The sequence below is a fragment of the Bosea sp. 29B genome (genome assembly GCF_902506165.1).
In the GTDB taxonomy this organism is placed as follows: Bacteria; Pseudomonadota; Alphaproteobacteria; order Rhizobiales; family Beijerinckiaceae; genus Allobosea.
In genome coordinates this window covers 4,424,211-4,535,926 of sequence record NZ_LR733817.1, presented here as the reverse complement: position 1 = coordinate 4,535,926, position 111,716 = coordinate 4,424,211, and the positions used below count along the sequence as shown (strand labels likewise).

Sequence of the window (111,716 nt, the reverse complement as noted above, 5' to 3'; positions counted from 1 at the left end):
CCAGCCTGAAGGTGAAGGGCCTCTATCTCGCCATCGCGACGATCGCGGCCTCGGTCATCCTGCATTTCCTGTTCGCGCACTGGTCGTTGACCGGCGAGTCGCGCGGCCTGTCGATGCCGCCGGCGCGCCTGTTCGGCCGCACCCTCGACCAGCCCTTCTCGCTCTACTGGCTGATCATGCCGGTGACTTGCCTGATGGTGCTCGGCGCCGCCAACCTGCTGCGCACCAGGATCGGGCGCGCCTTCATCGCGATCCGCGACCGCGACATCTCGGCTGAGGTGCTCGGCATTCCGCTGCTGCGCTACAAGCTGACCAGCTTTGCGATCTCGTCCTTCTATGCCGGCCTCGCCGGCGGGCTCTGGGCCTATTTCTTCCGTGTCGTCACGCCGGAGAGCTTCCCGCTGGTCAATTCGATCTTCTACCTCGCCGCGATCATCGTCGGCGGCATGGGCACGATCCTCGGCGGCATCCTCGGCGCCGTCTTCATGACGCTGGTGCCGGAGCTCCTGAAGTTCGTCGCGAACTGGGCAACGCCGATCTACCCGGACGCGCTCGCGGCGCTGGCGCCGGTGCGCACCATCGTCTTCGGCGGGCTGATCGTCGGCTTCCTGATCTTCGAGCCGCGCGGCCTCGCCGAGATCTGGCGGCGGCTGCGGCGTTTCTTCCATCTCTGGCCGTTCAGGACTTGAGAACTTCGCTGAAACGGCTGCCGTCAAGAGCAGCCAACCCTAGGGAGGATGAGATGACGAATACGACTCTCGACAGGCGCCAGCTTCTAGCCGGCACCGCGGCACTCGCCGGACTGGCGCTCGGCGTCAGGCCGCTCGCGGCGCAGGACGGTGGCGAGATCGTGCTCGGCGGCTCGATCCCGCTGACCGGTGTCTTCGCCTTCGCCGGCGTCGGCATCCATGCCGGCATCCAGGACTATCTCAAGATCCTGAACGATGGCGGCGGCATCAAGGGCCGCAAGATCAAGTATGTCGCCGAGGACACCGCCTACAAGGTCGACGCCTCGGTCGCCGCCTTCAACAAGATCACCAGCCAGGAGAAGGTCTCGCTCTACTATGGCGACTCGACCGGCTTCTCGAAGACGATCAATCCCGAGCTCGACCGGCGCGGCAGCATGATCATGGCCGGCGCCTCCTTCGCGACCGAGCTCAACGATCCCAAGAAGTTCCCGCTGCAGTTCATGGCCGGGCCGGACTACACCGAGATGTTCGGCATCCTCCTGCGCTACATCGCCAAGGAGAAGCCGGGCGCGCGCGTCGCCTTCGTCTATTCCGACAGCGAGTTCGGGCGCGATCCGATCGCGCCGAGCGAAGCCGTCGCCAAGGAGCTGAAGCTCAGCGTCGTCGAGAAGATCGTGACGCCGCCCGGCAGCGTCGACGTCTCGACCGAGGTGCTGAAGCTGCGCCGCGCCAATCCCGACTTCACGATCTTCCACGGCTATGTGCTGGCGCCGATCCCGGAATTCGTGGCGCAGGCGAAGCAGATGGGCATGAAGAGCCAGTTCATGGGCACGTTCTGGACCATGGACAACTCGACCGTGCAGCGCATGGGCGACGCCGCCGAGGGCTTCATGGGCGTGATGCCCTACCGCTACTATTACGACAAGGAAGGCACCGCGCCGATGCTGGAGAAGATCCGGCAGATGCGGCCGGAGTACCAGTCGACCGGCTACATGCAGGGCTTCGTCACCGCCATGCTGATGGCGGAGGCGGTGAAGCGCACGCTCGATGCCGGCAAGGAGCTGACCGGCGTCAACCTCAAGGCCGGGCTCAACAGCATCAAGGATTTCGACACCGGCGGCCTGTTCGGCGTGCCGATCTCGATCCCCGGCAACTCCGTGCCGGTCGGGCGCATCTACCGCTTCGACGCCAAGGCCAAGCAGATGCAGCCTGCTTCCGACTGGATCAAGCTGTAACCGCCGCCGGATGAAGGGCTAGAGGTCATGGCCGGTTCCGCGGTGCTCGACGTCAACAATGTCGAGGTGGTCTATAACCGGACCGTGCAGGTGCTGCGCGGGCTGTCGCTGCAAGTGCCGGAGGGCGAGATCGTCGCTCTTCTCGGCTCGAACGGCGCCGGCAAGTCGACACTGCTGAAGGCGGTGTCGAACCTGCTCTCGCTCGAGGATGGCGACGTCACCGCCGGCGCCATCCGCTTCCGCGGCGACGATATCGCCAGCCTGACCCCGCACGGGCTCGTCCGGCGCGGTCTCTTCCATGTGATGGAAGGGCGGCGGATCTTCGAGGACCTGACCATCGAGGAGAACCTCACCGCCGCGACCTTCGCGCTGACCGGGCGCAAACTGCCCGCCGCCGATTTCGACCTGGTCTACAACTACTTCCCAAGGCTGCACGAGCGCCGGAAAGGGCTCGCCGGCTATCTCTCCGGTGGCGAGCAGCAGATGCTCGCGATCGGGCGGGCGCTGATCGCGCGGCCTTCGCTGATCCTGCTCGACGAGCCCTCGCTCGGCCTTGCGCCCAAGCTGGTCGAGGAGATTTTCGCGATCATCGCCCGCATCAATGCCGAGCAGAAGGTCTCGATGCTGCTGGTCGAGCAGAACGCCGCCGTCGCCTTCGCGGTGGCGAGCTACGGCTACATCCTCGAAATGGGCAGGGTCGTGATCGACGGGCCGGTCGAGAAGCTGATGCGCGACCAGGACGTGCGCGAGTTCTATCTCGGCCTCGGCGGCGCCGGGGGCGAGCGCAGCTATCGCGACATCAAGCACTACAAGCGCCGCAAGCGCTGGCTGTCGTGAGGGCGGTGACGATGCGCGAGCTCCCCAATCTCACCTTGCCGCAGATGCTGCGCGAGAACGCGCGGACCATGCCGGAGCGGCTGGCGCTGCGGCAAAAGGATTTCGGCATCTGGCTGCCGATCAGCTGGGCGCAGTACGACCGCCGTGCCCGCCATTTCGGGCTCGGATTGCGCGCGCTCGGCCTGGGCGAAGGCGGCCATGTCGGGATCCTTTCGGAGAACCGGGCCGAATGGGTCGTCGCCCAGCTCGGAGCCGGCATGGTCAATGCCGTCGCGATCGGCGTCTATGCGACCAGCCCGGCCAACGAGGTCGCCTATGTGCTGGGGCATGCCGAGGTCGAGATCGTCGTCTGCGAGGACCAGGAGCAGACCGACAAGGTGCTGGAGCGGCTGGAAGAGTTGCCGCGGTTGAAGCGGATCGTGGTGATCGATCCCAAGGGGCTGCGGGGCTACGCCTCGGAGCTGGTCATATCCTTTGCCGACGTACTGCGCTCGGGTGCTGATCACGAGGTGAAGCAACCCGGGCTGGTCGAGGCCTGTCTGGCCGCTCAGACGCAGGCCGATATCGGCCTGATGGTCTACACCTCCGGCTCGACCGGCAAGCCCAAGGGCGCGATGCTGAGCTATCGCAACATGCGCGCCCAGGCGGCCGGCGTCGTCGAGCGGCTCGGCTACGATGCCGCGACGACGAACCTGTCCTACCTCCCGCTCTGCCATGTCGCCGAGCAGATGCTGAGTACGATGGCGCCGATCTATGTCGGCTCCTGCGTCTCCTTCGGCGAGTCGATCCGGACCGTGCAGGAGGATTTGCGCGAGGTCGCGCCGACGCTCTTCCTCGGCGTCCCCCGCATCTGGGAGAAGCTGCACGCTTCGATCCACATCAAGCTGATGGAGGCCGGCGGCTGGCGCCGGCGCCTGTTCGAGGCCGGCCTTGCCGCTTGCGAGCCCTTTGCAACCAAGCCAAGAGCCGCGTGCAGCCTGCGCGAGCGGGCACTTGCGTTGTTCTATCACCTCGTCATCTTCCGGGCGCTGCAGAACTTCATCGGCCTGCGCAAGGCGAAGGTCGCGCTCACCGGCGCGGCGCCGATCCCGCCGCGGATCGTGCAGTTCTTCCGCACGCTCGGCGTGCCGCTGGTCGAGGTCTATGGGCTGACCGAGACCTCCGGCATGGCGACCGGCCAGCGCCTCGACCATCTGCTGCCCGGCTCTGTCGGCGAAGCGGTGGCGGGCACTGAGGCCAAGCTCGGCGACCAGGGCGAATTGCTGGTGCGCGGCGACATCGTCTTCGAGGGCTATTTCCGCAGTCCCGAGGCGACGGCAGGTGTGCTACGCGACGGCTGGCTCCACACCGGCGACGTCGCCGTGATCGAGGCCGGACAGGTCAAGATCGTCGATCGTCTCAAAGACATCATGATCACCGCCGGCGGCAAGAATCTGAGCCCCTCGGAGATCGAGAACACGGTGAAGGGCAGCGCCTTCATCAAGGAGTGCATCGTCGTCGCCGATGGCCGACGCTACCCCTCCGCCCTGATCCAGATCGACGCCGAGACCGTCGGCAAATGGGCCGAGGAGAACCGTATCGCGTTCACCCATTTCCGCAGCCTCGCCGAGCATGAGCGGGTGCGCGATCTGGTCGCCGCCGAGATCGAGCAGGCGAACAGCCAGCTCGCGCCGGTGGCGCAGCTCAAGCGCTTCCACATGCTCGTCAAGGAACTCGACCATGACGATGACGAGGTCACCGCGACGATGAAGGTGCGGCGAGCGAGCATCGCGAAGAAATACGCCGCCGAGATCGAAGCCTTGTACAAGCCCGAGCGGCAGGCCGAACCCGTCTGAGGAGAGTTATCATGAGCCGTCATGTCGTCATCACTGCGGGCGTGCGCACCGCGATCGGAACCTTCGGCGGAGCGCTCTCCGGCCATGCGCCGACCGCGCTCGGCGCAGCTTGCGTCGCCGAGGCGCTGCGCCGAGCCGACCTGCCGGCCTCAGAGGTCGGCCATGTCGTGTTCGGCAACGTCATCCTGACCGAATCCAAGGATGCCTATCTCGCCCGCATCGCGGCGGTCGACGCCGGCATCCCGGTCGAGGTTCCGGCACTGACGCTCAACCGGCTCTGCGGCTCCGGTGTGCAGGCGATCGTCTCGGCCGCCCAGTCGATCATGCTCGGCGATTGCGATACCGCGGTCGCCGGCGGTGCCGAGACGATGAGCCGCGCGCCGCATCTGTTGTCGACCGCCCGCTTCGGCCAGCGCATGGGCGACACGGTCGCCTCCGACCACCTCACCGGCATCCTGACAGATCCGTTCGGCAACGGCATCATGGGCATCACCGCCGAGAACGTCGCCGAGCGCTACGGCGTCGATCGCGAGGCGCAGGACGAATTCGCCGCCGAGAGCCAGCGCCGCGCCGCCGAGGCGATCGCCGCCGGCCGTTTCAAGGACCAGATCCTGCCGGTCGAGGTTCGCAAGGGCCGCGACACGATCAGCTTCGACACCGACGAGCATCCCAAGCCCGGCACGACGGCGGAGACGCTGAAGGGCCTGCGCCCGACCTTCAAGAAGGACGGCACGGTCACGCCGGGCAATGCGTCGGGCATCAATGATGGCGCCGCCGCGATGGTGCTGATGGAGGAGGGCCGCGCCGGTCGCGAGGGCAAGCCAATTCTGGCGCGCATCGTCGGCTATGCCCATGCCGGCGTCGAGCCGGGCGTGATGGGCATCGGCCCGGTGCCGGCGGTGCAGGCGCTGCTCAAGCGCACCGGGCTCTCCTTGAAGGACTTCGACGTGATCGAGTCGAACGAGGCCTTCGCGGCGCAGGCCTGCGCGGTCGCCAAGGAGCTCGGCTTCGATCCGGCCAAGGTCAACCCCAATGGCGGCGCCATCGCGCTCGGCCATCCTGTCGGCGCGACCGGTGCGATCATCACCTTGAAGGCAGCCTATGAGCTGAAGCGTACCAATGGCCGCTACGGGCTGGTGACGATGTGCATCGGCGGAGGCCAGGGCATCGCGCTCGCGATCGAGCGGGCCTGAACCGGTTATGGCGACAGCCCTCTGGAAGACGCCGGCTGAGCGCGAGCGCGAGCGTGCCCTCAAGCGCGAGGCCGTGCTGCGGGTCGCGGCACAGGCCTTCGCCGAGCAGGGTTTCCACCGCACCTCGCTCGACGATGTCGCCGAGCGGCTGAACGTCACCAAGCCGACGATCTACCACTATGTCCGCAGCAAGGACGAGATCCTGTTCGAGTGCGTGCGCATCGGACTGGAACGGCTCGATGCCGCTGCCGCCTCGGCCGAGGCCAGGCGCAGCGGCGGCAGCGGTCTCGATCGGCTGATCGTCCTCTGGACCGAATACGCTCATATCGTCACCGAGGATTTCGGGCGCTGCCTCATCCTGGTCGGCGAGGATCCCTTGCCGGCCGAGACGCGCAAGGAATTGCGCGCGCTCAAGGGCAAGATCGACAAGCGCTTCCGCGGCCTGATCGAGGCCGGCATCGCCGATGGCTCGATCCGCGCCTGCGACCCCAAGCTGCTCGCCTTCGCGGCGGCCGGCGCATTGAGCTGGATCGCGCGCTGGCACGATCCAGCCGGGCCACTCTCGGTCGATCATATCGCCCGCGAGACGATCGGGCTCTTCGTCAACGGCATCGGGGCGAACGACCTTGGACCGGAAGGGTGTTCAGACGCTGACAGCGTCAAGTCTACCAAATGAATCCTTTTCGTTCGCAAGCTCGTGCGGATGCACGGTGTCCGCGTGAACCGATGCCGGGAAGCAGCTTGCAAAGCGGGCCATGACGGAAGAGGTTGCGTTACCTCCAATCCCGCGGTCCCGGTAATGCACTCCAAGGAAACGTCTTTTCTGAGCCGCGTCCGCAGCATCCTGCCCGATCTCTCTCCGGCCGAGCGGCGTCTCGGCGATTTCATTTGCGACTTTCCCGGCGAGGTCGCGACCTATTCGGCGCAAGAATTGGCGGCGCTGGCCCATGTCTCGAAAGCGACGGTCTCCCGCTTCATCCAGCGGCTGGGCTATGAGAGTTACGAGGAGGCTCGCCGGCACGCCAGGCTCGACCGGCAGAGCGGCTCTCGCCTGTTCCTCACCACGGCCGATACGACCGGCGAGCAATCGATCGCCGCCAATCTTGCCCAGGGCATCGCCAATATCGAGGAAACCTTCCGTACGATCGGCGAGACCCAGATCGGCGCCGCTGCCGAGGCGATTCTCGCGGCGCGGAAGGTCTGGGTGATCGGCTTCCGGGCTAGCGTCGCCTTCTCGACGTATCTGCAATGGCAGCTGACCCAGGTCATCGAGAACATCGTCGCCATTCCTGGCGGCGGCCAGACCTTCGGCGAGCATCTGGTCAGTCTCTCCGCGGACGACGTCGTGATCTTCTTTGGATTGCGCCGGCGCGTCTCCCAGACTGACATGCTGCTTGACCAGATCGCCAGATCAGGCGCTCGGCTCCTCTTCGTCACCGACGAGAACGCCGACTACGAGACGCGCAGCCAGTGGCATTTCCGTTGCCAGACCCTGGCACCCGGCCCGTTGTTCAACCACACGGCGGTGATGGCGCTCTGCCATCTGCTGATCATGCGCTGCATCGAGATCGCCGGGGCCAAGGGCCGCACGCGCCTGCGCCACATCGAGACGCTGAACGACGCGCTCGACGAACTCTGACATCCTCCAGGCCGCCGCGGCCGGATCGTTTTCGGCCATCGTGAACAGCTTGGCGGCCCTGCCGCAAGAAGCGGCGGCGATGGCGCATTTATGGCCTTTTCTGAAACTGTAGTTTCATGCATAGTCATATGATTGAATTGTTCCAAAGACGGCTCGAAGGAGATGAGCCCCTCTTGGAACGAGGTGGAAGGAGAAGGCCGCTTCCAGGGCACCAGCAGACGGCGCAGCCTCGCACCAGCCAAAGAGCAGCAGGAGGCATTGCGCGGACAACCACGAACAATCAGGGGAACGATCATGGCAATGGAGATCTCGCAGCCATCGGGCGCATCGACGCCGATGAGCAGACAATTGGATTCCGCCCTCAACAAGATCGGTGTGACGGGGGCTCACAAGCAGATCCTGGCGCTCGTGCTGATCGGCTGCCTGTTCGACAGCTTCGAGCAGAACACCATCGGCGTCGCCGGCCCGCTGCTGCGGCAGCATTGGGGCCTGACGGGTGCCGATATCGGCTTCCTCAACACCATCACCTTCGCCAGCGCCGCCATCGGCCGGCTGATGTCGGGCATCCTCGGCGATCGCTACGGCCGTCGTGTGATGCTGACCACGAACCTGCTGCTGTTCTCGATCGGCTCTGGCGCCTGCGCCCTGGCCCCGGACTTCTTCACGCTCTGCATTGCGCGCGCCATCGTCGGCTTCGGCGTCGGCGGTGAAATTTCTACCGCCGTGACGATGCTGTCGGAATTCTGCTCCTCCAAGTTCCGGGGCACCGCGGCGGGCCTCGTCAATGTTGGCGCCGGCGGCTTCGGCAATTTCCTGGCCCCGGCCTTCGGCCTGCTCATCTTCACCCTGTTTCCTGGCGAGAACAGCTGGCGCTGGCTTTTCGCCGCCCTCGCGGTACCGGCGCTGCTGGCGGTGTTCTACCGGCGCTACGTGCCCGAGACGCCACGCTTCCTGGCCTCCCGCAACCGCTTCGACGAGGCCAACAAGGTCCTGTCGATCCTGGCTTCGGGCAGCCTGCGGCCGCGCAATCTCGTCGTGCAGCCCTTCCTGGCCGTCGATCTGGCGCAGATGCCCGTCCCGACCAAGGCCGATTGGCGCGAGTTGTTCCGCCAGCCCTTCATCGGCCGGACCATTCCCGTCGCGATTGCCATCCTGATGAGCTACGGTGCCCAGCTCTCCGTGCTGACGCTGATGCCGCTGATCTTCGTCTCGATGGGCTACACGCTGCAGGGCAGCCTGCTCTACAGCATGATCATCCAGAGCGGCAGCGTGCTCGGCGCCATCGCGGCCTCGACCTTCGGCTATTACCTGCCGCGCAAGCTCGTGCTCACCGTCGGCGCGGCCCTGGCCTGCGTCGCAGCCGTGTCGATCGCCTATCTCGGCAGCAACATCTACATGGTGCTGCTGTTCGGTGCGATCTTCCAGTTCTTCGTACTGCTGCTCAACACCTCGATCTGGATCTATGCACCCGAGCTGTTCCCGACCCGTATCCGCGCCTTCGGTGTTGCTTTGATCCTGGCGACCGGCTCGGCGGCAGGCTCATTCGTGCCGACGATCTCGGGCATGCTGTTCGACAAGTACGGCATGGTCGGTGTCTTCGCGCTCGCCGCAGCGATGTATGCAGTCTTCGTGATCTGCATCCAGCTGGGGCCGGAGACCTTTGGCCGCTCGATGGAAGACATCACCCAGCCGGCTGAGATCGAGGTCGTGCCGGCCGAGCCCCTGTCCGAACCAGCAAAGGCGATGAGGGCGTGACCCGGCATATCCTGCTGATCAATCCGAACAGCTCGCAGGCGACCAGCGCGATGATGCAAGCCATCGCGCAGCGGGCAGCTGGGGATGAACTGGCCGTGGCAGTCGCCACGGCCGAGCGCAGCCCGGCCATGATCGTGACCGGAGAGGATTTACTTGCCTCGGCCGAGGAGGTCGTCGAAATCGGCCTGCGGCATGCCCCCGATTGCGCTGGCATCATCGTCGGCGCCTTCGGCGATCCCGGGCTGGAGATCTTGCGGCAGCAGGTGGGCATCCCGGTCGCCGGCATCTGCGAGGCGTCGATGCGGGTAGCCTCGCGGGGAGGGCGACGATTCGGCGTCGCCACCACCACGCCGCGGTTGGTCGATGCGATCGCGGCACGCGCGAGCGCGCTCGGCCTCGCGGAATTGTTGACCGGGATCCGCTGCACCACAGGAGATCCCGCTGCCTTGACCGATGACAAGGCGGCGTTGACGGAAGCCCTCGGCGAGATGGTTGAGGCCTGCATCGCGGACGAGGCCGAGGCTGTCATCATCGGAGGCGGGCCGCTCGGCGAGGCGGCGGGGGCTCTGGAAGCACGGTTCTCAACCTCCGTGATCGCGCCGATCCCCTGCGCGGTCGCCTACCTGCTGGAGCAGATTCCGAGCGCGCAGAGCGAGGGGAGAATAGAAACGACAGCGGCAAAGTAAGCCGACCATCGCCTTGAGCTGATGAACAGGTCACGCCTCAGAGAAGGCGGTATTGGCGGCTCCGGCGCTCTCGTTCGAACGTCCGCTTCCTGGCAACCGTTCAATGTCCATTCCTGGCGCACGTGCGAGCTCTTCATTCGATTAAGACGGATCGGCAGGCGCATGCAGAAAGCTGACGTCGATCTCGCCTTCCCCTTCAGAAGCACATCTCGACACGTCCCTTGAGGGCGCGATCTCTGGAGCGCTCGCCGATGGCGACGGTGTAGGTCAGGCCAAGCGAGGTGGCCTCGGAGATGCGCCACCCGAGGCCAGCCTCGACGACAACAGCCTCGCGGCCGATCGGTGCGGCGAAGACGCGGGCTGCGGTGGGGCCGGCGACGAAGGCCTTTCTGGCCTGCGGGGTGAGCTCGCCAAAGCAGTGGCGCCAGCCGAGCACGGCGCGGGCTTGGGGGCAGATCGCGCGTCCTGATGTCCATGGTCGTCGGCAATCCGGCCACATTTGGACGAATCGGCGTCAGTTTTCGCAGCCCCGTCAGGCGCGTCCAGCCAATGGAAATGCAGCCGAACGAGAGACGCTTTCAGCGAAAAGGCCGGAGTTGACGTGAGACGGCGCGACAATCGGCGCTGAGACGAGCAGCCTAACGCGCTGGTCGCCCGCCGGGATATCCTTTCGACGTTGGGGCTGCCGACCGGTCGGTCGGTGACATCGCCAGGCGCGCCAGTTCCGTGCCCCGCGAACGATGGCTGCGCCAATCGACATTCGTTGAGAGCAAGGTAGAGCCATGAAGACGAGAATGCTGCTGGCCGGGGTCCTGATCGCCGGCGCGAGCGCGACGGCCGACGCGGCGGATCTGTCCGGTCGCAGGCCGGCGCCTGTTGCACCGACCATGGTGGCCTACAGCTGGAATGGCTTTTATGTCGGCGTGAATGCCGGCTACGCCTGGACGCAGAACGACACGCGTTACAGTTACCGCCTCGGCGACAATCCTGGCCCGGACGACATCGCGGAATTCAACGCGGCGGGCCTGGTGCCGCAGGGCTTTAGGGGCAACCGCGGCGGCTTCATCGGCGGTGGGCAGGTTGGCTACAATTATCAGATTGGCGCGCTGGTGCTTGGCGTCGAGGCCGACTTCCAGTCTCTCAACGTCAAGCGCCGCTCCAACCAGGCGACGAGCTTCAGGGATGGCGCCGATTCGACGACGATCGTCACTGCGGCGGAAGCCGGCGTCGATTGGCTCGGCACGGTGCGGGCGCGCGCCGGCGTCGCCTTCGACCGCGCTCTGATCTACGCGACTGGTGGTCTCGCCTATGGCCGCCTGACCAACCAGACCAGCATCACCGCGGCAGGCGTGGTGGACAATGTCGCCTATGCGGGCGCATGGCGCGGCGGCAAGAGCGATACGCGCGTGGGTTGGACCATCGGCGCCGGCGCCGAATATGCGCTGACCCAGAACATCACGTTGAAGGCGGAGTATCTCTATTACGACCTCGGCCGCACGAGCTATGCGATCAGCGGTGGCTCCAGCGACCCGACCGAAGGTTTCCTCGGCGGAACGGCCCGGCACAAGGAGACCGGCAGCATCGCCCGTGCCGGCCTGAACTGGAAGTTCACGACCTACTGACGGAGTTCTGGTGGTGCGGCCGAGGGGCTTCGCGACCGCTCCTGCAATGGCTTCAGATCAGGGTCCCTCGCGCTGCAATCGGCTCTTTGAGATGACGATGCATGTGCGGGCGCTTACTGCGCCCGCACTGCTGTCCTGTGCGCTTGCGATTTCTGCAGCGAAGGCGGGCGAAGGTCGCGGCGGCGATGGCGGAGCAAAAGGCGGCTCCGGTGACCGCAGCCTCGGCGCACCCTCCGACGCATCGACCGGAACGGGCGGCGGCGGTGGCGAGGGCGGCGGAAGGGGCCGCGGCGGATGGCGCGATGGAAGGGTCGGCATTGGCGGCATGCCCGGCGTGCCGGCGTTCGACGGTTCGGTATCTCCTCCCAGCGGATTTTCTGCCGCGCCAGGCGGCGCTGGTGCTCCTGGAGAAAAGGGAGACGATGGCAGTGAGCGCCTGGTCGCGTCACGCAATGGCCGGAAGGGCGGAGGCGGCGGCGGTGGAGGCGGCGGTGCCGTCGCGCCGCTGCCGACGCTCACGCCGGCGATCGTGCCCGAGCCGCCGAGCGTGCCGCCATCCAGCGTGACAGTGCTCGCCAGCGAGCCATTCACCACCAGCTTGCCGGACGAGACCTTGGTCGAGCCGGTATAGGTGTTTGTCCCCGTCAGCGTCAGCGTGCCCGTGCCGGTCTTGGTGACCCCGCCCGTGCCGGTGATCGTACCGGAGAAGGTGGTCGACGTGTTGTCCGAACCGGCCGTCAGCGTGCCGCTGCCCAGCGTGACCGTGCCGGCCCCCGCGAGCGAAGCGATCGTCTGGCTGAAGCCGGCGAGATCGAGCGTCGTGCCTGATGCCACCGTAAAGGTCGAATTGGCGGAGAATGCGTTGGCCGCGCCCGCCCGCAGCGTTCCCTCGGACACCGTGGTGGCGCCGGAATAGCTGCTGGCGCCCTTGAGCACCAATGTGCCGGCGCCGGTCTTCGCGAGCGAGCCCGTCCCAGAGAGGGACTGGTTCACGATGAAGCTGTTGCCGGCCTCGACGATGTCGAAGCCGCCGCCATTGCTGCCGAGGATGATGGTGCGGGCCAGCCCGTTCAGCGTCGTCCCGGTGATCTGTAGCACGCCGCCATCCAGCGTCAGCGTCCCCGAGGTGTTGCCGAGGTTGCTCTCCTTCGAGATGCTGATCGCGCCGCCCGCAATCGTGGTGCCGCCCGAATAGGTGTTCTCCTGCGTCAGCGTCAGCGTGCCCGTGCCGGTCTTGATCACCGCGCCGGCGCCGCTCACGATATTGTCGACTGTGACATCGGCCGGCTGGGCGAAGGTCAGCGTGCCCGCCTCGATGACGATATCGCCGATCAGGCCGGAGGTGGCATTGCCGAAGGTGAGGCTGTTGGCGCCGCCGGTGAAGCGAATCGCCGCGGCGCGGTTCCCGCCACCGATGTCGGTCCCGCCCGAAATCGTGCCGCTGGTCGTGATCGACAGGTTCGAACCGACGATGCCGGCGCCGCCCGCACCGAGTTCGCCGGCGGGGTAGCCCGGCCCCGCACTGCCGCCGTTGCCGCCCTGGACCGTGCCCGTAACAGTCAGCGTCGTCGTCGCGCTTCCGTTCGCGAACATGATGCCGACGCCGCCGGCTCCACCGGAGCCGGCAAGGTTGTAACCGCTGCCGCCGCCGTGGCCGCCATTGCCGCCCTGGACCGTGCCTGTGACCGTGAGCGTCCTTGCCACGCTGCCAGCGGTGAAGAAGAGGCCGATGCCGCCGGAGCCGCCCGAACCGCCCCAATTATTTTGGCTGCCCGCACCGCTACCACCATTGCCACCGGTAATGCTGCCGGACAGGATTCCCAATGCGCCGGCGCCTGTGATCACGGCGCCATAGCCACCGCCACCGCCGCCGCCGCCGCCGGTTTCGTACCAGCCGCTGCCGCCACCGCCGCCGCCATTGCTGCCGACACTGCCGGCAAGCGGCAAGCCGGAGCCGACGAAGCCGTGAACGCCACCCGTGCCGCCTCGACCGATGGTCGAGTCTCCTAGTGTGTCAAATCCACCTGCACCGCCGGTAACGGCGCCGGCGCCACCGCCACCGCCACCGCCACCGGGAAATTGACCTGTGCCATTGAGGCCGGCCCCTCCGGCGCCGATTGGATTGTCGAGACCGCCGCCGCCGGCAGCTCCGGCATAGCCATCGCCACCGCGTCCGCCATCGGCGAGCGCTGGTGCTGCAAACGGCGTCGCCAGCAGAACGAGAGCCGTGCCAGCGAGAAGGCGCAGCGCAAGCCGCTTGCGCGGCGCCGCCGCAACTGCAGGAACGATCACGGACGTCATATCAAGGCTCAGCCCAACCGAGCGATAGGCTTAGCCAGCGTCGTGCGCGAGGCAATGAACAGCCGTTCACATCCTGCCAAATCGATCTGGTGTGGCGGATTTGCCGCTGCCCGCGACACAAGCCGGCACGTTCAGCGAGATCACCGATCGCAGGTCGCGTCGGATGCCCATGCCTGAAAAGCCGCAACGAACATCGCCGCCACGCAGGCACCGGAGACCGTGGCTGAGCCGGCCGGCACCCGCCGCCCTTGCCCTCGCCTCCCCGGCCTGATACCGCAGCGCAAGGGCCGGCGTAGCACAGCGGTAGTGCAGCGGTTTTGTAAACCGAAGGTCGGGAGTTCGATCCTCTCCGCCGGCACCATCCGACTTCGGTGGCCTGTCGCTTGCTTGCCATGCCACCGCGACGATGAGGACGACCGGAGCCTGCCGAGCGATGACCTCTGCCGACCAGCGCGACCAATTGCTCGCTCTCGCCTCGCGCTGCGAGAGCACCGGTCGCCCCGACCGCAATCTCGACGCCGACATCTACGAGGCGCTCGGCTTCACCGTCCGGCGCAAGCCGACCACCCTGCTCGCCCCGCGCACGCCGCCCGGCGGTATCTACCAGCAGGGCTCGCTCTGGAAGGCGATCGGGCGGATCAGCGCCGAGATCGACGTCGCGGTCGGCGTCATCCGCGAGAAGGCGCCGGACTGGAACTGGAGCCTGCAATCGGTCGCGACCGAGGAGCAGACCTATGAGGCGCTGGTCGCCGGCTGTTCCGGCCATGGCGCGCTCGCCTCGCTCGCGCTCTGCGCCGCCCTGCTCAAGGCTTTCGCGCGGGGCCGCTCCGATCCGAGCTCGACCCAGGCCGAGCGCTGAAACGATCCCGATTTCAAGGGCGAGGCCGTTTCGCCGCAGAAATCGATTCAAGCCGCCGGCTCAAGCTCCGCTGCACTGGGCAACTTCACGGATAATTGACCCAAGGCAACAATACGGCGGTTGAAGGCGTTGTCCGTGCAGCTAGCTTTGCGCTCGGGCTGAGCAATGCCCAGGGCACGATTCCGGTTGGCGGGGCGCCATTCGGGAGAAGTCGTGCCCCTCTCGTTGTTGGAGCCTGATCGATGGCCCGTTTCGAACCCTCGCGCCGCACTGTGATGGCAGGCGCCGGCGCGCTCGCTGCAGCTGCCGCGCTCGATCTGCCCGCCGGCATCGCGCCGGCCCGCGCGCAAGGAGCGTCCGTGAACCAGAACCCGGGATTCTACCGCTACAAGATCGGCGACATCACCGTCACCGCCCTGAACGACGGCTTCGCCAAGCGCCCGCTCGAAGGCTTCGTGCGCAATGCCGAGCTCGCCGACGTCAAGAAGGCGATGGAGCAGGCCTATCTGCCGAGCGACGCGCTCTCGATCACCTTCACCACGCTGGCGCTGCAGATCGGCGACAAGATCACCTTGATCGACACCGGCAACGGCGATTCCGGTGCGCCGACCTCCGGCGCCTGGATGAAGAACTTCCAGGCCGCCGGGCTCGACCCGAAGAACGTCTCGAGCGTGGTCTTCAGCCATTTCCATGGCGACCATATCAACGGCTTCCGGCTCAAGGACGGCACCGCCGTGTTCCCGAACGCCGAGGTGATGGTGCCGGCGGCCGAATGGGCCTTCTGGATGGACGACGCCAGGATGAATGCCGCTCCGGAGGCGATGAAGGGTGCCTTTGCCGGCGTGCGTCGCGTCTTCGGCCCGGTTGCCAAGGATGTGAAGCAGTACGAGGCCGGCAAGGAGATCCTGCCAGGCGTGACCGCGATCGCGGCGCCCGGCCATACGCCCGGCCACACCGTCTTCGCCGTCTCCTCCGGGAGCGGCAAGCTGCTGGTGCTGTCCGATACCACCAACCACCCCGCCCTGTTCGTGCGCAATCCCGACTGGTCGGCGGTATTCGACATGGACGGGCCGCAGGCCGCCGCCACCCGCCGCAAGCTGCTCGACATGGCGGTCGCCGACAAGATGCAGGTCTGCTTCTACCACGCCCCCTTCCCCGCCACCGGCCATATCGCCAAGGCGGGCAACGGCTTCGAGCTCGTACCGGTGCAGTGGAGCAGCGCGATCTGAGACCCGTCGCGCGTCCGCTGGGAAAGGCCGGGGCATGCGCCCCGGCCTTTCTTTTGGCGGCGTGTTCCCCGGACGGCTCGCGATCCCGTCGGCTGCCGTGCTAGACCGCTAGAGCCGGATCACAGCGAAAAACCGGTTCCCACTTTTTCGCATCCTGCTCCAGAGCCATGCCTGCCGGATACCAGCGATGACCGAGCGTTTCACCGCCATCTCCTTCGTCGCCAGCGAGACGCCCGAGGCCGAGGCCGCACGGGCCAAGCTGGTCGAGCGCTATGGCGATGCGGATCCGGCCGAGGCCGAGGTGATCGTCGCGCTCGGCGGTGACGGCCTGATGCTGCAGACGCTGCATCGCTTCATGGGCACGGCCAAGCCGATCTACGGCATGAACCGCGGCTCGGTCGGCTTCCTGATGAATGAGTTCCGCGAGCGCGGCCTGCGCCAGCGGCTCGAGGCGGCGCAGCGCAGCGTCGTCCATCCGCTGGCGATGACGGCGGTCGACTGCAACGGCAAGCGCGTCGAGGCGCGCGCGATCAACGAGGTCTCGCTGTTCCGCCGCTCCTACCAGGCGGCCAAGCTGCGCCTGTCGGTCGACGGGCAGGTGCGCCTCTCCGAGCTCGTCGCCGACGGCGTGCTGCTTGCGACCCCAGCCGGCTCGACCGCCTACAACCTATCGGCGAATGGCCCGATCCTGCCGCTCGACGCGCCACTCCTGGCGCTGACCCCACTCTCGCCCTTCCGGCCGCGGCGCTGGCGCGGCGCGTTGCTGCCCGACCATGCCAGGGTGACGATCGCCGTGCTGGAGGCCGAGAAGCGGCCGGTCAGTGCCGTCGCCGACCACACCCAGATCGACAATGTCATCTCGGTGCAGATCGCGATCGACCGCTCGCTCGATCTCGTCATGATGCACGATCCCGGCCACAGCCTGGACGAGCGCATCCTGCGCGAGCAGTTCGGTTATTGAGGCTGCACGGAGGCGGCTGCCCGTCACGATGAAGCCTGCCGCGCCAGTACCAGGCGAAGCGCCCTGGGCTTTGCCGCAGTCCCGAATTTTATCGGGGACAAGCCGTGCAAAGGGTCTTGAACAAAACAGGAACATCGTTGATAGTGCCCGCGTGGCCGGCTAGGGTCCGGCTCCGGTCGATCGGCCGGTTCGTGGTGAAGTGCGCAGGAAACGGAGCCTGTCATGGCTGGTAGCGTCAACAAGGTCATTCTGGTCGGCAATCTCGGGCGCGACCCCGAGGTGCGGCGCCTCGGCAGCGGCGAGCCGGTGGTCAATCTGCGGATCGCCACCTCGGAAACCTGGCGCGACAAGCAGTCGGGCGAGCGCAAGGAGCGCACCGAGTGGCATTCGGTGGTGATCTTCAACGAGAACCTCGCCAAGGTCGCCGAGCAGTATCTGAAGAAGGGCTCGAAGATTTACATCGAGGGCCAGCTGCAGACCCGCAAATGGCAGGACCAGCAGGGCGTCGAGAAGTACACGACCGAGATCGTGCTGCAGCGCTTCCGCGGCGAGCTCACCATCCTCGACAGCCGCGGCCAGGGCGGCGACGAGTTCGGCGGCAGCAGCGGCGGCGGCTATGGCGACGAGGGTTCGTCTGGCGGTAGCTCCTTCGGCCGGTCGAGCCCCGTCGGCGGCGGCTCGCGCCAACCGGCGATGGCGAGCGGCGGTGGCAGCAGCGGCGGTTCGCGCTCGTCGAGCCATCTCGACGACGACATCCCATTCTAGGCCCCGCGGGCAGTCGGGGCGATCCGGCCTGTTCTGCCCTGGGCCTTCCCGGGGCAGGCGCAAGCCTGATCCGATGCGATCACAATGAGATAGATCATCATCGCATCCGACCGGATACGCGATGATGATCTATGTGCGCAGGTTGAACACGACCGACAGGAAGCGGACGGTCGGCGTCAGCAGTCGCTCGTGGCCATGGACGAAATTGGCGTCGAAGACGAGCGTGTCCCCGGGCCGCAGCTCCATCGCCGCGTCGGCGTAGCGGTAGACCATCGCGCCTTCGAGCATGTGCATGAACTCGATCCCAGTGTGCTGGAAGCCGGGATGGTCCGCCGCCTCGCTGCTCAGGGTGACCAGATAGGGCTCGATGTATTTTTCGCCCGAGAGCAGGTGACCGAGGAGTTCATAGCTCAGCCCGGCACGCTGGCCGCGACGCTGCACGGCGATGCCCTGCCCCGCCCGCACGAGCGAATAGTCGGCCTGCTGGTTGTAGGATGCGAACAGCCGCGCGACCGGCACCTTGAGCGCAGCCGCGATCGAGACGAGTGTCGTGAAGGACGGTGTGGCCGAGCCGCGCTCGATCTTGGAGAGCATGCCGTTCGACAATTTCGCCGCCTCGGCGAGCCGGTTGGCGGCCATGCTCAGGCTCAGCCGCAGGCTCCTGATCTCCTGGCCGACAGCCGCGGCGAGAGCCTGGCCGCCTTGCCCTCCATCGAGCTCAGCAGCTTTGTTGGCGGAGGAGCCCTCGTCCGTGGTCGTCCGGCCCGGCCGCGTCATCATCGAGAGCGCGCCACGTCTGACGCGCTTTCCGTCCGGCGGTTTGCCGTCGCGCTTGCGATCGACCACAGCAGCCCCTCCCAGCCTTCGCGCATCGGTTTCGAGCCTGCACAGCGCAACTCCGCCGGACTGTCCGTGCCTGCCCGGTCAGTACATTTTCATGAGATGAAAATATTTGCCAGCGCGTTGACAAGCCACTGGCGCGACAGAACAATCCTTGCAGCGACCGACAATAAACAATGCGAGGGGACCATGATCAACAATCGAAAATTCAGGACTATTCTTCTCTGCGCGGCCCTGTCGAGCGTCTTCGCGGGAGCATCGCAAGCAAAAGACCTGCGGATCGCCACCGAGGGAACCTATGCGCCGTGGAGCTTCGTCGACGCCGGCGGCAAGCTGACCGGCTGGGACGTCGATATCGCCAACGCTCTGTGCGAGGTGATGAAGGCCAAGTGCACGATCATGGCGCAGGAATGGGACGGCATCATCCCCGGCCTCAACGCCAGGAAATACGACCTGATCGTCGCCAGCATGGGCGTCACCGAGAAGCGCAAGCAGCAGGTCGCCTTCACCAAGAAATACAAGAACACGGCCAGCCAGTTCGTCGCGAAGAAGGACGCGCCCGCCGACACCAGCCCGGACGCGCTCAAGGGCAAGCGGATCGGCGTCCAGCGCGGCAGCATCCAGGACGCCTATCTGACCGCGACCTATCCGAAATCGGAGATCGTGCGCTACGACAAGACCACCGATGTCGAGCTCGACCTCATCGCCGGTCGCGTCGACCTGCTGCTCGCCAACAAGGTGACCTCGATGCTCGGCTTCCTGAAGCGGCCGGAAGCGTCGGGCTTTGCCCTCGTCGGCCCCGAATACACCGGCGGCCTGCTCGGTGAAGGCAACGCCATCGCCCTGCGCAAGGACGACGCCAAGCTGCTCGAGGAGGTCAACGCTGCGATCGATACGCTGATCGCCAACGGCACCTATGACAGCATCACCAGGAAGTATTTCGACTTCAAGCTGATGTGAAACGACGAACTACGCCGAAGGCGGGTTCGGCCTGCCTTCGGCCGGGAAGAACGAGGCCGCCTCCATGATCACCTTTGCGACACTTGGCCCGAGTGGCACCAACCATGAGCTCGTGACCAGGGAATACATCAAGTTCCACGAGATCCCCGACAGCGAGATCGTGCTGGTCCCCGACTTCGCCATCGCCACGACCGGGCTGATGCGCGGCGACTATGATTTCGTCGTCCAATGCGCGGTCCACCCGGATACGCCGCCGACGCTCGGCACGCATTTCCACAAGGTGTTCGCCGTCGACAGCTTCATCTCCCGCAGCAAGGAGCTGGCGGTGCTGACGCGCTCGGAGGTCGCGCAACCGAAATCGATCGGCCTGCTGGCGCCGGCGACCGAGAGCTATATCGACATCAGCCGCTGGGAGACGCGCGTCTCTGACCCCTCGCTGCCGATCATCTTCCAGAACCTGCTCGCCGGGAAATACGACTCGGCGCTGGTCTATCTCGAATATGCCGAGCAATACCCCGATCGCGTCCGCGTCGATGAGATCCTGGGTTCGCCCGACGATGTCTGGATCGTCTATGCCGACGAGCGGACCTCCGGCGGCAAGCTCCAAGCCTGGCGGGACGGGCCCGTCCGCGACCTGATCCGCCAGAAAGTCGCGAGCCGCGCCGCCGGAGATATGGGAGACGCGCTGCCATGACCCTGGTCTGGCTCTCCGGCTATGGCCTGCAACTGCTTTACGGGGCGGGGGTGACGCTGTCCGTGGCCGCCGTGGCGCTGGTGTTCGGAACCGCGTTCGGCCTGTCGCTCGGAGCGCTCAAGACCTATGGCAGCAAGCCGTTCCGCTATGCCGCGGAGGCCTACACCGCGATCGTCAGGGGTGTGCCCGACCTCATCGTCATCTACCTGATCTATTTCGGTGGTACAGTCGCCCTCACCCGGTTGACCGGGCAGTATGTCGACATCAACGGCTTCGCCGCCGGCGTGGCGGCGCTCGCCTTCATCTTCGCGGCCTATGCCAGCGACATCTTCCGCAGCGCGATCAGGCAGGTACCACGCGGACAATCGGAGGCGGCGCATGCGCTCGGCCTGCCGAGGAGCGTCGCCTTCTTCCGGGTGGTGCTGCCGCAGGCCTGGCGGATCGCGCTGCCGGGCTTCGGCAATCTTTCGATCATCCTGATCAAGCAGACCTCGCTCATCTCCGTGATCGGGCTGGAAGAACTGCTCAGGGCCTCCGCCGTAGTCTCGGGCGCGACGCGCGAGCCGTTCTTCGTCTACGCCGTCGCCGCGCTGCTCTATCTCGCCATCACCAGCACGGCATCCTGGGGCCTGCACCGCGCCCGCCTCCGTTCCAATCGCGGCTTTGCCTGAGCGATCCCATGCTTGACGTCCAAATCATGGCCGAGGCCTTCCCGAACCTGCTCAAGGGCGTCGGGCTGACGGGCAAGCTCGCGATCCTCATCCTGATCTTCGGCATGCTGGTCGCGATACCGCTGGCCTATGCGCGCAATGCGCGCTCGGCCTGGCTGCACGGACCAGCGAGCACCTACATCTTCGTCATTCGCGGCATCCCGTCGCTGCTGCAGGTCTTTCTGGTCTACTACGGGCTCGGGCAGTTCGACTTCGTCCGGACCTCGGCGCTCTGGCCGATCTTCCGCGACCCGTTCTGGTGCGTGATCATTGCGCTCGGGCTGAACTCGGCCGCCTATACCGCCGAGATCATCGCGGGCGCGCTCAGACTCGTCCCGAAGGGGCTGAACGAAGCGGCGCGGGCGCTCGGCCTGTCCTGGTTCCAGACGCAGTGCAAGATCACGATCCCGCTTGCGGTCCGCCTCGCTTTGCCCGCCTACGAGAACGAGATCATCCTGACGGTCAAGGCGACGTCGCTGGCGAGCACGATCACCCTGCTCGACCTCACCGGCGCGGCCCGGCTGGAGGTGTCGAACACCTTCGCGCCCTATGAAGTGTTCCTCACCGCCGGCGCGATCTATTTCTGCATCACGACGTCTTTGAGCTGGCTGCTGCGCAAGCTCGAGCAGCGGCTATCGATCGAGAACCGCGCCGTCGCACAGAAGGCGCGCGACCTCCAGCTCAGCGCCGCTGCCCCCGCCTGAGAACCGAGCTGCGGTCGATCTTCACACCGGCACCGCGCCGTGCACCTTGATCTCCTTCAGGACGAGGTTGGTGCGGACATGCGCGATGCCCGGCAGCCTGAACAGGAAGTGATCCAGGAATTCGTTGTAAGCGTCCTTGTCGCGGCAGACGATGTGCAGGTGATAGTCCGCCTCTCCGGTGGTCGCGAAGCACTCCAGCACTTCCGGCCGCTCGGCCACGCGTGAAATGAAGGTCGCGACGTGGTCGGCCTCGTGCCGCACCAGCCCGACATGAACGATCGCGCTGAAGGCGAGCCCGGCTTTGGCCGGATCGACGATGGCGCGATAGCTCGCGATCACGCCGGCCTCCTCCAGCGCCCGCACCCGCCGCCAGCAGGCGGAAGCGGACATGCCGGCGCGCTCGGCCAGATCCTGGTTCGAGATGCGGGCATCGCCCTGCAGAAGGGTGACCAGCTTGCGGTCCTGCTCGGTAAGCTGCATCGCCTCGCCCCCGGAAGGATTATCCACTCTTTGAATGATTATTGGTCGAACCAACCGAAACGGCAACACTAACCGGTAAACGAGACAAACCTTTCCAGAGGGTGAGGCGTAAACTTCCCGCAAGACATTGCCGGGAGGCCCATGCCATGAACGCTATCTCGCCAACCGGCCCGCTCGCCGACTATGCGCTGAGCGACCGCTATTCGCGCAGCACCGGCCGCGTCTTCCTGACCGGCACCCAGGCGCTGGTGCGGATCGCGCTCGACCAAGCCCGGCGCGATCGCGCGGCAGGCCTCTCCACGGCCGGCTTCATCTCCGGTTACCGCGGCTCCCCGCTCGGCGGCGTCGACCTCGAGCTCTGGCGCTCCGGGGATCTCCTGAAGCAGCTCGGCATCGAGTTCCTGCCGGCCGTCAACGAGGACCTCGCCGCCACCGCCGTGCTCGGCTCGCAGCAGGTCGAGACCAATCCGGACCGGACAGTGCAGGGCGTCTTCGGCCTCTGGTACGGCAAGGGCCCGGGCGTCGACCGCGCCGGCGATGCGTTGAAGCACGGCAACGCCTATGGCTCCTCGCCGCATGGCGGGGTGCTGGTCGTCGCCGGCGACGACCATGGCTGCGTGTCGTCGTCGATGCCGCACCAATCGGACGTCGCCTTCATGGCCTGGTTCATGCCGACGCTGAACCCGGCCTCGATCGCCGAATACCTCGCCTTCGGCGAGTACGGCTACGCGCTGTCGCGCTTTTCCGGCATGTGGGTCGGCTTCAAGGCGATCTCGGAGACGGTCGAGAGCGGCCAGTCTGTCGAATTGCCGGCGCCGCGCCGGTTCAACACCCCCGACTATACGCCGCCGGCCAGCGGGCTGCACTATCGCTGGCCGGACCTCCCGGGTCCGCAGATCGAGGAGCGGATGGAGGCCAAGAAGATGGCCGTCTTCGCCTTCGCCGAGGCGAACCCGATCGACCGGCGCATCTACGACATTCCCGATGCCTCCTTCGGCATCGTCACCACCGGCAAGGCGCATCTCGACCTGATGGAGGCGCTGCGCCTGCTTGGCCTGGATGAGGAGGCCTGCCGCAGCCATGGCATCGACATCTACAAGGTCGGCATGGTCTGGCCGCTGGCGCGGCGGGCGGCGCTGGAGTTCGTGCGCGGCAAGGCGGAAATTCTAGTCGTCGAGGAAAAGCGCGGCATCATCGAGAGCCAGCTCAAGGAGTATTTCTACGACTATCCCGGCCATAAGCCGCACTCCATGGTCGGCAAGTGCGACGAGGACGGCAATCGCCTGATCTCCTGGATCGGCGAGCTCTCGCCGCGCCTGCTCGCGCCGATCGTGGCGAAACGGCTCGACGCGCTGTTTCCGGACCTTCGCCTCAGCGAGCGGGCCGCGGCGCTCGCGCCGGAGGCCAGCCGGCTGATCCAGGTGCCGGGCGCGACGCGGACGCCCTATTTCTGCTCCGGCTGCCCGCACAACTCTTCGACCAAGGTGCCGGAGGGCTCGAAGGCGCTGGCTGGCATCGGCTGCCATTTCATGGCGAGCTGGATGGACCGCGAGACCAGCTCGCTGATCCAGATGGGCGGCGAAGGCGTGAACTGGGCGGCGTCCTCGCTGTTCACCGGCAAGGGCCACATCTTCCAGAACCTCGGCGAAGGCACTTATTACCATTCCGGCTCGATGGCGATCCGCCAGGCGATCGCCGCCAAGGCGAACATCACCTACAAGATCCTGTTCAACGACGCCGTTGCCATGACCGGCGGCCAGCCGGTGGACGGGCCGATCAGCGTCCACGCGATCGCCCAGGAGGTGCGGGCCGAAGGCGTCCTGCGCATCGCGCTGGTCTCGGACCAGCCCGAGAAATTCGCACCCGCCAGCCTGCCGAATGGCGTGACCATCCATCACCGCCGCGAGCTCGATGCGGTCCAGCGCGAATTGCGTGAGATCAAGGGGGTCTCGGTGCTGATCTACGAGCAGGCCTGCGCCACCGAGAAGCGCCGCCGCCGCAAGCGCGGCACGATGGAGGACCCGCAGCGCTTTGCCGTCATCAACGACCTCGTCTGCGAGGGCTGCGGCGATTGCTCGGTTGCCTCGAACTGCCTCAGCGTCGAGCCGAAGGAGACGCCGTTCGGCCGCAAGCGGCAGATCAACCTCTCCAACTGCAACAAGGATTTTTCCTGCCTCGACGGCTTCTGCCCGAGCTTCGTCACCGTCGAGGGCGCCTCCCGCCGGAAGCGGCAAGCCAGCGCGGACGACTTCGCCGGACGCGCCGAATTGCTCTCGCAGCCGACCGTCCCAGCGCTCGATAGGCCCTATGATCTGCTCGTCACCGGCGTCGGCGGCACCGGCGTCGTCACGGTCGGCGCGCTGATCGCCATGGCGGCCCATCTCGAGGGCAAGGGCAGCTCGGTCCTCGACTTCACCGGCTTCGCCCAGAAATTCGGGCCGGTGCTCTCCTTCATGCGGATCGCCGCAACGCCCGAAGCGATCAATCAGGTCCGCATCGACACCGGCGCGGCCGACGCGCTGATCGGCTGCGATATCGTCGTGTCGTCCTCGCCCAAGGCCTCGGCGACCTATCGCGCCGGCATGCGCGCAGTCATCAATCTGGCGGAGATGCCGACCGGCGACATCGTGCGCCAGCGCGACGCCGACCTTGCGACGCGCCGCCGGCTGAAGGCGATCGAGACGGTGATGGGCGCCGGGAACGTCCGCGCCATCGATGCCAATGCGCTGGCCGAGACACTGTTCGGCGATGCCGTCTTCGCCAACATCATCATGCTCGGCCATGCCTGGCAGCAAGGCCTGATCCCGGTCGGGCTCGACGCCCTGCAGCGCGCCATCGACCTCAACGGCGTCGCGGTCGAACGCAACCAGCAGGCCTTTGCCGCCGGGCGTCTTGCAGCCGCGGACCCGGCCGCCTTTGCGCCAGCTGCTCCCGCCTTCGAGACGGAAAGCCTCGACGAGGTGATCGCCCGCCGCGAGCGCTTCCTCGCCGACTACCAGAACGAGGCCTGGGCTCGGCGCTACCGGGCTGGAGTCGACAAGGTCCGTGCCGCCGAGCGGCCGCTCGGCAGCGAAGCGCTCACGCTGACCGTAGCCCGCTCGCTGTTCAAGCTGATGTCCTACAAGGACGAATACGAGGTGGCCCGCCTGCACATGCAGACCGGCTTCCTCGACGAGCTGAAGCAACGTTTCGAGGGCGACTTCAGCGTGAACTATCATTTCGCCCCGCCCTTCCTCGGCGGCGAAAAGGATGCGCGCGGGCGACCGCTGAAGCGTCGCTTCGGCCAGTGGATCCAGACGCCGCTGCGGTTTCTGGCACGCCTCAAGGGCCTGCGCGGCACCGCCTTCGACCCATTCGGCTACACGGCGGAGCGCAAGATGGAGCGCGCGCTGATCGGCTGGTACGAAGGGTTGCTCGACGAATTGCTGGCGCAGCTGCTCTCGCGCGGGCCGGACGCGCTGGCGCTGATCGCCGCCCTGCCCATGGACATTCGCGGCTATGGCCCGGTCAAGGACGCCGCCGTGGAACGGGTCAAGGCCGCGGCGGAGCAACAGCTCAGGGAAGTGTCGACGGCAGCGGCGAAGGAAGCCGCCTGAGCCTCGCGCGGCAAGCCCTACGGAACTTCGCCTTCGAAGCGCGCGCCGAGCGAGCCGAGCGCGCGCCAGTAGTCCGGATAGGTCTTGGCGACGCAAGCAGGGTCGAGGATGGTGACGCCGCCGATCTTAAGGCCCGCCAGCGCGAAGCTCATGGCGATGCGGTGGTCGGCGAAGGTGTCGATCTCGGCCGGCAGCGTCTGGCCGGCCAGCGCCGGATCGGAGGCGACGAGGAGATCGTCGCCATCTTCCACACCGAGCCCGGCACGGATTCGCGACAGGCCCTGCGCCAGCGCCGCGACGCGGTCGCATTCCTTGACGCGCAGATTGGCGATGCCGGTGAAGCGCACCGGCGTGCGGTTGAAGGCGGCGAGCACGGCGAGCGTCGGCACCGCATCCTGCATCTGCGAGCCGTCGATCTCGGCCGGCAGGTTCGGGAAAGCGGCGATCAGCTCATGCGCCTTGGCATCGGGCTGGGTGAAGGCGGAAGCCGGCACGCCGAGATCGATCGCGCCGCCGGTCAGCACCTCCGCCGCCCAGAGATAGGTCGCGGCCGAGGCGTCCGGCTCGATCAGGTAGTCGGTCGCGACATAGCCGGTCGGCGCGATCCGCCAGCCGCCGCTCGCCGGCTCGGAGACCTCGGCGCCGAAGGCACGCATCGTCGCCAGCGTCAGGTCGACATAGCCGCGCGCGCCGATCTGACTATCGTTTCCTTGGCCGGTCAGCACGACATCGACGGGATTGCGGGCGCAGGCGCCGGCCATCAGCAGCGCCGAGACATACTGGCTGGAGAGCCCGCCATCGACCTCGACCAGCCCGCCCTCGAATCCGCCCTGCCCCCGGATGGTGACCGGCGGGCAGCCGCTCGGCGCGGTGATCGCGACGCCGAGCCTCGTGAGCGCCTCGACCAGCGGCAGGATCGGCCGCTTGCGCATGTGCTCGTCGCCGTCGACCACGACCGTGCCGTCGACCAGCGCTGCCGCGGCGGTCAGGAAGCGGGTCGCGGTGCCGGCATTGCCGAGGAAGAGCGGCTTGGCCGGAGCCCGTAGCTTCCCATCGCTGGTGACGATGAAGCTGGTTGCGTCGGGCTCGTCGATCGTGACGCCCATGTCGCGCAGCGCCTGCGCCATATAGCGGGTGTCGTCGCTCTTCAGCGCGCCGCTCAGCCGGCTCGCGCCCCTGGCCAGAGCCGCGACCAGCAGCGCCCGGTTGGTGATCGATTTCGAGCCGGGCGGCATGACACGGCCGGTCAGCGCCGCCGTCGTCGGCAGGATGGTGAGTTTGCTCAGGGCGGATTGGGTCATAGCAGGCTCGCGGCTCGGTCGCGAGGGTCTTAGACCGTGCGGCCCGCGAGCGGAAGCCGCGTCCGCGGCCCTCAGCCCTTCGTCAAACCAAACCCGCCGACCGGCTCGGTGATCACATGGCTGTCGAAGCCGGCGATGATCGGCCTGGCCTTGGCGATCGCCGCCTGTACGGCCGGCAGAGCGAGCGAAGCCTTGTGGCTCTCTTCCCTGTCCCAGACCTCGGTCACCCAGATCGCATCGGCATCGTCGGGATCGCGGGCAACGATGTAGCTCAGGCAGCCCGGCATCTCGCCGCTGCTCTCGAGGATGTAACCGATCAGCGCCTCGCGCTCGCCGGGCTTGGCCCGCATCTTCCCGATCAACCCGTACATGGCGGCCCTCTCCCGTTTCGGGCGGCACCCTGCCCAAGCGACGGACGCGGCGCAACCGATCGTCCTGACCGAATCCGTCAGCAGCTCACACAGGCGGCCGCCGCTCCCGCAGGATCGCCTGCGCCATGCGGTCGAGCAGGATCGCCAGCGCCACCACCGCGAGCCCTCCGACGAAGCCGAGGCCCGGATCGGCGCGCTGCAGGCCGAGGAGCACGACTTCACCGAGGCCTTTGGCGCCGATCATCGAGGCGACCACGACCATGGCGAGCGAGAGCATGATCGCCTGGTTGAGGCCCTGCAGGATAACCGGCCGCGCCAAGGGCAATTCGACGAGCCAGAGCGTCTGCCACGGCCCGAGCCCAAGCGCGCGGGCGGCGTGGATCATGCCGATATCGATGCCGCGCAGGCCGAGCTCGGTCAGCCGCGCGAAAGGCGGCAGGGCGTAGATCAGGGTCGCGAGCAGCGCCGGCGCCCGCCCCAGCCCGAGCAGCATCGCCACCGGGATCAGATAGACGAAGTTCGGAATGGTCTGCATCAGGTCGTAGACTGGTGCGAGCGCCCGCCCCAGACGCGGCAGGCGTGCCGCGGCGACACCGAGCGGCAGGCCGAGAATGACGACCAGCCCCACCGCGACGATGACGAGCGCGAGGGTCTGCATCGCCTCGGTCCAGACGCCGAGGCCGGCGAGCACCAGCGGCAGGCTCGCCATGGCGAGCGTGAAGCCGAGGCTGCGCCGCGCCAGCCAGGCGCCTGCAGCGACGGCGAGGACGAAGGCCGGCACGGGGACGAGTAGCAGGGCCGCCTCGACGCCGCGCACCGGCGCGGTCAGCAGCCTGCTGAAACCGTCGAGGTCGCTGCCATAGCCGGTGACGACGGCATCGACGCCCTTGTTGACCAGCTTCTGCAGCGCCTTGCCGAGATCCGGCAGCCCGTCGAGCGTCACAGGCCGGACGCGACCTTGCTGGCGATATCTGCCGGCAGCCAGGCCTTCCAGACATCCGGTTGGGTCTTGAGGAAAACGAGCGCCTGCTGCTCCGGCGACTGGCCCTTCTCGCGAGCTTCGGCCAACATTTTCGAGGTCAGTTCGCTGGTGGTGGTGTACTTCCTGAAGAAGCCGGCGAGCTGCGGCGCCTTCTTCGCCAGCTCGACATTCGCGCCGATGACGACGCGGCTCACCGGGTAGGCGCTGGCGCGCTTGGGCGCATCGCTCGACTTGAGCTCATCCCAGATCGCCTGATCGAAGGCGGGCTCCTCGAGCTTGACCAGATCATAGGCGCCGAGCAGCCAGCTCGGCCCCCAATAATAGAACACGACCGGCCGCTTGCGCTTCAGGGCGGATTCGATGGCGGCGACGATCGCCTCGCCCGAGCCGCCGCGGAGATTGGTGAAGTCGCCGGAGAGCCCGTAGGCGACGAGCTTCTTGCTGTTGATGCCTTCGCAGACCCAGCCCGCGACGCAATTATAGAAGCGGCCCTTGCCCGGCTCGTCCGGGTCGGTGAACAGCTCCTTGTAGCGCTTGAGGTCCTGCACCGATTTCAGCTCGGGCGCCTTGGCGTCGGGACCGGAGACAAGATAGCGCGGCACGAACCAGCCTTCGGTCGCATCGGGGAAGGTCGTGCCCAGCGGCTCAACCTTGCCGGCGGCCGCTTCCTTGACCCAGGCTTCGACCGGGTTCGCCAGCCAGATCTCCATGACGATGTCGACATCGCCGCGGCCGAGACCGTTGACCAGCGGCGCGATCACGCCCGGCACGCGCTCGACCTTGCAGCCGAAGCCCTTCTCGGCAATGGCGCTGGCGACGGCAGTGTGGAAGGCGGCGGAGTCATAATCGAGCCCCGCCATCTTCAGCGGCCGGTCGAGCTCGCAGGCGAAACCGGGAGCGGTGAGACCGAGGCCGAGCAGCAATGCTGCCCCTCGCAGAACGGCTTTCATCATGACGATCCCCCGCTGGCTGCCGTGCCCGATCAGGGCACCTGACTTTCCGGCCTGTCCACGAAGCGCGAAAGCGGGCGAAATGTTCCGCCCGGCAGGCGAAAACCTTAGCGCCGCTTTCGGATCATGGGCAGTGCGCAAACGGCGGATGAGATGGACCGCTTGCCTGACCGGTCTTGTCAGGAGGCAAAGCGCTCAGCCGAGCGTGCCCAGCGCCCGCAACGCCTTCAGCGTTTCGCGCAGGCCGCGATGCAATGGCTTGTCCTTGCGCAGGACGAGGCCAAGCGTGCGATGCACGCGCGGCGACAACGGCCGAACGATCAGTCCGTCGTTTTCGTCACGCACCGCCATGCTCGGCAGGATGGCGCAGCCCAGTCCGGCTCCGACCAGCCTTTTGATCGCCTCGACGCTGCCGAGCGACATCACCGGCTTCAGCATCACGCCGGAGCGGGCGAACCATTCATCGGCGATGCGCCGGGTGATGCCGCCCGGCTCGAACAGCAGCACCGGCAGGCGCGCGAGCGCCTCCGGCGTCAATCGCGCCGGCAAGTCCATGCCCGGCGGGGCGATCACGACGAACTCATCGTCGAGCAGCGGCGTGACCTGCAGGCTGCGGCCGGCAGCCGGGAGCGAAACCAGACCGATATCGATCTGATTGTCCTCGATCGCCTTGACGATATCGGCGCTGTTGCCGGTGCTGACCGTGATCTCCAGCGTCGGGTGGTGCTGGCGCAATTCGCGCAGCAGGGGCGGCAACAGGAAGATGCAGGCGGTGGCGCCGGTACCGATCCGGACACGGCCCATCGCCCCGGTCGCGTGGCGCGCCATCGCCTCCTGCGCCGCCGCCACCGCCGCCGCGATCCGCCCGGCATGGTCGAGCAGTTCCATGCCTGCCGCCGTCGGCTGGGCCCGGCGTCCGACGCGCTCAATCAGCACCGTGCCGAGCCGGCGCTCCAGCTCGCGGATCTGCAGGCTGACCGCCGGCTGGCTCAGGCCCAACCGCTCGGCCGCCGCCGAGAAGCTGCCGAGCGCGATCACCTGGCGGAAGCTGTCGAGCTGATCGAGGCGAAGGTCGCGCATCTCAAAGAATTTCTCATGCTCTGCATAACTTCGAGAAGCTTCATTTATGAGACGGCAAAGCGCAAGGTGGCTTGGCGGTCGGGGAAGAATCCGGCCGCGGCAGGACGCGAGCGATGAGCGGGATCTGGTGGGCGGGACGACAGATGCTGCGCGAGGCGGCACACTATGTCGGCGCCTGCCAGCAATCGCGCTATCAGCAATTGCGGACCCTGCGCGAGCTCGACGAGTACCAGCTTGCCGATATCGGCGTGACGCGACGGGAAGCGCTGACCGGGCGCCCCGACAGGACGGAAAGGCGGCCCGATCGGGCCGGAACGACTGGAATGACGACTTCTGAATCCGCCGGAAACACGGCATCGCCCATCCTCGTCCGCGATGCGCGAGAGGCGGATATGCCAGCGATCCAGGCGATCTACACCCACCATGTCCTGCATGGCCTCGCGAGCTTCGAGGAGACGCCGCCGAGCGTCGAGGAGATGCTGGGGCGCCGCCAGGCGGTGCTCGGCCTCGGCTTGCCCTATCTCGCCGCCGAGCAGGGCGGACGGATCGTCGGCTACAGCTATGCGACGTCCTATCGCCCTCGCCCGGCCTATCGCCACACCGTCGAGGATTCGATCTATGTCGCCGACGGGCTCGGCGGCCGGAAGATCGGCTCCAGCTTGCTCGGCGCGCTGATCGTCCGGTGCGAGGCCGGGCCCTGGCGCCAGATGCTCGCCAATATCGGCGACAGCGGCAATGCCGGCTCGATCGGCCTGCATCGCCGTTTCGGCTTCGAGCCGATCGGCACCTTGCGCTCGACCGGCTTCAAGTTCGGCCGCTGGGTCGACACCGTGCTGATGCAGCGCAGCCTCGGCCCCGGCGACAGCGCCCCACCGCAGTCCTGGGCGGCCGGATCGGCAAGGTGATCTCCCGCAGCACCGTCTTCTGCCTCGGGCTGGCGCAGCTCATCTCCTGGGGCGTGTCCTATTATCTGGTCGGCGCCTTCGGCGAGCGGATCGCAAGCGAGCTCGGCTGGTCGCAGGCGATCATCCATGGTGGGCTCTCGGCCGGCCTGCTGGTGATGGGGCTGACCTCCGGCACGGTCGGCCGCCTGATCGACCGCCATGGCGGCCGCACCGTGATGTGCGTGGGCTCGGTGCTTACCGCCGTCGGCTGCCTCGGCCTCGCCTTTGCCCATACGATCGCCGCCTATTACGCCGCCTGGCTCTGCCTCGGCCTCGCCATGCGGCTCAGCCTCTACGATGCCGCCTTCGCGGCGCTGGCCCGGATCGGCGGCGGCGCCGCGCGCCGGCCGATCGCCCAGATCACCCTGCTCGGCGGCCTCGCCTCGACCGTGTTCTGGCCGCTCGGTCATGCGCTCGCCGAGCAGTTCGGCTGGCGCGGCGCGCTGATCGCCTATGCCGGCTTCGCGCTGCTCACCTTGCCGCTGCATCTGACGCTGCCGACCGTCTCGGCGCGGCCTTTGTCCGACGCAGCCGCGAAGCCGGTCGTCACGCTCAGCCCGGCCGATACCCGCTTCGCCGGCCTGCTCTATGCGCTGATCGTTACCTTCGCGGGCATCCTCAATGCCGGCATGTCCGCCCATATGATCGGCATCCTCGCGGGACTCGGCCTGCCGGCCGCGGCCGCGGTCTGGATCGGCTCGACCCGCGGCATCGGCCAGTCGCTGGCGCGGCTCGGCGAGGTGCTGTTCGGGGCGAAGACCAGCCCGTTCGACCTCAACCTCGTCGCCTGCCTGGTGCTGCCGCTCTGCTTCGTCGTCGGCCTCGCCGGCGGCGCGAGTGCCTTTGCGGCGCTCGCTTTCGCATTCTGCTACGGCGCCGGCAACGGCGTGCTGACGATCACGCGCGGCACGCTGCCGCTGATGCTGTTCGATCCGAAAAGCTATGGCGCCTATGTCGGCCGCCTGCTGGCGCCCGGCTTCTTCCTCTCGGCTGCCTCGCCGCTCGCCTATGCCTTGCTGATCGAGCGTTATGGCGCCTCGGCAGCGCTGATCCTGTCCGGGACGCTGGCGCTGGCCATGCTGGTCTCGGCGATCCTGCTGCGGCGGCGCTTCCGCGGCCTGCCACGCTCCTGACAATCGCTGTCAGCACACCCCACAAGAACAATGCGGCAACATCGGCGGCTGCGTGCTACTCATGCCCGCCTCTCGCCCGGCCGCACTGGCATGGCCCGGCGATTGCCCTATCTGTACGGCTTAAGCTCAATTCGGACACCACCATGGCTCGCAAGACCACGCTCGCCGAACAGGCCGCGACGCTGGAAGACATGTTCGATCGCAACCGTGCGGCCGATCCGAACGCCCGCGTCATCTCGGTGCGCGGCGCGCGCGAGCACAATCTCAAGAACATCGACCTCGCGATCCCGCGCGACAAGCTCGTGGTGTTCACCGGGCTTTCCGGCTCGGGCAAATCCTCGCTCGCCTTCGACACGATCTATGCGGAAGGCCAGCGCCGCTATGTCGAGTCGCTCTCGGCCTATGCCCGCCAGTTCCTCGAGATGATGCAGAAGCCCGATGTCGACCAGATCGACGGGCTCTCTCCCGCCATCTCGATCGAGCAGAAGACGACTTCGAAGAACCCGCGCTCGACCGTCGGCACCGTCACCGAGATCCACGACTATATGCGCCTGCTCTGGGCGCGCGCCGGCATCCCCTATTCGCCCGCGACCGGCCTGCCGATCGAGAGCCAGACCGTGCAGCAGATGGTCGACCGGCTGGTCGAACTGCCGGAGAAGACGCGCGGCTACCTGCTCGCGCCGGTGGTGCGCGGCCGCAAGGGTGAGTTCCGCAAGGAGATGGCCGACTGGCTGAAGCGCGGCTTCCAGCGCGTCAAGGTCAATGGCGAGTTCTACGAGATCCCCGACGCGCCGGCGCTCGACAAGAAGTTCAAGCACGACATCGACGTGGTGGTCGATCGTATCGTCATCCGGCCCGATCTCGGCGCCCGCCTCGCCGACTCGCTGGAGCAGGCGCTCGACCTCGCCGAGGGCATCGCCGTCTTCGAATATGCCGACGAGAAGGAGGAGAACGGCGAGGCCCGCCGCGTCACCTTCTCCTCGAAATTCGCCTGCCCGGTCTCCGGCTTCACCATCCCCGAGATCGAGCCGCGCCTGTTCTCATTCAACAATCCGTTCGGCGCCTGCCCGGCCTGCGACGGCCTTGGCCACGAGATGCGGATCGATCCGGAGATGATCGTCCCGGATCACTCGCTCTCGCTGAAGAAGGGCGCGATCGCGCCCTGGGCCAAGTCGACCTCGCCCTATTACGGCCAGACGCTCGATGCGCTCGCCAAGCATTTCGGCTTCTCGACCACCAAGCCCTGGTCGGAGCTGCCGCAGAGCGCCCGCGACGCCATCCTGTTCGGCACCGGCACGGAAGCCGTGCGCATGGCCTATAATGACGGCCTGCGCGCCTATGAGGTGAAGAAGCCCTTCGAGGGCGTGATCACCAATATGGAGCGGCGCTGGAAGGAGACCGAGAGCGACTGGGCTCGCGAGGAGATCGGCCGCTTCATGTCGGAGACGCCCTGCGCGGCGTGCAACGGCTTCCGGCTCAAGCCCGAGGCGCTGGCGGTCAAGATCGACATGCGCCATATCGGCGAGATCTCGCAGCTTTCGGTCAAGGACGCGCTCGCCTGGGTCAGCGCCCTGCCCTCGCGCCTGTCGCATAAGCAGAACGAGATCGCCCCGCGCATCCTCAAGGAGATCCGCGACCGGCTGACCTTCCTGCTCGATGTCGGCCTCGAATACCTGACGCTCGCCCGCGGCTCGCGCACGCTCTCGGGCGGCGAGAGCCAGCGCATCCGCCTCGCCAGCCAGATCGGCTCCGGCCTCACCGGCGTGCTCTATGTGCTGGACGAGCCCTCGATCGGCCTGCACCAGCGCGACAATGAGCGCCTGCTCGGCACGCTGCGCCGCCTGCGCGACCTCGGCAACACCGTGATCGTGGTCGAGCATGACGAGGACGCGATCCTCACAGCCGACTATGTCGTCGATGTCGGCCCCGGCGCCGGCATCCATGGCGGCGAGATCGTCTCGAAGGGCACGCCGCAGGACATTCTCAGCGACCCGAACTCGCTCACCGGCAAATACCTCACCGGCGAGATGAGCGTGCCGGTGCCCATCAAGCGCCGCAAGCCGCAGAAGGGCCGGAGCCTGAAGATCGTCGGCGCCCGCGGCAACAACCTCAAGGACGTCACGGTCGACATCCCGCTCGGCCTGTTCACCTGCATCACCGGCGTGTCGGGCGGCGGCAAGTCGACGCTGATCATCGACACGCTCTACAAGGCGATCGCGCGCAAGCTCAACGGCTCGATCGAGCATCCGGCCAGCCATGACCGCATCGAGGGCATGGAGCATCTCGACAAGGTCATCGACATCGACCAGTCGCCGATCGGCCGCACCCCGCGCTCGAACCCGGCGACCTATACCGGCGCCTTCACGCCGATCCGCGAATGGTTCGCCGGCCTGCCCGAGGCCAAGGCGCGCGGCTACCAGGCAGGCAGGTTCAGCTTCAACGTCAAGGGCGGCCGCTGCGAGGCCTGCCAGGGCGACGGCGTCATCAAGATCGAGATGCACTTCCTGCCCGACGTCTACGTCACCTGCGATGTCTGCAAGGGCAAGCGCTATGACCGCGAGACGCTCGAGGTGAAGTACCGCGACCACTCGATCGCCGACGTGCTCGACATGACGGTCGAGGAGGCCAAGGACCTGTTCAAGGCCGTGCCCTCGATCCGCGACAAGATGGTGACGCTCGCCCGCGTCGGGCTCGACTATGTCAAGGTCGGCCAGCAGGCGACGACGCTCTCGGGCGGCGAGGCGCAGCGCGTCAAGCTCTCCAAGGAGCTCAGCAAGCGCGCCACCGGCCGCACCCTCTACATCCTCGACGAGCCGACCACCGGCCTGCATTTCCACGACGTCGCCAAGCTGATGGAGGTGCTGCACGAATTGGTCGAGCAGGGCAATTCGGTGGTGGTGATCGAGCACAATCTCGAAGTGATCAAGACCGCCGACTGGGTCCTCGACCTCGGCCCCGAAGGCGGCGACGGCGGCGGCGAGGTCGTGGCGCAAGGCACGCCGGAGGACATCGTCCGGATCGGCAAAGGCCACACCGCGCGCTTCCTCAAGGAGGTGCTGGAGCGGCGGCCGTTGAAGGGCAAGGGGGCAAGGCAGGCGGCGGAGTAGTAACGGGAATGCCGTGAAGGATGCGATCACTCTACTAGCGCTAACGCAATGGCAGTTAGGGGTATCCGGAATCACCTAGGTCTGTGTCGATAGTAGTCTTCGTCCGCGTTCCGATAAAAGTAACGCCCCTGCCCTTCGGGGTTTCGAAATCCCGCCGGATGTGCATCTTTATTCGGCACGGTATTTGGTTACGGGGGGAGCGTTATGGGATACCGGAAGGTGCCCTTGAATTCGCTGGTCGTGAATCCAGCGAACGATCGCCATGGCGAGTTGGAGAACGAAACAGGCGCGATAGCGCAACTCTTCGCATCGCAAGAGCAGCATATGCGCAATCTGGCCAAAGACTTAGTTTCTAAAGGCGAGATTTTCGAACCACCGCTTGTTTTTCCCTCGGGAGAAAAATTCATCGTTGCAGATGGCAATCGGCGCACCACATGCCTTAAATTGCTTTCCACACCGCGCCGAGCACCTACGGTGGAGCTTCAGATATTCTTTTCCGAGTTGCGAGAGCAATGGAAGGGTAAATTCCCAGAGAGCATCGAGTGCCGCGTTGAGACAGATCGTGACCGCGTCGACGATATCCTCTTTCGCCGCCACACAGGCGTGCAAGGCGGTATAGGACAAAGCAACTGGGATGATCGGATGAAGAACAACTTCGTCATCCGAACAGGAAAAGGCAATGGCCTTCATATAGCCGACGAAATCGAGAAATTACTTAAGGCGGCGAGCATGTTGCCAAGCCGCAAGATTCCACGATCCAATATGAATCGCTTGCTATCCGCGGAAAGCTTACGCAATCGACTAGGAATTTCTGTTCGCAAAGGAAAGCTAGATTTTATACGTGAAGAACAGAAGACGCTTCAGGCACTTCAGCGCGTCGCAACGGACCTCGCTACACGAAATATTACGTTAGAAGATATTTGGGATACTGAGTCAAAACTTGAATACATTGACCGCCTCGACCAAGAAGGCGTTCTTCCCACAGCGGCATCAAAGCCAAAGACTCCATCAAACCCGGCGCCGTCATCCCCCCTTGCGCCGCTGAAACCGAGTCAGGTTAAGCTTACATTCTGGCCGCATATAATTCCCGAAGTGGACTATGGTATTACTTGGACAGCTCATCTCCAACGCCATCACGAAATTTGGGAAGAACTTCAATTCAAACTTGAACTAGACCATCATAAGAATGCTATTTCGGTCCTACTTCGCGTTTTGATTGAGCTTTCTATCGAGAACTACATAACATCCGCCCCATTAACGAGCATTCAACGCAATGACAACCTAGCGCGTAAGGCAATAAAAGTTGCTGAAGATATGTACATCAAAAATAAAATAGATAAAAAATACCTCGGGGCACTTAAAAAACTGCAACAAGCAGAGGCAATAATATCCATTGACACTTTAAATCGCTATGTTCATTCACCAAGCTTCAGCGTCTCTCCAGAGCACTTAAAAATGCTGTGGGGCACACTAGCCGCTTTTGTGGCTCTTTGTTTAAAAGCTTAGAGCCTGTCACCATAATACCATTATAGTACCTGCATTCGTACAACTTCAGAACCTTTCGCCCGGCCGGATTTTCAACACATGCACGCAGCCCTAAAGGACATACCGGCTCGCATTTTCAATGTCGCGGTCGGCGCATTGATACAAGCCAATCAGCACGCTGTTTATTACGATCCTGGAATGGATCACTGGACAGACATGTCGGTTTTAAATGCGTCCATGGCGGGAGAGCTTTTTCTGAAGGCAATTATTGCTAAAGAACACCCGCTCCTGATATTTCGAGACTTATTTCAATTGGATAATCCCGACAGCCAAGAACTAAATATTGAACACCTAATTGAAACGGGAAAAACGTATAATTTTGAGCATTTACCAAAATTGCTTTGGGTTTCGACGGGAGAAAGATTACCAGATATTGATAGCTTCAATAGAATACGAAAAGCTAGAAACGCCATACAACATTTTTGCTCTCCATCTGAAAAAATAGACCTAAGATATCTCTCGCTTGAGTTTCTGTATAAAAACGTTGATCCGTTAATCAATAGGCATTTTGGCATCTGCGCAATTGAATATCATGAAGATACTTCGATTGGCTATGACTACGTAGTCGATTGCTTGATTAGAAACGAACTTCTGTTTTCAGTTCCAAATAGATTTAAAATAACCGAAATCGACCTAGTTGAATCAATTTCGAAGCGGAGCCAAAGTTATAAACATAAACTCATACCACGACTCGCCGCAAAAGGGGTCGACGTTACAAAGATTAAGACTGCGAATAGGACGAAAGAACGATGACTCTAGTTGCAGGACTCAGCGTGGGAGGATTGCCCGCATTTGTAAGCGACCTATTGATATCTTGGCGCCTCCCGTCTCAGGTGGACCTTCCAACCCAGTGGTCACAGGGCGTGCATCCTGGCTTGGGCAAGGATCACGCAGCCGGACTCGCTCAGAAGCTAGTCATCGTTAGGCCATATCTAATGATTGCGTGGGCAGGGCAGCGCGCCAGCGCAGAAACAATTATTCGAGAACTCGACCGTATTTTACCCAAGGAATGGAGTGATACAGACGATTTTGATAAATTATTTAAGGTTGTAAGCACTTGCAGTAAAGAAACTGAAATGCTGGTATTATTTATTTCAAAAACAGGAGTTCAACCGTTTTGTGTTAGAACACAAGGGTTCGAATTAGATGGTCAAAGAATTTACTTACTTGGCAGCGGCGCACCCAGTTTTTTTGAATTTTTGCAGAATAGCCCCGGCATATTGCCCGAACAGGAGCAGGCCGATGGGCTTCTGGCGCGAGCAAATATGCTTCGTTTCGCGGCTCGATCCCTTGTCTTGCAGTTGGTGACTGGAGCCGGATTGAAAGAATCATGGGGCGGTGGATTTGAGGTCGCCTACCCGGACAAAAAAGGATTTCAGAAGGTAGGAAATATTATGTTTCGAGCGTGGATGATTGACGAGGGCGGAGCGCTGCATAATTCTGGAAAATCCTTTTTCTCACGATACTATGGAAATGATCTCTATTTAAGCTGCTTCAGTACAGAGGAAAAAACTTATGTTATACGCTCGCCGATCGGTGAAATTCCTAATATCCCAGAGTATGAAGAAATTCACCCAGATTGGATACTAGATTTTTTTATTTTGAAGAAAAATGGGGCTCTTATTGAATTTGCTCGTTACCAATATTCGGGGAAACCATCCATTGATTTAGTGCAGCTAGCAAACGGCGCTCTGGTTGGATGGGCTCTAGATCAACATTACGTCGAACAATGTGCAGCGAAGGCCATGACAGTCGCTGAGCAAGGCAATTGCTTTCAAATGTTCCGCTCCAAATAAGCACTGAAGCCCCTCGTTTAGGGCTAGCGCGTGGGAAAGCGCCGCCGCGCGGGGAAGAGTATCGCTGCGATTTTGTGTCACGGCCTTCTCAAGACTAACTTATCCCCGCTGCCAAAATCTCCCGTATGATCCCCTCGCCCATCACCCATACGGGGCGGCCGTCCGGAGGTATGCCAGAGGCTGGGTGAGGGTCGGCGCCTGCGGGCGGGGGTTACGCCCTGCTCCCGGGAGGCTTCGGGGCACCGCCCTGGGGACACTACGATCCCTGTGCGAGGAGCTCGCTAGATGAAGCGGCTGCACAGAGCCCGCTCCAATCGGCTTGCCGATTGGACAAAGCGGTCTCTCACTCAAAGTGAGAGACGGGCTCGATCGGATTGATCCAATCCGGTCGAACCCGGCTCGGACCAGCGTGATGGCCGAAGGGAGCGACGACCCGAAGAGGGAACTGGCGCCCATTGGCATCGCGGCACGGCCAGCAGCCGGCTTCGCAGAAGCGCGGCCCGGAGACTTTAAGAAGCCGAAGGCGGAGCGCCACGGGGCGTGCGGATGGGGACCATCCGCGCCGCTTCCTGGCTCAACGGAAGCGGATGCTACTCAACGCGCCTCGCGGCGCTCCGCCAGCCCCGTATTCTGAAGCGCCCGCAGGCAGGCCTGCGGGCGGGGTTTGGCGCGTGGGTGAAGAGGGCGCTGACGGATGAGGGCCTCCATGCAGGGCGAGCGGCAGGCGGCTCACCCGGTCGAACCGCCCTCATCCCCCTGCCGGGACCTTCTCCCCCGAGGGGAGAAGGAGGCTGCTTGCGCCCTTCCGTCGCACGGCATTGTGAGGGTCTTGTTTACGCCTTGTTAAACCGCTCCTGGACATCCCTGCGATGCAAACAGGAGATGACCCGATGATCAGACTGGCCCCTCTCGCGGCGCTCAGCCTTCTCGCGGCAACAGCTACGGCTTTCGCCGCCCCGGCCCAGCCACTCGGCCAGTTCAAGCAGTGGAACGCGGCCGCCTATGACGGCGATAAAGGCAAGCGTTGCTATATCGTCTCATCGCCGAATGCCGAGACACCTGCGACCTTGCGTCATGGTGACGTGTTCTTCTTCGTTCAGACCGCGCCGAACGCGCAGGCCCGCACCGAGTCGAGCTTCCAGACCGGCTATGATTTCGCCAAGGATTCGACGGTCACCGTGACGATCGGCGACGACAGCTTCCGCATGCTGACCTCGGGCAACAATGCCTGGCTGCAGCGGCTGGAGCGCGAAGGCGAATTGCTCGCGGCGATGAAGGCCGGCGACGAGATGGTGCTGGCGGCGCGCTCGGCCCGCGGCAACGAGACGAGCTACACCTTCTCGCTCGAAGGCGTGACCGCGGCCTCGCGGCTGCTGGAGCGGTGCAGCTGACACAAGGCGTCATTCTCGGGCGAAGCGCAGCGCAGACCTGAGAATCTCTGGACGAGAAAGCTCAGACCAGAGCCTCTTCCGGCCTGAGATGCTCGGGTCAAGCCCGAGCATGACGGCGTTGGTCACAACACCCCGTGGCGCTCGAAGACCGAGCGCAGGCTGTTCCCGGCGAGCAGCTCCTCGCGGGTCGAATCCTCGGCCTCGATCTTGGCCAGCGCCAGCCGGATCGCCTCCGGCGCGATCGCGCGGGGCACGATGACGACGCCGTCGACATCGCCGAAGATGAAATCGCCCGGCGCGACGCGGGCGCCGCCGACCTCGACCGGCTCGTCGGCGGCCATCATCTCGGCCCGGCCCTTGGTGTCGAGCGGGCCGATGCCGCCATGGAAGACCGGGAAGCCGAGCTCGCGGATGCGGCGGACATCGCGCACCAGCCCGTCGGTGAGGCAGCCGGCGGCGCCTCTCACTTTCGAGGCGGTGGTGAGCAATTCGCCCCAGGGCGCGATCCGGTCGGTCGGTCCGTCGCAGGCGAGCACTGGGATCTCGCCGGGCTTCAGGCTGTCGATCAGGTCCATCTCAAGAGCGTAGGGGTTGTGCCCCTCGGGGAAATGGTAGCGCTTCATGTAGAGCCCGGTGCGGGCAAAGCCGCAGAGCACGCTGGCTTCGTCGAGCGGGCGCACGAAGGGCTTCACCGCCTGGTCGGGATGGCCGAGCCCGTCGAGGACATCGGAGAGCACGGCCGAATAGAGCCGGCCCTTCAGCGCGGCGAGATCGAGTTCCCTGGCCTGATCCGGCATGTGCGCTTCCCCTCTCCTTATTATGGGGGAAGCTTCCGGGCGCGCCGGCGGCGGGTCAAGCCATCGCCGGCGCGTGGGGCGGATGCGTGGCGCTCAGGCCGGCAGCGCGTCGAGGCGGGCATAGCTCGCCTCCATGCCGTATTCCATGCCGGTGGCGAGCATCGCCTCGCGGGTAGCGGCGTCTGGCAAAGTCATTCGCATGGTCATCAGCGTGCCCTCCCCGTCGGCCTCGAAGCGGGTCTCGATATGATTGTCGGGTGTCGGATTGGGCATGTTGTCCGGCGCCGGATCGGGCATGTGGAAGCGTTCGACATGAACGATGCGACCGAACGGCTCGAGCGCGACGTACTCACCTGTCAACGTGAGGCTGCCGCCGCTGCCGTCGCTCCACTCATAGCGGATCCTGCCGCCTGGCCGAGGATCGTTGATGCAGACCGGCATGGTCCAACCATCGGGTCCGAGCAGCCATTTCTGGATCAGCGCCGGCTCGACATGGGCGCGGTAGACCGCCTCGGGCGAGGCCTTGAAGCGGCGGGTGACGACGACATGGGTGTCGCCTTCGGTCTTCAGGGTCAGCCTGGTCATTTTGGGTCCTTCTCCCTGCCTGGTTCCATGTCGGCCAGAAGCTGATCCAGCCGGTCGTAATTCGCTTCCAGGGCCCGCCTCAGCATGGCGAGCCATTTGTCGATCTCCTCAAGCGCGCCAGGCGCGAGCCGGCAGGGCCGCTTCGTTCCCTCGATCCGCCTGGCGATCAGCCCCGCCTCCTCCAGCACCTTGAGGTGCCGCGACACGGCCGGCTGCGACATAGCGAAAGGCTCGGCGAGCTCCATCACCGTGGTTTCGCCGAGAGCCAGCCGCGCCAGGATGGCCCGGCGCGTCGGATCGGCGAGAGCGGAAAAGGCTGCGTCGAGATCTTTCATACCCAAATCCTTATATAACTATCTTGTTAAATATAATGCCGCACGCCGTCAAGCCCGTTGGACCGACAGGCCTGCGGGAGTATGACCTTGCGGAATGCCGCCGCGGGGCAGACGATGAAGCGTCGCGCCCGAGGCCCGACGCAACCTCTGGTAAAGCCACAATCCGAAACGGAGGGACGCCGCCATGCATAGTCTTCTCAAGTTCGCGGCCTTGCTTGCCCTGTCCGCCGGCGGCTTTGCCACCCTGGCCCCGGCGACCTCTACACCCGCCGAGGCAGTCGTCTGCGCGCGCGGCGTCCGCGGCGCAGCCTGTGCCGGGCCACGCGGTGCGGTCGCGGTTCGCCGCCGTCCGGTCGTGGTCGCTCCGGCCCGCGGCACAGTCGTCGTGCCGGCGCGCCGCGGCGCGGTGATCGTGCGCTGAGTGGCCCCAGACCGGCGAGACTATCGCCTAGCTGCGGCTCGCGGCCGGCAGGTCGTGCGTGATCGCCGCCCGCAGCAGCAGATAGAGCAGCAGCCCGTTGAGCAGGTGCCAGCCCCAGTGCAGGCCGAATGGTACCGCGCCGCAAAGCACCGAATCGAGCGAGCGGAAGCCTAGCGACAGGGCAAAGACGAAGCCGGCGACGGCGATTCGCCCGCCCGTGATCGCATCACCGCGCAGCCGCGCTGCCAGCGCGACTCCAAAGAGACCGATGAGAAAGCCGGCATAGCCGGCTGAGCCGCGCATGCCCGCCGGCAGCAATAGCGTAACGCCGGAGGCAAGGCCGAAGCAGGCGCCGAGGAAGAGAATCGCGCCGATTGCAGCCAGCAGCCGCGACAGGCCAAGGAACCGGTTGAGCGCCAGGCCGAAATAGCAGAGCGCGAAAAGCTGGATCGGCACGACATCGGCCAGCAGGGTCCAGCGCTGCGGCATGGTGTGGAACAGGAAGGAGCCGCCGCCGATGATCGCGACCAGCGTCGTCAGCGCTTCGGCCGGCCAGTCGCGCCGCCCCTGCTGGCGCAGCAGCAGCCATGCCGCCAGCGCCGCGAGCATGAAGGCGGCATTACTGGCTGCGTTGAGCGGCTCGGCCCAGAAGGCTCCGCTCAGTCGCTCGCAATAGCCCACGCCCTGCATGCCCTGCTCCGCGCCTATGCGAATCGTCGAATCATGCCGCCCACGTCATGCGACCGCATGACGCCAACCCACAGAACCGAGCGGAATTCTCGTCGAGTCGGCTCATGGTGAACAGCGCGTTACACGCCATTCTGCCGAGCAATCAATGTTGCAGTGCAAACTGCATAGCGAATTGCATCGATTTTACGCAAATTTGAGCTGCATTCCGATCACGTGCGATCGATCATCCTCATCAGCCTAAAAATTAGGCTCAATCTTCATTGTTCTGACAAAATCGTTAAGCGCTCTGCGCGGGTCTGGCGCCGTTTCCAAACGATCCCTTAATTAGTCATGCGTCAAGAGCATAACAGAGCTGACACCACGCCCCTGTGAGAGGCACCCTGATCGCTCTATATGCAGTGCACAACGAATTCATCGCTGTCGGGGCCAAGCCCCGAAAAACCAAAAGGTTATCGCCATGTTCCTGTCCATGATCGCTTCCAAGATCCGCGCCTATCTTCGCTATCGCGAGACCGTCCGCGAGCTGTCCCGCCTCACCGACCGTGAGCTCGACGATCTCGGCCTGTCGCGCTCGGACATCCAGTACGTCGCCCGCACCCACGCGGCCTGATTTCTGACCGCCTGGGTTAGACGAGTAGTTTCTCCTAGACTCCGCGTTCCTCCCCTCGGGGTCTGGTCGAAGAGCGAATGCCCGCTTCCGAGCGGGCATTTTGCGTTTCTGGGCCTGGATGCAGCCCAACGCCCTTGACCTTCCGCGCCGCCGCGGACACATCGCGACCATGACAATCGCACCCATCCACGTCGTCGGCGGCGGCCTCGCCGGTTCGGAAGCCACCTGGCAGATCGCAGAGGCCGGCGTTCCGGTCGTCCTGCACGAAATGCGTCCAGTGCGCGGCACCGATGCCCACAAGACGGAAGGCCTCGCCGAACTGGTCTGCTCCAACTCCTTCCGCTCGGACGATTCGTCCTCCAACGCCGTCGGCCAACTCCATTGGGAGATGCGCCGGCTTGGCTCGCTGATCATGGCGAAGGGCGACGCCCACCAGGTTCCGGCCGGCGGGGCGCTCGCGGTCGACCGCGACGGCTTCTCGCAGGCCGTCACTGCCGCACTCGAAGCCCATCCCAATGTCACGATCGAGCGCGGCGAGATCGCCGGCCTGCCGCCGACCGCGTGGGACAAAGTCATTGTCGCGACCGGCCCCCTGACTTCGCCGGCGCTCGCCGAAGGCATCCGCTCGCTTACCGGCACGGGGGAGCTCGCCTTCTTCGACGCGATCGCACCGATCGTCCATTTCGATTCGGTCGACATGGACGTCGCCTGGTTCCAGTCGCGCTATGACAAGGCTGGACCGGGCGGCACCGGCGCCGACTACATCAACTGCCCGCTCGACCGCGACCAGTACGAGGCCTTCATCGACGCGCTGCTCGCGGCGGAGAAGACCGAGTTCAAGGAATGGGAGGGCACGCCCTATTTCGACGGCTGCCTGCCGATCGAGGTGATGGCCGAGCGCGGCCGCGAGACGCTGCGCTGGGGGCCGATGAAGCCGGTCGGGCTGACCAACAAGCACAATCCGACGGTGAAGGCCTATGCCGTCGTGCAGCTGCGCCAGGACAATGCGCTCGGCACCTTGTTCAACATGACGGGCTTCCAGACCAAGCTGAAATACGGCGAGCAGGCCGCGATCTTCCGCATGATCCCCGGGCTGGAAAATGCCGAGTTCGCCCGGCTCGGCGGCATCCACCGCAACACCTATCTCAACTCGCCGGAACTGCTCGATCCGCAATTGCGGCTGAAGGCCGATCCGCGCCTGCGTTTTGCCGGGCAGATCACCGGCTGCGAGGGCTATGTCGAGAGCGCCGCCATCGGCCTTCTCACCGGGCGTCTCGCCGCCGCCGAGCGGCTCGGCCAGCCTCTGGCGCTGCCGCCGGCGACGACGGCCCTGGGTGCACTGGTCAACCACATCACCGGCGGCCACATCGTCACCATCGACGAGGGTCCGCGCTCCTTCCAGCCGATGAACATCAATTTCGGCCTGTTCCCCCCGATCGAGGGCGTGGCGACGCATGGTCCGGACGGCAAGCGCCTGAAGGGCCCCGCCAAGAGCGTCGCCCGCAAGCAGGCGCTGACGGCGCGGGCGAAGGTCGAGCTGGATGGCTGGGTTGGCGCGAGCAGCGTGCAGGCGGCTGAATAGCGGCCGTCATTCTCGGGCGAAGCGAAGCGCAGACCCGAGAATCTCCTGACGAGAAGGCACCGATAGGAGCCTCTTCCGGCCTGAGATGCTCGGGTCAAGCCCGAGCAAGACGCTCTTCAGCTCCCTAAGCCCGCGCCGCGCGCCACAGCGTCCATTGCCGCTTGAGCGGCGAGAGGCCGATGATGCTGCGATAGGGATCGTAGCTGCGCCGCTCCATCCGCTTGAGATAGGGCTCGACCAATGCGACGGGCAGGAACGCCGGCCTGATCGCCGCCGGCACCGTGGCGCCAAGATCGTTGAGCTTGCGCAGATGGATGCGCGCCAGCGCCCGCATCTCCTTCAGCGAATAGGTCAGGCCCGGTCCGCCGCGGCCGCGCACTATGTCCTCGCGGGTGACGCCGTTGCGTCCAAGCAGATCGGCCGGGAGATAGACCTGTCCGCGCGCCGCATGCCAGGGGAAGGCCCTCATCAGCCCGCAGAGCGCATAGGCGACCCCGGCATGGCCGGCAGCCGTCGCGCCGCCGGGATCGCGGCCTTGGCCCAGCACGAGGGAAGCAAGTCGGATCAGCGCACTCGAGGTCTCGCCGGCATAGCCTTCGAGGTCCGAGAGCGCGGGCATCGGATCGTCATAGAGATCGAAGACGCGCGCCTCGACCAAGCCCGAAAGCGGGGCGATCGGCAGGCGGAAGCGCCTGACGGTATCGAGCAGCGCCTGGGCGACCGGATGGCCCGACACGGGCGCATCCGAGCCGGCCTCGAGCACATCGCGCCACCATTGCAGGCGAACCTCGCCCGGCAACGGCTCGCTGACCTGCTCGCGCACGCGGGCGATCTCGTGGCTGAAGGCATAGAGCGCGAAGAGGCCGGGCCGCAGCGCCTCGGGCGCATAGAGCGAGGCGATATAGCGGTCGGGATCGTGCTCGCGCACCAGCGCCAGGCAATGGCCATAGGCCTGGGAGAGCGGGGCCGGCGCAGTGCCGGCACGGTCCTCGGTTCTCGTGGTCATGCGCCCTCCCCGCTCCCGCCGTCACGCGGGTCGAAGCAGCGGCAGTCTAGGCTCAGGCAACGGCCTTGGCTACGCGGGAGCGACATGGCTGGTTGGATTTGATCGCCGACTAGTCGACCGCAATCAGCGCTGCGGCAACGCGCCGCTCCTCGCCAACGAGGACGTTGTAGGTGCGTGCCGCGGCCGGCGTCGCCATCGCCTCGACGGTGATGCCGACGGCTTTGAACGGATCCCGCAGCGAGGCTGGAAGGAAAGCGATCTCGCTGCCGATGCCAAGGATCAGGAAGTCGATCGTCCCGGCCTCGTCGAGAACCGGCTGCAGGCTCTCCAGCGTCACCTGCGCGAAGGATGTGACCGGCCAGATCCGGATGCCGGACGGCGTCGCCAGGATCGAGCCGCGATGGCTCATCCCCGCGAAGCGGAAGCCGCCCGCGCCGAAGGCGTCGAGCTGGAAGCGTCCGGGGACGAAGCCGTCGAAGCGACGCTCTGCCAAGCCCTCAGACCCGTGCCTTGGCTTCGGCCAGTTCCTCGCTCTGGTCGAGGCGGCCGGCGCGGACGTCGAGATAGAGCAGCACCGGCGTCGAGACGAACATCGCAGAATAAGTGCAGACCATGACGCCAAACAGCATGACCAGCGCGAAGCCCTCGATCGCCGTGCCACCGAAGAAGACCAGCGCGATCAGCGCGAGGATGGTGGTGGTCGAGGTGATCGCGGTGCGCGACAGGGTCGAGTTGACCGAGAGGTCGAGCAGCTCCGGGATCGGCATGGTCTTGTAGCGGCGCAGCAATTCGCGCGTCCGGTCGAACACCACGACGGTCTCGTTCAGCGAATAGCCGACGATGGTCAGGATCGCCGCGATCGAGGTCAGGTTGAATTCGAGCTGCGTGATCAGGAAGAAGCCGAGCGTCAGCACGATATCGTGCATGGTGCCGACGATCGCGCCGATCGCGAGCTGCATCTCGAAGCGGAACCAGAGATAGACCAGCACGCCCATGATCGCGAGCACGACGCCGAGCGTGCCGGCCTGGACCAGCTCACCCGAGACACGCGGACCGACAGTCTCGACCCGGCGGAACTCGTAGGCTTCGGCGAATGCCGCCCGTGCCTTGGTCACCACGGCCTGCTGCGCGACTTCGCCGCCCGGCTGGAGCGCAAAGCGCATGGAGAGGTCGCCGGCATTGCCGAACTCCTGGACCTCGACCTCGCCGAAGCCGAAGCTATTGGCGGTCTGGCGGACCTGGGCGATGTCAGGCTTGCCGCTCTTGGCCTGCATTTCCATCAGCGTGCCGCCGCGGAAATCGATGCCGAAATTGAGCCCGACCGTCAGGAACAGCGCCAAGACCAGCACCGAATAGGCCGCCGAGAACGGATAGGCGAGACGGCGCCAGTGAACGATGCGGAACTTGGTGTTGTCGGGAACGATGCGAAGCAGGCGCATGGTCTGTTATCTCCTGGCCTGCGGCGTCAGAACGGAAGGGCCTTCGGCCGCGCCCAGCGATACCAGAGCGCAATCAACATGCGCGTCAGCGTCACCGCGGTGATGACCGTGGTCAGGATGCCCAGGATGAAGACGACGGCGAAGCCGCGTACCGGGCCGGAGCCGAGCGCGAACAGCGCGACCGCCGCGATCAGCATGGTGACGTTGGAATCGATGATCGTGGCGAAGGCGCGTGTGAAGCCCGCCTCGAGGGCAGAAACCAATGATCTGCCGAGATGCGATTCCTCGCGCATGCGTTCGTAGATCAGCACGTTCGAATCGACCGCCGTGCCGATGGTGAGCACGATGCCGGCGATGCCCGGCAGGGTCATCGTGGCGCCGAGCAGCGACATCAGCCCGAGGATCAGGCAGACGTGCACCAGCAGCGCGATGCTGGCGATGATGCCGAACAGCCCGTAATTGCCGATCATGTAGAGGATGACCAGCACGGTCGCGATGATCGTCGCCATCTTGCCGGCCTGGATCGAATCCTGGCCGAGGCCGGGGCCGACGGTGCGTTCCTCGACGATCGTCATCTTCGCCGGCAGCGCGCCGGCGCGCAGCAGGATGGCGAGGTTGTTGACCGCCTCGACCGTGAAGTTGCCGGAAATCTGGCCGGAGCCGCCGGTGATCGGCGACTGGATCACCGGGGCCGAGATCACCTTGTTGTCGAGCACGATGGCGAGTTGGCGGCCGAGATTCTCGGTGGTCGCCTGGCCGAAGCGCTGGGCGCCGCGAATGTTGAAGCGGAAATTGACGATCGGCTGGCTCGAGCGCTGGTCGAACGCCGGCTGAGCGTCGATCAGGTCCTCGCCCTCGACGATGACCTGGCGGCTGATCGGGATCGGCTGGCCGCCCTGATCCTGCGAGGGCAGCATGTCGACATCGCTGGCATTCGCATCCGCGACCATGCGGAACTGCAGCTTGGCGGTCTCGCCGAGGATCTGCTTCAGGCGCTGCGGATCCTGCAGGCCCGGCACCTGGACCAGGATGCGGTCGAGGCCCTGGCGCTGGATGTTCGGCTCGGTGGTGCCGAGCGCGTCGACGCGGCGGCGCAGCACTTCCATCGCCTGCTCGACGGCGCGGCGGATACGCTCGTTCGCACCGGCTTCGGTGACGCTGAGCTGGATCAGGCCGTCGGGATTTTCGGTGAGCTCGATCGACTGGTTGCCGGAGGGTCCGAAGGCGCCGAAGGTACCGATCGGCTGGGCGAGCTCGCGCAGCTTCGGCATCAGCTTGGCGCGGTCGCCCGCCTCCGGGACACGCAGCTGCACGCCGCGCGGGGTCAGGCCGATGCCGCCCTGCAGGCCGACACGCTCCTCGCGCAGGATGCGGCGAACGTCGTCGCGGAGTTGGGTGACCTGGCTGCGGATCAGGTCGGCGCGGTCGATCTCGAGCAGGACGTGCGAGCCGCCCTGCAGATCGAGGCCGAGCGTCATCGCATGGATCGGCAGCAGGAAGCGCGGAATCCAGGCCGGAGCGCCTTGCTCGATCGCCTTGCGGGTCTCGGGCGAGAACAGGTTCGGCACGGCGAGCCCGCAGCCGAAGACCAGCACGAGCAGAACGAGAATGACCTTGCGGGCCTGGAGACGAAGCATCTGTATGAACAGCCTTGTTGGCGGGCGCGGCGTCTAGCCGCGCCTCACGGCCTTCAGCTCTTGACCGGCTCGCCCTTGGCGCGCACGTCCGAAACCATGCCCTTGAGGATGCGCACGCGCACGCCATCGGCGATCTCGGCCTCGAGCTCGGCGTCGTCGATCACCTTCGAGACCTTGGCGATGATGCCACCCGAGGTGACGATCGTGTCGCCGCGGCGCACGTTCTTGATCATCTCCTGATGCGATTTCACCCGCTTCTGCTGCGGCCTGATGATCAGGAACCACATGATGATGAAGATCAGGACGAACGGAACCAGCGACATCAGGACGTCGTTGGTGCCGCCGCCTCCAAAGCCCTGGGCAAAAGCGGGGGTGATCACGGGAAGGCTCCTTCACGTCGCCGCCGATTGACGGCCGGCCGGCGCGGGGTTGCAAAATCGCGCGGACTATAGCCAGCGATGTCATGAAATCAATCGAAAGCGACCGGTCTTGCGACCGTTCTCCCAGCTAAGCGCTCCCTGCCCTGCGCGCAATGGCCTTGCCTTCACGAGCACAGCGGAGCTATGAGCGTACCGTACCGTTCGGTACGCCATATTAGCGGACCCGCTGCGATGACCGACACCGCCCCCGACCAGACGCTCGCCACCCTGCTGCGCATCGCCGACGCGCTGGAGCGCCTCGCACCGCCCGCCAAGCGCAAGCCCGATCTCTCCGCCGCCGACGCCTTCGTCTGGCATGCTGCCGGCCACGAGCTTGCGCCGGTCGCCAAGGTCAACCGCGTCGCGCTGTCGCTGCTGCGCGGCGTCGACAGGGTGCGCGACACGCTGGCCGAGAACACCGAACGCTTCGCCCGCGGCCTGCCGGCCAACAACGTCCTGCTCTGGGGCGCGCGCGGCATGGGTAAATCGTCGCTGGTCAAAGCTGTGCATGCCGATACCAACCAGCGCCTGCCGGCGGGCGCGCTGCCCCTCAAGCTGATCGAGATCCATCGCGAGGATATCGAGAGCCTGCCCGCCCTGATGGGGCTGCTCAAGGCTGATCCGCACCCTGTCATCGTCTTCTGCGACGATCTTTCCTTCGACGGCCAGGACACCTCCTACAAGTCGCTGAAGGCAGCGCTCGACGGCGGCGTCGAAGGCCGGCCCGACAACGTCGTGTTCTACGCCACCTCGAATCGCCGGCACCTGTTGCCGCGCGACATGATGGACAACGAACGCTCGACGGCGATCAATCCGGGCGAGGCGATCGAGGAAAAGGTCTCGCTCTCGGACCGGTTTGGCCTCTGGCTCGGCTTTCACAAATGCAGCCAGGACGAATACCTGGCGATGATCGACGGCTATGTCGGCCATTTCGGGCTGACGATCGAACCTGAGCAACTGCGCCGAGAGGCACTCGAATGGGCGACGACGCGCGGCTCGCGCTCCGGGCGCACGGCCTGGCAGTACATCCAGGATCTGGCCGGGCGACTGGAGACGAAGCTGGAGGGGTGAAAGGGCGCCGTCATGGTTGGGCTTGTCCCGACCATCCACGCCTTTGTTCTTCGAGATTGGTGTTCAAGACGTGGATGCTCGCCACAAGGGCGAGCATGACGGGCAGAGCGCTTCAAAAAAGCAAAACGGGGCGGCCTTTCCTGGGACCGCCCCGCCTGGTTTCGACCGGTGGGGTCTCGCGATTGCCGGTCGAAGTCTGACCGGAATCAGTTGCTGCTGAGATAGGGCATCGGATCGACCGGGGTCGAACCCTTGCGCAGCTCGAAGTGCAACTGCGGCGAGTTGACGTTGCCGGACTGGCCCGACTTGGCGACGACCTGGCCGCGCTTGACCTGCTCGCCGCGCTTGACGCTGAGCTCGCCGTTGTGGGCGTAGGCCGAGACGTAGCCGTTCGGATGGCGGATCAGCACGAGATTGCCGTAGCCCTTGAGCTCGCTGCCGGCATAGGCGACGACACCGCCCTCGGCTGCCTTGACCGGCGTGCCTTCCGGAACCGCGATGTTGATGCCCTCATTGCCGCCCTTGCCGGCATAGCCGGTGATGACGCGGCCACGGGCCGGCCAGCGGAATTCGGCGCCGGACGAAGCGGATTCCTCGGCCTTGGGCAGGCTCGCTGTGGTCTGCGGCTCGGCGGCCTTCGGCTCCGGAGCGACCGCCTTCGGCTGCACGGCGACCTTGTCGGCCGGCGCGCTGGCGACAACCGGAGCGGCAGCCTTTGGCTTGGCCGGCTGAGCGACGGGAGCCGGGGCCGGCAGCGCCGCAGTCTTGGTCTCGTTGCCGGCCTTGGCGGCGGCCTTGGCCTTGGCCTCGGCGGCGAAGCGGGCTCGGGCCTCGCCCATGCGCTTGGCGTCGGCAGCAGCCTTGTCCTTGGCCTCGGCGGCAGCCTGCGCCTTCGCCTGGGCAGCCTGTGCCCGGGCATCGACGGCCGCGACCTTCGGGGCGGCCGCGGACACCGCCGGCGCGGAGGCAACCGGACGCGACACCGGCGGCGGCGCAGAGCGCGGCTGCTCGAAACGGTTGTCGCTCGGCGCCGGCTGGCGTGCAGCGGTCTGCGAACCGCCGCCGTTATAGACGGGAACGACGATGCGCGAACCCGGCGTGACCTCGCCGGAAAGGCCATTGGCCTGCATCAGCGCGGAACGCGGCACGCCGTAGCGACCCGAGATCACGTCGAGCGTTTCGCCATGAGCGACGACGATCGGGGTGCCGCCCTGGGCGCTCCAGCCGGCGGCCGAACCCGGCGCGCTCGGAGCGGGGGCGGACTGCGGCGCAGCACGAGACGCGACGGAAGCGGTCGGCGGCGCCAAGGGCTGGCTGCGCACGCTCGGATTGCCGGCGGCGGAGGCCGTCTCGTAGGACTGACTCGGACCGTTGCGGCCGATTGAGCCCGTTGTCGCCGGATCGCGCTGCGAAGCGGGAGCCTGAGCGGTTTTAAAGGGACTGCTGAAGGGCGCTTCGGTGAAGCGCAACGTGTCCGAGGAGCAAGCGCCCAGACCGGCTGCAAGGGCGCAGACCGACACGGCGCGAACCACGGATTTCGACACGGCCAGCTCGACTTGCTTACGCATGGACTCTGCACTCGCGAACGACGCAACTCTACGGTCCGCATTAAAGAGCCGGTTAGGTTAAGAAGGCGTTTCGCTACTGACAGGTCAGATGAATTTCTGAGGGTTGTCGCAATCTTCCTGACGGGATGGGGCCCCGTCATGGTCGGGTTTGTCCCGATCATCCACGCCTTCCGTGGCCGAGGGCTGTGTTCAAGACGTGGATGCTCGCCACAAGGGCGAGCATGACGGGCTGGGTTCGCGTGGTCGTCGCGACGAACGCCTACAATGCCTGCGACAATCCCGGAGCGAGCGGCGGGATACGCGTGATCGCACCGAGTGCGTGATCGAAGCCGTCCTCGCTGCGGGTGACGACGACGAGCCGCCCTGCCCCCTCGACACGCAGCGCCCCGACCAGGCGCCCGCCGATCTCCAGCCGAGCGAGCAGCGCCTCGGGCACGGCCTGCATCACGCCGTTGACCAGGATGCGCTCGAAGCGACCGAGCGTGCGATCGGGCTGCAAGCCGTCGGCATGGCGCAGCTCGACCAGTTGTGCGAAGCCACCGCCGGCGAGGCGCTCATGCGCGGCGAGCGCGAGCGTGCGATAGCGCTCCAGCGAGACGATCCTGCTGCCCATCGCCGCGAGCAGCGCCGCGACATAGCCGGAACCGGAGCCGACCTCGAGCACCCGGCAATCCGGCTTCATCTCGAGCGCGCCGACCAGCGCCGCGACCGTGTGCGGCGCCGTCATGGTCTGGCCGCAGGGAAGCGGCACCGAGACGTCCTGGCGGGCGAGATCGGCGAAGCGCGAGGGCGCGAAATGCTCGCGCGGCACGCGCTCCATCGCCCGGAGCAATGCGAGGTCGCGCACGCCGCGCGCGCGCAGCGACAACAGGAAAGCGACCGTACGCTCGCTCTCGCTGCTGGCGCCTTCCTCGGTCATCCCTGCCGCTTTCAGGCGAAGAGCTGCGCGAAGCGCGTCATCGTCGGCTCGTGTGTCAGGTCGAGCTCGAGCGGCGTCACCGAGATCTTTTTCTCCGCGAGGGCACGCAGGTCGGTGCCATTGGCCGGCTCGTGCTTGCCGCGCTGGAAGGCGATCCAGTAATAGGGATTGCCGCGCCCGTCGCGCCGCGGCTCCAGCCGCATCAGCTCCTGGTCGCGCCGCCCCTGCGCCGTCACCGCGACGCCCGCGACCTCACTGGGAGCCACGTTCGGGAAGTTGAGGTTGAACAGGATGCCGTCGGGAATTCCCTCCTCCAGCAGCCGGCGGATGATGCCGGGCGCATGCTGCAGGGCGCAGTCCCAGATGATTTTGGTGCGGTCGCCCGCCATATAGGCCTGGCTCACCGCAATCGAGGGGATGCCTAGCAGCGTGCCTTCCATGGCGGCGGCGATGGTGCCGGAATAGGTGACGTCCTCGGCGACGTTCTGGCCGCGATTGACGCCGGAGAGCACCAGATCGGGCTTCATCTCGGCCATGACCGAGCGCACCGCCATGATCACGCAATCGGTCGGCGTGCCCTGCACCGCAAAGCGCTTCTCCTCGATCTGGCGCAGGCGCAGCGGGTTCGACAGCGACAGCGAATGTGCCACGCCCGACTGGTCGGTCTCGGGCGCGACGACCCAGACATCGTCGGAGAGCTGCGCGGCGATCTGCTCGAGGATGGCAAGGCCCTCGGCATGGATGCCGTCGTCATTGGTCACCAGGATGCGCATGGGCTCAGGCCGCCTTCTCGATGCGGGTGACCCCGCGCATATAGGGAACCAGCACCTCCGGCACCGTGATCGAGCCGTCGGCGTTCTGGTAGTTCTCCATCACCGCGATCAAGGCGCGGCCGACCGCCGTGCCCGAGCCGTTGAGGGTGTGGACGAAGAACGGGCCCTTGCCGTCCTTGGTCTTGTAGCGGGCGTTCATGCGCCGCGCCTGGAAATCGCCGCAGACCGAGCAGGACGAGATCTCGCGATAGGTCTTCTGGCCGGGCAGCCAGACCTCGATGTCGTAGGTCTTCTGCGAGGCGAAGCCCATGTCGCCGGTGCACAGCGTCATCACGCGATAATGCAAATCGAGCTTCTTCAGCACGTTCTCGGCGCAAGACAGCATGCGCTCATGCTCCTCGCGCGACTTCTCCGGCGCGGTGATCGAGACGAGCTCGACCTTCTCGAATTGGTGCTGGCGCAGCATGCCGCGGGTGTCGCGGCCAGCCGAGCCGGCCTCCGCCCGGAAGCAGGGGGTGAGCGCTGTGAAGCGGCGCGGCAGCTCCTCTTCGGAGAGGATGGATTCGCGCACGAGATTGGTCAGTGGCACCTCGGCGGTCGGGATGAGCCAATAACTCTCAGGCAGGGCCGGCTTAGCGACTTCCTTCTTCTGTAATCTGGCGATGGCTCGATTGAGCGACGACGAAATTGCATCGCTCGAATAGCCAAGCTTTTTCATCGTGTCGCTCAATTTCCCCATCGAATCGAGGAAATCGTCGATCTTCACCTGCTCGCTGCCACCCAATTCCCCCACTATCGAATCTTCGATCTCGCTAACCACGCGGGAGCGCTCGCTTTGGACCAGGCTGTCCAGCGAACCGGTCCTAGTGACGCGAAATTGATCGTAATCGAACTTGGGTAACTGAGCCGTCCCGAACATCACCTCATCGCGCACCATCAGCGGCGGGTTGACCTCGGTATAGCCGTGCTCCTCGACATGGGTGTCGAGCATGAACTGGCCGATGGCGCGCGACAGCCTGGCGATCTGGCGCTCCAGCACGACGAAGCGCGAACCGGAGAGCTTCGCCGCCGTCTCGAAGTCCATCTGGCCGAGCGCCTCGCCGAGCTCGAAGTGCTCCTTCGGCTGATTGACACCGACCAAGCGCTTCCCGGCCTCCTCCGGCTTCACGCCATGGCGGCTGTATTCGACATTGCCATGCTCGTCGGCGCCTTCGGGGACATCGTCGAAAGGCTTGTTCGGGATCGCGGCAAGCTGGGCGTTCAGCGTCTCGACCGCGGCCTTCTCCTCCGCCTCCAGAGCCGGCACCTGCTCCTTCAGCGCGGCGACCTCGGCCTTGAGCTGGTCGGCGAGCGCGAGGTCCTTCTGGCCCATCGCCTTGCCGATCTCCTTGGAGAGGGCGTTGCGTCGCTCCTGCGCGGCCTGCGACTTGCCGATGGCGGCGCGGCGCTGATCATCGAGCGCCAGCAGCGACGACGACAGTTTCTCAAGCCCGCGCCGTTGCAAGCCCCGATCGAACGCCTCAGCGTTCTCGCGAATCCATCTGATGTCGTACATCGCTCAAGCCGATCCGTTGTGGAATCGGCTGATCCTCTAGACCGGGACGGGCGGCGTGGGAACTGCCTGCGTCGCCATAATGGCCCAGCGCTAGTAAGGCGGCTCCTGATGGACGAGCTTGCCGTCGATCAGCAGGCGCTTGATCGCCGCCTGCCCGGAGCTCGACACGGCGGCGACGATCTCCAGCCGCTTGCGCTCGGTCGTCTCGATGGCGCGGCCGGTGCCTTCAGGCACGAAATAGCTCTCGAGCCCGTAGGTGACGCGGATGGCACGGCGGCCGGCATTGCAATCGGGATCGCCATCGGCATTGGCGACGCAGGCGCCGGCCGAGGCGACCTTGCCCTCGATCACGGTCTCGCCGGCGCCGGCGGCCGGACGGGCGAGATAGACGCCCTTCGCCTCGGCCAACCCGTCGGCACCTGGCGCGACGCGGACGAAGACCGTCTGGTTGCGTTCGAAGCTCTTGTCGCCATCGAGCTTGGAGAGATCGAGCGTGCTGATCTTGTAGCCGAGGATGACATAATCGCCGCGGAACAGGTCGCGCGGATCGACCGGCGCCGTCGCCAGCCGGATCTCGGTGCCTGAGCGCAGGATGCCGGCGCGCGACTCGACCAGGGCGAGGATCAGCCCGCAGAGCAGGATGATGGCGGCAAGCCCGCGCCAGAGCGGAGAGACGCGGCCGATGAAGGCATCGGCGGAGGGCAAGCGGATCACGGCGCGGCCTCCGCCGGCTTGCTGAATTTGGCGAGGAGCCGGCGCATCCCGCTGGCGATCGCGATGAGGGCCGCGCCGCCGACCAGGAAGAACAGCGACTGATCGAGCAAGGTGCCGATGGTCTGCCAGAGCAGGGTCACGATCGCGATGGCGAAAAGCAGCGAGCCGGCGACGCTGAGCCGGCGCACGCCGCCACCGGCACCAGCAACGACGATGCCGATCGCGATCGAGAGGATCAGCGCCGCCACGACGATCTTGCCGGCCATGCTGACCGCGCCGCCGCTCCAGAACAGCACCGGTACCAGCAGCGACATGACGAGTGCCGCCGCCAGCGGCCAGGCGAAGCGGCGCTCGCGCGCCAGCAGGCCGAGGCCGACTACCGCCGGCAGCGCCAGCGCATAGGCGAAATAGTTCAGCGAGTGAGCCGTGCCGGCGCGTGCCTCGCTCGGTTCGAGGATGCGGATCAGCTCGACATTGAGCGACAGGATCAGGCCGATCAGCCCCCAGGGCAGGAAGGCGGTGAGCAGGCCCGGCCCGCCCCGGTCGAGCGCCAGCGCGCCGAGCGCGACGAACAGCGCGGAAACCGCGAGGCCATAGGCAAGCAGGCCGTAGTCGAAGCGCAGGAAGGCCGGCTGGCCCGGCAGCGTCGCGAACCAGCCGAGCAGCGCCAGCGCCGCGACATGGTGGACGAGGCGGTTGTGCCGGGTCGCGGCCAGCCAGAGCGCCGGCAGGAAAGGCAGCCAGAACAGCAGGTGCGCCCTGCCCTCGCCTTCATCCCAGCGGCCGCCGGCCCAGCAGCCGATCCCAACGATCGCGATGATGAGCGCGCCGTTCGAGCGCAGCAGGAAGGCGACGATCAGCGCGCCCAGCGCAACCAGCAGCGCGCCGCCCGGCCAGTCGGTCGGCAGATGATACATCTGGCCGACAAGGGCGACGCCGGCGGCGAAGATCAGCGTGCCGCAGGTCGCGGCGGCATCGGCGCCGCCGGTCGAGCCACGGCTCTGCAGCCGAGCCGAGACGCCGAGCGCACCGGCGAGGCCGAGCAGGATCATCACGAGCTTCGCAACGCGGGGGATTTCCTCCCAGTTCGCCGCGACGAAGGCAGAGACGCTGGAGGCGATCAACAGGCCGCCGAACAGGCCGATCAGGGCCGGCAGCTTGAAGCCGCCGCCCTCCTGCGCCAGCGAACGGCGGATGGTGGCGGCGCTCTCAGGGGCGATCAGCCCCTCGCCCACCCAGCGACCCAGATCGGCTTCAAGCCGTTTGCGATAGGAACCCGTCAGCATGCGGGCCATTTGGCATGGGCTGACGGGTTTTGGCGAGCCGTTCGTGGTGTGGCTTGGTGAAGTTCAGCAGGCGACGCTTTAAATGCAATTCGTCCCGCGGTCAGATAAAATAGAAATCGATCCCACCGATGGTCGCGTGCTTTTTGAAGCTGCCGCCTGGAGACGAGGCGCCGCCCGTTCTCCACCCCGCCAGAATGCCCGTCGAAGGTTCAGCAATCATCATCGAACTGGTTGCAATCGCGATAGCCGCCTCAACGAAATCGGCAAATTCTTGCGCGCGGCGATCCTTATTGTTATTGGCGATATCAAGCATCTTTTGCAATCGAGTACTTATACTCGCATCATAGATGGGATACTTCTCAAATCCTGCGAACTGCCCCTTTGCCTTGATAATATCGGTAATGCTCGTCGCGCCGGGAGCGCCGAATTGAGCAGGTCTATTGCTCAAGCGATTGTTGAGAACGCGATCCATATGCTTCATCGCGTTCTCGGATTCACTGAAAACATAGCTTGAGAATGCTGGTCCGCGTGCTTCGGCGAGAAGCAACCGAACCTCAGCTCCCGCATCCGTGTTGCGGGCTGGTAAAGCAAGCTTGGTCATCGAAACAGCCCCAGGTTGCAAGGGGCATCATAGAAGCGGTTTCAGCGTTGTATAGTCATGCGCTGCCCTCTGGCCTCGCAATCACCGGTGAGATCAGCGACCCATTTGCGAGTTACGCGATAGGTGCTGCCTTTCAGGGCCTGCTCGTCAGCGACCACATCCTTTCTCAGATCGATCACACGGCGCGAAAACGTTAGGTCATCCGAGCCTGGCTCTAGCAGAATGACCTGTCGCGCCGCGCGCCAGATCACCCACGCGGCCCGGCTGTTGTCTCCTGCGACGAAGCCGATCACGCAGATCTCGCTTCTTTTCGCTTTGCTCTTCTCAAGGACATAACGGCGCACGATATCGCGGTAGGAAGCGAATTGGGCATCGCCGCCGATCTCGAAGAAAGTGGATTCTGCTCGGGCAACGCCGCCCAGGCCGTAGAGGATCGAGGCAATGCAGCTCAGGGTCTTCAAGCGCCTCACGGTCGGCTCCCCGCAAACTCAGCTCCGAGCACCGGCGAGGCCATCGTCGCGATGATCATGATTGATCCCACGTTACCCGACGGAACACTGCTTGGCCTCCGGCGCAAGAAGCGTCCGAGGCCAAACAACATTCTCTCGCATGTGCCGGCGGCATTCAATCGCCGGCACGCAGTCTCGCGCTAGATGGCCGCCCTGGCCTTCCGCTTCCGGGCGAGATCGGGCGGCGTCGCCTCCTCGACCAGCGCCGCGACAACGGCGTCGAGGCTCATCACCGTCTGGGCCTGGCTGCCGAGGCGCCGCACGGTCACGGTCTTCTCCTCGGCCTCGCGCTTGCCGACGGCGAGGATGACCGGGACCTTGGCCAGCGAGTGCTCGCGCACCTTGTAGCTGATCTTCTCGTTGCGCAGGTCGGCGCGGGCACGCAGACCGGCCGAGAGCAGCGCCATGGTGACCTCCTCACCATAGGCATCCGCCTCCGAGGTGATCGGCGCGACGACGATCTGCTCGGGCGCCAGCCAGAGCGGAAAATGCCCGGCATGGTGCTCGATCAGGATGCCGACGAAGCGCTCCAGCGAGCCGCAAATGGCGCGATGGACCATGACCGGCTGCTTCTTCTCGCCGTCCGAGCCGATATAGAAGGCGCCGAAGCGCTCCGGCAGGTTGAAGTCGACCTGCGTCGTGCCGCATTGCCAGTCGCGGCCGATGGCGTCGCGCAGCACATACTCGAACTTCGGCCCGTAGAAAGCGCCCTCGCCCGGATTGATCTCGGTCTTGATCCGGTTGCCGGACTGTTTGGCGATCGTCTCCAGCACCCTGGTCATGACGTCCTCGGCATGGTCCCAGACCGCGTCGGAGCCGACGCGCTTCTCCGGCCGCGTCGAGAGCTTGATCACGAGCTCCTCGGTGAAGCCGAAATCCTCGTAGACCGAGAGGATCAGGTCGTTGATCTTCATGCACTCGGCCGCGAGCTGCTCCTCGGTGCAGAAGATGTGCGCGTCGTCCTGGGTGAAGCCGCGCACCCGCATCAGCCCGTGCAGCGCGCCGGAAGGCTCGTAGCGGTGGACGTTGCCGAATTCGGCGAGCCGGATCGGCAGGTCGCGATAGCTCTTCAGGCCGTGTTTGAAGATCTGGACATGGCCCGGGCAATTCATCGGCTTCAGCGCGAAGACCTTCTGGTCGCGCGTCGGATCGTTCGGATTCTCGAAAGCCGAGGCCGACTTCACCGCGAACATGTTGTCCTGGTACCAGCCCCAGTGGCCCGAGGTCTCCCAGAGCGACTTGTCGAGCACCTGCGGGGCGTTGACCTCCTCATAGTCGGCGGCCAGCCGCCGGCGCATATAGGTCAGCACCTCCTGGAACAGCCGCCAGCCCTTGGAGTGCCAAAAGACGACGCCCGGCCCCTCCTCCTGGAAGTGGAACAGGTCCATCTCGCGGCCGATCCGGCGATGGTCGCGCTTCTCGGCTTCCTCGATCTGCTTGAGATGGGCGTCGAGCTCCTCCTGCCGGGCGAAGGCGGTGCCATAGATGCGCGTCAGCATCGGGTTCTTGCTGTCGCCACGCCAATAGGCGCCGGCCACCTTCATCAGCTTGAAGGCGTTGCCGACCTTGCCGACCGAGGTCATGTGCGGGCCGCGGCAGAGGTCGATCCAGTCGCCCTGCGCATACATCTTCAGCGTCTGGTCTTCCGGGATCGCGTCGACCAGCTCGACCTTGAAGGCCTCGCCCTTGTCCCTGAAGAACGCCTTGGCCTTGTCGCGGCTCCAGACCTCCTTGGTGAAGGGTTTGTCGCGCGCGACGATCTCGCGCATCTTCTTCTCGATCGGCGCGAAATCCTCCGGCGAGAACGGCTCGTTGCGGAAGAAATCGTAGAAGAAGCCGTTCTCGATGACCGGGCCGATCGTCACCTGCGTGCCGGGGTAGAGTTCCTGGACCGCTTCGGCGAGAACGTGAGCGCAGTCGTGCCGGATCAATTCCAGCGCGCGCGGATCCTCGCGGTTGAGGAACTCGATCTTCGCATCGGCGGTGATCGGATCGGCGAGGTCGACGACCACGCCGTCGAGCGCCATCGCAACCGTACGCTTCAGGAGAGAGGGCGAAATGCCACCGGCAAGCTCCTTGCCGGTGATGCCGGAAGGAAATTCGCGCTGCGCGCCATCGGGAAATGTCAGGGAGATCGTCATCGATCGACTCCTGCTCACTCGGGGATACAAGCCCCGTAAGCCAAGGCCGGCTGCTTTGAGGGGCGCGGCCGGCAGCCGGATCGGCGCGCGCCCGGCGGGCCTATACGAGCAGGACGGTACAGGCAATCGCCGTTTCGCCTCGATGACCTCGCGTTCTACTTTCAGATCGTGTCATCCCGGGCGACCGCAGGGAGACCCGGGATCCATTCCGGAACCTCTATCGGAAAGGCTCCGGAATGGATCCCGGATCTCCGCTTCGCTCCGTCCGGGATGACCCGCGCCGCTTACGAGGAGGTATCGGCTCGCTCCGCTGGCTCGTCCAGTTCGACCGGCGGCGCGTTGACCCCACGCCAGCGGCCATAGGCCCAGGGCTTGTACCAGGCTCCCTCCGGCGGCAGCTCCTCGCAGACAATGTCGATCCCCGACGTGCCGAGCGGCGTGCAGCGGCAGATGCGCGCGAAGCCGACCCAGCCGCCGGCCCAGAGGCCGTGCCGCTGGATCGCCTCGTCGGTATATTCCGAGCAGGACGGCCAGTGCCGGCATTGCCGGCCGATCAGCAGGGACAGGCTGAGCTGGTAGCCGCGGATCAGCAGATGCGCGCCCCGGCGCGGCAGGCGCATAAATGCCCGTCGCCATGAAAGGCTTTTTTCAGCATGTTTAGGCAAGTATGACTCGGCTGAACCCTGCCGACTCCCTCCAGCCGAACTTCCATCGCCCCTCTTCGATCCCGCCTTCCCAGATCCTGGTCATGATGCGCGCACGCTTCCTTGCCTCCGCCACCGCCCTCTGCGGGCCGCTGCTCGCTCTCGCCCTGGCTACGCCCGCGGCGGCACAGCAGCGAGCCTATCTGATCTGGCTCGACGCCGCCAAAATCGACGTCACCAAGGTGATGGGCCTGCCCCCGGCACAGAACTCGCCGGAGCATCGCGCCGAGTTCGAGAAGGTGCTCGCCCTCTCCTCGGCCCGCACGCCGGAGCGCGAGAAGCAGGCTATCGCCGACCAGTACCAGACGTTCAATGCCTTCCTGAAAGGCATGGACCACAACTATATCGACGGCACCCATCGCGAAACGCGGCTGCTGATGCGCGAGGCGCAGGTCGAGCTCGCCATCCTCCTGAAGAGCGTCAACCGCCTGACCAGCCGCATCCGGCCGTTCCAGATGTGGAACAAGGTCAGGGTCAAGCCCTGCCCCGGCGGACGGCCGGAAGGAACCTCCTTCCCCTCGGCACATGCCGCGACCGCGGCGCTCTATGCCACGCTGCTCTCGGACGCTGTCCCCGAGCTCGCCGACAAGTTCGAGGAGCGGGTGAAAAGCTATGACGAAAGCCGTCTCATCTGCGGCTTCCACTATCCCACCGACCTGGAAGCCGGCGACAAGATCGGCCGCGTCGTCGCCAAGGCGCTGCTGGCAGAGAAGGCCTTCAAGGTCCGCTATGACGAGACGAAGCCGGAAATCCGCCAGGCGTTCGGGCTGAAATAACCTTCAGCCCGCCACCGTCTCGCGCCGCTTCGCCTCGATCTGGCCGATCGCGTCGACCACCGCGTCGAAGGTCAGCATGGTCGAGGCGTGGCGCGCCTTGAAGTCGCGCACCGGCACGAGCACGGAGAGGTCCGCCCATTTTCCAGGCGGCGGCTCCGCTCCCTCCTTGAGGATCGCGCGGGCCTGCTCGCGGACCTCGCGCAATTCGGCGGCAGTCGAGCCGACGACATGGCGCGCCATGATCGAGGACGAGGCCTGGCCGAGCGCGCAGGCACGGACATCGTGGCCGAAGCCGGTGACGACATCCTCGTCCATGGTCAGGTCGATCGTGACCGTCGAGCCGCAGAGGCGCGAATGGGCCGTCGCCGTCGCATCGGGCGCCGATAGGCGCTCGAGCAGCGGGATGTTTCCTGCCAATTCCAGGATTCGCTTGTTGTAGACGTCGTTCAGCATGGGTTGCCCCGGCCGGGGTCTGGAGTTGCCGGCTTTCGCAACCAATATAGAGTGCCGATGCGCTCTTAGGGAGAGCGTGTCATTTCGCTGGACGAGCGGGCGAACTTGTCTGACCTGCCGGTCGCAAGACCGGTGCAACCGAAACGGGAGGCTCCACATGGATAATGTGGTTAAGTCCTTGTCCGTAGAGCGGGCGCGCAGCCCCTCCGCAGACAAGTTCATCATCACCCAGCCGACGCAGGTCGAGGCCGAGGAGGCCGTGCGCACGCTGATCCGCTGGGCCGGCGACGATCCGTCGCGGGAGGGGTTACTCGATACGCCGCAGCGCGTCGCCAAGGCCTATCGTGAGTTCTACAAGGGCTATCGCGAGGACGCGGGCGACATGCTCGAACGGGTCTTCGAGGAGGTCGACGGCTACAAGGACATGGTCCTCGTCCGCGACATCCCGTTCTATTCGCATTGCGAGCACCACATGGTGCCCTTCGTCGGCAAGGTCCATATCGGCTATTACCCGAACGGTGGCGTCGTCGGCCTGTCGAAGCTGGCCCGCGTCGTCGAGGTCTATGCACGCCGCCTGCAGACGCAGGAGACGATGACGGCGCAGATCGCCCAGGCGATCGAGCGGACGCTCAAACCGGGCGGCGTCGCCGTCCTGGTCGAGGCCGAGCACATGTGCATGTCGATGCGCGGCGTGCAGAAGCAGGGCTCATCGACGATGACGACGCAGTACACCGGCCGCTTCCGCGATCCGGCCGAGCAGGTGCGCTTCTTCACCATGGTGAAGTCGCCGGGGCTGTGAAGCGACAGCACCCGTCGTCCACACGTCATGCTCGGGCTTGACCCGAGCATCTCGGAAACCGGTGTCTTCTGGGCCTGAGATTCTCGGGTCTGCGCTTCGCTCCGCCCGAGAATGACGGAGAGGCGATGACGGCGCGCTTTCCGCGTCCTATATGCGAGGCGCTACTCTCAGGATCCTCTCATGACCGCCTTCCCCACCCTTTCAGCCAAAGCCGAGATCGAAGAGGGCCCGGTCCTTGCCCCCAAGTTCGATCGCGACGGCCTCGTCACCTGCGTCACCACCGACGCTGTGACCGGCGAGGTGCTGATGGTCGCGCATATGAGCGCCGAATCGCTGCGCCTGAGCATCGAGACTGGCGAAGCCTGGTACTGGTCGCGCTCGCGCCAGGCGCTCTGGCGCAAGGGCGAGACCTCCGGGCAGTTGCAGAGCATCGTCGAGATGCGGATCGACTGCGATCAGGACGCGATCTGGATCAAGGTCAATGTCGGCGGCGATGGCGGCTGCTGCCACACGGGCCGCCATAGCTGCTTCTATCGGGTTAAGCCGGTCGGCACCGCCGCGGACGGACCACTGACCTTCTGACCCGCCGCGGCCTGCTTCGTTGGCAATCCTTTCACCAAGCTTTCATGTTTCCTTCAAAAGCGACTGATAGCCGCCTAGGGTCCCGGCGCCGTTCATCTTTCGCTCATCGGCTGGCGTGATCCTGAGGTCCTCCCGCGGAGGGATCGCGCCGATGAGACTGGAGAACATCGCCAGACGGGCCTTTGGATTTGGCGGCGGCGGAGCTGCGATGAACGATCTCGTTTCAGAACCCGCTCCGCGCCTTAGCCGGCCGCGGATCGGCCTCGCCCTCGGCGGCGGCGCCGCGCGCGGCTGGGCGCATATCGGCGTCCTCGATGTCCTCACCGAGGCGGGCTACGCGCCCGAAGTGATCGCCGGCACCTCGATCGGCGCGGTGGTCGGCGGCTGCTACGCCGCCGGTAAGATGGAGCCGCTGCGCGAATTCGCGCTCGGCCTGACCAAGCGCCGCGTCGTCGGGCTGATGGATTTCCATCTCGGTGGCGCCGGGTTGATCTCGGGCGGCCGACTGAAGCGCCTGCTCGAACGCGACCTCGCCGGCCTGCAGATCAGCGATCTCAGGCAGACTTACGCCGCCGTCGCAACCGAACTCGGCACCGGCCATGAGATCTGGCTGACCCGCGGCTCGCTGGTCGACGCACTGCGCGCCTCCTACGCGCTGCCCGGCGTATTCGACCCGGTGAAGCTCGGCGGTCGCTGGCTGATGGATGGGGCGCTGGTCAACCCGGTGCCGGTCACGGTGGCGCGTGCGCTCGGCGCCGACGTCGTGCTCTGCGTCAATCTGAACAGCGACATGACCGGCCGCGGCACGGTGATCCAGTCCTACGGCGCCGATCCGGACCCGGAGCCGGCGCCCGAGCAGCGCCCGGCGACCGGCTGGTTCGGCGGCATGCGCGAGCGCATGCGCGGCATCGTCGGCAAGGCCAATCACGAGCAGCAGCCGGGCCTCGCCGGCGTGATGATCGACGCCTTCAACATCACCCAGGATCGAATCTCGCGCTCGCGTCTCGCCGGCGATCCACCCGATGTGATGATCGGCCCCAAGCTCGGCCGCGTCGGCCTGTTCGACTTCCACCGCGCCGACGAAGCGATCGCGCTCGGCCGGCAAGCGGCGGAACGCGCGCTGGACGAGATCGCCGCGATCGTCGCAGCCAACCACCTGCCGCTGAACTAGCGGCAGGTCGCGACTCGGTGCCTCACGCCATCGCGATATAGTCGCGCATCGCCCGGCTCTCGGCCTCGATCTCGGCAACGCGATGCTTGACCACGTCGCCGATCGAGACGATGCCGGCGACCCGGCCGTTATCGACCACCGGCACATGCCGGAAGCGGCCCGAGGTCATGATCTCCATCAGATCGTCGACGCTGGTGTCCGGCCGGCAGGTCACAACCTTGGCGGTCATGGCCCGCGACACCGGCGTCTCCAACGCCGCGGCGCCATCCGTGCCCAAGGCCTTGATGATGTCGCGCTCCGACAGGATGCCGAGCAGACTGCCATCGGCGCCGGTCACAACCACCGCGCCGATCCGCTTCTCCGCCAAGGTCCGCGCCGCTTCGCCAAGCGTCCGGTGGGGCTGCACCGAGATCACCTCTGCGCCCTTGTTGCCGAGAATATGAACGACGTTCATCGACTTCTCCTCCAACGGTAGCGGCACCGTTGACCGGTGCTCGTTTGATGGGTTCGACGGAAGCAGCGCCGGAACGCGGATCGTTGCGTCCGCGATACGACGCCAGCTTGGACTCATTCGACTGTGAGCGAAGTCTGAGGCGACGGCAAGGCGCTCGCGTCGAAAGCCTGCGCGCTGCGGTTGCGGCTAGAGACAGATTCACCGATCAGCTTGCGATGCCAGCTGATCGGAGCGTGCTCTAGAGCCGGATGATTTCAGATGGAATCGCAAAGCGATGCCATCTGAAATCTGAATCCGTCTCTCATCAAAGAGTTAGAGCAGGATCTATGCGAAAAACCGGTTCCCACTTTTTCGCATCCTGCTCTAGCGGCGGACCGGCCCCCGATCGAGCAGCGGGAACAGCAGAAGCCCGGCGAGGAAGCCGCCGATATGCGCCTCCCAGGCGATGCTGGTCTCCTCGCCGAGGATCGGCACCAGCCCGGCACCGAACAGGATGTTGGTGACGAACCAGATCACCACGAACAGCAACGCCCGCGAATTGCGCCAGAGACCGCCGAGCCGCTCGGCCGGAATCGCACGGACCACCTCGTCATGGCCAAGCCCGCCGAAATGCACGCCCGGCGAGAAGACGAAGCGGATCGCCGCAGCCGTCGCGCCCGAGACACCGGCCGAAGCGCCAACCAGCGGCAAGACGTCGAGCTCGCGCGACCACCAGTGCAACAGGGCACCGGCGATCGTGGACACCGCCATCAGCAGCAGAAAGCGCCCAGCCCCGAGCCGGCGTGCCACCGGACTGCCGAAGGCGGCCAGCCAGACGACGTTCGAGACCAGATGCAGCCAGGAGCCATGCAGCAGCCCATAGCTGAGCAGGGTCCAGAGCTGGCCGCCGCCATCGGCCAGCAGCAGGCGGACCAATTGCAGGCGCTGGACGAAATCGGGCGTGCCGGAGGTGCCGAGCGAGCGGGCGATCTCCTCCAGGCGCTCCGGAGCGAACCAGAGCGTCAAGCGCGCCGGCACGAAAGACAGCCAGGAGACGAGCAGGAAATCGTCGCGCTCGCTGAGCAGCTCGCGTGCGCCCTGGATCAGCGCCAGGGCCGCGATCAGCCAGACGATGACGCCGGGCAGATTGAAGACCGGCTCGCGCACTGGCGGGCCATATGGATCGTCTGGGTTCGCCGACATCGCGACCTCACTGGCGCATGGGCCTGCGGCAGGCAACAGAAAAGGGGAGAGCGAGCGCTCTCCCCTTTCCTCCCCGGCCGGTCACGCCCCCGCGCCTCCGCCTTTTCCCGTGAGCCCGGACGCTTGGTGCGGGCTCGAATTCGACAGGAGATTTATGCGGCATTTTAGGGATCTTCCACAAGCTTAACCGTTGCTTAACCTTAACGACCCCTGCCGCCTCCCCCTGTCCGGGTCGCGTGGCAAGACGGCATGCGGGCTGCGTCCTGCCGATTCGCAAGGGCCCGACAGTCCCCAGCTCGAACGAAAGCGATCCGATTTGAAACGCCTTCGCACGAACAGGGACAGCGCAGACCGGACTGGACACGACATGAAGAATCCGAGCACCCGCCTGGTTTTCGACTACTGGGACATGCTGCGCGGCGACCGGAGCGCCCCCGAACGGGGCGAGATCGAGCCGGGCGCACTGCGCCATGCGCTGGCAGACACCTTCGTGCTGGAGAACGAGCCGATCGGGCCGGTCTTCCGCCTGGCCGGAACGCGGCTCTGCGCCCTGTTCGGGCGCGAACTGCGCGGGCGCGCCTTCGCGGCGCTCTGGCCCGATGTCGAGGCGCAGGGCGACATGCGCCGCCTGGTCCAGACCGTGATGGACGAAACTGCGGGCGCCGTCGCCGGGCTTTCGGCCCAGACGCAGAACGGCGCGAGCGTCCATCTCGAGCTGCTGCTGCTGCCACTGCGCTATCGCGGACGGACGCATGCCCGCATCCTCGGCGCGTTCTCGCCGGCGCTGTCGCCGGAATGGCTCGGCCTCGATACACTCGAATCGATGCGGATGATCTCGCTCAGGATGATCTGGCCCGATGCGCGCACGCAGCGCCCGACCGAAGCTGCTGCCCAGGACAAGCGGCCGAAGCTGATGCTCCTACCCGGTGGACGTGTGTGAGAACGCTCTAACGTGCTCTTAACCCGCGAGCCGGTAGCATCACTCTGGTAGAAACAGAGTTTGCAATGCTCACGGCGCCCCACAATCCAAAGACGGGCTCGGTCCCGGTCGAGCGCCGGCGCCATCAGCGCATGAAAGTCGTCCTGCTTGGACGCTACATGCTGCCCAACCGCATGGAATATCCCTGCCAGACCACCGACATCTCGCCGGGCGGCCTGCACATGGTCGCGCCGGCCAAGCCGATGATCGGTGACCGCGTCATTGTCTACCTGGAGCATCTCGGACGAATCGAGGGCACGGCGGTACGCACCACCCCCGCCGGATTCGCGATGACCATCACCGCGACAAGCCGCAAACGCGAGAAATTCACCGCACAGCTGACCTGGCTCGCCAATCGCGACGAGCTCGGCCTGCCCGAGGATCGGCGCCATGAGCGCATCATCCCGCGCAACCCGCGCTGCATCATTACCCAGGAAGACGGCAGCGAGCATGCGGTCCGGCTGATCGACATCTCGCTCTCGGGCGCAGCCTTCGCCAGCGATCACCAATTCGAGATGGGCACGGCGGTCCGGCTCGGCAGTACCGCGGCGATGATCGTGCGCCGCTTCGACGGCGGCTACGCCGCCCAGTTCCGCATGCCGCTCTCGGCCGACGTGCTCGACGAGAATCTCGAGCTCTGAGCGCGGACCAGCGCTTCTTTCCTTTCAGCTTAACCTTCAAGACAATCCAGGCAGCGCTGCATCTCGCGTTCACGCAGACCGCGCAGCGGCTCGCCATGGTTCGCAGCTCCTGCGATCTGCGGTAGAAAAAGTCCCCGCGAAGCCCCTCTTCGCATGTGGGAAAGCGACGCGGACGAAGGCCAGCCCGGCCGTAGAAGGCGCGGGGGCGACCAACTCTCCCCGACGACCAATGGCAATCTCTCTCCCTGCTCGCGCTCCGGCCGGAAAATGGGGCGGCCCAGCCCTGTCTTAGCCGCCGGGCGCTGCAATCCTTGACCAGGTATTACGGGCCTCACCTCTATGGTTAAGAGACTAGACGGTTAAGAAAACGCATAGTTAATGATCTCTGACACGAGCGCTAAGAAATCTTACCATCGATTTTATACCTTATTTTCTGTAAGTACTTTGATCTTCAATAGGCTCGATTTCAGTAAAATTGCGCGCTTTCATTTCAAGCGATCTCTACAGCCCAAGAGCATGGTCGTTCCCGGGACAGGAAAGGGGACGACATGTTTTCGGGTTTTCGGGGATTTCGCGGCCTGGCCGCTGCTACCATCATTACCCTCGCCGGCGTGACCGGCGCTGAGGCGCAGCAGACGAGCGGCGTGCCGGTCGCCAGCGCGCCGATCGTCGCCGGCGGCGAGGCCCGGGCGCCTTACGCCTGGGTCGACTTCTGCAAGCGCAGCCCAAGCGAATGCGCCGTCGACACCCGCGAGGCAGAGCAGATCGAGCTGACGGCCAAGACCTGGAAGCTGATCGTCGCCGCCAATCTCAAGGCCAATCGCGAGATCGAGGCCGTCACCGACCAGGACCATTGGGGCGTGGTCGACCGCTGGGATATCCCGACCGACGGCAAGGGCGACTGCGAGGACTATGTCCTGCTGAAGCGCCAGCGCCTGGCCGAGGCCGGCCTGCCACGCCGGGCCATGCGCGTCACCGTCGTGATCGACGAGGAGAATGCCGGCCATGCCGTGCTGATGATCCGCACCGACCGCGGCGATTTCATCCTCGACAACAAGCGCAACGCGATCCTGCCGTGGAGCCAGACCGGCTACACCTACGTCAAGCGCGAATCCCAGGCCCGTACAGGCTGGGCCTCGCTCGGCGGCCTCTCGACCTCGACGGTGGCTTCGCTGCGCTGAACCAGACAACGCGTCGGGCGGGGACGAAACCCGGCGCGAATACGAGACCGGCGAAGTCTAGACGGGCTTCGCCACCAGACGACGAGTCCGGTCACGTCCCCACCCACCCGTCCCCGACCGGGCATCGTCCAGGGCCGGCTCCTTCCCCGGGAGCCGGCCCGCTTCTTTTTTGAAGGTAGCGGAACTGCGGAGCAGAGCGGTCAGTCGATCCGCTTCATGCCCTTGGCGAATTGCTTCCAGCGCTCGGAATAGCCTGCAGCCGAGGCACGCAGGCCCGCGGCCACCGCTTCGTCGAGCGTGCGGATCGCGCGCGCCGGCGAGCCGACGATCAGCGAATTGTCCGGAAATTCCTTGCCCTCGGTCACCAGCGCATTGGCGCCGACCAGGCAGTTCCGGCCGATCTTCACATGGTTGAGCACGGTCGCGCCCATACCGATCAGGCTGTTCTCGCCGATGATGCAGCCATGCAGGATGGCGCGGTGGCCGATGGTGCAGCCGGCGCCGATCCTGAGCGGCGCGCCCATGTCGGTGTGGAGCACGCAGCCTTCCTGGATGTTCGTGGCCTCGCCGATCTCGATCCACTCATTGTCGCCGCGCAGCACCGCGCCGAACCAGATCCCGACATCCTTCGCCAGCCGGACGCGGCCGATCACGTGGGCGTCGGGCGCCAGCCACCACTGCCCTTCCGGCGGCGTCTCGGGCTCGGTCCCGTCGAGCGAATAGAGCGGCATGGCGTATCCTCCGAAGTTTCATTTAGAGCTCTTCTGGCGAATACAAATCGCCTCCAAAGCTCTATCTCTTTGGTTTCTCGCAATTCCGCGCGCAAAAACCGCTACGCACTTTTGCTGGAATTGCTCTGGAGGATTGCAGGGCCGGCGCCCTGCCCGTCAAGCGGCGCCAAGCATCATCAGCATGTCGAGCACGACCCGGCCGCTGATCAGGCTCCAGAGCGAGGCGATCATGCTCGCGGCCATGACGAAGAAAAACGGCCGCCCTTCGATCCGCCGGCCGCGCACCGTGTTGCGCAGGATCAGGAAGGGCGCGCTGAACACCACCACCGGCACACTCGCCACCGCGCCGACACCACCGCTTTGCAGCAGCTCGAAGCCGACGCGCTTCTGCGTGAACAGTTCGAAGGCGCTCGCCAGCAACCCGGCGAAGGCGAAGCCGAGGACCAGCGATTTCAGGGCTTCGATGGCAGATGGTTCGAGCGTCACGGACACGGCTTCCAGCGGCTGCTGGCGAACCATGGCGCAAGGTCGCTCAACGCGGAAGCGAAGCTTTAACCAATGGTTAACCACGCCGGCCCGGACATGGTTTACGGGGTGTTAAGGCGGCTCTGGTTGAGTCTCCGGACAGGGCCACGCATCGGCCCCCACGGACGAATCCGATGAGCCTCTACGCCGCGCCCGACCAGGGCCAACCGCTCAGCAGCGCCACCGATGTCGCAGCGCTGATCCGCAATCATCTGAAGCGTCGCCCAGCGCCGGTCTTGCCGCGCGGCGACCGGGCGTTGCTGCGGCTTGCAGCCGCCATCGTCGTCCTCGGGCTCGCCGGCACCGGCCTTGCCCTGTTCGCCACCCGCCCCAATCCCGACGCCGGCACCGACCTGCAGGCGTCGCGGGTCGGCGAGGTCGTGCTGGCGATCCCGGAAAACCTGACCGGCGCCGATGGCGAGGATGGACGCCTGGTCGGCATGGCACGCCTGCGACTGGACTGGCCGAGCCTCGGGCCGGTGATGCCCGACACCAGGCACCGTCTGCTGGTGACCTTGAGCCCGCCGGACAAGGTCAACGAGCCGGCAACGCAGCTCTCGACCTATGCCCGTTTCCTGACGCCGACGGTCTGGTCCAATCCGGGCGGGCTGGTGGTGCGCGGCTTCCGCAAGGGCTCGCCCTATGAGGGCGACGAGCTCTACGTCTCGGTGCCGGATGCGCGCGGCTTTGCGGCGCGTTGCCCGGTCGAGACCGCCCAGAGCGGCCTCGACGAGCCTTGCCGCGTGACCTTCCGCCATCGCGGCGTCGATGTGAACATCCGCTTCCCGCGCGCCATCGTGGCCGACTGGCAGATCATGCTCGGCGGCGTGCGCCGCACGATCGACGGGCTGATGCGCTGAGCGCAGCCCTGCGATCTCAATCCTCGAGATCGACGTCGAGGATCGCCATGGTGAAGTTGAACGAGCGGTCGCCGTCCTCGTCGTCGACATGGATGATGCCGATGAACTCGTCGGCGAGGTAGACCTCGGCCGAATCGGTCTTCTTCAGCCGCGCGCGCACGCTGATATTGTGGTTGGCGAAGGTGCGACGGAGATAGGCTTCGAGCTTGGCGAGTTCGGTCTTGTCCACGGTAACGATCCTTATGTGTGGCGCGGACGGATGCCACGCGTGAGCCGCGAGGGCAAGGACGAAGGCGTTTCCGCCAACAATGCATGGCTCCTGCGCTTCGCGGCGCTGACGCGGCATCATCGCCTGTGCCAAGCTTCGGTTCAGCCCGCCTAAGGATGGATTCCCCGATGAAGCCCTGGTTGCCCGCCGCGCTCGACTATGTCGCAAGCTGGCTCGAATTCCAGCGCCGCCTCCATGACCAGCCCGGCTGCGCGGTCGCGATCGCCGACGATGGCGAGATCGTCCTCGAAGCCGCCTTCGGCAGCGCCGACCTCTCGACCGGCGAGGCGCTGACGCCGCGCCATGGCTTCCGGATCGCCTCGCATTCGAAGAGCTTCACCGCCGCCGGTATCTTGCGCCTCGCCGAACAAGGGCACCTGCGGCTCGACGACAAGGCCGGCGCCTATGTCGAGGGCCTGCACCCCGAAGTCGCGGCGGTGACGCTGACGCAGCTTCTCTCCAACAGTGCCGGGCTCCTGCGCGACGGCGTCGACTGCGGCCAGTTCTTCGATCGCAAGCCCTATCTGCGCAAGGACGAGCTGCTTGCCGACCTCGCCAGGCCGCCTGTCTTCCCGGCTTCGCAGCGCCTCAAATATTCCAATCACGGCTTCGGCCTGCTCGGCCTCGTCATCGAAGCGGTGACCGGCGAGCCTTACGCCGACTGGATCGCCCGCGAGATCGTCACGCCTGCCGGGCTGAAGGAGACCAGGCCCGACATCACGCTCTGGAACGGGCCGATGGCGAAGGGCCATAGCGGCACGCAGCCGCTCGGCCGGCGTGTGGTGATCCCGGCCGACAATCCCGGCAACGCCATGGTCTCGGCCGCCGGCTTCGTCGCGACCGCGGCCGATATCGCCCGCTACATTGCCCAGCTTTCCCCCAAGGCCGAGCGCAGCGTGCTGTCAGAGCTCAGCCGCCGCGAGATGACGCGCCGGCTCTGGCCCGACGCCGAGAGCAGCCTGGGGCGCCATTACGGCCTCGGCACCATATCGGGCGGCGGCGATGGCTGGGACTGGGTCGGCCATTCCGGCGGCTTCCAGGGCTTCATCACCCGCACCGCCACCGTGCCTGAACAGGGCCTCACCGTCTCGGTCCTGACCAATGCCATCGACGGCCTCGCCCACCCCTGGCTCGACGGCGTGATCCAGATTTTCCGGACCTTCGCCGAACATGGCGCGCCGACGCCAGCGACCGAGCGCTGGCGCAAGCGCCTCTGGACGATCTGGGGCGCCGGCGACCTCGTGCCGGTCGACGGCAAGGTGCTGATGGCCAATCCGGCGCTGTACAACCCCTTCTTCGACGCCGGCGAGATCGTGCCGGAGGGCGAGGACCAGGGCCGCATCGTCAAAGCCTCGGCCTTCGCCAGCCCGGGCGAGCCGGCCCGCCTGGTCCGCAATGCGGCGGGTGAGATCGAAGCGGCCTGGCTCGGCGCCGCGCAGGTGATCGGGGAAGAGGCGCTGCGCTCCGAAATGCTGGAGCGGTATGACCAGCGTCATGCTCGGGCTTGACCCGAGCATCTCAGGCCGGAAGAGGCGCCACACAGCGCCTTCTCGTCACGAGATTCTCGGGTCTGCGCTGCGCTTCGCCCGAGAATGACGCGCTACGACGTCACCTCACATAATGCAGCTTCCCAAACCGCCGGCGGAAGGCCGTCACATCGCGGGCGATCGCCTCGTCCGGGCGCGCACCCGACAACCCGTCGGCAATATAGCCGGCGAGCTCGGGCATGTGCTCGGGCTTCATGCCGAAGCGGACGATCTCGGGCGTGCCGAGCCTGAGGCCGTTGACGTCGCCGTCGACCTCCGCGATCGGCAGGCCAATGCCGCAGCTCAGAATATTGACGGCACGCAGCCGCTTCGCCGCCGCCTGCCCGCCACCATAGGACGCCGCCTCGATCGCGAACTGGTGGGAGGTGGTCATGCCGCGATCGCGGGCGAAAACAGGCACCTGCCGCTCCGTGAGAGCCTCGGCGAGCGCCTTTGCCGTCGCCGCCATCATCGCGGCGTAGTCGCGGCCGAACTCCTGCCAGTCCATCATGGTGATCGCCAGCGCCGCCGATTTCGCCGCATCGAAATTGGCGGTGAGGCCAGGATAGGCGATCGCGTCGAGCTTCTCGGCGAGGCCGGCATCGTTGGTGACGATCAGGCCGGAGGGCGGGCCGCCCAGGCTCTTATAGGTGCTCATCGTCATGACGTGAGCGCCCTCCTCCAGCGGCTGCTGCCAGCCGTGGCCAGCGATCATGCCGGAGAGATGGGCGGCGTCGAACAGCACGATCGCGCCGACCTCGTCGGCGATGGCGCGGATCTCGCGGATCGGATGCGGGAACAAATTGAGGCTGCCGCCGATGCTGATGACTTTCGGCCGAAGCCGCCGCGCATCCTCGCGCAGCTTCTCGACATCGACCGTGTAGCCCTCGGCATCGATCGGCGCGGGATGGGTGACGACGCCATAGAGCCCGGCAGCGCCGGCACCGTGATGGGTGACATGGCCGCCGATCGCGGGCGGCGGTGCGATCACGACATCGCCGGGCCTGGCCGCCGCCATGAAGACATAGAGATTGGCGATCGCACCGGACGGCACGCGGATCTCGGCATAGGACGCGCCGAAGACCTGCGCTGCAAGCTCGGCCGCCATCACCTCGATCTGCTCGATCGCCTCGAGGCCCATCTCGTATTTGTCGCCGGGATAGCCGAGCGAGGGGCGCGTGCCGAGTCCCTGCCCCAGCACCGCCTCGGCGCGCGGGTTCATGACGTTCGTTGCCGGGTTGAGGTTGACGCAGTCGCGCTCGTGGATGGTGCGGTTCTCGACGACGAGGTTGGCGAGCCTCTCCTCGCGCGCCGCGCGGTCCTGGCCGGCGACCTCACCGGCGATCCCCTGCACATAATCCTCGCTCGCCGCCGGCACCCAGCCGCGCCGCGCCAGTTTCACCGTCATCGCCATCCCCGCAGAGTGTTGTTTCGTGCGGCCATTGCAGCGATTTGCAGACGCTTGTGCAAACCAGTTATCGTCGCCGGCAGGGCTAGAAAATCTAGGCCTGAAACCTCGTGCCGCCCATGCCCGTCAGACCGCCCCGCCCGCCCTTGCCACCGCTCAATGCGCTGCGTGCCTTCGAGGCCGCGGCGCGGCTCGGCAGCTTCTCGCGGGCGGCCGAGGAGATCGGGGTGACGCAAGGCGCCATCGCCCAGCAGGTTCGGCATCTCGAAGCCTTTCTCGGCCTGACTCTGTTCCGGCGACTGCCGCAGGGCGTCGCGCTGACCGAGGCCGCCCGGGACGCGCGTCCCCGGCTCAGCGCCGCCTTCGACGCGCTCGCTTTGACCGTGCAAGAGCTCAAGGCGAGCCATGCCGGCCGGGCGCTCGCCATCGCTGCCCTGCCCTGCATCGCCCAGCTCTGGCTATCGCCGCGCCTGCCGGCGCTGCAGCAGGCCTTTCCCGGCCTCGCCGTCTCGATCAGCGCGATGGAGGAACCACCGGCAGGCCGGCACGAGAGTTTCGATCTGGCGCTGTTCTACCTCGCCAAACCGCCGATCAACGCGCTCACGCTTGGCGAGGACAGCCTGTTCCCGGTCTGCGCCCCCGCCCTCGCCCGCAAGCTGCGCACACCGGCCGATCTCGCCGGCCAGACCCTGCTGCACGACGCAGTCTGGCGCAGCGACTGGGCGCGCTGGCTGAGTCATGCCGGTGTGGGCGGGATCGATCCCGGTCGCGGCCCGTCCTATTCGCTCTATGCGCTGGCGCTCGATGCGGCGCTCGGCGGCGCTGGTGTTTTGATCGGTCGCAGGAGCCTCATTGCGCCCTATCTCGCCGATGGGCGGCTGGTTGCCCCCTTCGCCGACGAGCTTCCCAGCAGCGACCGTCTGACCATGCTGCTCCCGCCAGCTGGCAAGCCGCATCCGCGACGCGCCGAACTCGTCGCCTGGCTGGAAGCCAATGCCTGACCAGACCTGTTGGACACCCGGTGCACGCCATGGCTGAAGGATGATGCAGCGGGAGCGGGCAAGTCGGTAGGGATCGCTTCCGTGATCTGTTAGCTTGCGGAACAGGCGATCCTCCCGTGAAGCACACACGGCGGTGCCGACGGCCAGTATCGCAATTGACGGCATTTGCTCCGGACGACTGCCATGAAAGCTGTCGGACGCTGTCTGATCGCGGGCGCTGCCGCGCTCGTGTCATCCTTACCTCTCGAAGCTCGGGCCCGCGACGAGACGATCGAGCGCCTGCGCCTCGGCTCAGGCTTCGAAATCGTCATCGGTGAGAAGCAACCCGATCCGGGAGGACGGCTGCTGGAAGCCCTTGCGATCTGGGTCGGCGCGAAGCTGGGGCAGCCGGTCCCCGCCTCCTTGCCGAGGCTCGTCTTCAAACGAGCTGACCAGGTCGCCGTGCTGCGATTCAAGCAATATGCGTCAGAAATCGTAACGCAACGCGCTCAGCCAACCATCATCTCGATCTACGATTCACGCGAGAACACCATCTATCTGAGAGACACATGGAGCGGCGCGACGGCAGCGGACCTGTCTGTCCTGGTCCACGAACTGGTTCATCATTTTCAGGAAGTGCATCAGGCAAAATTCGAATGCGACGCAGCGCGCGAGGCCGCAGCTTTCGAACTGCAGGAGAAGTGGCTGAGACTCTTCGGGGAATCACTCGAGGAGGATTTCCAGATCGATCCATTCACACTCCTGGTCAGGACATCCTGCGGGATGTGAGATCGACGTTTCCACGCGTCGTGGCGCCGACATTGTCCGGATCACAGCCCGGCGCTGGAGGGGGCATCCCCTGCCGAATCTCAATGGGGTCGAGGCCTCAGCGGCAACCTGTCAAAACAAAAAGGGGCGGCATTTCTGCCGCCCCTCTGAACGAATGTTCTGTCTGGCGCCGATCAGCGCTTCGAGAACTGGAAGCTGCGGCGGGCCTTGGCCTTGCCGAACTTCTTGCGCTCGACCACGCGCGAGTCGCGGGTCAGGAAGCCTTCCTTCTTGAGCGGACCACGCAGCTCGGGCTCGTAGAAGGTCAGAGCCTTGGAGATGCCGTGACGGACCGCGCCGGCCTGGCCGGAGAGGCCGCCGCCCTTGACCGTGACGATAACGTCGTACTGGGTCATGCGATCGACCAGCATCAGCGGCTGCTGCAGGATCAGGCGCAGCACCGGACGGGCGAAGTAGACTTCCTGGTCACGGGTGTTGACCGTGATCTTGCCGGAACCCGGCTTGATCCAGACGCGGGCGATGGCGTTCTTGCGCTTGCCAGTGGCATAGGCGCGGCCCTGCGCATCGACCTTCTTGACGTGGACGGGAGCCTCGGGCTGGACGCCCTTGGCGACCTGACCGAGCTGCTCGAGAGACTGGAGAACCTCGGCCATCGTCAGACCCTCGCGTTCTTGCGGTTGAGCGCCGCGACGTCGAGCGCCTCGGGCGACTGGGCGGCATGCGGATGCTCAGAGCCCTTGTAGACGCGCAGATTGCCGAGGATCTGGCGGAAGAGCGGGCCACGCGGCAGCATGCGCTCGACAGCCTTCTCGACGATACGCTCGGGGAAGCGACCTTCGAGAATGAACTTGGCGGAGCGCTCCTTGATGCCGCCGGCATAGCCGGTGTGATGGTAGTAGATCTTCTGGTCGCGCTTGCGACCGGTCAGCACCACCTTGTCGGCGTTGATGACGATGATGTTGTCGCCGCAGTCGACATGCGGGGTGTAGGCGGCCTTGTGCTTGCCGCGCAGACGCATCGCCACCAGGGAGGCGAGACGGCCGACGACGAGCCCGGAGGCGTCGATCACAACCCACTTCTTCTCGACATCGGCGGGCTTGAGCGAGATGGTCTTCATCGCGGCACCCTTCGGCTGCTTGAAAAAAGGACAAGCCGCCGGCAGGCCGGCGGCGGTGTGGGGGCTGGATAGGCGGCTACCCCAGCGATGTCAAGCAGAGATAATGAGCGCCTTCGGACAAAAACGCATTGTTTTCAGATCGATACGCGAAGAGGTATCAGGATACCGCAATTATCTCTCTGCCGGGATCGAATAGGTGCCCGTGGCGTGGCAGACCATTTCGCTCTCGCCTTGCGAATAGAGGCAGACCTCGCCGATGGCGAGGCGCTTGCCGAGCTTGAGCAGCTTCGCCTCACCGATCAGCGCCGCCTGCCCCGGCTTGCGCAGGAAATTGTAGTTGAGGCTCGTGGTCACCGCGAGCGCGACCGGGCCGATCTGGGCGAGGATCGCGACATAGAGAGCAAGATCGGCCAGCGCCATCATGGTCGGGCCGGAGATGGTGCCGCCCGGCCGCAGGTGCTTCTCATGGTAGTCGCAGCGCATGCGCGCGCTGAGCGGCCCGACCTCCTCGACGAAATAGGTGCGCCCGCCATAGTGGAGCTGCGGGAAGACCTGATCGAGATAGGCCTCGATCTCGGCGGCGCTCATGCGGGTCGTCATCGTGCGGAAAACCGGGGTCTGATCGGACGTTAGTCCCCTTGCAGCACGGCCCCCGCCTTCCGACAATAGGACAAACAGCGAAAGGCCTGTCGCCATGAACGCCCACGCCAAAGCGCAGATCCTGCTGCGCGAGGATGCCGACGGCATCGCGACGCTGACCCTCAACCGGCCCGAAGCGCGCAACCCGCTGAGCGAGGCGATGCTCGCCGCCCTGTCGGAGACGCTCGCTGCGATCGCGGCCGATCAAAACGTCCGCGCAGTGGTGCTGGCAGCGGCCGGCCCGGTCTTCTCGGCTGGGCACGACCTCAAGGAGATGAGCGCGCGCCGGGCCGATCCCGACCGTGGCCGCGTCTATTTCGCCGACGTCCTCGGACGTTGCTCGGCAACGATGCAGCAGATCACCGCCCTGCCCCAGCCTGTGATCGCTGCGGTCGAAGGCACGGCGACCGCCGCCGGCTGCCAGCTCGTCGCATCTTGCGACCTTGCCGTCGCCGGCGAAGCTGCGCGCTTCTGCACGCCGGGCGTCCATATCGGCCTGTTCTGCTCGACGCCGATGGTCGCGCTCTCTCGCAATCTCTCGGCCAAGCACGCGATGGAGATGCTGCTGCTCGGCGAGATGGTGCCGGCGCAGGAAGCTGCCCGCATGGGCCTCGTCAACCGCGTCGTGCCGGCGGGCGAGGCGCTTGCGGAAGCCAGGCGGCTCGCCGCGATCATCGCCTCGAAATCGGCGGCCACAGTCAAAATCGGTAAACGCGCCTTCTACGAGCAGCGCGAGATGGGGCTGAAGGCAGCCTATGACCACGCCTCGGCGGTGATGGTCGAGAACATGCTGGCACGCGACGCGGAAGAAGGCATCGGCGCCTTCATGGAGAAGCGCCAGCCGGACTGGCGTCACAGCTGAACTGGCGGACCCGTCGCAGGACGAGTCCGCTGGATGGACGCCTATGCGCCTATTTCCGCCCGGTCAGATGCCGAAAAGAAGGATCGGCTCATGTCTTGCCGGTGCCGGTTCGGCTTCGGCTGGAGCGGCCCGCTGCGCCTGCTCGTCGGCCGGCAATTGCAGCACGGTCGCAGTTTGGCCCACCGAGAGGTTGGTCAGCAATTCGATCCGCCCATTCGGCAGTTCGATCGCGTCGTGATGGGCATAGGGCTTGTCGAGATCGATCTGGCGGAAGCGCGCCAGCGTCTCCCCGAGCCGGCGATGCGGCAGGAAGCCGATCGCCCTGTCGCATTCGATCTCGGCCGAGAACACCAGCTCCGTGCCGGGCATGACGCAGACCGCGACGTTAGGCTCACTAACCGCGCAGAACCCGCGGGTGCTCGATCCGGGGAAACCGGTGGTCTTGAGGACGTCGCCGACCTTGGCAGGAGTCGACATAACATGGTGCAGACTGTAGTCGCACATGGCAGGCCCTCCTTACTGATGAAGAGCGGGATTTGCCCCTCACTCCTGAAGATGGGGAACCAGCTTGCCAACGCCATGTTCCGGACATCTGCGCGGCTTTGCCGCTGATTCAGGGAAAGCTGGTAATTCGTTCAATTCGCTGGGATTTTGACTCCGTGAATCACGACGCTTACGACGATGCGCTCATTCGACGCATCCTGCGCGAGGTGAAGGCCGTCGCGCTGGTCGGCGCCTCCGCCAACGAGGCGCGGCCGAGCTGGATTGTCACCAAATACCTGCTCGATCGCGACTATGACGTGATCCCGGTCAATCCCGGCCTCGCCGGGCAGACGCTGCTGGGCAAGACGGTCTACGGCTCGCTGAAGGACATCCCCCGGCCGGTCGACATGGTCGAGATCTTCCGCAACTCGGAGGCAGCCGGACCGATCACCGACGAAGCGCTCGGCCTAGACCCGCTGCCCAAGGTGATCTGGATGCAGCTCTCGGTGCGCAATGACGAGGCCGCAGCCAGGGCCGAGGCCAAGGGCCTCACCGTGATCATGAACCGTTGCCCGAAGATCGAATATGGCCGGCTCTCCGGCGAGATCGGCTGGCAGGGCATTAATTCGCGCATCCTCTCGGCGAAGAAGCCGGTGCTGGCCGGCAAGGGCTTCCAGAAGCTGACGATCAATCGGCCCGGGACGTAAGGCACGCTGAGCCGCGCCAATCCGGCGCCGGAGCACGCCCCAGCGCCAAATCGAGCGCCGCCTCGGCCAGAAGCACCGTCGAATTCAGCGTCGGCAGCGGCGACATTTCGGGGGCGATCAGCAGCGGGATCTCGGTGCAGCCGAGCACGACGGCATCGCAGCCGCGCGCCGCGAGGTCGGCGATGATCCGGACGAACTCGGCCCGCGTCGGCGCGCTGAAGACACCGTTGCACAACTCCTCGAAGATCGCCCGATCGATCAGAGCGCGGTCGTCCGCGGAAGGCAGGCGATGGTCGAGACCATGGCTGTCGAAGGCGCGCGGATAGAGCGTGCTCTCCATCAGCCAGCGCGTTCCGAGCACGCCGACCGTCCTGAAACCGCGCTGGCGCGCCCGCCTGGCCACCACCTCGGCGATATGCAGCCCCGGCAACGCCAGCGGCTCGCCCTCGGCTTCGAGCGCGAGATGCGCGGTGTTGTCCGGGCAGATGAAGAAATCGCAGCCCGCAGCCGCAAGCCGCTGCGCCGATTGTGCCAGGCGGGCGCGGATGGCGGCATGGTCGCCGCGTGCCCAGTCCTCCATGCTCGCGCCCATACTGATAACGTCGAGCGTGACATCCGGGTGCCGATGCGGCCCGAGCCGGCGGATGCCGTCGTGGCAGAGCGAGAGGTAACACAGTGCCGAGCCTTCGGCGCTGTGGGCGAGAATTCCGACATGCTTCATTATCGCGGCTCCCGGCACCGGCTATCACGGCCCGGCGTGGAAGCAGCCTAGGCGCGCCTTTCCGTCCGGATTGGCGCATTCAGCGGCGCGCGGTTTCCAATCCTTTCGATTGTTGCTAGCCGTCTTGCCGGATTGGAAAGCTGCGGGAGGCATGGCGGCTTGATCGAACTCGATCGCATCGACCGGCGCATCCTGGCGACGCTCCAGGACGATAATCGCCTGACCAATCTCGAACTGGCGCGCCGGGTCGGCGTGTCGCCTCCGGTCTGCCTGCGACGCGTCCGCCGCCTGCGTGATGCCAAGGTGATCGAGGGCGATGTCAGCCTTATCAATCCGGAGGCCTTCGGCCCGCAGACGACCGTGATCGCGCAGGTCAAGCTCGTTCGCGGAACCTCCGATGTCGTGCAGGGCTTCAAGCGCGCGATGCTCGATCGTCCGGAGGTGACGCAATGCTATCTCGTCACCGGGCCATCGGACTTCGTGATCATCATCCAGGTGGCGGATGTGGCGGAGTATGAACGCTTCCTCGAAGGCGCGCTTTACCGCAATCCGCATGTCGACAGCATTGCGAGCTCGGTGGTCGTCAACCGCGTCAAGTTCAGGCCGGCACCGCTTCGTGTCGAGACGGGGGGCAATCGCTCATGATTTCTGCGTTCCGTCGCATTCAGCTCGGAGCGATCTCGCCCTAAGCTGCCGGCTGCCAGCAGTCCCGGAGAAGGCCGATGCCCCTGCCTGATCGCCGCACTATCCTGCTCGCCGGGCTTGCAAGTACGCTCGCAGCTGGGGGCGCCCGCGCCGCCTTTCCGGAACGGCCGATCCAGTTCGTCGTGCCCTTCGCGCCGGCTGGTGGCACCGACATCGCGGCGCGCCGGCTCGGCGAGACGCTGGCGCGACAGCTCGGCCAGTCAGTGATCATCGACAACCGGCCGGGCGCCAACGGCATCGTCGCCGGGCAGGCGGTGGTGAAGGCGCCGGCCGATGGTCATATGCTTCTCATCGCCACCGCAGCGAGCTTCGCCGCCGCCCCGGCGCTCGGCCAGAAGCTGCCCTATGACGTCGCCTATGATTTCGCGCCGGTCGGCATGCTCGGCCTGTTCCCGCTGGTGCTGAACGCCTCGCCAACGCTGCCGGTCAACTCGCTCGCCGAGTTCATTGCCTATGCCAGGCAGCGGCCGGGCCAGCTCAATTTCGCCTCGGCCGGGGTTGGCGGCACCAACCACCTCGTCTTCGAGATGATCATGCAGGCAGCCGGCCTCAAGCTGGCGCATGTGCCCTATCGCGGCGCCGGGCTCGCCGCGGCCGACCTGATGTCGGGCCAGGTCCAGGTGATGATCGACAGCCTCGCCGCCAGCCTCGGCAATATCCAGGGCGGCAAGCTGAAGGCACTCGCGGTCACCACCGATGCGCGCCAGCCGCAACTGCCCGAGCTGCCGACGCTCAGGGAACAGGGCGTCGACCTGATCTATCCCGGCTGGGCCTCGATCGTCGCGCCGGCCGGCATCGCGCCGGACACGCTGCACATCCTCAACACTGCGATCAACACGGCGATGGCCGACGCCGAGCTGGTCGCGCGCTACCGCGAGCTGGTGATCGAGCCCGTCGCCTGGAGCCCGCAGGAGACCGGCGCCTTCATGGCCCGCGACCGCGCCATCCTGACCGAGCTGGTGGCGAAGACCGGGATCAGGCTGACCGAATAAGCGGAGGAAAGCGCATGCGCCGGGAGAGCACCACCTGCTGCATCGCCGGCGGCGGACCGGCCGGGATGATCCTCGGCTTCCTTTTGGCGCGCGCCGGTGTCGAGGTGATCGTGCTGGAGAAGCACGCCGACTTCCTGCGCGACTTTCGCGGCGACACCATCCATCCCTCGACCATGCAGGTGATGCACGAGCTCGGCCTGCTCGACGAGTTCTTGAAGCTACCGCATGTCCGGGAGGACGATCTCGTCGCCCGCTTCGGCAGTGAAGACATCACCGTCGCCGATTTCAGTCATTTGCCGGTCAAGGCGCCGTTCATCGCCTTCATGCCGCAATGGGATTTCCTCGACTTCCTCGCCGATCACGGCCGGGAGTATCCGAAGTTCCGGCTGCTGATGCAGACGAAGGCGACCGGACTCGTCCAGGAAAACGGACGCGTCGCGGGCCTGCAGGCGGATGGCCCCGACGGCCCGCTGGAGATTCGCGCCGATCTCGTCGTCGCGGCGGACGGGCGGCGTTCCGACGTGCGCGACGCCGCAAGGTTCACCGTCACGGAACTGGGGGCGCCCATGGACGTGCTCTGGTTTCGCTTCAGCCGCCAACCAGACGAGCCGGCGCAGGCCTTCGGCCAGGTCGCGGCCGGGCGCTTCTTCATCCGGCTCAACCGCGGCGACTATTGGCAATGCGCCTTCATCATCCCGAAGGGCTCGCTGGAGCGCCTGCAGGCCGCCGGGCTCGGTGCTTTCAAGGCCGGGCTCCTCACGCTCGCGCCGGAGCTGGCCGATCGGACCGGCGAACTCGCCTCCTGGGACGACATCAAGCTGCTCTCGGTCGCGGTCGATCGGCTGGAGCGCTGGTGGCGGCCGGGGCTGATCTGCATCGGCGATGCCGCACACGCCATGTCGCCGATCGGCGGCGTCGGCATCAACCTCGCGGTCCAGGATGCAGTCGCAGCCGCCAATCTGCTGGCCAGGCCGCTGCGCGAGAGAACACTGGCGGATACCGACCTCGCCGCCGTGCAGACGCGCCGCGAATGGCCGGCCAGGGTCACGCAGGCCGCCCAGATCGCGATCCAGAACCGGGTGATCACGCCACTGCTCGCGGCGGACAAGCCGATCGCGCCGCCCTGGCCGCTCAGGCTGCTGCAACGCTTTCCGCTGCTGCGCCGCCTGCCCGCGCGCATGGTCGGGATGGGTGTCCGCCCGGAGCATGTCGGGCCCGAGCTGCGGCCACGACGCTGAATTGACGCCTCGCAAGGCGTTCGTTAAATCGAACAAGTCGTCCGAAATCAGAGTTTCCGAGGGAGCACGCCATGACCGACCGCGCACCGGGTTTCCATACGCTCGCCGTCCATGCCGGCGCCGCTCCCGACGCAGCCACCGGCGCGCGCGCCACGCCGATCTACCAGACGACCAGCTTCGTGTTCGACGATGTCGACCACGCCGCCTCGCTGTTCGGGCTGCAGGCCTTCGGCAACATCTACACCCGCATCGGCAACCCGACGAACGCGGTGCTGGAAGAGCGCGTCGCCGCGCTGGAGGGCGGCACGGCTGCGCTCGCCGTGGCCTCGGGCCATGCCGCCGAATTCCTGTGCTTCCACGCGCTGCTGCAACCGGGCGACGAATTCGTCGCCGCCAAGAAGCTCTATGGCGGCTCGATCAACCAGTTCAACCATTCCTACAAGAATTTCGGCTGGAACGTGATCTGGGCCGACAGCGACGATCTCGACGCCTTCGCCGCGGCGGTGACGCCGAAGACCAAGGCGATCTTCATCGAGTCGATCGCCAATCCGGGCGGCGTCATCGTCGACATCGAGGGCATCTCGAAGATCGCCAAGAAGCACAACATCCCGCTGATCGTCGACAACACGATGGCCAGCCCCTACCTGATCCGACCCTTCGAGCACGGTGCCGACATCGTCGTGCATTCGGCGACCAAGTTCCTCGGCGGCCATGGCAACTCGATCGGCGGCCTGATCGTCGACGGCGGTTCGTTCAACTGGGTCGGCGACGAGCGCTACCCGATGCTGTCCAAGCCGCGGCCGGAATATAACGGCATGGTGCTGGGCGAGACCTTCGGCAACTTCGCCTTCGCGATTGCGACCCGCGTGCTCGGCCTGCGTGACATGGGCCCGGCGCTCTCGCCCTTCAACGCCTTCATGATTCTGACCGGCATCGAGACGCTGCCGCTGCGCATGCAGCGCCATTGCGAGAACACGGTGAAGGTGGCGACCCATCTTGCCAAGCACCCGGCTGTCGAGTGGGTGAACTATGCCGGCTTGCCGGACAACAAGTACCACGCGCTCGCCCAGCGCTATTGCCCCAAGGGCGCCGGCGCGGTCTTCACCTTCGGCCTCAAGGGCGGCTACGACGCCGGCGTGCAGCTGGTCACGAACCTCAAGCTGTTCTCGCACCTCGCCAATATCGGCGACACGCGCTCGCTGGTGATCCACCCGGCCTCGACCACGCATCGCCAGCTCTCGGACGCACAGAAGACCGCGTCCGGCGCCGGCCCCGAGGTGGTGCGCCTGTCGATCGGCATCGAGGATGTCGAGGACCTGATCGCCGATCTCGATCAGGCGCTGGCCTGATCGAACTCCTCGCGGATGCGACGGGCGGTCGCCTGTTGCTCATCCGCGGGCGGGCGCGGACAGTCGCGATAGGTCACGACCTCCTCGGCGATATAGCGCCGGGAGGTCACATCGTCGGAACGCACCATCGGGATGAGATGGGCGTGCGCATGGGCGATGTCGTTGCCGGTGAACATGAAGGCGACCTTCGGCACGCCGTAGATTCGCTTCAAGGCCTTCGCCAGGCGCTGGCCGAGCTGGATGATTTCGGCCGCCAGCTCCGCCGGCAGCTCCTCGAAATAGGGATGATGCGCGCGCGGCACGATCTGGACATGGCCGGGCCGCACCGGGGCGATGTCGAGGAAGGCGACAAGATTCTCGGTTTCGGCGACGCGATGCGATGGGACCTTGCCAGCCGCGATCGCGCAGAACAGACAGCCGTCAGGCCGCATGCCTCTCTCCCTGCTGCGTGCGCGTCAGATGCACCACACCCATCGCCAGCACGGTGAAGCCGAGCGCCTGGTGGGCGAGGCCGGCCCAGAGCGGCACCACCAGCAGCAGCGTCACGATGCCGAGCGCAGACTGCGCCAGCACCAGCCCGGCGATGGCGGCGGCGCGCTTGGCGGCGCCTGAACTCGGCGCGGTGCGGCGCAGGCTGAACATCTGCCAGAGCGCGAAGGCGAACAGGATGTAGGCGCCAAGGCGATGGTTGAACTGCACGAGCGCGACGTTGTCGACGAAGTTCTCCCAGACCGGCGTGCCGGCGAAGAGCGTCGAGGCGGAGGGCGCCAGCGCCCCGTCCATCAGCGGCCAGGTGTTGAAGGTAAAGCCGGCCTTGGAGCCGGCGACAAGCCCGCCGAGCGCGATCTGCACGAAGAGCAAGAGGAGCAGGAACCATGCTGCCGCCCTGCCCCGTGCCGGCTCGATCCGGCGCAGTGGCGTCAGCCAGGTCGCAAAGGCGATCACGCTGGCGAAGAAGAGACCGGCGAAGGTCAAATGCAGCGTCAGCTTGACCGGAGCGACGGCGATCATGCCGGGCTGCAAGCCCGAGGCGACCATGATCCAGCCGATCGTGCCCTGCAGGCCGAGCAACAGGCCCATCCCGAACAGGATCGCAGTTTCGCGCCACGGCATCGAGCGCCGCAGCAGCACGACGAAAAAGCCGACGAGATAAAGCAGGCCGATGAAGCGGCCGAGCTGGCGGTGGCCCCATTCCCACCAATAGATGAACTTGAAATCGGCGAGCTCCATGCCCGAATTGAGGAGCTGGAATTGCGGGCTCAGCCGGTACTTCTCGAATTCGAGCGCCCAGGCTGCATCGGAGAGCGGGGGGATCGCGCCGGTGACGGGGCGCCATTCGGTGATCGAGAGGCCGGAGCCGGTCAATCGCGTCGCGCCACCGACCACGACCATAACGAAAACGAGGAAGGCGACGGCCCAGAGCCAGCGGCGGATGCCGGCATGGCCGGTCGCAGCCGGAACGGCAGGCTGATCGAGCGCGATCGTCACGGCAGCGGGACCTCGGGTCGCAGGGAGAAGGCTTGAATACGCTTCACAAGCGCGGCGGCGGGTGACAGATAGTCCGCCCTTGAGACCTGAACAACGCCCGCAATGCCGCAGCCTGGACCGTGATCGCCATGAGGCAGACCCATCGCAAGCTCGTCGGCACGGTCGTGATGATCGTCTTCGTCTGCGTCTACGCGCTCGTCGCGATGGCACTGGCGCAGGGGCGGATCACCGAAGCCTCGAAGCCGGTGCAGACTGTCGCCTATGTCGTGCTCGGACTGATCTGGGTGCTGCCGCTGCTACCGCTGATCAAATGGATGGAGCGCAAGGACGAGGCCTGACCGCCCCTCCGCCCCGGGCCCATCGAAGCTGCCCAGCGATCCGTGAGCCTCCCGACGACATCGTCATACGCCCCGAGGCCGATAACGGCCCTTTTCGAGCGGTTTTGTCGTTTCCTGCGTTTCCGCCGCGCCGAACTCAAGAAACTTGCAGCAGACCCAGGCTTTTAGAGCGCTTTTCTCGCAGCCACCGCAATACCGTTTCGCCGCGTTCGAAAACGCCCGGCGGCGCGATGCATGCCGCGGGCAAGACGGGGATGGGGCCATGAAAAGATTGCTGCAGCTGGGTTCTCTTGGCCTTGCACTCGGCGGAGGGCTGGCTGAGGCCGGCACCCTGGACACTGTGAGACAGCGCGGCGTCCTGAAATGCAGCTCGACCATGGGCACGCCCGGCTTCTCCATCGCCGACGCGAGCGGCCGCCATCGCGGCCTCGACGTCGACTTTTGCCGCGCCGTCGCAACGGCGGTGTTCGGCGACCCCGAGAAGGTCATGATCGTACCGCTGCCGGCTGCGGCCCGTTTCACCGCACTCCAGTCCGGCGAGGTCGACATCCTGTTCAATACGACAACCTGGACGATGGGGCGTGAGACCACGAACGGCATCCTGTTCGCCGCCGTGACCTATTATGACGGCCAGGGGATCATGGTCCGCTCGGGCGAGGTCAAATCCGGCAAGGAATTGAACGGCGCGACGCTCTGCACCAATCAGGGCTCGACCACCGAGCTCAACCTCACCGACTTCTTCCGTTCGAACAATCTGAAGAACGAGATCGTCGCCTTCGCTTCGCAGGAAGAGGCGCTGCAGGGCTATCAATCAGGCCGCTGCGACGCCTTCAGCTCCGACCGCTCGGTGCTCTACGCCTTCCGCTCGAAGCTGACCGAGCCGCAGAAGCACACCGTGCTGCCCGACACGTTGTCCAAGGAGCCGCTCGGCGCCGCGGTCCGGCAGGGCGACGACCCCTGGTACAACATCGTCAGATGGTCGGCCTATGCGATGCATGCGGCCGAGGAATTCGGGCTGACGTCGAGCACGGTCGAGCAGGCCGCGGCCTCGACGAAGGACCCGAACGTCCTCCGCCTGCTCGGCCGCGAAGGCGCAATCGGCGAGTCGCTCGGGCTGTCCAAGGACTGGGCGCTGAACATCATCCGCAAGGTCGGCGCCTATAACGAGGTCTTCGACCGCAATATCGGCAAGGACAGCCCCTTGAAGATCGAGCGCGGCCTGAATGCCTCCTGGAAGCAGGGCGGCTTGCACTACGCCCCACCGATCCGCTGATCTTCCCGCGGACGATTAGCTGACGCTGACCTTCCTGCCGCGATTCCAGAGCAGAAACGGCAGTCCCGACAGCAGCGCCCTCAGCGCGGCCTCGCTCTGGTGCAGGCCGTTGAGCGAGACGCGCGGCAGCGCATGCGGATGCTCGATGTGCTCGGCGAAGAGATGCCCGGGCCGGGTCGTCACGGCACTCACGAACTCCACTTCCTTCGCCAAGGCAAACTCGCGCGGCCCGGCGGAGGTCGGATCGCCGACCGGGTAGGCGAAGTGGCGGACGGGCGCGCCGAGCGCTTCCTCCAGCCAGGCCTTGCTCTGGGCGACCTCGCGGCGCGCAACCTCTTCGGGATGCTTGGCCAGCATCGGATGGCTCAGCGTATGCGCACCGATGGTCACGCCAGGAGCACCGGCAAGCGAGCGCAGCGTCTCCGTCGGCAGGCATTCGCGCTCGACCAAAGCGACGGGGTCAATGCCGGCTTGCCGGCCGAGATCGGAAATCGCAGAGAGCAGAATCGCTTCCGGCTCTTTGCGCAGACGCCAGTAGAGCTGATCGAATGCCCTTTGCTTTTCCGCCTCGGTTCCAGCGCGCGCGTCGAAGCGGCCATCGGTAAGCTCGACCGAAATGCGCGGCAGCGCCCGGATCGCCTCCTCCAGCTCCAGCCACCAGAGCCGGGCGGTGTGCTCGGCGAAGCCGCGTACGACATAGAGCGTCCAGGGCGCCTGGTGCTTCGCCAGCACCGGCCAGGCATGGTCGAGATTGTCGCGATAGCCGTCGTCGAAGGTGAGCGCGACGAAGAAGCGGCCGGGTTTCGGATCGGCCAGCCGAACCAGCGCCTCGTCGAGCGAGACGATGTCGTAGCCTTCAGCCCGGATCAGGGTCAGTGCCCGATCGAGGAAGCCGGGTGTGATCTCGAGCAGCCCGTTCGGACGGAAGCCGCCCGATGTCGTGGGGCGGACATGGTGCAGCGTCAGGATCGCGCCCTTGCCCTGGGCGAGCGCCCTGCCCCAGCGATCGGCGCCGGTCGCCGCGATGGCCGTGAACGCGGCCGAAAATGCCTTGTGGCGCAGGCTCATGCCCGGCGTCTCCGAGAGATCGATTCAACCCTTCGCTAACGCTGTTCGGCGAAGCTGTCTTGCAACGTGTGCGACAGTGGCAGGTCCGTTCACAATGCGGGGTTAAGGAAGACGGCATGTCCGTCGTCGCCGACCGCGCGTCCAGCCCGCCCACCACGCCTGCCTTGCGGCGTGAGGCGGAGGCGTGCCCCTGGGCCAGGGTCATTGCAGGCAGCGACCTTGCCGCTCTCGAAGCCGATTGGCGCGCGCTGGAAGCCGATGCGCTGGTGACGCCCTATCAGGCCTATGACTGGGTCCGGCCCTTCGCCACGACGATCGGGCGGGCCGAGGGCATGGATTTCCGCTTCGTCCGGGTCGAGGACAGCCAGGGCGCCCTGCTCGCACTGTTCCCGCTGGTGGTCACCAAGCGCCTTGGCACGCGCTTCGCCGAGTTCATCGGCGGCAAGCACGCCAATTATCATATGGCGCTCTATCGGCCGGACTTCGCCGCAGCGCTCGATGCAACGGCAGCCCAGCAGCTGCTCAAGGAGATCGGCGCGGCGATCGGCGGGATCGACGCGCTGTTCCTGATCAACCAGCCGACCGCCTGGCAAGGCATCGCCAATCCGCCGGCCAGGCTCGCCGCAGGGCAAAGCCCGAGCCGCGCCTACAAGCTGGCGCTCGAACCGGGCGATTGCGACGGCACGCTCCGGCGCTCGATGAGCAAGCATGCCCGCAAGAAGATGACGACGAAGCGCAATCGTTTCGCCGAGTTCGGGCCATCGGAACTGGTGCGGGCTCACAGCGCCGCCGAGATCGAGCGCGTGCTCGACGCGTTCCTGGCGCAGAAGGCGGCCCGCTTCGCGCAGCTGGGCCTGCCCGACCCGTTCGCCACTCCGGCGATCCGCGCCTTCCTGCGTGAAGGAGCGCTGGCGCAGGCCGGCCGCTCGCCGGCAATCGAGCTCTATTCGCTCGATCTCGCCGGCCGTTCGGTCGCGACCTATGTCGGCGCCGTGCAGGGAAAGCGCTTCTCCGGCATGGCGACCTCCTTCGATCTCGGCTCGGAGGCGGCGCGGACCAGTCCCGGCGAGATCCTCCTGATCGAGCTGATCAAGCGCAAATGCCAGGCGGGCGTTACCATGTTCGACCTCGGCGTCGGCGAGGCCCGCTACAAGACGACGATCTGCGACGACAGCGACGAACTCGTCGACACCTTCGTCCCGCTGACGGCCAGGGGGCGGGCCTATGCAGGCTACAGTCGAGCCAAGCGCGCGCTGAAGCGGCGGATCAAGGCTTCGCCCCTTGCGCTGAAGGCAGCGCAACGCATCCTCGGCCTGCTGAAGCGCCGCAAGCCAGCAGAGGCGGACGAGTAATCTGCCTCCGCTATCTCTCACTGTCTTTGAACCTCTCAAATCCACCGTGCCGAAGGAACGGCGGCGCGGTATCGCCGGCACTGTCCTGATCCACGAGATCGCCGGAGGCACTGGCGGAGCGGGGACAATCGCTGGCGACGGTGGCGGTGGCGGCAAGATGCTGTGATGCAGGTCTGCCGGGCAAATTTGCCGACGCTTGTTTCTCTCCCAGGTCGGAGCCCGGTGGCAGTCTCAAGGCAACAGAGCGCCAAAGCGGACATCGACAGATCGCCTGCAAGCGGACACTGCCGCTGAGAGCGATAATCGGTCGGAGAAGCCGGCCAAGACCATCCGTTTTTTCACCCCGGTTTCAGCAGCCGCTCCAGAGATCGGACGACGCTCTCGCCCATGGCATGCCGGGTCTCGATGGTCGCGCTGCCGAGATGCGGGGCCAGCACGACATTATCCAGCTGCCGCAAGGCCAGCGGGACATTCGGCTCGTCGGCGAACACGTCGAGCCCGGCACTGCCAAGCCGTCCCGACGCCAGCGCGTCGATGAGAGCCGGCTCGTCGACGACCTCGCCGCGCGCGATGTTGACCAGCGTCGCGTCGGAGCCCAGGGCCGCGATGACGTTGCGGTCGACCAGTCCGCGATTGGCCGGCCCGCCCGGGCAGGCGATGACGAAGACGTCGCTGTCGGCGGCGAGCGCCCGCGCATCGGCATGGTGGGGATAGGCACAACCGGCGACAGGCCGGCGTGTACAGTGGCGCGGCTGCATGCCCATCGCCTTGGCGCGGTGGGCGATGGCGCTGCCGATATGGCCAAGGCCGAGCAGGCCGATGCGCAGTCCCGTCAGCGAGCGCCCGAGCGGAAAGGCAGCTTCGGCCCAGGCACCGCTGCGGACATGGGCCTCTGCCGCAACCAGCCGGCGGCGCGCCATGATCATCAGCGCGATCGCGAGATCGGCGACCTCGTCGGCAAGCGCGGCCGAGCTGTTGGTGAGAGGAATGCCGCGCTCGGCGAGAGCATCCGTGTCGATCTTGTCCAGCCCGGCGCTGTAGCAGGCGACGAGATCAAGCGCCGGCAGTCTGGCGAGCAAAGCGCGATCCAGCCGCGCCTTGCCCGTCGTGGCGATGCCGCGGATCCGGGCGCCGTGCGCGGAAACGAGTGCCTCGATCTCGTCGGGGCTCCCGGGCCCGAGCACGTCGAAGCGCTCCGCCAGCGCCGCGACCGTCGCCGCGGGTACCCCGGCCGAAAGAACAAGGATCGTGACGGGCTGCATCAGGCCTTGGCGATCCAGGCTTCCGCGAGCTGCCAGGCGCCGCCGGAGTCGAGCACGATGTTCTGGAGTTCCTTGCGGGCGACATGGCGGGCCTCGCGGAAGAACAGCCAGGAATAGTAGTCGTTCTTGTTCAGCGCGGTCTGGAGCTCCTTGTAGATCGCCTTGCGCTTGGCCTGCTCGGTTTCCTCGCGGCCCTGGTCGACCAGGCGGAAGACCTCCTCGTCCTTGATTCCCGACCAGTTCTGCGCTGCCGTGCGCCCGAAGAACGGGCCGAAGACATGGTCGGGGTCGGCGCGCGGGACATTGACGCGCCCCATCGCCAGTTCGTGCTGCAGGCCGAGCACTTTCGGCACCCAGGCCTGCCGCTCCAGGATCTCGATCTCCATGTTGATCTTGAACGGCTTGAGCTGGGCCTGGACGATCTGCGCGACCTGCGTGTCGGGATCGCGCTGGATGATCGAGAGCTTGCAGGTGAAGCCGTTCGGCTGGCCGCCCTCCTTGAGCAGGGCCTGGACCTTGGCCGGATCGAGCTTCGGCTGCGGCACGCTCGCATCATAGGACCAGTCGCTAGGCGGCACCCAGGTCGGCGTCACCGCGCCAAAGCCCCGGGTGATGCCCTTCATCAAGACGTTGCGGTCGATGCCATGGTTGACGGCGGCGCGCAGATGCGGATTGGCGAAGACGCCCTTGGAGACGTTGAAGGTCAGCCATTGCGCGATGCCGGGCGGAACCGCGACCAGCGTCAACGCCGGGTTCTTCTCGACCTCCTCGAAATCGCGCGGCGTGACGCCGTCGACGAGATGCACCCCGCCCGACTTGACCTCGACCATCTTGACCGCCGTTGTCGGGATGATCCGCAGCGTCACGGCGTCAGCATAGGGCAGCTTCTTGCCGTCGGCGCCATCACGCCAATAGCGCTCGTTGCGGATGAAGCGGATCTGGCTGCCGCCGACCCATTCCGCGAATTTGTAGGGCCCGGTCCCCACCGGCTGGCGGCCGAAATCCTGGCCGAGCTTCTTCAGCGCCGCCGGCGAGCACATCATCCCGGCTTCCACGGCGAGCGAGGCCAGAGCCGCGCCGGAGGGCTGCTTCAGGTTGATCTTGACCGCCATCGGCCCGGCCACCTCGGCGCCGGCGATATCGGCGAGATCGGGGCTGCGCGGCGCGGTCGAGTTCGGCGCCACGACGCGTGAAATGTTGAAGACCACCGCCTCGGCATCGAAGGGTTCGCCATCATGGAAGACGACGCCCTCGCGCAGCTTGAAGATGACGGATTTCTTGTCCTCCGACCATTGCCAGCTCGTCGCCAGCGAAGGCTGGAGATTGCCCTGCACGTCGAACTTCAGCAGCCCTTCGAACATCTGGATCAGGGCGTAGCGATCCGAGGTCGGCGCATCGCCCATGATCGGGTCGAGGCTCTTCGGCTGCAGGTCCATCGAGGCGACGATGGTACCGCCACGCACCGGCCCCCCTTGCGCGAAGGCAAGGCCCGGCAGCCCGGCGATGAGACCCGCGCCGGACGCGCCGAGCAAGAGACCGCGACGTGAAATCAGGGCCATTGGCGTGACTCCTCCCAAGGCGCTCTTGGTCCGGCGCCAACGGAGAAGTCACCTATCAGATATGTTATGAGATAGGCAAACGCTTTTTGCGCGACCAATGCAGAGCCAGCTCTAACGGCAGGCAACGATAGCCCCATCGCAGCGCACAATAGGCAGGCGGCATCTATCCAGAGCAGTCTCAGCAGCCTGCGCATCCCTGTTGACGGCATCGCCAAGCAAGCCTATCTGATATGTTATGAGTGAGATCGCCGCCCTTCAACCTGACAAGCAGCGCCTGACCGAGGCGGTGACGCAGTTCGTCATCGACCGCGTCGCCGAGCGCGTCTATCGCCCGGGCGACCAGTTGCCGTCGGAATCCGAACTCGCCAAGCGGCTCAACGTCTCGAAGCCGGTGGTGCGCGAGGCGCTCGGGCGCCTCTCGGCGCTCGGCATCGTCCAGATCCAGCAGGGCAAGCCGACCACGATCAAGGGGCTTTCGGTCGCGCCGCTCGACCAGTTCCTGCGCCTGGCCGTGCGTGTCACCGACAATGGCCTGCGCGAAGCAGTCGAGCTCAGGCGCGCCATCGAGGTCGAGGTCGCGGCGCTTGCCGCCGAGCGCGCGACGCCGCTCCAGCTCGAACCGGTCGAGGTCGCGCTGGAGAAGATGCGCGCCAATATCGACGGCGATTTCGAGCGCTGGCTGCAGGGCGACCTCGCCTTCCATGTCGCGCTGGCGCGCTGCTCCGGCAACGCGCTGCTGGAGCATCTGGTCAGCGCGCTCGTCGACACCATCAAGTTCACCCAGCGCGCGCTCGGCATGCAGCGCGACCTGCGCGATCCCACCGCGACGGTCGCCCGTCATCAGGCCATCGTCGATGCGATCAAGGCCCGCGACCCCGCCGCGGCGCGCATCGCCATGACCACCCATTTCGCGGTGTCCGACGCCGTCATCGCCGAGATCGCCCGCGATCACCGCCGGCTCGATCGCTACTGAGGGATCGCGACCGTGCTGCCCTATCTGGCCAAGAAGCTCGCGCAGATGCTGCCGGTGGCCTTTTTCGTCACGATTATCGTCTTCGCGCTCACCAACCTGCTGCCGGGCGACCCGACCGTCACCATCCTCGGCGAGCAGGCGAGCCCAGAGCAGCGCGCCGCAGTGCGCGTCGAGTATGGCCTCGATCAGCCGGCCCCGGTCCGCTACGTCACCTGGCTCGCCCGCGTCGCGCAGGGCGATTTCGGCCGCTCGCTGCGCACGCGTGAGGATGTCGGCGAGATGCTGGCGGCGCGCATCCCGGTGACGCTCGAACTCGGCTTCCTCTCGATCCTAATCGCAGTCGCGATCGGCATGCCGGCCGGCATCCTGGCAGCACGCTTCCGCGGCAGCCTGATCGACGTCGCGGCGAGCCTCATCGCCATGTCTTCGGTCGCAGTGCCCTATTTCTGGATGGGCGTGCTGCTGATCATGCTGTTCTCGCTCAAGCTCGGCTGGCTGCCGCCCTCCGGCCACATCCGCTTCCTCGACGATCCCGGCGGCAACCTCAGGCTGATGGTGATGCCGGCGCTGACGATCGGCACCGCCTTCGCCGCGCTGGTCATGCGCCAGACCCGCGCCTCGATGCTGCAGGTGCTGTCGATGGACTATATCCGCACCGCCAGGGCAAAGGGGCTGAGCGAGCGCCTCGTCCTGATCCGGCACGCGCTGCGCAACGCGCTGATCCCGATCGTCACCGTCATCGGCCTGCAGATCGGCGCCCTGCTCGGCGGCGCGGTGGTGACGGAGACGGTGTTCGCGCTGCCCGGCCTCGGCCGCATGCTGGTCGACGGCATCTTCCAGCGCGACTTTCCGGTCATCCAGGGCGCGATCCTGTTCATCGTCATCGCGGTCTTCGCCGTGAACCTCCTGACCGACCTGCTCTACCGGGCCTTCGACCCGCGCGTGAAGGCGTGAGGCGATGGCGGCCGTGACCGGATCGATGCCCCCCGCAGCGACGCAGCGCGCGCCTCGCTCCCCCAGCGCAATCATCCTGCGCCGCATCCTCGGCTCCTGGCAGGGTCGCTTCGGCACGATCGTGCTCGCCATCATCGTCGCGCTCGGGCTGCTGGCGCCCTGGCTCTCGCCCTATTCGCCAGTCGATATCGACCCCGACGCCTTCTCGATGCCGCCGAGCGCGGCGCATTGGTTCGGCACCGACGAGATCGGCCGCGACGTGCTTTCGCGCGTGCTGCACGGCGCCACCGTCTCTCTCCAGGTCGTGATCTTCGCAATCGGGCTCGCGCTGATCGCAGGCTCGCTGCTCGGGCTGGTTTCCGGCTGGCTCGGCGGGCGCTGGGACGCGCTGATCATGCGCGTCATGGACGCCTTTCTCGCCTTCCCGCTGCTGGTGCTGGCGCTCTCGATCGTCGCGGTGCTCGGCCCCGACCTCGTCAACGTCATGCTCGCCATCGCGATCACCAAGATGCCGGGCTTCGCGCGATTGGTACGGGCCGAGGTGCTGACGCTGCGGGAGGCCGACTATGTCGTGGCGGCGCAAGCTTCCGGGGCACGCCCGCTGCGCATTATGTTCAAGCACATCTGGCCGAACGTCTCCGGCAACGTCATCGTCTACGGCTCGCTCTCGGCCTCGCAGGCGCTGATCACCGAAAGCGCCCTCTCCTTCCTCGGCCTCGGCGTGCAGCCGCCGACGCCGAGCTGGGGCTACATGGTCGCGACCGGCATCCAGTTTTACCAGTCCTGGTGGATGAGTTTCTTTCCCGGGCTCGCCATCTTCCTGACCGTGCTGGCGCTGAATTTCCTGGGTGACGCGGTGCGCGACGCCTTCGATGCGAGGCTCGGCGACAGTCATGGCTGAGCCGGCACGCCTCCGGGCGGATCTGACGGGACGCCGGGCGCTTGTGACCGGCGCGACGCAGGGCATCGGCCTCGCCATCGCGACCGCGCTGGTGCGCTCCGGCGCCGCCGTCTGCCTCAACGGCCCAACAACAGGCGAAGAGCTCGACACGGCCTGCCGCGCGGCGGGAGCGGCCTTCGGTATCGCCGCCGACCTGAGCCGGTCCAGCGAGGTCGAGCGCCTGATTACCGAGGCGACCGACCGGCTCGGTGGGATCGACATCCTCCTACTCAACGCCGCCCTGCAGGAACGGGCTCCCTGGCACGGCTTCGAGCGGGCCGCGCTCGACCGGCAATGGGAGCTCAACCTCGCCGCCAACTACCGGCTGATGCAGGCGATCGTTCCAGCCATGGCAGAGCGCGGCTTCGGCCGGTTGATCGCGATCGGCTCGATCCAGCAGGTCAAGGAGCATCCTGAGATGCTCGCCTATGCCGCGAGCAAGGCCGCGCTGGAGAGCATGGTCCGCAACATCGCCCGCCAGGTCGCCGCCAACGGCGTCACCTGCAACGTGCTGGCACCGGGCGCCATCGCGACCGCGCGCAATAGCGAGGCCCTGGCCGACCCCACCTATCGCGACGCCGTGCTCGCCCGCATCCCGGCCAACCGCCTGGGCACGCCGGAGGATTGCGCCGAGGTCGCGCTGTTCCTGGCCTCCGACGCCGCCCGCTACATCACCGGCACGACGCTCTTCGTCGATGGCGGCATGCATCTTTAGGGAGAAAACAGGCCGATGAAGATCGTCGACATGAGGGTGCGCTGCGTGGCGATCCCGCTCAATGCGCAGCTTCGCCACAACACCGGGGTCCATCCCGGCTATTTCCTGCGCACTATCCTCGAACTGGTCACGGACGAGGGCCTCGTCGGCCTGGGCGAGGTCGGCGGCGGCGACCAGCGCGGCGCACTGATGAAGCTGAAGCCGCGTATCATCGGCATGGACCCGTTCCATCTCGAATTGATCAAGCTCAAGACGCTGCGAGCGATCTATTATCTCTCCAATGCCCGGCTCTATGCCGCGATCGAGATGGCCTGCCTCGACATCCAGGGCAAGGCGCTCGGCCGCCCGCTCTGCGACCTGATCGGCGGGCCGGTACGCGACCGCATCCCGATGATCGCCTATCTGTTCTGGCGCTATGACCGGCCGGGCGGCGGCCATGACGAGCATCCGCAGGACATGGCCGATCTCTGCCAGGAGCTGCACGAGACGCTCGGCGTCAAGGCGATGAAGCTCAAGGCGGGCGTGCTCTCGCCCGAGACCGAGGCGTCGGCGGTCGAGGCCTGCCGCGAGCGCATGGGGCCGGACTTCGGCCTGCGCATCGATCCCAACGGCGTCTGGTCGGTGCCGACGGCGATCCGCATCGGCCAGCGGCTGGAAGCCGTCGGCATGGAGTATTTCGAGGATCCGGCCTGGGGGCTCGAAGGCAATGCCGCGGTCCGCAAGGCGGTGCGCATTCCGATCGCCACCAACATGTCCCCCGCCAAGTTCGACGATCTCGGTCCTGCCATCCGCCTCGGAGCGGTCGACATCGTCCTGACCGACATCCACTACTGGGAGGGTCCACGCGGCGTAAAGGATCTCGCCGCGATCTGCCGGACCTTCGCGCTCGGCGTCGCCATGCATTCCGGCGCCGAATTCGGCATCGAGCTCGCCGCCATGCTGCACACCGCCGCGACCATCCCCGAGATGAGCTTCGCCGGCGACGCGCACTACCATTACCTGACCGACGACATCATCGAGGGCGGGCTGATGCCCTATGAGGACGGCGCCATCCGCGTGCCAACCGGGCCCGGCATCGGCGTTTCGCTCGACGAGGACAAGATGCGCCATTACGGCGCCCTCTACGATGAGAAGGGCGACTACTACGCCCGCTTCCACCAGGACCCCTACCGCCCGGACTGGCATCCGGTCGTCGGCGGACTTTGAGAAGCCGCCTCGCGATCTCTTCTATCCGCAGAAGCGCTCACCGCGACCCGATCACGCCGGCAACCATCAGGAACGACGCATGTTCGACATCCCCACGATCAACCGTCCCGCCAAGGCGCTTCTGGACGGGCTCGCCAGCATCGGCACGGCCACCGCGTCGAGCGAACTCTACAAGATGGGCATTCGAAACCCGTTCATCGCAGGAGCCTTGCCGCACTCGCGCGGCAAGGCCATCGCTGGCCCGGCCCTTACGCTGCAATTCATGCCGAAGCGCGAGGATCTCTATGGCGACGACGAGTACGCTGACCGCGAGAAGCAGCTCCACAGGCACGCGCTTTATCACGTCGAGGCCGGCGACGTCGTCGTTGTCGATGCCCGCGGCGACATGCAGAGCGGAATCTTCGGCGAGATGATGCTGACCTATTTCGCCGGCAAGGGCGGCGCGGGGATGGTCATCGACGGGGTGATCCGCGATGCGGCGAAGGCGTTCGCACTCGACATCGGCTACTGGATGCGTGGCGCTTCGCCGAATTTCCATACCCAGACGACGCTGATGCCGCACGCGGTCAACGTGCCGATAGCCTGCGGCGGCACTTATGTCAGACCGGGCGACATCATCATCGCAGACGATGACGGGGCGATCTGCGTCCCAATCGCCTATGCCGAGAGGCTGCTCGAGGCCGGCAGCCATCATGCCGAATGGGAGGACTTCGCGCGCCTCATGCTGTCGAAGGGCGGGGATCTTCGGCGCTACTATCCGCTCGCGCAGGATGCCGAAGCCGAGTACCTGGCGTGGAAAGCGGAGCAGCAGCGCGATTGAGGTTGCGCGCTGCCTTTCGACTCGCAGGGGCTGCGGGCTGGGCGGAGCTTAGTGGCATGCTGCCCGGAACCGGACACCGGAACTCCGCTGATTGGAATTAGCTCCAAGCTCCAAACTGCCGCGCTGCTCGCAAGGGCCAGCGCGGCCGCCTAGCCCTCTGCTGTAGCCGCCCGGGCAAGTATGAGCAGAGCCAAGGCGGCGACACCGGAGAGTGCGACCAGCACTGCGGCACTGGCTGAAAGCCCGGCACGTTCCATCATCACGGCGAATGCGAGCGGCGCCGCAGCGCGGATGGCGAGCCCCGGTGCAGACAGCTTGCCGAGCATCGCCCCATAGCCCGCGGGGCCGAAGAGCTGGAGCGGGACTGTGCCGCGCACGATCGAGCTCAGTCCCATGCTGACACCGTAGGCGATGGCAAATAGGCCAGCGAGGGCAGCCGTCCCGCCGCCGAAGACCAGCAGTGCGAACCCGAGCGGCATGAGAGCTCCGGAGACCCATGCCGTGGTTACAGGAGGCACATTGGTGCCGAACAGCATCTCGATGAAGCGGCCAGTCACTTGCGATGGGCCGACCATGGCTCCGAACGTGACTGCCAGCGCCGCGCTGAAGCCGAAGCCCTGCAGCAGCGTCAGCATATGCACGGACATGGCCGAGACGACGAAGCCCTGCAGCGAGAAGGCGACCGCCAGCAGGACGAAGGCGCGGCGGCGTGCGGAGCCGACGAGGTAGCCGTCACCAGTTGTCGCTACGGTCGATTGAGCGGGCTTGGCGGCATGCAACGATGCGCCGTGAGGCAACAGCAAAGCGTGCAATGGCAGAGCCAAAAGCAGGTATCCTAGGGCATACATCTGATAGATCGAGCGCCAGTCCGCCTGCGCCAGCAATGCGGTCGTGAGCGGCCAGAACAAGGTCGAGGCGAAGCCTCCGATCAGCGTCAGCTTGCTGATCGCCCGCCTGGCGTTCGCGCCATGGGCCTGTGTGAGAGCGGTAAAGGCGGCGTCATAGAGAACCAGCGTCGAGACGACCTCAAGGGCGATCATCGCCGCGTAATAGCTGATCAGCCCTTCCGCCTTGGATAGGGCAAAGAGCGACAGGCTTGCCAGCACACAGCCGATGCTCATCATCCGGCGCGTGCCGTATCTGTCGATCAGGCGCCCGGCCAAAGGGGCGGCAAAGCCACCGGCGAGCAGTCCGAGCGCAAAGCCGCCATAGGTCCATTCGGGCGCCCAGCCCAGGCTCTTGGTCATGCCCGGCGCCAGGACCGCGAAGGCGTAGTACAGCGCGCCATAGCCGGCGACCTGGGTGACGCCGAGGGCGAGGATGAGCCCGATCCCAGCGTTGGGGACCGGGCTGGTTTCCGAGTGGACAGGTGTGTTCATTGGGCGTGAGCGGTCGCGTTGGTCTTAGACGTGCTGCCGCAGCCGCAGCCAGCCTTGCCCTGTGCCTTGGCCGATGCATCGTCGGCGCAGCAGGCGTCTACGCTGCTCGGAGCCGGACCGCCACAGCATCCACCCGTACTTGCAGGTGCGGCCGTGCAGACGCCCGTTTCGGGCAGGACGAGCTGGACATCGTCTGCCGCAACCAAGTCGCCAGCGATTGCGGCAACCACCGAACGGACCTGCTCATAGCCCGTCAGCATCAGGAAGGTCGGCGCGCGGCCATAGCTCTTGATACCGACCGTGTAGAAACCGGGTTCGAGATGAGACAGCTCGCGGTGTCCGTGCGGAGGCACCGAGCCGCAGGAATGCAGATTAGGATCGATCATCGGCCCGAGTGCCCTGGCGCTCTCCAGCCAAGGATCAAGCTCGATGCGCAATTCGCGGGTCAAGGAGAGGTCAGGACGCTGGCCCGTGCAGACGACGATCCGATCGACGGCGGAAACCGTGCGAAGACCGTCAGGCGTTTCGCCGTCAAGTGCGAGCTGGCCATTCACCTCACGCACCGCAGTGGCCGCAAAGCTGGTGACGAGCTCGATGCTGCCCGCTTCGACGAGCTGCCGCAGCCTCTCGCCGAGATCGCCGCGAGCCGCGAGCTGGTCGTTGGCGCCGCCGCCATAGACACGGGACAGGTTGGTGCTGCGCGTCAGCCAGATCGCCCTGGTGGCGGGTTCGGTGGTGGCGAGCTCGGCCAGGTCGAGCAGCACATTCGCTGCAGAGTGGCCGGCGCCGACGACGACCGTGGTCCGCCCGGCATGGGTCGCGCGGTCACGGCCGAGGACGTCGGGAATGTTGTAGGCGATCCGGCTGGCAGAGGCTTCCTCGCCTTCGGCGGCCACGCCACCCGCCCCGAGCGGGTTCGGCGACGTCCATGTTCCCGAGGCGTCGATCACCGCCCGCGCGAGCTCGCGGCGGACACGGCCGGCACGGTCGACGATCGTCAGCTGGAACGGGCGCAGCTCGCGGTCGCGGCTGACGACCTTGTCGACGCCGCGCCGACCGATCGCCTTGACGCGAGCGCTATACTCGATGACCGGCGCGAGCTCAGGCGTTTGCGAGAGCGGAGCAAGATAGGCGCTGACGAGGTCGCTGCCGGTTGGATAGGCCGCCTCATCCGGCGTCTGCCATCCCGCCTTTTCCAGCAACGATCGGGCTGCCGGATCAACGTTGTAAGCCCAGGGCGAGAACAGCCGAACATGGCCCCAATCGCTGATGCTTGCGCCGGCTGCAGCGCCAGCTTCGTAGACCCTCACAGGAAGGCCGCGCGCAACAAGATTGGCGGCGGCGGCGAGGCCGACGGGCCCAGCGCCGATGATAGCGATCGGTAGCTCCATCATGGCTATATATCCTATTATTCTAGAAGGATGGAATCAGTGGGCAAATAAAAAGGCAGCTCATGCCGCCTGATTGGAGGTAGCGCAGGCTTCGTCAGCACAGCACTCATCCGCGAGGAAGCCCACGAGGGCGGCCATCGCGGGGTATTCGGCCCGGCAGATCAGGGTCGTGGCCTGCCGCTCCTGCGAGACCAGCCCGTTCTGCACGAGACGCTGCATGTGGTGCGAGAGGGTCGAGGCGGGAATGCCCAGACGCTCCTGCACCCGATTGACCGGGAGCCCGCTGTGACCGGCGCGAACCAGTACCCGGTAGAGCTCAAGGCGCGTGGGATTGCCGAGCGCTTCAAGCTGCTTTGCCACTTTTTCGACTTTCATGGAAATAGATTGCGCCGCGCGATGCAAGCTGTCAATCGCTACTTCCAAAGTTATCGAATTATTCGGCAGCCTGCACCTTCCGGACGTTATTGCCGCGTTCGTACCAGCTCTTCGAGCCGTTCACGATCCAGACCACGGTCAGCATCACGGGAACCTCGATCAGCACGCCGACAACGGTCGCGAGCGCCGCGCCGGAGTTGAAACCGAAAAGGCTGATCGCGGCCGCCACAGCGAGCTCGAAGAAGTTCGAGGCGCCGATCAGAGCCGAGGGACCGGCGACGCAATGCTGCTCGCCGGCAATGCGGTTCAGCACATAGGCGAGGCCGGCGTTGAAATAGACCTGGATCAGGATCGGCACGGCCAGAAGCGCGATCACCATCGGCTGCGCCAGGATCTGCTCGCCCTGGAAGCCGAAGAGCAGTGCGAGCGTCGCGAGCAGCGCAACGAGCGAGGCCGGGCCGAGCCTGCCGAGCAGGCGATCCAATGCCGCCTGCCCGCCGCTCGCCAGAACGCGGCTGCGGAGGAGCTGCGCGACGATGACCGGGATGACGATGTAGAGGACGACTGAAAGGACCAGCGTTCCCCATGGCACGGTGATCGCCGATAGGCCGAGCAGCAGCCCGACGATCGGAGCGAAGGCGACGACCATGATCGCGTCATTGAGCGCCACCTGGCTGAGCGTGAAATGCGGCTCGCCCTTCGTCAGGTTCGACCAGACGAAGACCATGGCCGTGCAGGGCGCCGCGGCGAGGATGATGAGCCCGGCGATATAGCTGTTGATCTGCTCGGCCGGCAGCCATGGCCGGAACAACCAGGCGATGAAGAACCACCCCAGCGCCGCCATCGAGAACGGCTTCACCGCCCAGTTGATGAAGAGTGTAACGCCGATGCCGCGCCAGTGTCGGCCGACCTGCCCGAGGGCGGCAAAGTCGATCTTCAGCAGCATGGGGATGACCATCAGCCAGATCAGCACGGCAACCGGCAGGTTGACCTTGGCGATCTCGGCCGCACCGATGGCCTGAAAGACACCGGGCATGACGTGGCCGAGCGCGATGCCGACGACGATGCACAGGGCGACCCAAAGCGTGAGGTAACGTTCGAAGGTGGACATCGGCGCCTCAGGCGGGAGTGACGGGGTGACCGGCGGCGTCGACGACAAGTTCGCCGTTTTCCTTGCGGAATTCGCCCAGTTGCGGCGGCAACAAGGGCAGCACGGCCTCGGAGGGGTGACAGAGCCTCACACCTTTTGGCGAGACGACGAGCGGCCGGTTGATGAGAATTGGGTGGGCCTCGACGGCATCGAGTAAGGCATCGTCGGATAAACCGGGGGCATCCAGGCCGAGCTCAGCAAGGGGCGTGCCCTTCTCCCGCAGGATGTCTCGCACCGTGAGCTCGGCACGGGCCAGGAGTTGCAGCAGCAGCGCCCTTGACGGAGGCGTTTTCAGGTACTCGATCACATGCGGCTCGACACCTGCATTGCGGATCAGTCCGAGCGTGTTCCGCGACGTCCCACACGCCGGATTGTGGTAGATGATGACGTCCATCACACCACCTCTGGGCGACGGCCAGTCGTACCTTCGAGCGCACCGATTTGCCGGACACGTTGCGCCAGTGCCATCTCATCTAGGCTGGCAACTGGCAGCGACAGCAGCACATTGATGCGATTGCGCAGGTAGCGCAGCGCCGTCACGAAGGCCCGCTCGCGCTCGATCTCGCTGCCCTCAACGTTCGAGGGGTCTTCAATCCCCCAATGCGCGGTGATCGGCTGACCCGGCCAGAATGGGCAGGCTTCGCCGGCCGCCTGGTCGCAGACGGTGACGACCATGTCCATCACGGGAGCGCCGGGGGCGGCGAACACGTCCCAGGTCTTCGAAGACAGTCCAGTGGTCGGAATGCCCTCCGCCTCCAGCACTTTGATGGCCATGGGCTTCGGACCAGGGCCGCCTTCGCTGCCGGCGGAGAAAGCGCGGAAGCGCCCCTCGCCGAGATGGTTCAGCAGCGCCTCGGCCATGATCGAGCGGGCTGAATTATGGGTGCAGAGAAACAGCACGCTGTGGACGCGATCAGGCATCGGTCGTGACCTTGGCAGGTTGGCAGCAGGGGGTGAGCTCGGCGAGGAGAGGAGCACAGATCTCCGGGCGACCGCCGCAGCAATCCTTGAGGAGGAAGGCGACGACCGAACGCAGGGCATCGAGATCCGCCCGGTAGACGATCGAGCGACTGAAGCGCTCGGAACGGACGAGCCCGGCGCGACTGAGGATCGCAAGATGCGAGGACATCGTATTGTGCGGGACGTCCAGGCGCCGCGCGACTTCACCGGCGGGCAGGCCCTCCGGCTCTGCCGTTACCAGCAGGCGAAACACGTCGAGGCGGGTACCCTGCGCCATGGCGGCGAGAGCGAGGATGACTTGCTCGTTTTCCATATGTCGAGACTTATCGACATATAGGGATCAGCGCAAGGCCCCAACTCGGTATCCGGACCAGCCGCCCAATATCCGAGCCTCTCATTGGAAGTGCGCCGGTCCAGAATTTCCAGCGCGACGGTTCCGGTCGCGCTGGTGTGGATAGCTCCTCAGGTCGCCGCGCGCCAATGTGACAACAGCTTCCGCGACAAGCAGCCCTTTAGATAATGTTCGGGCCTTCCACCTGGGTGCGCATCTCGTCTTGAGGACGGTGAGGACCACGGCCGCGTCAGTGCCGCTGGATCCGGTGTTTGCTATGGCTGGGAGCGATCCCGTCGACGGTGGAAACCATCTGGATCAGCTTATTGCCGACCTGAGCCCCTTTTCTCTTCCGGGCAGAGGAATTTTGGCGCGAAAAGCTCCAACTTCAAACGGTCCGGTTTGCGGGGATCGGATCAGTCCGGGATGACGCAGCCCTTTCCTCCAACCTTTCAGCATTTGCCGACGGCGTTGTCCGCCTTCAGGCCGGCGCCGGCTCCTTATCCGGCATGGCCACCTCGATCGTCTCCGGCGCATCGACCATGACGAGTGCGATCGGGGCTCCGGTCAGGTCGGTGAGGCGATAGGCGGCTTCGACCGCATGGCCGTTGCCGACATGGCCGGCCATGACCAGCGCGCCCTGGGCGCGGCCGAGCAGCGGCGCAAGCGCCTCCGCCTCGTCGGTCGAGGTGGCGGCGACCAGCACCCAGTCATAAGTCTCGCAGAGTGCATCGAGCGCGACGTCGACGATGTCGGACGCAGCCAGCACGGCCGCGCGCCCGGCCCGGCCCGGCGCGATCTCGTGCAGACGCGAATCCGCCTCGCGCGTGATGATGTCGGAGAACATCGCCTCGCCGGCCAGCAGCTCGGAGAAGCCGGCCCGGTCGCGGGAATCGCTGGCGAGGTCGACCAGGATGCAGCGGCTGCGCTCGGAGAGAAGCAGCGCCAGCGTCCGCGGCAAGGCCTCGCCGGGCTCGGCCCCGTCCAGCACCACGACGAGCGGCGCATGGCCTTCGCTCGACTTGTTGATGCAGGCTGCGAGATCGGCCGCGCCCGACTCAGGGTCGGCAACGTCGAGATGAAGTTGGCCGACACGCCCGCCATGGGTCAGGAGGCCGGCAATGCGCTCGCGACGCGCCGGCGCCGCCTTCACCGCGCTCTGCTCATCCTCTTCCGGCGTCTCCATCTGCGGCTCGGCGCGTGCCCGCATCTTGCGGCGCGGCGCGTCCTCGGCGGGCGCCGGGGTTCCGCCGTTCAGAAGCTCGCGCGAGACGACCGCCGCCAGCGCGACCAGGAAGGTCGCGAGCGTCGCAACGACCATGGTCGGCAGCTTCTTCGGGAAGGAGGGAGCGGTCGGCTCGACGGCGCGCGAGATGACGCGGGCATCGGCCGGGGTCGCATTCTGCGCATCGCGGGCGAGCGCCTCACGATAGCGCAGCATGTACTGTTCGAGCTGATCGCGCTGGGTGCGGGCCTCGCGCTCGAGCGCGCGCAGCTGGACCTCGTCGTCATTGGCGCCGGAGGCCGTCTTCTTCTGGCCGTCGAGGGCGGCAGTGACGCTCTCGACGCGCTGGCCAGCGATCTTGGCCTCGTTCTCCAGGGTGCGCACGGCGCGCTCGGCGGCGGCGCGGATCTGGCCTTCGAGATCGGCGAGCTGGGCGGTCAGCTCCTTGATGCGCGGATGCTCCGACAGGAGGTTTCGCGATTCGAGGGCGATCTGGGCGCGCAGGTTGACGCGCTGCTCGATCAGACGGCGGACGAGCTCATTGTTGGCGACATCCGGAATATCGAAGGTGCGGCCGGCTTTGATGGCGTCGCGGATGATCGAGGCCTTGGCCTGCGATTCGGCCTGCTGGTTGCGCGCAGCGGAGAGCTGCGTCGACAGATCGGCGAGCTGCTGGGTGGTGATCGTGGTGTTGTTGGCGCCGACGAGCAGGCCGTGACGGGAGCGGAATTCCTCGACCTTGGCCTCGGATTCAGCCAGCTTCCTGCGCAGCGGCTCGATCGTGGTCGAGAGCCAGGACGAGGCACTGCGGGCGGTGTCCTGCTTGGCCGCCTCCTCCATGTCGAGATAAGCGGCGGCGATCTCATTGGCGCCCTTGGCAGCGAGCGCCGGGTCCTGCGAGGTGAACTCGACCGCGACGATGCGCGAACGCCCGACCGGGAAGACCAGGAGCCGGTCATAGTACTTCTCCAGCACCCGCTCCTCCGGCGAACGATCGGCCGGATGGGCGCCGATGCCGAGCAGCACGCCGACCTTCTTCAGCGCCCCGAGCGCGCCGGCGCCGGAGTCGAATTCGGGATTGCCGACCAGGCCGATACGCTTGATCGCCTCGCGCGCCAGATCCCGCGACATGATGACCTGGACCTGGCTCTGCACGCCCTCGGCATCGAATTGCTGGCCGGAATTGTCGGACGACTGGCCCGGCCGCGTGTAGTAGCTGTCGCGGCTCTGCAGCAGGAGCTGCGCCTGGCCGGTGTAGCGCGGCGGAATGGCGTTGACCGCGACGAAGGACAAGCCCAGCGCCGCCAATGTCGGCCCGATGATCCAGAGCTTCTTCGCCTTGATCGCGGCCCAGAGAGCCGGCAAGTCGAGCAGGTCGGAGCGGCTCTCGCCGGCGGCCGCAACGGTATCGTAGCGAGCGGTCATGAGGCTTCCATTCACGCAGAACTCTTGTGCCCTTGGGGGAGCACGCAACCTCATCTGAGCGCATTAAGGTTATTGGCGGGTTAAAGCGGCGCAACGCCGGGATGCATCCCGCGCCCCGGCGCTCAGCTTTTATTAACCATGCTGGCCTAACCCTACGGTCAGATTCTGAAGGGTTCGCCGGTGATGATGAGTAGACATCCCGTCTGTCTGGCGCTTGCCGCTGCGCTCGCAGTGGCCGGCTGCGCGCCGCGCATCGAAGCGCCCGAATTCGCCGTCGAGCGGACCGCTCCCTACCAGCTCGCCAGCGGCGACAAGTTGCGCGTCATCGTGTTCGGGCAGGACAACCTCTCGAACATCTATGCCGTCGACGGATCCGGCCGCATCTCGATGCCGCTGATCGGCGCGGTCGAGGCGCAAGGGCGCTCGACGCAGCAGCTCGAGCGCGCGATCGAAGCGCGCCTGCGCGCCGGCTACCTGCGCGAACCCAAGGTCTCGGTCGAGGTCGACGCCTACCGGCCGTTCTTCGTGCTCGGCGAGGTCACCAATTCCGGCCAGTTCCCGTTCGTCAACGGCATGACGCTGCAGACCGCGGTGGCGATCGCCGGCGGCTTCACCCCGCGCGGCCAGCGTAACTATGCCGAGGTCACCCGCCTGATGGACGGCCAGCTCGTCACCGCCACGGTGCCGATCACCTATCCGGTCCGGCCTGGCGACACGATCGTGATCAAGGAACGCTGGTTCTGACCGGCTCTCCCCGGGATACCGCCATCATGCCCGCCGCGGCCGGTTCGGCTCCGCTCAAGATCCTGCATGTCTTCCGCGCGCCGCTCGGCGGACTCTTCCGGCATGTGCTCGACCTCGCCCGCGGCCAGATCGCGCGCGGCCATGCCGTCGGCATCTTCTGCGATTCGACCACGGGCGGCGCACGCGCCGACCAGGTCTTCGCCGAGCTCGGACCGCAGCTTTCGCTCGGCGTCACCCGCGTGCCGATGTCGCGCTATCCGAGCCTCACCGATATGCGTGCGCAGATCTCGGAGATCTCGGCCCGCAAGCGGATCGCGCCGCAGATCGTGCACGCGCACGGCTCCAAGGGCGGCGTCTACGCCCGCCTGCCGGCTCTGTTCTCGTCCGGTCGACGCTACGTCACCGCCTATACGCCGCATGGCGGCAGCTTCAACTACAAGCCCGGCAGCGCCGAGCACCGCGTCTACATGACGATCGAGCGCCTGCTCGAGCGGGCGACCGACATCTTCCTGTTCGAGAGCGCCTTCATCGCCGGACGCTTCGAAGCCCATGTCGGGCACAAGCCACGCACCGACCATCGCGTCGTGCTGAACGGCATCTCGGAAGCCGAATTCGAGCCGATCGACCATGCCGGTGCCGAATTCGACCTCGTCTATCTCGGCGAACTGCGCTCGGCCAAGGGCGTCGACACGCTGATCGAGGCGGCCGCGCTGCTGAAGCGCCGCGACGGGCTGGCGCCGCGCCTGCTGATCGTCGGCTCCGGCCCGGACGAAGCGCTGCTGCGGCAGATGACCGTCGACCAGGGCGTCGCCGCGCAATGCGTATTCGAGCCGCCGGGACCGATCCGCGCCGCGCTCGCCAAGGCGCATGTCATGGTGATCCCGTCGCGGGCGGAATCGCTGCCCTATGTGATCCTGGAAGCAGCCGCGGCGGCGCAGCCGCTGATCGCGACCGATGTCGGCGGCATCAAGGAAATCTACGGCCCCGGGCATGCCGACCGCCTGATTGCAACGAACGAGCCGACCATTCTGGCCGATGCGATCCGCAAGGCCCTGGCGACACCGGCCGCGGAGCGGCTGGCTGAGGCCGCCGACCTTGCACTGCATGTCAGGGCCAATTTCTGCCTGAACGCGATGATCGACGGCGTCCTCGACGCCTATCGAGCCGCGCTCGCCAAGCGCGGCGGCTGACGTTGGTAGATAGGCGGCCGGGACGCTTGCTCGAAGAATTTTTTTCGCCGTTGCCGGTGGCCTCAAGCCCTCCCCCCGCTTGCGGTGGGGAGGGTTGGGTGGGGGGCAGTGCCGCTTGGTGAACGCTGGAAGAACAGGCGAGCCCTGCTTTCCGGCCCCCCATCCCTAACCCTTCCCCACCGCAAGCGGGGGGAAGGGAATATGCGCCCCTTCCTGCGATCGCCTCACGTATCGGCCGCCTCCAGTTCCGCTTTGGCGAATCCTCGCCTATGCTCCCCTACGTCGCGGGTGCTTGGCGCTGGCCCTGTCCGCTCGCGGCATGAACCGGTTCGGATGGCGCGGGCATGTGGCGCAACGAACGCAAGGCGCACGCGCGCCGCGCGCGGCTTGAACGCGAATGGACGCGGCTGTTCCGCTATGCCTGCGCGCTGACGCGCGACCGGGAGCGGGCTGCCGATGCTGCCCAGGAGGCCGCCTTGCGGGTTCTCACGGCCAAAAGCGAGCCGGCGGACGATCCCGCCTATCGCCGCTGGCTCTACGGCATCCTGCGCAACCTGCTGATCGACCAGAGCCGACGGCAGCAGCGCGAGCAGGGCACGCCGGCATCCGAGCCGGCCGATTGGCGTTTCGACGAGCGCGCGCTGAGCGCGATCACGGTGCGGCAGGCGCTGGAACAGCTGCCGGTCGCGATGAAGGAGGTGGTGGTCTTGGTCGATCTCGACGGCTTCAGCTATGCGGAGGCGGCAGCGCTGATCGGCGTGCCGGCCGGCACCGTCATGAGCCGCCTGTCGCGCGCCCGGGCCATGCTGCTCCAGGTCATAGGGGGAGCCAATATCCGCGTGCTCCCGGCCCGCCATGCCGCAGGTTGACCAACCCTCCCGACCGGACTGGGAGACGCTCAACGCCTTCGCAGACGGCGAGCTGACGCCGGCGGCGCAGCGCGCCATGGCCGAGCGGCTGGCGAGCTCACCGGAGACGGCGGAGACGCTACGTGGCATCATCAGGCTGAAGCAGGAATTGCAGGCGCTGCCGGCCGACGACGCGCCACCCCCGCCCTCGTTCTGGGCGTCGCCACGCTCAGGCTGGCGACGGGTCGCGGCGATCGCCGCCGTGCTCCTCGTCACTGCAGCCGTCGCGCTGGCACCGATGCTGCTGCGGCAGGATGCCTCCGAAAGCTTCCTCGCTGCGTCCCTGGCGGCGCATGAGCAGTTTGCGACGACATCCCCTCAGCCTGTGGTGACGATCGCGCCGGCCGCAGCGGGCCCCGTCACCACCGAGCTCGCCCGCCTCGGGCTGCAGCCGGTCTGGCAGGCGACCTCGACGGCCGGTCAGGTCAGGGTCGGCTTCGTCGGCCTGCGCGGCTGCCGGCTCAGCCTGCATGTCAGCCCGCATGCGGAACCGGCGCTTCCCTCTGACCAGTCGGCCAGGACGCTGGCGGGCTGGAACGCCGGTGGGCACGGCTACCTCCTGATCGCGACCGAGATGCCGCCGGCGCGCTTCGAGATGGTCGCCAGCTTCCTCAAGGCCCTGACCAGCGAGCCTGCGGACAAGGTCGCGCCATTGCGCAGCGCCCTGCTGGACGACTGGCGCAGCGCCCAGCCCTGCCTCGCCTGAAATATTTTTCGATCGGATGGAATGATCCGGCCGGCTTACCCGTCTTGTCCTTCGAACGCCGGCGCAGTGACGCCGCGGCGAGGGAGGACATGATGGGCAAGCAGGAACGGTCCCTGGGCGAACTCTATGGCGACGATCCCGAGCGCGGCGATGCGCTGGCCTTCGGCCGCCGCACCGGCTCCTCGCGCCGGGGCTTCCTCGGCGGCGCCGGGCTCGCGGCGATGGGTGCTGCCGTCGGCGGCGCGATCCCGTTCTCAGACACGATGCCGGCCGGGCTGATCCCCGCCGCCCTGGCGCAAGGCACGCCCCCAGCC

At 66.0% G+C, this 111,716-nt stretch carries 114 protein-coding genes, 1 tRNA gene and 1 pseudogene (1 of these 116 only partly in view); 63 read left to right on the top strand and 53 right to left on the bottom strand.

The features are described from left to right. The 9 genes from GV161_RS22120 to GV161_RS22080 form a co-directional block, all read left to right on the top strand. Positions 1-689, top strand: partial view of a branched-chain amino acid ABC transporter permease gene (locus GV161_RS22120; protein ID WP_152013868.1) — the 3' portion only. 352 nt of this gene lie to the left of the window's left edge; the window shows 689 of its 1,041 coding nt (coding positions 353-1,041); the start codon falls outside the window, past its left edge; the stop codon is at positions 687-689. A 53-nt stretch (positions 690-742) separates the two neighbouring features. After that, positions 743-1,924 carry an ABC transporter substrate-binding protein gene (locus GV161_RS22115; protein WP_152013869.1) on the top strand — a complete coding sequence of 394 codons (1,182 nt, stop codon included), beginning with the start codon at positions 743-745 and terminating at the stop codon, positions 1,922-1,924. Between the two features lie 27 nt (positions 1,925-1,951). Then, the gene (locus GV161_RS22110) at positions 1,952-2,761 is read left to right on the top strand and encodes an ABC transporter ATP-binding protein (RefSeq protein ID WP_152013870.1); all 810 of its coding nucleotides are present in this window, start codon (positions 1,952-1,954) and stop codon (positions 2,759-2,761) included. Between the two features lie 11 nt (positions 2,762-2,772). After that, positions 2,773-4,596, top strand: coding sequence for an AMP-binding protein (locus tag GV161_RS22105; protein ID WP_152013871.1), 1,824 nt, complete (start codon positions 2,773-2,775; stop codon positions 4,594-4,596). Positions 4,597-4,607: 11 nt separating this feature from the next. Next, the gene (gene bktB / locus GV161_RS22100; RefSeq protein WP_152013872.1) at positions 4,608-5,789 is read left to right on the top strand and encodes a beta-ketothiolase BktB; all 1,182 of its coding nucleotides are present in this window, start codon (positions 4,608-4,610) and stop codon (positions 5,787-5,789) included. Positions 5,790-5,796: 7 nt separating this feature from the next. Next, positions 5,797-6,465 carry a TetR/AcrR family transcriptional regulator gene (locus GV161_RS22095; RefSeq protein ID WP_152013873.1) on the top strand — a complete coding sequence of 223 codons (669 nt, stop codon included), beginning with the start codon at positions 5,797-5,799 and terminating at the stop codon, positions 6,463-6,465. 123 nt (positions 6,466-6,588) lie between these two features. Further along, positions 6,589-7,428 (top strand): MurR/RpiR family transcriptional regulator, encoded by an 840-nt coding sequence (locus tag GV161_RS22090; RefSeq protein ID WP_152013874.1) that lies wholly within the window; start codon positions 6,589-6,591, stop codon positions 7,426-7,428. 294 nt (positions 7,429-7,722) lie between these two features. After that, positions 7,723-9,183 (top strand): MFS transporter, encoded by a 1,461-nt coding sequence (locus tag GV161_RS22085; RefSeq protein ID WP_193219526.1) that lies wholly within the window; start codon positions 7,723-7,725, stop codon positions 9,181-9,183. Continuing rightward, a complete protein-coding gene (locus tag GV161_RS22080; RefSeq protein WP_152013875.1) occupies positions 9,180-9,869 on the top strand; it encodes an aspartate/glutamate racemase family protein in 690 nt (229 codons plus the stop codon). Before GV161_RS22085 ends, GV161_RS22080 begins: the two co-directional genes overlap by 4 nt. A 196-nt stretch (positions 9,870-10,065) precedes the next feature. Here GV161_RS22080 and GV161_RS22075 read toward each other — a convergent pair whose 3' ends face one another. Further along, positions 10,066-10,305, bottom strand: a complete 240-nt coding sequence (locus tag GV161_RS22075) for an autotransporter domain-containing protein (protein WP_152013876.1) — start codon at positions 10,303-10,305, stop codon at positions 10,066-10,068. Between the two features lie 346 nt (positions 10,306-10,651). On the opposite strand from GV161_RS22075, the gene GV161_RS22070 reads away from it, so the two are divergent. Next, complete coding sequence (locus GV161_RS22070; protein WP_152013877.1) at positions 10,652-11,491, top strand: outer membrane protein; 840 nt, start codon at positions 10,652-10,654, stop codon at positions 11,489-11,491. Positions 11,492-11,548: 57 nt separating this feature from the next. On the opposite strand, the gene GV161_RS22065 is transcribed toward GV161_RS22070, so the two are convergent. Continuing rightward, positions 11,549-13,792 carry an autotransporter-associated beta strand repeat-containing protein gene (locus GV161_RS22065; protein WP_201304696.1) on the bottom strand — a complete coding sequence of 748 codons (2,244 nt, stop codon included), beginning with the start codon at positions 13,790-13,792 and terminating at the stop codon, positions 11,549-11,551. Between the two features lie 286 nt (positions 13,793-14,078). Between GV161_RS22065 and GV161_RS22050 the strand changes: the two genes are divergently transcribed. From GV161_RS22050 to ssb, 5 genes are all read left to right on the top strand, one after another. After that, a tRNA-Thr gene (locus GV161_RS22050) sits at positions 14,079-14,153 on the top strand. Between the two features lie 72 nt (positions 14,154-14,225). Next, positions 14,226-14,651 carry a hypothetical protein gene (locus tag GV161_RS22045; RefSeq protein WP_152014304.1) on the top strand — a complete coding sequence of 142 codons (426 nt, stop codon included), beginning with the start codon at positions 14,226-14,228 and terminating at the stop codon, positions 14,649-14,651. Between the two features lie 242 nt (positions 14,652-14,893). Then, positions 14,894-15,880 (top strand): MBL fold metallo-hydrolase, encoded by a 987-nt coding sequence (locus GV161_RS22040; RefSeq protein WP_152014303.1) that lies wholly within the window; start codon positions 14,894-14,896, stop codon positions 15,878-15,880. A 187-nt stretch (positions 15,881-16,067) separates the two neighbouring features. After that, on the top strand, positions 16,068-16,841 hold the full coding sequence (locus GV161_RS22035; protein WP_152014302.1) for an NAD kinase: 774 nt from the start codon (positions 16,068-16,070) through the stop codon (positions 16,839-16,841). Positions 16,842-17,063: 222 nt separating this feature from the next. Then, a complete protein-coding gene (gene ssb, locus GV161_RS22030) occupies positions 17,064-17,606 on the top strand; it encodes a single-stranded DNA-binding protein (protein ID WP_152014301.1) in 543 nt (180 codons plus the stop codon). 129 nt (positions 17,607-17,735) lie between these two features. On the opposite strand, the gene GV161_RS22025 is transcribed toward ssb, so the two are convergent. Next, positions 17,736-18,452 (bottom strand): XRE family transcriptional regulator, encoded by a 717-nt coding sequence (locus tag GV161_RS22025; RefSeq protein WP_152014300.1) that lies wholly within the window; start codon positions 18,450-18,452, stop codon positions 17,736-17,738. A gap of 183 nt (positions 18,453-18,635) precedes the next feature. On the opposite strand from GV161_RS22025, the gene GV161_RS22020 reads away from it, so the two are divergent. The 4 genes from GV161_RS22020 (at position 18,636) to GV161_RS22005 (ending at position 21,514) form a co-directional block, all read left to right on the top strand. After that, the gene (locus GV161_RS22020; protein WP_152014299.1) at positions 18,636-19,406 is read left to right on the top strand and encodes a transporter substrate-binding domain-containing protein; all 771 of its coding nucleotides are present in this window, start codon (positions 18,636-18,638) and stop codon (positions 19,404-19,406) included. 64 nt (positions 19,407-19,470) lie between these two features. Further along, positions 19,471-20,100: a hypothetical protein gene (locus GV161_RS22015; protein WP_152014298.1), complete on the top strand. Its 630-nt coding sequence runs from the start codon at positions 19,471-19,473 to the stop codon at positions 20,098-20,100. Further along, positions 20,097-20,771: an ABC transporter permease subunit gene (locus GV161_RS22010; protein WP_201303044.1), complete on the top strand. Its 675-nt coding sequence runs from the start codon at positions 20,097-20,099 to the stop codon at positions 20,769-20,771. The genes GV161_RS22015 and GV161_RS22010 overlap by 4 nt, the downstream gene beginning before the upstream one ends. Before the next feature lie 8 nt (positions 20,772-20,779). Then, positions 20,780-21,514 carry an ABC transporter permease subunit gene (locus GV161_RS22005; RefSeq protein WP_152014297.1) on the top strand — a complete coding sequence of 245 codons (735 nt, stop codon included), beginning with the start codon at positions 20,780-20,782 and terminating at the stop codon, positions 21,512-21,514. A 21-nt stretch (positions 21,515-21,535) separates the two neighbouring features. Here the strand turns inward: GV161_RS22005 and GV161_RS22000 are convergent, their stop codons facing one another. Beyond that, complete coding sequence (locus GV161_RS22000; RefSeq protein WP_152014296.1) at positions 21,536-21,994, bottom strand: Lrp/AsnC family transcriptional regulator; 459 nt, start codon at positions 21,992-21,994, stop codon at positions 21,536-21,538. Positions 21,995-22,140: 146 nt separating this feature from the next. On the opposite strand from GV161_RS22000, the gene GV161_RS21995 reads away from it, so the two are divergent. Beyond that, positions 22,141-25,590: an indolepyruvate ferredoxin oxidoreductase family protein gene (locus GV161_RS21995; protein WP_152014295.1), complete on the top strand. Its 3,450-nt coding sequence runs from the start codon at positions 22,141-22,143 to the stop codon at positions 25,588-25,590. A 17-nt stretch (positions 25,591-25,607) separates the two neighbouring features. On the opposite strand, the gene GV161_RS21990 is transcribed toward GV161_RS21995, so the two are convergent. The 5 genes from GV161_RS21990 to GV161_RS21970 all read right to left on the bottom strand — a co-directional run bounded on the left by GV161_RS21990 (position 25,608) and on the right by GV161_RS21970 (position 30,274). Beyond that, positions 25,608-26,891 (bottom strand): 3-phosphoshikimate 1-carboxyvinyltransferase, encoded by a 1,284-nt coding sequence (locus GV161_RS21990; protein ID WP_152014294.1) that lies wholly within the window; start codon positions 26,889-26,891, stop codon positions 25,608-25,610. A gap of 71 nt (positions 26,892-26,962) precedes the next feature. After that, on the bottom strand, positions 26,963-27,262 hold the full coding sequence (locus GV161_RS21985) for a putative quinol monooxygenase (protein ID WP_152014293.1): 300 nt from the start codon (positions 27,260-27,262) through the stop codon (positions 26,963-26,965). Positions 27,263-27,347: 85 nt separating this feature from the next. Continuing rightward, a complete protein-coding gene (locus GV161_RS21980) occupies positions 27,348-28,205 on the bottom strand; it encodes an ABC transporter permease subunit (protein WP_244624046.1) in 858 nt (285 codons plus the stop codon). After that, positions 28,202-29,197 carry an ABC transporter substrate-binding protein gene (locus GV161_RS21975; protein WP_201303043.1) on the bottom strand — a complete coding sequence of 332 codons (996 nt, stop codon included), beginning with the start codon at positions 29,195-29,197 and terminating at the stop codon, positions 28,202-28,204. The genes GV161_RS21980 and GV161_RS21975 overlap by 4 nt, the downstream gene beginning before the upstream one ends. Before the next feature lie 192 nt (positions 29,198-29,389). After that, complete coding sequence (locus GV161_RS21970) at positions 29,390-30,274, bottom strand: LysR family transcriptional regulator (RefSeq protein ID WP_152014291.1); 885 nt, start codon at positions 30,272-30,274, stop codon at positions 29,390-29,392. 113 nt (positions 30,275-30,387) lie between these two features. Here GV161_RS21970 and GV161_RS31370 point away from each other — a divergent pair. The 8 genes and pseudogenes from GV161_RS31370 to GV161_RS21935 all read left to right on the top strand — a co-directional run. Beyond that, positions 30,388-30,528 (top strand): annotated as a pseudogene (locus GV161_RS31370) (DUF1127 domain-containing protein); the annotation flags it as partial. A gap of 69 nt (positions 30,529-30,597) precedes the next feature. Beyond that, positions 30,598-31,179, top strand: coding sequence for a GNAT family N-acetyltransferase (locus tag GV161_RS21965; protein WP_244624103.1), 582 nt, complete (start codon positions 30,598-30,600; stop codon positions 31,177-31,179). After that, the gene (locus GV161_RS21960; protein ID WP_152014289.1) at positions 31,176-32,351 is read left to right on the top strand and encodes an MFS transporter; all 1,176 of its coding nucleotides are present in this window, start codon (positions 31,176-31,178) and stop codon (positions 32,349-32,351) included. The genes GV161_RS21965 and GV161_RS21960 overlap by 4 nt, the downstream gene beginning before the upstream one ends. A gap of 191 nt (positions 32,352-32,542) precedes the next feature. Beyond that, a complete protein-coding gene (gene uvrA / locus GV161_RS21955) occupies positions 32,543-35,458 on the top strand; it encodes an excinuclease ABC subunit UvrA (protein WP_152014921.1) in 2,916 nt (971 codons plus the stop codon). Between the two features lie 219 nt (positions 35,459-35,677). Beyond that, complete coding sequence (locus GV161_RS21950; protein WP_244624045.1) at positions 35,678-36,964, top strand: hypothetical protein; 1,287 nt, start codon at positions 35,678-35,680, stop codon at positions 36,962-36,964. A gap of 78 nt (positions 36,965-37,042) precedes the next feature. Beyond that, positions 37,043-37,756 carry a hypothetical protein gene (locus GV161_RS21945; protein WP_193219533.1) on the top strand — a complete coding sequence of 238 codons (714 nt, stop codon included), beginning with the start codon at positions 37,043-37,045 and terminating at the stop codon, positions 37,754-37,756. Continuing rightward, complete coding sequence (locus GV161_RS21940) at positions 37,753-38,799, top strand: hypothetical protein (RefSeq protein ID WP_152014287.1); 1,047 nt, start codon at positions 37,753-37,755, stop codon at positions 38,797-38,799. Before GV161_RS21945 ends, GV161_RS21940 begins: the two co-directional genes overlap by 4 nt. A gap of 890 nt (positions 38,800-39,689) precedes the next feature. Then, positions 39,690-40,190 (top strand): invasion associated locus B family protein, encoded by a 501-nt coding sequence (locus GV161_RS21935; RefSeq protein ID WP_152014286.1) that lies wholly within the window; start codon positions 39,690-39,692, stop codon positions 40,188-40,190. Between the two features lie 122 nt (positions 40,191-40,312). Here GV161_RS21935 and GV161_RS21930 read toward each other — a convergent pair whose 3' ends face one another. From GV161_RS21930 to GV161_RS21920, 3 genes are all read right to left on the bottom strand, one after another. Continuing rightward, positions 40,313-40,987 (bottom strand): RraA family protein, encoded by a 675-nt coding sequence (locus GV161_RS21930; protein WP_152014285.1) that lies wholly within the window; start codon positions 40,985-40,987, stop codon positions 40,313-40,315. Between the two features lie 93 nt (positions 40,988-41,080). Continuing rightward, on the bottom strand, positions 41,081-41,572 hold the full coding sequence (locus tag GV161_RS21925) for an SRPBCC domain-containing protein (protein ID WP_152014284.1): 492 nt from the start codon (positions 41,570-41,572) through the stop codon (positions 41,081-41,083). Continuing rightward, positions 41,569-41,907, bottom strand: coding sequence for a metalloregulator ArsR/SmtB family transcription factor (locus GV161_RS21920; protein ID WP_152014283.1), 339 nt, complete (start codon positions 41,905-41,907; stop codon positions 41,569-41,571). Before GV161_RS21920 ends, GV161_RS21925 begins: the two co-directional genes overlap by 4 nt. A 184-nt stretch (positions 41,908-42,091) precedes the next feature. Here GV161_RS21920 and GV161_RS21915 point away from each other — a divergent pair, with 184 nt between their 5' ends. Further along, positions 42,092-42,328 (top strand): hypothetical protein, encoded by a 237-nt coding sequence (locus GV161_RS21915; protein WP_152014282.1) that lies wholly within the window; start codon positions 42,092-42,094, stop codon positions 42,326-42,328. 27 nt (positions 42,329-42,355) lie between these two features. Here GV161_RS21915 and GV161_RS21910 read toward each other — a convergent pair whose 3' ends face one another. Continuing rightward, positions 42,356-43,018: a ceramidase domain-containing protein gene (locus GV161_RS21910; RefSeq protein WP_152014281.1), complete on the bottom strand. Its 663-nt coding sequence runs from the start codon at positions 43,016-43,018 to the stop codon at positions 42,356-42,358. Between the two features lie 457 nt (positions 43,019-43,475). Here GV161_RS21910 and GV161_RS21905 point away from each other — a divergent pair, with 457 nt between their 5' ends. Continuing rightward, the gene (locus GV161_RS21905; protein ID WP_152014280.1) at positions 43,476-43,628 is read left to right on the top strand and encodes a DUF1127 domain-containing protein; all 153 of its coding nucleotides are present in this window, start codon (positions 43,476-43,478) and stop codon (positions 43,626-43,628) included. Positions 43,629-43,797: 169 nt separating this feature from the next. Beyond that, a complete protein-coding gene (trmFO, locus tag GV161_RS21900; RefSeq protein WP_152014279.1) occupies positions 43,798-45,210 on the top strand; it encodes a methylenetetrahydrofolate--tRNA-(uracil(54)-C(5))-methyltransferase (FADH(2)-oxidizing) TrmFO in 1,413 nt (470 codons plus the stop codon). A 124-nt stretch (positions 45,211-45,334) separates the two neighbouring features. On the opposite strand, the gene GV161_RS21895 is transcribed toward trmFO, so the two are convergent. The 5 genes from GV161_RS21895 to yajC form a co-directional block, all read right to left on the bottom strand. Further along, entirely contained in the window at positions 45,335-46,216 is an 882-nt protein-coding gene (locus GV161_RS21895; RefSeq protein WP_152014278.1) for a phytoene/squalene synthase family protein, read from the bottom strand. Positions 46,217-46,325: 109 nt separating this feature from the next. Next, complete coding sequence (locus tag GV161_RS21890; RefSeq protein ID WP_152014277.1) at positions 46,326-46,709, bottom strand: MTH938/NDUFAF3 family protein; 384 nt, start codon at positions 46,707-46,709, stop codon at positions 46,326-46,328. A 4-nt stretch (positions 46,710-46,713) separates the two neighbouring features. Beyond that, on the bottom strand, positions 46,714-47,655 hold the full coding sequence (secF, locus tag GV161_RS21885; RefSeq protein WP_152014276.1) for a protein translocase subunit SecF: 942 nt from the start codon (positions 47,653-47,655) through the stop codon (positions 46,714-46,716). Between the two features lie 26 nt (positions 47,656-47,681). Next, positions 47,682-49,292, bottom strand: coding sequence for a protein translocase subunit SecD (gene secD, locus GV161_RS21880; RefSeq protein WP_152014275.1), 1,611 nt, complete (start codon positions 49,290-49,292; stop codon positions 47,682-47,684). A gap of 53 nt (positions 49,293-49,345) precedes the next feature. Further along, complete coding sequence (yajC, locus tag GV161_RS21875; protein ID WP_091830596.1) at positions 49,346-49,615, bottom strand: preprotein translocase subunit YajC; 270 nt, start codon at positions 49,613-49,615, stop codon at positions 49,346-49,348. Positions 49,616-49,903: 288 nt separating this feature from the next. On the opposite strand from yajC, the gene GV161_RS21870 reads away from it, so the two are divergent. Next, complete coding sequence (locus GV161_RS21870) at positions 49,904-50,782, top strand: ATP-binding protein (RefSeq protein WP_152014274.1); 879 nt, start codon at positions 49,904-49,906, stop codon at positions 50,780-50,782. A 206-nt stretch (positions 50,783-50,988) separates the two neighbouring features. Here the strand turns inward: GV161_RS21870 and GV161_RS21865 are convergent, their stop codons facing one another. From GV161_RS21865 to yidD, 10 genes are all read right to left on the bottom strand, one after another. After that, complete coding sequence (locus GV161_RS21865) at positions 50,989-52,350, bottom strand: LysM peptidoglycan-binding domain-containing M23 family metallopeptidase (protein WP_152014273.1); 1,362 nt, start codon at positions 52,348-52,350, stop codon at positions 50,989-50,991. 259 nt (positions 52,351-52,609) lie between these two features. Beyond that, positions 52,610-53,269, bottom strand: a complete 660-nt coding sequence (locus GV161_RS21860; RefSeq protein WP_152014272.1) for a protein-L-isoaspartate O-methyltransferase — start codon at positions 53,267-53,269, stop codon at positions 52,610-52,612. A gap of 11 nt (positions 53,270-53,280) precedes the next feature. Continuing rightward, positions 53,281-54,042, bottom strand: coding sequence for a 5'/3'-nucleotidase SurE (surE, locus tag GV161_RS21855; protein ID WP_152014271.1), 762 nt, complete (start codon positions 54,040-54,042; stop codon positions 53,281-53,283). Between the two features lie 4 nt (positions 54,043-54,046). Continuing rightward, complete coding sequence (gene serS, locus GV161_RS21850; RefSeq protein WP_152014270.1) at positions 54,047-55,597, bottom strand: serine--tRNA ligase; 1,551 nt, start codon at positions 55,595-55,597, stop codon at positions 54,047-54,049. A gap of 90 nt (positions 55,598-55,687) precedes the next feature. Continuing rightward, positions 55,688-56,311: a GDYXXLXY domain-containing protein gene (locus tag GV161_RS21845; RefSeq protein ID WP_159650352.1), complete on the bottom strand. Its 624-nt coding sequence runs from the start codon at positions 56,309-56,311 to the stop codon at positions 55,688-55,690. Further along, positions 56,308-57,597 (bottom strand): DUF2157 domain-containing protein, encoded by a 1,290-nt coding sequence (locus tag GV161_RS21840; protein ID WP_159650351.1) that lies wholly within the window; start codon positions 57,595-57,597, stop codon positions 56,308-56,310. Before GV161_RS21840 ends, GV161_RS21845 begins: the two co-directional genes overlap by 4 nt. Before the next feature lie 100 nt (positions 57,598-57,697). Beyond that, positions 57,698-58,198, bottom strand: a complete 501-nt coding sequence (locus GV161_RS21835) for a hypothetical protein (protein WP_152014267.1) — start codon at positions 58,196-58,198, stop codon at positions 57,698-57,700. Positions 58,199-58,239: 41 nt separating this feature from the next. Next, positions 58,240-58,659 carry a hypothetical protein gene (locus tag GV161_RS21830; protein ID WP_152014266.1) on the bottom strand — a complete coding sequence of 140 codons (420 nt, stop codon included), beginning with the start codon at positions 58,657-58,659 and terminating at the stop codon, positions 58,240-58,242. Positions 58,660-58,847: 188 nt separating this feature from the next. After that, positions 58,848-60,848, bottom strand: coding sequence for a threonine--tRNA ligase (thrS, locus tag GV161_RS21825; protein ID WP_152014265.1), 2,001 nt, complete (start codon positions 60,846-60,848; stop codon positions 58,848-58,850). Between the two features lie 284 nt (positions 60,849-61,132). Then, positions 61,133-61,468, bottom strand: coding sequence for a membrane protein insertion efficiency factor YidD (gene yidD / locus GV161_RS21820; protein WP_152014264.1), 336 nt, complete (start codon positions 61,466-61,468; stop codon positions 61,133-61,135). Positions 61,469-61,596: 128 nt separating this feature from the next. On the opposite strand from yidD, the gene GV161_RS21815 reads away from it, so the two are divergent. Then, entirely contained in the window at positions 61,597-62,328 is a 732-nt protein-coding gene (locus tag GV161_RS21815; protein WP_159650350.1) for a phosphatase PAP2 family protein, read from the top strand. A gap of 3 nt (positions 62,329-62,331) precedes the next feature. Here GV161_RS21815 and GV161_RS21810 read toward each other — a convergent pair whose 3' ends face one another. Further along, on the bottom strand, positions 62,332-62,781 hold the full coding sequence (locus tag GV161_RS21810) for an iron-sulfur cluster assembly scaffold protein (RefSeq protein WP_152014262.1): 450 nt from the start codon (positions 62,779-62,781) through the stop codon (positions 62,332-62,334). 157 nt (positions 62,782-62,938) lie between these two features. Here GV161_RS21810 and folE point away from each other — a divergent pair, with 157 nt between their 5' ends. The 3 genes from folE (at position 62,939) to GV161_RS21795 (ending at position 65,333) form a co-directional block, all read left to right on the top strand. Next, positions 62,939-63,580: a GTP cyclohydrolase I FolE gene (gene folE / locus GV161_RS21805; protein ID WP_152014261.1), complete on the top strand. Its 642-nt coding sequence runs from the start codon at positions 62,939-62,941 to the stop codon at positions 63,578-63,580. A 180-nt stretch (positions 63,581-63,760) separates the two neighbouring features. Next, positions 63,761-64,162, top strand: coding sequence for a phosphoribosyl-AMP cyclohydrolase (gene hisI, locus GV161_RS21800; RefSeq protein ID WP_152014260.1), 402 nt, complete (start codon positions 63,761-63,763; stop codon positions 64,160-64,162). A 151-nt stretch (positions 64,163-64,313) separates the two neighbouring features. Further along, complete coding sequence (locus GV161_RS21795) at positions 64,314-65,333, top strand: patatin-like phospholipase family protein (RefSeq protein ID WP_152014259.1); 1,020 nt, start codon at positions 64,314-64,316, stop codon at positions 65,331-65,333. Positions 65,334-65,355: 22 nt separating this feature from the next. Here the strand turns inward: GV161_RS21795 and GV161_RS21790 are convergent, their stop codons facing one another. Together GV161_RS21790 and GV161_RS21785 are read right to left on the bottom strand one after the other, a co-directional pair. Next, complete coding sequence (locus GV161_RS21790) at positions 65,356-65,787, bottom strand: CBS domain-containing protein (RefSeq protein WP_091829964.1); 432 nt, start codon at positions 65,785-65,787, stop codon at positions 65,356-65,358. A gap of 363 nt (positions 65,788-66,150) precedes the next feature. Then, positions 66,151-66,969, bottom strand: a complete 819-nt coding sequence (locus GV161_RS21785) for a rhomboid family intramembrane serine protease (RefSeq protein WP_152014258.1) — start codon at positions 66,967-66,969, stop codon at positions 66,151-66,153. A gap of 367 nt (positions 66,970-67,336) precedes the next feature. Between GV161_RS21785 and GV161_RS21780 the strand changes: the two genes are divergently transcribed. The 3 genes from GV161_RS21780 to GV161_RS21770 all read left to right on the top strand — a co-directional run bounded on the left by GV161_RS21780 (position 67,337) and on the right by GV161_RS21770 (position 69,770). Beyond that, the gene (locus tag GV161_RS21780) at positions 67,337-67,909 is read left to right on the top strand and encodes a PAS domain-containing protein (RefSeq protein WP_152014257.1); all 573 of its coding nucleotides are present in this window, start codon (positions 67,337-67,339) and stop codon (positions 67,907-67,909) included. A gap of 65 nt (positions 67,910-67,974) precedes the next feature. Next, positions 67,975-68,589 (top strand): PilZ domain-containing protein, encoded by a 615-nt coding sequence (locus GV161_RS21775; RefSeq protein ID WP_152014256.1) that lies wholly within the window; start codon positions 67,975-67,977, stop codon positions 68,587-68,589. Between the two features lie 548 nt (positions 68,590-69,137). Further along, complete coding sequence (locus tag GV161_RS21770; RefSeq protein ID WP_152014255.1) at positions 69,138-69,770, top strand: transglutaminase-like cysteine peptidase; 633 nt, start codon at positions 69,138-69,140, stop codon at positions 69,768-69,770. A 200-nt stretch (positions 69,771-69,970) separates the two neighbouring features. Here GV161_RS21770 and GV161_RS21765 read toward each other — a convergent pair whose 3' ends face one another. Both GV161_RS21765 and GV161_RS21760 read right to left on the bottom strand, forming a co-directional pair. After that, on the bottom strand, positions 69,971-70,501 hold the full coding sequence (locus tag GV161_RS21765; RefSeq protein WP_152014254.1) for a gamma carbonic anhydrase family protein: 531 nt from the start codon (positions 70,499-70,501) through the stop codon (positions 69,971-69,973). A gap of 156 nt (positions 70,502-70,657) precedes the next feature. After that, entirely contained in the window at positions 70,658-70,987 is a 330-nt protein-coding gene (locus GV161_RS21760) for a hypothetical protein (protein WP_152014920.1), read from the bottom strand. A gap of 173 nt (positions 70,988-71,160) precedes the next feature. Here GV161_RS21760 and GV161_RS21755 point away from each other — a divergent pair, with 173 nt between their 5' ends. Then, entirely contained in the window at positions 71,161-71,886 is a 726-nt protein-coding gene (locus GV161_RS21755) for a hypothetical protein (protein ID WP_152014253.1), read from the top strand. Positions 71,887-71,902: 16 nt separating this feature from the next. Here GV161_RS21755 and GV161_RS31215 read toward each other — a convergent pair whose 3' ends face one another. After that, positions 71,903-72,115, bottom strand: a complete 213-nt coding sequence (locus GV161_RS31215; RefSeq protein ID WP_057192263.1) for a DUF3126 family protein — start codon at positions 72,113-72,115, stop codon at positions 71,903-71,905. A gap of 167 nt (positions 72,116-72,282) precedes the next feature. Between GV161_RS31215 and GV161_RS21745 the strand changes: the two genes are divergently transcribed. Next, entirely contained in the window at positions 72,283-73,662 is a 1,380-nt protein-coding gene (locus tag GV161_RS21745) for a serine hydrolase domain-containing protein (RefSeq protein ID WP_152014252.1), read from the top strand. Positions 73,663-73,762: 100 nt separating this feature from the next. On the opposite strand, the gene GV161_RS21740 is transcribed toward GV161_RS21745, so the two are convergent. Beyond that, positions 73,763-75,088 carry an aminotransferase class I/II-fold pyridoxal phosphate-dependent enzyme gene (locus tag GV161_RS21740; protein WP_152014251.1) on the bottom strand — a complete coding sequence of 442 codons (1,326 nt, stop codon included), beginning with the start codon at positions 75,086-75,088 and terminating at the stop codon, positions 73,763-73,765. A 119-nt stretch (positions 75,089-75,207) separates the two neighbouring features. On the opposite strand from GV161_RS21740, the gene GV161_RS21735 reads away from it, so the two are divergent. After that, positions 75,208-76,089, top strand: coding sequence for a LysR substrate-binding domain-containing protein (locus tag GV161_RS21735; protein WP_152014250.1), 882 nt, complete (start codon positions 75,208-75,210; stop codon positions 76,087-76,089). A gap of 183 nt (positions 76,090-76,272) precedes the next feature. Beyond that, positions 76,273-76,857 (top strand): DUF6647 family protein, encoded by a 585-nt coding sequence (locus GV161_RS21730; RefSeq protein WP_152014249.1) that lies wholly within the window; start codon positions 76,273-76,275, stop codon positions 76,855-76,857. A gap of 173 nt (positions 76,858-77,030) precedes the next feature. On the opposite strand, the gene rpsI is transcribed toward GV161_RS21730, so the two are convergent. From rpsI to GV161_RS21715, 3 genes are all read right to left on the bottom strand, one after another. Then, positions 77,031-77,510: a 30S ribosomal protein S9 gene (gene rpsI, locus GV161_RS21725; protein ID WP_091829985.1), complete on the bottom strand. Its 480-nt coding sequence runs from the start codon at positions 77,508-77,510 to the stop codon at positions 77,031-77,033. Positions 77,511-77,512: 2 nt separating this feature from the next. Continuing rightward, entirely contained in the window at positions 77,513-77,974 is a 462-nt protein-coding gene (rplM, locus tag GV161_RS21720) for a 50S ribosomal protein L13 (RefSeq protein WP_091829987.1), read from the bottom strand. 171 nt (positions 77,975-78,145) lie between these two features. After that, on the bottom strand, positions 78,146-78,562 hold the full coding sequence (locus tag GV161_RS21715; protein ID WP_152014248.1) for a PaaI family thioesterase: 417 nt from the start codon (positions 78,560-78,562) through the stop codon (positions 78,146-78,148). A gap of 106 nt (positions 78,563-78,668) precedes the next feature. On the opposite strand from GV161_RS21715, the gene GV161_RS21710 reads away from it, so the two are divergent. After that, a complete protein-coding gene (locus GV161_RS21710) occupies positions 78,669-79,475 on the top strand; it encodes an enoyl-CoA hydratase (protein WP_152014247.1) in 807 nt (268 codons plus the stop codon). A gap of 63 nt (positions 79,476-79,538) precedes the next feature. Here the strand turns inward: GV161_RS21710 and GV161_RS21705 are convergent, their stop codons facing one another. Continuing rightward, positions 79,539-79,979: a hypothetical protein gene (locus GV161_RS21705; RefSeq protein ID WP_152014246.1), complete on the bottom strand. Its 441-nt coding sequence runs from the start codon at positions 79,977-79,979 to the stop codon at positions 79,539-79,541. A 155-nt stretch (positions 79,980-80,134) separates the two neighbouring features. On the opposite strand from GV161_RS21705, the gene GV161_RS21700 reads away from it, so the two are divergent. After that, positions 80,135-80,665, top strand: a complete 531-nt coding sequence (locus GV161_RS21700) for a CoA-binding protein (RefSeq protein WP_152014245.1) — start codon at positions 80,135-80,137, stop codon at positions 80,663-80,665. On the opposite strand, the gene GV161_RS21695 is transcribed toward GV161_RS21700, so the two are convergent. Further along, on the bottom strand, positions 80,646-81,386 hold the full coding sequence (locus tag GV161_RS21695) for an amino acid racemase (RefSeq protein ID WP_152014244.1): 741 nt from the start codon (positions 81,384-81,386) through the stop codon (positions 80,646-80,648). The two genes, GV161_RS21700 and GV161_RS21695, sit on opposite strands and share 20 nt — an antisense overlap. A gap of 159 nt (positions 81,387-81,545) precedes the next feature. Between GV161_RS21695 and GV161_RS21690 the strand changes: the two genes are divergently transcribed. The 4 genes from GV161_RS21690 (at position 81,546) to GV161_RS21675 (ending at position 85,670) form a co-directional block, all read left to right on the top strand. Next, the gene (locus tag GV161_RS21690; RefSeq protein ID WP_152014243.1) at positions 81,546-82,031 is read left to right on the top strand and encodes an Lrp/AsnC family transcriptional regulator; all 486 of its coding nucleotides are present in this window, start codon (positions 81,546-81,548) and stop codon (positions 82,029-82,031) included. A 77-nt stretch (positions 82,032-82,108) separates the two neighbouring features. After that, positions 82,109-83,083: a tripartite tricarboxylate transporter substrate binding protein gene (locus GV161_RS21685; protein WP_152014242.1), complete on the top strand. Its 975-nt coding sequence runs from the start codon at positions 82,109-82,111 to the stop codon at positions 83,081-83,083. A 14-nt stretch (positions 83,084-83,097) separates the two neighbouring features. After that, positions 83,098-84,321: an FAD-dependent oxidoreductase gene (locus GV161_RS21680; RefSeq protein ID WP_152014241.1), complete on the top strand. Its 1,224-nt coding sequence runs from the start codon at positions 83,098-83,100 to the stop codon at positions 84,319-84,321. A gap of 71 nt (positions 84,322-84,392) precedes the next feature. Further along, a complete protein-coding gene (locus tag GV161_RS21675) occupies positions 84,393-85,670 on the top strand; it encodes an O-acetylhomoserine aminocarboxypropyltransferase (RefSeq protein ID WP_152014240.1) in 1,278 nt (425 codons plus the stop codon). On the opposite strand, the gene GV161_RS21670 is transcribed toward GV161_RS21675, so the two are convergent. Further along, entirely contained in the window at positions 85,655-86,101 is a 447-nt protein-coding gene (locus tag GV161_RS21670; protein WP_152014239.1) for an HIT family protein, read from the bottom strand. The genes GV161_RS21675 and GV161_RS21670 overlap by 16 nt on opposite strands. Beyond that, a complete protein-coding gene (locus GV161_RS21665; protein WP_280179041.1) occupies positions 86,091-87,158 on the bottom strand; it encodes a COX15/CtaA family protein in 1,068 nt (355 codons plus the stop codon). Before GV161_RS21665 ends, GV161_RS21670 begins: the two co-directional genes overlap by 11 nt. Before the next feature lie 128 nt (positions 87,159-87,286). On the opposite strand from GV161_RS21665, the gene GV161_RS21660 reads away from it, so the two are divergent. After that, positions 87,287-87,496 (top strand): DUF2842 domain-containing protein, encoded by a 210-nt coding sequence (locus GV161_RS21660; RefSeq protein WP_152014238.1) that lies wholly within the window; start codon positions 87,287-87,289, stop codon positions 87,494-87,496. Positions 87,497-87,758: 262 nt separating this feature from the next. Beyond that, positions 87,759-88,769, top strand: a complete 1,011-nt coding sequence (locus GV161_RS21655) for an amino acid ABC transporter substrate-binding protein (RefSeq protein WP_152014237.1) — start codon at positions 87,759-87,761, stop codon at positions 88,767-88,769. Between the two features lie 15 nt (positions 88,770-88,784). Here the strand turns inward: GV161_RS21655 and GV161_RS21650 are convergent, their stop codons facing one another. Next, positions 88,785-89,837, bottom strand: coding sequence for a polysaccharide deacetylase family protein (locus GV161_RS21650; RefSeq protein WP_152014236.1), 1,053 nt, complete (start codon positions 89,835-89,837; stop codon positions 88,785-88,787). 116 nt (positions 89,838-89,953) lie between these two features. Between GV161_RS21650 and GV161_RS21645 the strand changes: the two genes are divergently transcribed. Beyond that, entirely contained in the window at positions 89,954-91,189 is a 1,236-nt protein-coding gene (locus GV161_RS21645) for a GNAT family N-acetyltransferase (protein WP_159650349.1), read from the top strand. Between the two features lie 338 nt (positions 91,190-91,527). On the opposite strand, the gene GV161_RS21640 is transcribed toward GV161_RS21645, so the two are convergent. After that, positions 91,528-92,451, bottom strand: a complete 924-nt coding sequence (locus GV161_RS21640) for a 2-hydroxyacid dehydrogenase (protein ID WP_152014234.1) — start codon at positions 92,449-92,451, stop codon at positions 91,528-91,530. Beyond that, positions 92,451-94,010: an ABC transporter substrate-binding protein gene (locus GV161_RS21635; RefSeq protein ID WP_152014233.1), complete on the bottom strand. Its 1,560-nt coding sequence runs from the start codon at positions 94,008-94,010 to the stop codon at positions 92,451-92,453. Before GV161_RS21635 ends, GV161_RS21640 begins: the two co-directional genes overlap by 1 nt. A gap of 235 nt (positions 94,011-94,245) precedes the next feature. Between GV161_RS21635 and GV161_RS21630 the strand changes: the two genes are divergently transcribed. From GV161_RS21630 to GV161_RS21605, 6 genes are all read left to right on the top strand, one after another. Further along, entirely contained in the window at positions 94,246-94,983 is a 738-nt protein-coding gene (locus GV161_RS21630; RefSeq protein ID WP_152014232.1) for a FadR/GntR family transcriptional regulator, read from the top strand. A 12-nt stretch (positions 94,984-94,995) separates the two neighbouring features. Beyond that, positions 94,996-95,937, top strand: coding sequence for an ABC transporter permease (locus GV161_RS21625; protein WP_244624044.1), 942 nt, complete (start codon positions 94,996-94,998; stop codon positions 95,935-95,937). A gap of 13 nt (positions 95,938-95,950) precedes the next feature. Then, positions 95,951-96,838 (top strand): ABC transporter permease, encoded by an 888-nt coding sequence (locus tag GV161_RS21620; RefSeq protein WP_201303042.1) that lies wholly within the window; start codon positions 95,951-95,953, stop codon positions 96,836-96,838. Further along, positions 96,831-97,592, top strand: coding sequence for an SDR family oxidoreductase (locus tag GV161_RS21615; RefSeq protein ID WP_159650348.1), 762 nt, complete (start codon positions 96,831-96,833; stop codon positions 97,590-97,592). Before GV161_RS21620 ends, GV161_RS21615 begins: the two co-directional genes overlap by 8 nt. A gap of 15 nt (positions 97,593-97,607) precedes the next feature. Continuing rightward, positions 97,608-98,798, top strand: a complete 1,191-nt coding sequence (locus GV161_RS21610; protein WP_152014230.1) for an enolase C-terminal domain-like protein — start codon at positions 97,608-97,610, stop codon at positions 98,796-98,798. Positions 98,799-98,877: 79 nt separating this feature from the next. Then, positions 98,878-99,618 carry a ribonuclease activity regulator RraA gene (locus GV161_RS21605; protein ID WP_152014229.1) on the top strand — a complete coding sequence of 247 codons (741 nt, stop codon included), beginning with the start codon at positions 98,878-98,880 and terminating at the stop codon, positions 99,616-99,618. A gap of 149 nt (positions 99,619-99,767) precedes the next feature. Here the strand turns inward: GV161_RS21605 and GV161_RS21600 are convergent, their stop codons facing one another. The 8 genes from GV161_RS21600 to GV161_RS21565 form a co-directional block, all read right to left on the bottom strand. Beyond that, a complete protein-coding gene (locus tag GV161_RS21600) occupies positions 99,768-100,997 on the bottom strand; it encodes an MFS transporter (RefSeq protein WP_152014228.1) in 1,230 nt (409 codons plus the stop codon). Continuing rightward, positions 100,994-102,391 carry an FAD-dependent oxidoreductase gene (locus GV161_RS21595; protein WP_152014227.1) on the bottom strand — a complete coding sequence of 466 codons (1,398 nt, stop codon included), beginning with the start codon at positions 102,389-102,391 and terminating at the stop codon, positions 100,994-100,996. The genes GV161_RS21600 and GV161_RS21595 overlap by 4 nt, the downstream gene beginning before the upstream one ends. Positions 102,392-102,448: 57 nt before the next feature. Further along, positions 102,449-102,763, bottom strand: a complete 315-nt coding sequence (locus GV161_RS21590) for a metalloregulator ArsR/SmtB family transcription factor (protein WP_152014916.1) — start codon at positions 102,761-102,763, stop codon at positions 102,449-102,451. 58 nt (positions 102,764-102,821) lie between these two features. Then, on the bottom strand, positions 102,822-103,874 hold the full coding sequence (gene arsB, locus GV161_RS21585) for an ACR3 family arsenite efflux transporter (RefSeq protein WP_152014226.1): 1,053 nt from the start codon (positions 103,872-103,874) through the stop codon (positions 102,822-102,824). Positions 103,875-103,881: 7 nt separating this feature from the next. Further along, entirely contained in the window at positions 103,882-104,307 is a 426-nt protein-coding gene (arsC, locus tag GV161_RS21580) for an arsenate reductase (glutaredoxin) (protein WP_152014225.1), read from the bottom strand. After that, the gene (locus GV161_RS21575; RefSeq protein WP_152014224.1) at positions 104,307-104,834 is read right to left on the bottom strand and encodes an arsenate reductase ArsC; all 528 of its coding nucleotides are present in this window, start codon (positions 104,832-104,834) and stop codon (positions 104,307-104,309) included. Before GV161_RS21575 ends, arsC begins: the two co-directional genes overlap by 1 nt. Beyond that, the gene (locus GV161_RS21570; RefSeq protein WP_091830034.1) at positions 104,827-105,186 is read right to left on the bottom strand and encodes a metalloregulator ArsR/SmtB family transcription factor; all 360 of its coding nucleotides are present in this window, start codon (positions 105,184-105,186) and stop codon (positions 104,827-104,829) included. Before GV161_RS21570 ends, GV161_RS21575 begins: the two co-directional genes overlap by 8 nt. 499 nt (positions 105,187-105,685) lie before the next feature. After that, positions 105,686-107,854: a GumC family protein gene (locus GV161_RS21565; RefSeq protein WP_159650347.1), complete on the bottom strand. Its 2,169-nt coding sequence runs from the start codon at positions 107,852-107,854 to the stop codon at positions 105,686-105,688. Between the two features lie 186 nt (positions 107,855-108,040). Here GV161_RS21565 and GV161_RS21560 point away from each other — a divergent pair, with 186 nt between their 5' ends. The 5 genes from GV161_RS21560 to GV161_RS21540 form a co-directional block, all read left to right on the top strand. Continuing rightward, the gene (locus GV161_RS21560; RefSeq protein WP_152014222.1) at positions 108,041-108,598 is read left to right on the top strand and encodes a polysaccharide biosynthesis/export family protein; all 558 of its coding nucleotides are present in this window, start codon (positions 108,041-108,043) and stop codon (positions 108,596-108,598) included. Between the two features lie 26 nt (positions 108,599-108,624). Beyond that, positions 108,625-109,788: a glycosyltransferase family 4 protein gene (locus GV161_RS21555; protein ID WP_152014221.1), complete on the top strand. Its 1,164-nt coding sequence runs from the start codon at positions 108,625-108,627 to the stop codon at positions 109,786-109,788. A gap of 344 nt (positions 109,789-110,132) precedes the next feature. Further along, positions 110,133-110,657, top strand: coding sequence for an RNA polymerase sigma factor (locus tag GV161_RS21550; protein WP_152014220.1), 525 nt, complete (start codon positions 110,133-110,135; stop codon positions 110,655-110,657). Further along, positions 110,644-111,402, top strand: a complete 759-nt coding sequence (locus tag GV161_RS21545; protein ID WP_152014219.1) for a hypothetical protein — start codon at positions 110,644-110,646, stop codon at positions 111,400-111,402. Before GV161_RS21550 ends, GV161_RS21545 begins: the two co-directional genes overlap by 14 nt. Positions 111,403-111,494: 92 nt before the next feature. Then, on the top strand, positions 111,495-111,716 hold a 222-nt coding region (locus tag GV161_RS21540; protein WP_159741838.1), incomplete at its 3' end, for a twin-arginine translocation signal domain-containing protein.

Bases quoted from the DNA above. Each gene is read 5' to 3' on its own strand.
- GV161_RS22045 (WP_152014304.1), top strand. From the start codon at position 14,226: ATGACCTCTGCCGACCAGCGCGACCAATTGCTCGCTCTCGCCTCGCGC.
- GV161_RS22005 (WP_152014297.1), top strand. From the start codon at position 20,780: ATGCTTGACGTCCAAATCATGGCCGAGGCCTTCCCGAACCTGCTCAAG.
- folE (WP_152014261.1), top strand. From the start codon at position 62,939: ATGGATAATGTGGTTAAGTCCTTGTCCGTAGAGCGGGCGCGCAGCCCC.
- GV161_RS21935 (WP_152014286.1), top strand. From the start codon at position 39,690: ATGATCAGACTGGCCCCTCTCGCGGCGCTCAGCCTTCTCGCGGCAACA.
- GV161_RS21965 (WP_244624103.1), top strand. From the start codon at position 30,598: ATGACGACTTCTGAATCCGCCGGAAACACGGCATCGCCCATCCTCGTC.
- GV161_RS21920 (WP_152014283.1), bottom strand. From the start codon at position 41,907: ATGAAAGATCTCGACGCAGCCTTTTCCGCTCTCGCCGATCCGACGCGC.
- GV161_RS21910 (WP_152014281.1), bottom strand. From the start codon at position 43,018: ATGCAGGGCGTGGGCTATTGCGAGCGACTGAGCGGAGCCTTCTGGGCC.
- GV161_RS21645 (WP_159650349.1), top strand. From the start codon at position 89,954: ATGTCCGTCGTCGCCGACCGCGCGTCCAGCCCGCCCACCACGCCTGCC.
- serS (WP_152014270.1), bottom strand. From the start codon at position 55,597: ATGTACGACATCAGATGGATTCGCGAGAACGCTGAGGCGTTCGATCGG.
- GV161_RS22000 (WP_152014296.1), bottom strand. From the start codon at position 21,994: ATGCAGCTTACCGAGCAGGACCGCAAGCTGGTCACCCTTCTGCAGGGC.
- GV161_RS21575 (WP_152014224.1), bottom strand. From the start codon at position 104,834: ATGCCTGATCGCGTCCACAGCGTGCTGTTTCTCTGCACCCATAATTCA.
- GV161_RS21705 (WP_152014246.1), bottom strand. From the start codon at position 79,979: ATGTGCGACTACAGTCTGCACCATGTTATGTCGACTCCTGCCAAGGTC.
- GV161_RS21985 (WP_152014293.1), bottom strand. From the start codon at position 27,262: ATGTACGGGTTGATCGGGAAGATGCGGGCCAAGCCCGGCGAGCGCGAG.
- surE (WP_152014271.1), bottom strand. From the start codon at position 54,042: ATGCGCATCCTGGTGACCAATGACGACGGCATCCATGCCGAGGGCCTT.
- GV161_RS22065 (WP_201304696.1), bottom strand. From the start codon at position 13,792: ATGACGTCCGTGATCGTTCCTGCAGTTGCGGCGGCGCCGCGCAAGCGG.
- GV161_RS21945 (WP_193219533.1), top strand. From the start codon at position 37,043: ATGCACGCAGCCCTAAAGGACATACCGGCTCGCATTTTCAATGTCGCG.
- GV161_RS21635 (WP_152014233.1), bottom strand. From the start codon at position 94,010: ATGGCCCTGATTTCACGTCGCGGTCTCTTGCTCGGCGCGTCCGGCGCG.
- GV161_RS21565 (WP_159650347.1), bottom strand. From the start codon at position 107,854: ATGACCGCTCGCTACGATACCGTTGCGGCCGCCGGCGAGAGCCGCTCC.
- rpsI (WP_091829985.1), bottom strand. From the start codon at position 77,510: ATGGCCGAGGTTCTCCAGTCTCTCGAGCAGCTCGGTCAGGTCGCCAAG.
- GV161_RS21545 (WP_152014219.1), top strand. From the start codon at position 110,644: ATGCCGCAGGTTGACCAACCCTCCCGACCGGACTGGGAGACGCTCAAC.
- GV161_RS21570 (WP_091830034.1), bottom strand. From the start codon at position 105,186: ATGGAAAACGAGCAAGTCATCCTCGCTCTCGCCGCCATGGCGCAGGGT.
- yajC (WP_091830596.1), bottom strand. From the start codon at position 49,615: ATGTCGCTGGTTCCGTTCGTCCTGATCTTCATCATCATGTGGTTCCTG.
- arsC (WP_152014225.1), bottom strand. From the start codon at position 104,307: ATGGACGTCATCATCTACCACAATCCGGCGTGTGGGACGTCGCGGAAC.
- GV161_RS22015 (WP_152014298.1), top strand. From the start codon at position 19,471: ATGATCACCTTTGCGACACTTGGCCCGAGTGGCACCAACCATGAGCTC.
- GV161_RS21655 (WP_152014237.1), top strand. From the start codon at position 87,759: ATGAAAAGATTGCTGCAGCTGGGTTCTCTTGGCCTTGCACTCGGCGGA.
- GV161_RS21865 (WP_152014273.1), bottom strand. From the start codon at position 52,350: ATGCGTAAGCAAGTCGAGCTGGCCGTGTCGAAATCCGTGGTTCGCGCC.
- trmFO (WP_152014279.1), top strand. From the start codon at position 43,798: ATGACAATCGCACCCATCCACGTCGTCGGCGGCGGCCTCGCCGGTTCG.
- GV161_RS21770 (WP_152014255.1), top strand. From the start codon at position 69,138: ATGTTTTCGGGTTTTCGGGGATTTCGCGGCCTGGCCGCTGCTACCATC.
- GV161_RS22085 (WP_193219526.1), top strand. From the start codon at position 7,723: ATGGCAATGGAGATCTCGCAGCCATCGGGCGCATCGACGCCGATGAGC.
- GV161_RS21710 (WP_152014247.1), top strand. From the start codon at position 78,669: ATGAACGCCCACGCCAAAGCGCAGATCCTGCTGCGCGAGGATGCCGAC.
- GV161_RS21925 (WP_152014284.1), bottom strand. From the start codon at position 41,572: ATGACCAGGCTGACCCTGAAGACCGAAGGCGACACCCATGTCGTCGTC.
- GV161_RS21745 (WP_152014252.1), top strand. From the start codon at position 72,283: ATGAAGCCCTGGTTGCCCGCCGCGCTCGACTATGTCGCAAGCTGGCTC.
- GV161_RS21860 (WP_152014272.1), bottom strand. From the start codon at position 53,269: ATGACCGAGGAAGGCGCCAGCAGCGAGAGCGAGCGTACGGTCGCTTTC.
- bktB (WP_152013872.1), top strand. From the start codon at position 4,608: ATGAGCCGTCATGTCGTCATCACTGCGGGCGTGCGCACCGCGATCGGA.
- GV161_RS22040 (WP_152014303.1), top strand. From the start codon at position 14,894: ATGGCCCGTTTCGAACCCTCGCGCCGCACTGTGATGGCAGGCGCCGGC.
- GV161_RS22090 (WP_152013874.1), top strand. From the start codon at position 6,589: ATGCACTCCAAGGAAACGTCTTTTCTGAGCCGCGTCCGCAGCATCCTG.
- GV161_RS21555 (WP_152014221.1), top strand. From the start codon at position 108,625: ATGCCCGCCGCGGCCGGTTCGGCTCCGCTCAAGATCCTGCATGTCTTC.
- GV161_RS22010 (WP_201303044.1), top strand. From the start codon at position 20,097: ATGACCCTGGTCTGGCTCTCCGGCTATGGCCTGCAACTGCTTTACGGG.
- GV161_RS21795 (WP_152014259.1), top strand. From the start codon at position 64,314: ATGAGACTGGAGAACATCGCCAGACGGGCCTTTGGATTTGGCGGCGGC.
- GV161_RS21915 (WP_152014282.1), top strand. From the start codon at position 42,092: ATGCATAGTCTTCTCAAGTTCGCGGCCTTGCTTGCCCTGTCCGCCGGC.
- GV161_RS21660 (WP_152014238.1), top strand. From the start codon at position 87,287: ATGAGGCAGACCCATCGCAAGCTCGTCGGCACGGTCGTGATGATCGTC.
- GV161_RS21680 (WP_152014241.1), top strand. From the start codon at position 83,098: ATGCGCCGGGAGAGCACCACCTGCTGCATCGCCGGCGGCGGACCGGCC.
- GV161_RS22105 (WP_152013871.1), top strand. From the start codon at position 2,773: ATGCGCGAGCTCCCCAATCTCACCTTGCCGCAGATGCTGCGCGAGAAC.
- GV161_RS21715 (WP_152014248.1), bottom strand. From the start codon at position 78,562: ATGAGCGCCGCCGAGATCGAGGCCTATCTCGATCAGGTCTTCCCGCAG.
- GV161_RS21695 (WP_152014244.1), bottom strand. From the start codon at position 81,386: ATGAAGCATGTCGGAATTCTCGCCCACAGCGCCGAAGGCTCGGCACTG.
- GV161_RS21775 (WP_152014256.1), top strand. From the start codon at position 67,975: ATGCTCACGGCGCCCCACAATCCAAAGACGGGCTCGGTCCCGGTCGAG.
- GV161_RS21730 (WP_152014249.1), top strand. From the start codon at position 76,273: ATGAAAGCTGTCGGACGCTGTCTGATCGCGGGCGCTGCCGCGCTCGTG.
- GV161_RS22110 (WP_152013870.1), top strand. From the start codon at position 1,952: ATGGCCGGTTCCGCGGTGCTCGACGTCAACAATGTCGAGGTGGTCTAT.
- GV161_RS21810 (WP_152014262.1), bottom strand. From the start codon at position 62,781: ATGCTGAACGACGTCTACAACAAGCGAATCCTGGAATTGGCAGGAAAC.
- GV161_RS21765 (WP_152014254.1), bottom strand. From the start codon at position 70,501: ATGCCGCTCTATTCGCTCGACGGGACCGAGCCCGAGACGCCGCCGGAA.
- secF (WP_152014276.1), bottom strand. From the start codon at position 47,655: ATGCGCCTGCTTCGCATCGTTCCCGACAACACCAAGTTCCGCATCGTT.
- GV161_RS21755 (WP_152014253.1), top strand. From the start codon at position 71,161: ATGAGCCTCTACGCCGCGCCCGACCAGGGCCAACCGCTCAGCAGCGCC.
- GV161_RS21615 (WP_159650348.1), top strand. From the start codon at position 96,831: ATGGCTGAGCCGGCACGCCTCCGGGCGGATCTGACGGGACGCCGGGCG.
- GV161_RS21590 (WP_152014916.1), bottom strand. From the start codon at position 102,763: ATGAAAGTCGAAAAAGTGGCAAAGCAGCTTGAAGCGCTCGGCAATCCC.
- GV161_RS21815 (WP_159650350.1), top strand. From the start codon at position 61,597: ATGATGCGCGCACGCTTCCTTGCCTCCGCCACCGCCCTCTGCGGGCCG.
- rplM (WP_091829987.1), bottom strand. From the start codon at position 77,974: ATGAAGACCATCTCGCTCAAGCCCGCCGATGTCGAGAAGAAGTGGGTT.
- hisI (WP_152014260.1), top strand. From the start codon at position 63,761: ATGACCGCCTTCCCCACCCTTTCAGCCAAAGCCGAGATCGAAGAGGGC.
- GV161_RS21595 (WP_152014227.1), bottom strand. From the start codon at position 102,391: ATGATGGAGCTACCGATCGCTATCATCGGCGCTGGGCCCGTCGGCCTC.
- GV161_RS21995 (WP_152014295.1), top strand. From the start codon at position 22,141: ATGAACGCTATCTCGCCAACCGGCCCGCTCGCCGACTATGCGCTGAGC.
- GV161_RS21560 (WP_152014222.1), top strand. From the start codon at position 108,041: ATGAGTAGACATCCCGTCTGTCTGGCGCTTGCCGCTGCGCTCGCAGTG.
- GV161_RS21840 (WP_159650351.1), bottom strand. From the start codon at position 57,597: ATGCTGACGGGTTCCTATCGCAAACGGCTTGAAGCCGATCTGGGTCGC.
- GV161_RS21895 (WP_152014278.1), bottom strand. From the start codon at position 46,216: ATGACCACGAGAACCGAGGACCGTGCCGGCACTGCGCCGGCCCCGCTC.
- GV161_RS21650 (WP_152014236.1), bottom strand. From the start codon at position 89,837: ATGAGCCTGCGCCACAAGGCATTTTCGGCCGCGTTCACGGCCATCGCG.
- GV161_RS22115 (WP_152013869.1), top strand. From the start codon at position 743: ATGACGAATACGACTCTCGACAGGCGCCAGCTTCTAGCCGGCACCGCG.
- secD (WP_152014275.1), bottom strand. From the start codon at position 49,292: ATGCTTCGTCTCCAGGCCCGCAAGGTCATTCTCGTTCTGCTCGTGCTG.
- GV161_RS21975 (WP_201303043.1), bottom strand. From the start codon at position 29,197: ATGATGAAAGCCGTTCTGCGAGGGGCAGCATTGCTGCTCGGCCTCGGT.
- uvrA (WP_152014921.1), top strand. From the start codon at position 32,543: ATGTTCGATCGCAACCGTGCGGCCGATCCGAACGCCCGCGTCATCTCG.
- GV161_RS21790 (WP_091829964.1), bottom strand. From the start codon at position 65,787: ATGAACGTCGTTCATATTCTCGGCAACAAGGGCGCAGAGGTGATCTCG.
- GV161_RS21970 (WP_152014291.1), bottom strand. From the start codon at position 30,274: ATGCGCGACCTTCGCCTCGATCAGCTCGACAGCTTCCGCCAGGTGATC.
- GV161_RS21735 (WP_152014250.1), top strand. From the start codon at position 75,208: ATGCCCGTCAGACCGCCCCGCCCGCCCTTGCCACCGCTCAATGCGCTG.
- GV161_RS21550 (WP_152014220.1), top strand. From the start codon at position 110,133: ATGTGGCGCAACGAACGCAAGGCGCACGCGCGCCGCGCGCGGCTTGAA.
- GV161_RS21740 (WP_152014251.1), bottom strand. From the start codon at position 75,088: ATGACGGTGAAACTGGCGCGGCGCGGCTGGGTGCCGGCGGCGAGCGAG.
- GV161_RS21990 (WP_152014294.1), bottom strand. From the start codon at position 26,891: ATGACCCAATCCGCCCTGAGCAAACTCACCATCCTGCCGACGACGGCG.
- GV161_RS21780 (WP_152014257.1), top strand. From the start codon at position 67,337: ATGAAGAATCCGAGCACCCGCCTGGTTTTCGACTACTGGGACATGCTG.
- GV161_RS21785 (WP_152014258.1), bottom strand. From the start codon at position 66,969: ATGTCGGCGAACCCAGACGATCCATATGGCCCGCCAGTGCGCGAGCCG.
- yidD (WP_152014264.1), bottom strand. From the start codon at position 61,468: ATGCGCCTGCCGCGCCGGGGCGCGCATCTGCTGATCCGCGGCTACCAG.
- GV161_RS21940 (WP_152014287.1), top strand. From the start codon at position 37,753: ATGACTCTAGTTGCAGGACTCAGCGTGGGAGGATTGCCCGCATTTGTA.
- GV161_RS22095 (WP_152013873.1), top strand. From the start codon at position 5,797: ATGGCGACAGCCCTCTGGAAGACGCCGGCTGAGCGCGAGCGCGAGCGT.
- GV161_RS21930 (WP_152014285.1), bottom strand. From the start codon at position 40,987: ATGCCGGATCAGGCCAGGGAACTCGATCTCGCCGCGCTGAAGGGCCGG.
- GV161_RS22070 (WP_152013877.1), top strand. From the start codon at position 10,652: ATGAAGACGAGAATGCTGCTGGCCGGGGTCCTGATCGCCGGCGCGAGC.
- arsB (WP_152014226.1), bottom strand. From the start codon at position 103,874: ATGTCCACCTTCGAACGTTACCTCACGCTTTGGGTCGCCCTGTGCATC.
- GV161_RS21835 (WP_152014267.1), bottom strand. From the start codon at position 58,198: ATGACCAAGCTTGCTTTACCAGCCCGCAACACGGATGCGGGAGCTGAG.
- GV161_RS21640 (WP_152014234.1), bottom strand. From the start codon at position 92,451: ATGCAGCCCGTCACGATCCTTGTTCTTTCGGCCGGGGTACCCGCGGCG.
- ssb (WP_152014301.1), top strand. From the start codon at position 17,064: ATGGCTGGTAGCGTCAACAAGGTCATTCTGGTCGGCAATCTCGGGCGC.
- GV161_RS21870 (WP_152014274.1), top strand. From the start codon at position 49,904: ATGACCGACACCGCCCCCGACCAGACGCTCGCCACCCTGCTGCGCATC.
- GV161_RS22035 (WP_152014302.1), top strand. From the start codon at position 16,068: ATGACCGAGCGTTTCACCGCCATCTCCTTCGTCGCCAGCGAGACGCCC.
- GV161_RS21605 (WP_152014229.1), top strand. From the start codon at position 98,878: ATGTTCGACATCCCCACGATCAACCGTCCCGCCAAGGCGCTTCTGGAC.
- GV161_RS21630 (WP_152014232.1), top strand. From the start codon at position 94,246: ATGAGTGAGATCGCCGCCCTTCAACCTGACAAGCAGCGCCTGACCGAG.
- GV161_RS21675 (WP_152014240.1), top strand. From the start codon at position 84,393: ATGACCGACCGCGCACCGGGTTTCCATACGCTCGCCGTCCATGCCGGC.
- GV161_RS21600 (WP_152014228.1), bottom strand. From the start codon at position 100,997: ATGAACACACCTGTCCACTCGGAAACCAGCCCGGTCCCCAACGCTGGG.
- GV161_RS21905 (WP_152014280.1), top strand. From the start codon at position 43,476: ATGTTCCTGTCCATGATCGCTTCCAAGATCCGCGCCTATCTTCGCTAT.
- thrS (WP_152014265.1), bottom strand. From the start codon at position 60,848: ATGACGATCTCCCTGACATTTCCCGATGGCGCGCAGCGCGAATTTCCT.
- GV161_RS21670 (WP_152014239.1), bottom strand. From the start codon at position 86,101: ATGCGGCCTGACGGCTGTCTGTTCTGCGCGATCGCGGCTGGCAAGGTC.
- GV161_RS21610 (WP_152014230.1), top strand. From the start codon at position 97,608: ATGAAGATCGTCGACATGAGGGTGCGCTGCGTGGCGATCCCGCTCAAT.
- GV161_RS21685 (WP_152014242.1), top strand. From the start codon at position 82,109: ATGCCCCTGCCTGATCGCCGCACTATCCTGCTCGCCGGGCTTGCAAGT.
- GV161_RS22020 (WP_152014299.1), top strand. From the start codon at position 18,636: ATGATCAACAATCGAAAATTCAGGACTATTCTTCTCTGCGCGGCCCTG.